Genomic DNA, 115,343 nt, shown 5'->3' on the forward strand with positions numbered 1-115,343 from the left:
GAAGCCCGAAATGATCGTGTCGTCGGTCAGCTTCGAATGTGCTGCGAGCCAATCATGGTAGGCACGAATCTGCCGGCGGCCCTGCGGCGAGGTGATCGTAGCCATGAGGCTGGCCGCTTCCATCCGCGTAGCACGGGGGAAACGATGGTTGCCGGCGTCATACACCACACGTTTGATCTCACGATTAAGCTTCGGCGAGCGATCGGACAAGCGCCTCGCGAGCACAGCGGTTTCTTCGTGCAGATCGGATCTTACCGTGATGCGATTCACCAGGCCGTACCGGTGTGCGGTTTGAGCGTTGAGCGGCTGACCGTCCAGCAGCAACTCCAATGCCCGTGCGCTGCCGACCATTCGGACGAGGCGTTGGGTGCCGCCGGCGGCGGCGAGCATGGCGATTGCCGATTCGGGCAGTCCGATCAGTGTGTCGTCGGCCATGACGCGGATATCGCATGCCAACGCGAACACGCAACCCATGCCCAAGGCAATGCCGTTTATCGCGGTGACGAATACTTTGTCCATCGTGTTCATCCGGCGTAACGCGGCATACGTCCGCGCCATGAATTCGAGGTCCGCCACCGGCGTCCTACGTAGCAGGCGCGCAGCTGCAGCGCTGTGGCCGGATATGTTCGCAAGTGGAATGACCGACCGCGCACAGGAGTACGGCACTTCGAACGGCAGCGCCTGAGACGCGCTCAACAACAAGCGCATGTCGAGATGGGTGATGTAAGTGTGCTCCGTACCGGTGAACACCACCGCGCCGATAGTCTTGTCGCGCCGCAGTTTACGGGTCAGCACGTCAAGTTCCATCGCCATCCGCCGGTCGAAAAAATGGCGTGGGCGGTGGTTGAACGTGACCGTCAGGACTCGACCGGTTCGCTGGGTGAGCAGCCGAGGTGACTCATCCATCTTCGCGGACTCCGTCCGACCATGCCAGCGCCAGCTTCTCCACCAATGTGACGGCTTGGTGCACAGTGTTCCAGCGAACTTGATCTACGGTGTCGCTTCTCATGTGCAAGTTGCGGATCCAGCCTCCGTCGTAGGAAAGCAGCGAGATGGCATGCATCCCTTGGTACCTGGCCATGCTCGTGTCGCACACGTTGGGAAACGACACCATGCGCAGCTCGATTCCGGCTGCGGCTGCCACATCCGTCGCCAATTTGACATCTGCGGCGGCCAGTCGACCCGTCAGACCTTCGCGGCGGGCGACGACCAGGTGCCCTCCACTGCCGAGCGAGTCAAGGTTGATGACAAGGGTCTTGTCCGGATCGAGGTGACGGCTATGGCCCTGCACCCATGCACGCATGCCGGTGTTGCCGGCTTCCTCGCCGCCGGGAAACACCAGCAGGACATCGGTTTCGGCGAGCCGATGCGTTGCAAGGCGATTGGCGACCTCGAGTACCGATGCCACACCGGTCGCGTTGTCGTTTGCCCCGGGCGTGGTGTAGCTGCGCGCCGACTGAATCATGGCCACGGTGGCTGTCGCGAGAGCGAACTGTGCTGCTCGCCGCACCGGCCACAGCGGTAGCATCTGAGCCGCCATGGCCGCCAACACCGGAGCATGCGTGGGCAGGGTTTCGCCTGTGCGTCTTGACCACATCCGGTTGAGCGCGACGGTGCGTGGATGCCATACCAACCCGTTGTGCGCAGCGTCGTGATGAGCAACTAGGACAACGGTTCTGCGGGCCTTGCTGGCGGCTGGTATCAGTGCGGTCACCGAGACGCCTCGGCTGGCGGGAAGCAGCCGCCTGACCCATTGGTTGCGGCCGCTCACCTCGAGCTCATACGAGGCAGCCAGTCCGGCCGCGAGCAGCCGCCCGGGCATGCCTCCGACGGTGCCGGCGGCAAGTGCGGCAAGCGCATACGCAGCATTTGCGGGTGCCCACGAAGACTGACTGCGGAACTCGACCATCGCGACGTCGGCCGTTCCGATATCTATGAGGCGATTGGCAATCCATTCGGCGGAACGGCGCTCACCGGCCGTCGTCGTTCGGCGATCAAACGATGCCAACTGTTCGACATCGCTGCGCAGACGAGGCGTTGCCTGGTTGCTGGTGGCAGGTGATACGGCGGTCATCGAAACCCTCCCATGGTCTCCAGGACAGTCTGTCGCGAGCTTGCCGGACGCGCTTTCAAAAACGTGCGCTCGATTGGTGCGGTGTTCAGCCGGTAGTCTTTCGGATGTGGGGGCCCCGTTAATGTCGCCGACCTGCGATGCCGCCGCACGGCCCAGACTCTGGCTGGGACGGGGCTATGCCGGGTACCTCGGCCCGGCCCTGAGCATCGATCCGCATTCCACAGCGGTTGCCTGCCTAGCGGTCGGCATCGACGATCGATTTACGTTTCGGGCCGAAGGCGTCGGCGACGTAGCGGCGCGTAGTGCGTATTCGCCCGCCCGCTACAAACATCAGTTGATCCCCGGGCATGGCCGGATGCTGTTCGTGTTCGTGGAGCCGACGGCGCTCGCGACTCCCGACTACGCCGCGCATATGCATCGCGCAATCGGACCGTTCGGCTTCGACCACCACGCCGAGCATCAACTGGTGGTGTTGTGTCAGCAGCCCGACGTGGAGATCGCGAGCATCATGCGGCGTTTGAGGCTGTCGGTGCCGCGCGTCATGGACCCCCGCATCCGGGCGGCGATCGCGACGATTCGCGCTGACCCGGCGGGCGACACCAGTGCCACAAAGATGGCCCTCGAGCTGGGTCTATCCACGTCGTACTTCCTGCGGCTGTTCAGCAACCAGACAGCGACCAGCTATCGGCGTTACAAGCTGTGGGCCCGGATGATTCACGCAGCAGATGGACTTACGGCAGGACATGATCTGACTCGCTGCGCCGTTGACGCCGGATTCGACTCACTGTCGCATTTCAGCCGAACATTTCATTCGATGTTCGGGTTGTCGCCCAGCGCACTTCTCGGCGCCGGGGTGCGCCTTGCCATCGAACCGTCAACCTGACGAGCAGACGCAAAAGCTCCCGAAAACAGCTGAAATAAGGGACTTTTGCGTCTGCTCGCGCTACTTGGCCGGCGCTGCGTAGGCCGGCTTGCCCAGGCCGAGCGTGTATTGGGCAATCATGTTGCGGAAGACCTCCAGCGTTCCGCCATAAATGCCCACCAGTGGCGCGAAGCGATAGACGTATTCGGCGCTGCCGTCGTCGGCGGCCCCGTCGGTTCCGTAAGGAAGAGCCGACGCGGCTCCGAGCAAGTCCATCAGATCAGGCGAAATGTCGCGCATCGTCTGCGCGATTGCCACCCGACCGAAGATGTTCGGCGCCGACAGTGCAGCCTCCATCCGCGCGACGCTGCGGCCCAGCCGATAACCGACCGACTGATCGTCGAGCAGACGACGTCCGCTGGCATCCCGCCGCGTCACCTGCGCAGCAGCCTTGTCCACCGCTGTCGACATGGAACCCGCCTGGTGCATCATTATCGAGTTGTCCTGCAAGCCATCTGCGGACGCGGCGACGGCGCCGTGTTCGGTGTTGAGCGGTTCCCGCAGCACTGTCCAGCCCGCGTTCACGTCGCCCAGGCGGTACTTGTCGTCGACCCGGACGTCGCTGTAGTAGACGATGTTGGTGCGGTCGCCGTCCACCGTGCGGATGCCCTGGATTTCGATGCCCGGCGAGTTCAGCGGAACCAGAAACATGGTCAGGCTCTTGTGTTTTGGCGCGTCGGGTGCGGTGTTGGTGATGAGGAATACGTACTGGCAATTGTGCGCACCGGTGGTGAACATCTTGGAGCCGTTGATAATCCAGCCGGCGCCGTCGCGCACGGCGCGGGTCTTGCAAGTGGCGACGTCGGAGCCGCCTTCGGGTTCGGTGTAGCCCAGGCACAGCCTGACATGGCCGCTGAAGACTCCCGGCATCACCTCCTCCTGCAGTTCGGGCGAGCCGAACTTGGCCACCGACCGTGCCACCATGGCGGTGGTTCCCCAGGTCACCCACGGCACATGCGCTCGCCTTTTCTCGAGCTCCCAGATCCGCCGCTGTACCCGGGTGAAGCCGCCGTCGCCTGCCGACTTCCATTCGCCGGCCAAGTATCCTGCCGCGCCGAACGCCAAGTGCAGACCCTCGTCGAAGTTGTCGCCCGTCTCGCGGTCTCGACGCCTGACCTCGTCGGTCATATGTGTGGCCAAAAAGCTGCGTGCCTCGTCATAGAACGCTTGGTCCTCGACGGACAGCTGGACACGGGAAAAGTCCACTATGTAATTCCTATCGCTAAACTTGCGCCGTCTCGCGGCCGGCAACGATGTCGGCGATCCGCTGAGCGGACGCTGCAGGATCGCCGCCCGCCAAGGGCCAGCCCCTGGCTCGCACCAGATACGCCGTCGCGGCAGCCTCGGCCGAAACACCAAGTCCGCCTTGAATGTGGACGGCCATGGTTGCGGCTTTGGCGGCTTCCTCGGCCATGAAGACAAATGCCGACGATGCCAGCTCGGGCCGTTCATCGGGCTCGTTGTCCAGGAACCAGGCAGCCCGCCGCGCCAGGTTGCGTCCACCCTGGACGGTAATGGCCATGTTCGCCAGCGGATGCGAAATGCCCTGCAGCGTAGAGATAGGCACGCCCAGCGTGTAGCGGGTCTTGGCGAACTCGGCGGCGATGGTCATCGTCTCCTCGACCAGGCCGACCAGCGCCGCGGCGGTCAGCAGCCGCCACTCATCCAGTGCCCGTTGGTAACTCGCCTGCGCTTCGGGTCCCTCGGCGAGGACAGTACGGGTGTCGGCGGCGGCCGGATCGACCCAGGCCATCGGCAGCCGGCCGATGTTGTCGACTTTCGCGGGTCGGGTCCCGAAGGTCAGGCGCACAATCTCGTCGCCCTCCCGGACCAGGATGTGATCGGCAACCGAGCCCGTCGGAATCAACCGGGCCCCCGGCACGGTGTCGATTCGCGCATCGAATGCGGCGAGCTGTTCGCCGTCCGCCACCCCGGCGGTCTCGGCACCCAGCGCCGAAAGGCGTGCCAAAAGCCTTGCGGCGCATACATGGTCGATCCACGGGACCGGCGCCAGCGCCCGCCCGATCTCTTCGGCCACCAGGGTGAGGTCGACCAGCGTCGCACCGTCGCCGCCGCTGGATTCGGGCAGCGCCATCGTCGAGGCGCCCATCGCGCACAACCGCTCCCAGAGATTCTTGTCGAAGCCGGACGGCTCTGCGGCGCGGACGGTTTCGATCGGGCAGTGGGTCTTGAAGAACTGCCGGTAGGCGGTTTGCAGGTCCACGTGGTGTTCGGACAGGCCGTAGTCCTGTCTGCGAAGTTCGAAGCGATCCATCAGTGCTCCTGTCCGAAGAAGAATTCCTGGGCGTTGTTATACAGATAGTTGTCGAGGACCTCGGCCGGCAGATCCAGCGCACGGGCTTCGGGGATCACCCGCCGCATCCGCAACACCGGCCAGTCCGAGGCGAAGATCACCTTGCCCGGCCCGCGCGTTCGCATGTAGTGCAGCAGGCTTTCCGGCAGCCGCTTCGGCGACCACGCCGACGTCATCAAGCGCAGATTGGCGTATTTCAGCAGCAACCGGATAGCGACGTCCCACCACGGATCCGCTCCGTGGATCATGCACAGTCGCAGTTCGGGAAAACGGACACACACCCGGTCGAGATGCATGGGGTGTTGCACCTCACCGGGGATCGGCGGTCCGGGGATACCGGTGTTGACGCAGAGCGGAAGATCCAGTTCGGCGGACTTGGCGTAGAGCGGATAGTAGACGGCATCACTGGGCGGATACTGGCCGTCGCCCCAAAAGCTCGGTCCCACAGCGGCATACGCCACTGGCAGATCACGCACTACGGCGCTCAGCTCTCGCAGCGGCCGCACCGGGCGCAACAGGTTGACCCCGCCCATCGCCAGCGCGAACCGGTCCGGCTTGGCATCGACGAACTTGCGTGCCATGGTGGACGGGTTTGTCAGCGAGTCCATCAGGATCGCCTTCTGCACACCGAGAGCGTCCATTTCTTCGAGCAGTTCGGACAAGTCGACCGGCGCGAACATCGACTCCGGGCCCTTGAAGTAATCGTCGCGGACCTTCAGCATCCAGCCGGGCTGCGCCTCGGCTTCGCCGAAGTGCACGTTGACCAGGCAGTCAATAGCTTTATCGTTCACGACTTCCTTCGGGATCGACGGCCGCTCCTGTGGCCGAAACGGGTTGCGTCACTTGCTCTTTTGCCCACCTGTAGTTCGGTTTGCCATTGCCCAGACGCTGTATCTGCTCGACGAAGATGAATGCCTTGGGCGCCTTGAAATGCGCTAGTTGCGTGGTGCACAAGTTGTGCAACGTCTGCTCGTCTTCGGTGATAGCGGACCCGGGCTGCGGCGCGACGAGCGCCACCACCTCTTGACCCCATCGTTCGCTCGGGCGCCCGATCACCAAGGCGTCGGCAACATCGGGGTGCGCGCGCAGCACCTCCTCGACCTCTTCGACGAACACCTTTTCGCCGCCGGTGTTGACCACCAGCGAGTCACGCCCGAACAGCCGGATGGTGCCGTCATTTTCGATCGATGCGCGGTCGCCGGGTATCACCACCCGCTGGCCGTCGATCTCCGGAAACGTTCGTTGGGTGGCTGGTGCGTCGTTGAAATACCCCAGCGGGATCCTGCCCAACCTGGCGGTCCAGCCGATCTCCCGCTCACCCGGCCGCAGGAACCGGGTGCGGTCGGCCGAGACCACCCGCACCCCGGACCTGGGTTCAAACGTCTCGCTGGCGTTGCCGTTGCGGCTGTGGCCGAATGCCATATTGCCGGTTTCCGAAGAGCCGTAGCCTTCGATGATCGTGATGTGCGGCAGACATTCCATCAGTGCGCGTTTGTATTTCGCGTTTGTGGCGGCTCCGCCGGTTCCGATCGCGTTCAGGGTGGACAAGTCGTACGAATGCGCACGCAGTTCAGCGACCAACGGTCCGGCATACGCGTCGCCGACCATCGTCATCATGCCCACCTTTTCGCGCTCGGCGGTTGCCCACACCGACCGTACGTCGAGCTTGTTGCGGTCGTCGTACAGCACGACCGGCAGGCCCGCGCACAGCGCCGAGAACGCGGTCCACATACCCGCCGCGTGCATCAATGGAGACACCGCGAACCACGCGGGGCCGCCGTTGCGAACCTTGTTGTGTATCTCGGTGACGTTCTGATGATCGGCCCCCACCATCGACGCCACGTACATGTCGCTCTGCCGCCACAGAACTCCCTTGGGACGGCCCGTCGTTCCGCCGGTACACATCATGATCAGGTCGTCGGGTGAGCCGACCGTGTCGCGGTCCGGCGACACCTCCGGCAAGATTTCATCCAGCGAGATCGCCCCGGGCAGTTCTGCAACCGTGCTCCCGTCGTCGATCGACAACAGCAGCTCGGTGCTGTCGGGCGGGAGCACGTCGGCGAACCGGGCGCCGAGGGAACGGTGATAGATGATGCCGCGCGGGCCGACGTAGTCGAGCAGGTCGCGGATCTCACGCGCCGCGTAGTGGTGGTTGATGTTGACCGGGACTGTCCGCGCCTTGAGACACCCAATCACCATGTCCGGGTACAGATCGTTGTACATGATGAGCGCCACCCGGTCCTGGCCGCATTCCCAACGCTGCAGGGACTCACGCGGGCGATGGACGCCAAATCCCTTGCCGTTGAGCAGATTCGCCAATCGGTTGGTGCGCTCTGCCGAGTCCGCGAAGGCGCTCCGCCGGTTTCCGCATACTGTCATCAGCCGGTCGGGAACGACATCGGCAATGGCGTCGAGTACCGCCCCGACCGTCCATTCACTCACGGTTTAGGCCGCCTAGGCTGACACTGTGGCTTTGACACCGAGAAGATCCAAAGCGTTGTCGCGCATAATCTTACGAATATCCGCTTCGGTGAACTCGGTGAGTTCTTCGGTGAACGACACCGGCGACTCGAGCCCTTCTCCGTGCGGCCAGTCCGAACCGAACAAGATCTTGTCGACGCCGATGACATCGGCCAGCGCGCGCAAATCGTCCTCGTAGTAAGGAGCGATCCACACATTGTTACGGAGCTGTTCCACCGGATCCTCGGGGAACAACCGCGGGTGGTTGTTGGCGGCTTTCTTCAGGCGCTTGACCAGACGGTAGACGAAGTACGACCCGTTTTCGATGCTGACTGCCTTGAGCTTCGGATGGCGAGTGAACACACCATGCGCGATCATCGACGCCATCGTGTCGTGAATCGCGCGATCATCGACGAGTATCTGATCCAATGGATCCGATCCGCCGAATGCCTCAAAAGTCGACTTGCCGCCCCACATTCCCGCGACCTGCAGGTAGCCGCTGTCGCTCAGGTGAAATCCGACCGGTACGCCGGCGTCTGCCAACCGGGCCCAGACGGGATCATGGCTGGGGTCGCCGAGCGAGCGCGGCTTGACCACTCCCGGTACCGGCGCCGGGCGCACCAGAACAAGTTTGGCGCCGTGGCTCAACACGTACTCGAGCTCGTCGACGGCCTTGGCCGGGTCGGCCAGCGAGATGATCGGCGCGGCGACGATTCGGTGGTCCGGACGGTCGAATCCCCAGTCCTCGTCCAGCCATAAATTAAACGCGTGCACCGAGGCCATCGTCGCGTCGACATCGTGCTTGAGCGCTTCCTCGACACCGCAGCCGAATGTCGGCAACATGAACACGGTCTCGATGCCCTGCGTGTCCATCACCCGAACGCGGGCGTCCCGGTTCTGATACTCCGGGTGCTCCCCCAGACGCTCGACCTTCATCAGGGACGCCGGATCGACGCCCTCGGGAATCTCGCCGCGGAACAGCAAGTCCAGGCAACCCGGGACGATGATCGGGTCAAAGGTCGGGTTGGGAATGAACCGGTTGACCCGGTCACCGATGATCGCCTGGGTGTGCTTGCCGTCGCTGAACATCTGGACGCCACGCCTGCGGAACTTCTTGTCCAGGTGCCGGGTGAAGGCGTCCAGTGGCTCGTAGTAGTGATTGTCGACGTCGATGGCTTGATAGCCCAAGTTACTCATGATCGTCCTCTCTGATACGCCACTACGCATCCGACGGGGTGAGCGACGGGAACTGCGGCGGTCGCTTCTGCAGGAAGCTCGTGATCCCCTCGATGACATCCGGCCTTGGCATGGCCTCGTGCAGCAACACCTCGGCTCGCGAAGTCGCTTCCCCGACATCGCGATTGGCGTCGCCGTATACCTGCTGTTTGATCACCGCCATCGAAGCCGGCGAGCAGTTGGCGGCGATGTCCTCGGCGTATTCCAGTGCCCGCTTCATCAGGTTCTCGGGTGCGACGACTTCCTTGACCAAGCCGAGCGCGGCCGCCTCCTCAGCGAGGAATGTGCGGCCGCTGAGCAACAGGTCGAGCGCGACGCCCCAGCTGGTCAGGCGCGGAAGGATCCACGAGATGCCGAACTCGGCGATCAGGCCGCGGCGGGCGAACACCGCGGCGAACTTGGCTCCCGCGGCGGCGAACCGGACGTCGCACATCAGCGCCTGGGTGAGACCGATTCCGACACATGCTCCGTTGATGGCGGCGACGACGGGCTTGCGCAGCGTGGTGACGAAGTGGGGCGGACGCTCGCCGACCATGTCGGCCAGGTTGGTCTGCTTTGCGTTTTCCATCTTTTCGCCGACCTCGCCAGCTGAATTGGGCGCGCCCAGATAGGCGCCGGCGCAGAAACCTTTGCCCCGGCCGGTCAGGAGGATTGCGCGGATCGCCGGGTCTTGTTCGGCGCGGTCGATACCGGCGTAAAACGCGGCGGCGATGTCGGGACCCCAGGCGTTGAGACGCTCGGGCCGGTTTAGGGTGATGATTGCCACGCCGGTCGAAGTCGCTTCGTAGAGCACTGCGTCGTCGGAGTTACCTTCCGAGGAGTTGCCCGACATACGCTGTCGTACCTCCTCGCCCGCGATTATCGGATCCGACTGACTTTGTACGCATACTGTATACCTATCGGTACCGCATTCCACAACTGCCGTCGCGCCCCGCGGAGCAGCGCAAACCAACAAATTTCCGGTTGCTCGAAGGTTACCGTTACGCGTCGATCAGCCCGAGGCGACGATAGGCATTCCTGATCTGGACCTTGGCCTCGTCCGGCAGCTCCGCTTGCGGTGGCCGCGAATGCGGATATGCGCCGATCGGCAGGCCCAGCAGCGAGGCGGCGTACTTGAACGCACCGCCCCAGTGCGTGAAGTAGTCCGACCGGCCCGGATAGCAGGTCCACCACGATCCGAGATCGAGATCGAACTGGTCGAGACCCTTGTCGCGCCAGAAGTCCATCGCCTCGAGCAGCTTGTCACTCATGACCAGATCCCAGTACTCCGAAAGCAATGGCAGCTGCGGAGTCTCAACCAGATATCCGGCGGTTCCCAACTGCGCCGGGCAGACGATCCCGGCTCGTACCCATCCGGCGCGTGCCACCGTCTTGTCGCATTCCCAGATCACCAGACCGGGCGCGAGCTCGTGCAACATCCTGCTGTTCTGCGGACGGAAGGCACCTTCCTTGGTGGCACAGACCGCAGGCACCTCGTCGTAGATCCGCGCGCTTTCGGCCGGGGTCAACACGTAACCCGAGGACGGTGAGTTGAACATGCCCAGGGCGATGTCGGTGCGCGACGCGACGTACTTGAAGAATCTCAGCACGCCGTCGCCGCCGTGCACCTCCATCATCGGCGTTTGGATGTAGGCGATATCAGCGCCGGCCTCCTGGGCGTGCAGTGTCAGGTCCACACAGTCCTTGGCCGTCATCGCCGAGGTGCATGCCTGTATGACGACCGTGGGGTTGGCACTGCGCGCCTCGTGGATTGCCGCCTCTAGCAGGCGCTTTCGCTCATCGAGAGTCAGCGACCAGAATTCTCCGACGCCGCTGGTGCACCACAGCATCGGGTGGCCGAGATCGCGGACGCAGTAGCGCACCAACGTCCGGTAGGCATCCCAGTCGATGTCGTCGCCGTCGGCGCCGCAGAACGGTGTGTACAGCGAGTCGCCGATTCCCCGCAGCGCCCCGGGCGCCCAGGTACGCGCTTCACTGGCTACCGCCATGGTCCACTCCTTTTGCCAGCCAGCCGTTTTCGCCTCAGGTGAAGTCCGAACCACCGTCCACGTTGATATTGGCTCCGGTCATGTAGGAGTTGCGGCGCGACGCGAGAAACGCTGCGACGGGACCGATTTCCTCCGGTAGGCCGGCTCGCGGCAGCTGCGCCGGATGACCGAAGTGCTTGTCGATGGCATCCATCAGGGCGTAGGGGTCATTGCCGTCGACGCCTACGGATTTCGCCCAGCCGACCAACGACTCCGATGCGATGCTGCCCGGCGACACGACGTTGACCAGGATCTCGTCCTTGGCCAGCAGCAGCGATAGGTTTTTCGAGACGCTGGTGAGCATGGACTTGGCCGCCGTGTAAGCGGGCAGCATGACGCTTTGCCGCTGCGTCGAGTGCGCGGAGAAGTTGACTATCCGTGCCCAATCCGCCTTGCGCAGCAGGGGAAGTGCCGAGCGAACGCAGCGCACCATGCCCATCACGCCGTCTTCGACAGCCTCCCGCCACTGCTCGTCGGTCAGATCTTCGAAGCTCCCCGGCGCTCCCGGCCCCACCGTGTTGATGAGCACGTTGAGTTCGCCGTCCCACCGCTGACCCAGCTCGGCGAACACTTCGTCGACCTGCCCCGCATCGCGGATGTCGGCAACCAGGCCCAGAGCGTCGGGACTGCCCCGACCCGCCAGATCGCCAACGGCGCTGTCGAGCTTGGCCTTTGACCGACCGACCACCGCCACCCGCGCGCCTTCCTCCGACAGGCAGCGGGCGGTGGCCAAACCCATCCCGCTGCTGCCACCCACCACCACCGCTGCGGCATTAGCCAGCCCTAGATCCATGCTTCACCGTTCGGCGCTGGCCGAGACATGCTTCGCCGGTCCAGCTGTATTTACCAAAAAGCCTACGATAGGTATTACAGTAGCAGACGGACAACCGCTCGAACCGCTGTCGGTGGCGACGCCGCGGACCGCATACGCAGCACAGATCTTGATGGAGGTGCCCGTAGTGGCAAAGCAGGCAACCGCCGACAAGCGGCAGCGACGCGAACGCGGGTCCATCAATCCCGATGACATCATCAGCGGCGCATTCGAACTCGCAGAAGAGGTATCGATCGACAACCTCAGCATGCCGCTGCTTGGCAAACACCTCGGCGTCGGCGTCACCAGCATCTACTGGTACTTCCGCAAGAAGGACGACCTGCTCAACGCGATGACCGACCGCGCCCTGAGCAAGTATGTATTCGCCACCCCGTACGTCGAAGCCAGCGACTGGCGCGAAACATTGCGTAACCATGCCCGGTTGATGCGTAAGACGTTCATGGGCAATCCGATTCTGTGCGATCTGATTTTGATCCGCGCCGCGCTCAGTCCGAAGGCGGCGCGCCTAGGCGCGCAGGAGATGGAGCGTGCGATCGCCAACCTGGTGGAGGCAGGCCTCTCGCCCGAGGACGCCTTCGACACCTATTCGGCGGTTTCGCTGCACGTCCGCGGATCGGTCGTATTGCAGCGACTCCAGGAAAAAACCCAAACACCCGACAGCGGACCGCGCTCGATTGACGACGCGGTGGCCATCGACCCGCAAACCACGCCGCTCATCGCCCGAGTGACCGGGAAGGGACACCGCATCGCGGCGCCCGACGAAACCAATTTCGAGTACGGCCTGGACTGCATACTCGATCACGCCGGACGATTGATCGAGGAGTCGCAGACAGCCTCGAAAACCACTAAGTCTGCGCGGCAACGCAAGACGACTAAATCCGCGTCGGTCCGAACGCGGGCCAAAGCGGGTGGTTAGCCGCTCCGCCGCAGTCCAGACAGTGAAAACCTGCGCGTACTGCAAAAATGTCTGCATACGTGCTTTCGTTGTGAAACTACGGCTTTCAGTGTGAAGCCACGGCTTTAGCAGTGAGCCCAGGGCGCGAATCGGCGCGAATTTCCGCCCAGGTTACACACCCAACGCCAAGGATTCACACCCGAAGCCAAGGCTTCACAGTCAAAGCCATCACCGATCGCGACGGATTTACGACGGCTCGCCCTAATCCGGCTCCGGCACATGAAAGTGCTCGTCGCGCAACCGAAACGCTTCTTTCGTTCCATGCTGCGCACGGGTTTTGACGAAGTTGAACTCGCCGTGGGCGAACTGCAGGTTGGTGCCGAAAGCGTGAAACAGATAGCTGGCGACTTCCTCACCGTTGTATGCCTGGGTCTGTTCGACGAGGCGGAATGCTTCTTTGGCGATGACGACGCCGTCGGCGGGCATCTTCGCGGCCTTCTCGGCCCAATACCTGGCCCGCGCCGCAACCGAAGCTGGATCGCATGTGTCGGTGAAGATTCCAAGGTGCTCGACCTCGCCTGCCTCGATCACGTCACCGGTCAGCAGCAGACGGCGTGCCAGAACCGGCCCCAGCCGGTGGAAGAACATATGCAGGCTGCCGAGTGCGGGACCGAGGAATCGGGTTGCCGGCATACCGATTTTCGTGTCGCGCGCAATGACCGAGATGTCCGTCATCAGCGCCATCTCGAAGCCACCGCCGAGGGCGTACCCGGCGATCTCCCCCACCGTCACCTTGGGGAAGCCCATGAAGTTGTGGTAGAAGCCAAATGACTTGCGGTCCACCGTAAGTCGCCTCCGCTGGCTGGGCCGTCTGCGATCCTTTCGCTCGTCGGCTTCGCCCTCGGCAGGCGACGCGCCGTACCAGCCGTAGGCGTTGTTCATGTCGGCGCCGGTGGAGAAGACGCCATCGGCTCCGCGCAGCAGGACCACGGTGAGGTCGTCGTCTTCGGCGACCCGGTCCAGGCAGCGGGCAACCTCGTCGCGCATCGCCGCGTCGTAGGAGTTGCGTTGCTTGGCGTTGTTGAACGTGATTGTGGCGATGCGCTTGTCGGCATCCACGTCGAACAGCACGCGATCATCGGAAGCACCGGAAGTGGTCATGCGCTGGACTCCTTTCGCCGCCTGGCGAACTTGAATACCGACAACTTTTCCGGCGGCGCAGCCACCGTGCTGACTTCGCCCGTGCAGAGCACCTCGTCCTCGAGCAACAGCCGCCCTGTCGAGGTGATACCGCGGTCGATCTGCGTGCGCGCGATGTCGAAACGCAGCTCGGTCAGCAGGGGCGTCGGGCGGCGGAACGTCACGAGCAGCGCACGGGTTTTGCCGGACAACCCCGTGACGCAGCTGTGATGCTGTATCACGCAGTCGAAGAACACGCCGAGGAAGCCGCCGTGCACCAGCCCGGGCGGGCCTTCGTAGATGAGGGGGAAGACGACTCGGCCTTCGGCTTTCTCGGCATCGAACCGATCGAAGCGGTACTCCGGAAAGCACGGATTATAGGCACCGATGTCGGTGGCGTGGTTGAGGTAGATCCTTCGGGAATCGTCAGGGGTCTCACCGATTCGGGGTGCGCTGTCCCGCGGTGCAACGGCGGCCAGCTCGCTTTCCCACTCGGCGAACTTCGCGATCATCGTTTCCACTGTCGGGTGATCGTGTTCCAGCGAAAGCAGCAGCGACCCGAGCCGGCGCATGGCGGCGGCAGCGGCCACGGTCTGGGCAAGAGGCGCCTCGCCGAATCTGGCGTCACCAGAAGAAGCGTGTCGGGGCTCGGTCATCAGTCCCTCTTTCACCGAGTTCACCCGGGTTCAGCGGGTTTAGCCCGGCTTGTTCCGTCGCCAGCGTATCCTTGCTAACTTATACAGCGTAGCAATCGTATTGCCTACTGTATGGGTAACCGTAACGGCGAGAAAGGCCGGATTCGATCGTGAGTCACGAGGCCGACGCGGCCGACGCCGCCGGGTCGGTGAGCGCATGCCGCGACGGCGCGGTACTGCGTATCACGCTCGATCGGCCGGCCCGCCGTAATTCGTTGACCCGGTTGATGATCGAAGCGCTGGTCGCCACGCTCACGGATGCCGCCGCCGACGACGCACTGCGGGTGATTCATCTTCGAAGTACCGGCGAGGACTTCTGCGCGGGCGCAGACTGGCTGGCCACCAACAGCGGCGGACAGCGTCCCCGCACCGGCGATCTCGTCCGGCGGATACCGCACGCCGCCCACCGGGTGATCGAGCTTTTGCACAGCATCCAGCTGCCGGTGGTCTGCGCCGTGCAGGGTCGGGCCGTGGGCATGGGCTGCAATCTCGCGCTGGCCGCCGACTTCACCGTGGCCGCCGACGACGCCGTATTCTGGGAACCCTTTGTGGAGCGTGGCTTCAGCCCTGATTCGGGCGCTAGCTGGCTGCTGCCCCGGCTGATCGGTGTGGCGCGAGCCAGGCGCATGCTGCTGCTGGGTGAGAAAGTCAACGCCTCGGATGCCGCCGAATGGGGATTGGTTCATCAGACCGTGAGCGCGTCCGAACTCGACAACGCGGTCGAGGAGCTGCTGACACGGCTCGCCTGCGGCCCGACGGTGGCGATCGGACTGGCCAAGCAGGCGGTGCGCTTCAGCCAGCACGCGACCCTGGACCAAGCCATGACACAAGAACTCTACAACTTGGAACTAGCTTGCCGGACAGTCGATTTCAAAGAGGGCCTGGAAGCTTTTCGGCAGCGGCGCGAGCCACGGTTCCAGGGTCGATGACACGAAGGAAACACGGAATGCCTACTGACTCGTTCGACACGATCGGCTACGAAGTCGATGGGCATACCGCCACCATCACGCTGAACCGCCCGGATGCCCTCAACGCGCTCAGCCCGCACATGATCAGCGAACTACGCTCCGCCTACGACGAGGCGGAGAACGACGACAAGGTGTGGCTGCTCATCGTTACCGGCACCGGCCGCGCCTTTTGCACCGGAGCTGACGTCAAAGCCATTCCCGAAGACGGCAAGGTGATCTACGAACGGCCTTACCTGTCCACCTACGAGCAGTGGGAAGCGCCGCAAGAAGGCACCCCGCCGTTCCGGACCATGGCCAAGCCGGTGCTGACCGCCGTCAACGGACTGTGCTGCGGTGCCGGCATGGATTGGGTCACCACGTCAGACATCGTCATCGCATCCGAACAGGCGACGTTCTTCGATCCCCACGTCAGCATCGGCCTGGTGGCCGGACGCGAGCTGGTCCGGGTGTCCCGGGTGTTGCCACGTTCGATCGCCCTGCGCATGGCCTTGATGGGCAAGCACGAGCGGATGAGCGCACAACGCGCCTTCGATCTCGGATTGGTCAGCGAAATCGTCGAGCACGACCGCCTGCTCGATCGGGCCCGCGAGATCGCCGAAATAGTCAACTCCAATGCGCCACTGGCGGTTCGGGGAACGCGGCTGGCCATCCTCAAAGGTCTGGACGTGCCGCTGCACGAAGCCGAGATACTAGCCGAGACATTTCGCGAACGCGTGCTGCGAACGGAAGACGCGCAAGAAGGCCCCAGGGCCTTCGTAGAAAAACGGAAGCCGAATTGGCAATGCAGATGACAGCCGCCGACGGTTTCGAAACCATCCTGCTCGAGGTCGACAGTGCCGACCACGTCGCGACGATCACGCTCAATCGGCCCGAGCAGCTCAATACGTTCAGCCGGACCATGTGCGAGGAGATGGCACGAGCCTGGCGAACGGTCAAGCTCGACGAGTCGGTGCACGCGGTCGTGTTGCGAGCAGCCGGCACCCGAGCGTTCAGCGCCGGGCTGGACATCAAGACGCCGTACGGCCAACCCGAAAATGTCTGGAACCATGAAGATCCCGGAGAGGCGCTCAGCCCGAAGTGGCAGAAGATGTGGAAACCGGTGGTGTGTGCGGTTCAGGGCATCTGCACGGCCGGCGCGTTCTATTTCGTCAACGAATCCGATGTGGTCATCTGCTCAACGGATGCAACGTTTTTCGACTCCCACGTCTCGGCCGGCCTGGTTTGCGCGTTGGAGCCGGTGGGGCTGATGCGCCGCATCGGACTGGGTGAGACATTGCGGATGGCGTTGATGGGCAACGACGAACGCGTCAGCGCCAACACCGCGCTGCGGATTGGGCTGGTCTCCGAGGTGGTGGCGCCGGGCCGGCTCTGGACCCGCGCGCATGAGATCGCAGCGGCGATTGCCGCCAAGCCCCCCTCGGCCACCCAGGGTACGGTGAAGGCGATTTGGGAGTCACTGGACAAGCCCTACCGCGCCGCCATGGAACAGGGACTCATCTACACCCGGCTGGGCAACCCGCTGGGCAAGGGTGAGCTGGCCGCCAGCAAGGACGTAACCGGCGTCAGGAAGGAACCGAAGATCCGGTGACGGCCGACCACCCGCTCAGTCGACGAATCGCCCATGTGCTGGACCTACAGCCGGATGCGCACGCGATCGAGTATGCCGGCCAATGGATCTCGTGGCATCAGGTCAATGATCTGGCACGGCACCTCTCCGCATTGACAGCTCGGCAGGGGGCTCGATCACAGGTCGGGATGCTGCTGCGCAACCGGCCGGGACACGTGGCCGCACTCCTCGGTGTGCTGTTGAGCGGCGGAACGGTTGTCACCATCAACCCATCTCGCGGTGACGAACGAACCAGGGCCGACATCGCGGCGCTGCGACTGCCGCTGGTCGCCGGCGAGCCCGACGACCTGGCCACGTTCGTCACGGCGGCGCACCACACCGAGACAGTCCCGATTCCGGCTCTTCTGGACACGCCCCCCGGTGCGCCAATGCCGAGCCCCAGCAGGACGGGGCCCGTCGCCGAACCGGACGTCGCCGTGCGGATGCTGACCAGCGGCACGACCGGTCCGCCCAAACGCGTCGACCTCAGTTACGACATGCTGGCCCACACGGTCATGGGCGGTGAGCCGGACCGCGCAACGGCGCCCACCGAACTGCGACGGGGCGTCGCGATCGTCAACTCCCCGCTGGTGCATATCGGCGGAGTTTTTCGTGTGCTGCAATGCGTCACCGACGCGAGACCCTTTGTGCTACTTGACCGATTCGAACTCGACACCTGGGCGGCCGCGGTGCGCAAACACCGCCCCCGAACGGTATCGCTGGTGCCGGCCGCCTTGCGCACGGTGTTGCACTCCGGCCTGCCGCGCGCCGACCTGGCCGGCGTCCGCGCCGTGACCTGCGGCACCGCTCCGCTGTCGGCCGACGATGCCGACGCGTTCACCGAGAAGTACGGCATTCCCGTCCTGACGTCCTATGCCGCAACCGAATTCGGCGGCGGCGTGGCCGGTTGGACGCTGGCCGACTACCAGCGGCACTGGCGAGCCAAACGGGGCAGTGTGGGACGGCCGAACCCGGGCTCGGAGCTGCGGGTGGTCGACGAGAGTGGCACACCGCTCGGGCCCGACCAAGTCGGCCTGTTAGAGGTCAAGGCGGCACAAATGGGGGCGTCGGCGCCGTGGATGCGGACCACGGACTTGGCGCGAATCGACGACGACGGCTTTGTCTGGATCGTCGGACGCGCCGATCAAGCCATCGTCCGCGGCGGATTCAAGGTGATGCCCGACGACGTGCGCACCGCATTGGAGAGCCACCCCGCGGTGGCCGGTGCTGCCGTGGTAGCGCGGTCCGACGACCGACTCGGCGAGACCCCTGTCGCCATGGTGGAGTTGCGCGAAGCGGCATCAACCGACGAGCTGATCGAATTCCTCGGGAAGCGGTTGGCGCGCTACGAGATTCCCACGGACCTCGCGATCGTCGATGCCATCCCGAGGACGCCGTCAGGCAAGCCCGACATCGATGCGGTCCGCAGCTTTTTCAGCGATACCGCCGCGCACAGCGACCATGGCCGGTGACTCCCCCACGGTCGCGAAGATCCTGCGACACCAAGCTCGCTGCCGGCCCGAACACCCGATGCTGGTTTGCGACGACGAGCGCATCACCTACGCCCAGGCCGATCACCGGTCCGCGCAACTGGCCCGCGGGTTGATCGCGCTCGGCGCCGGCAAGGGCACCCATGTCGGATTGTTGTACCCGAACGGTGCCGACTTCGTGGTGGGGACGCTGGCGGCGGCACGGATCGGTGCGGTGGTGATCCCGTTCTCCACCTTCGCGACGGCCCGGGAGCTGAAAGAGCAGTTGGTCGACAGCGATGTCGGGATTCTGTTGAGCGCCGCGTTTTTTCGCTCTCACGACTATGCACAGCGGATCAACCAGATGCTGACGGATGCCGTGCTCGAAAACGACGGGCGGCTATTTTGCACCGGCACACCGCAATTGCGCCATGTCGCCATTGGCCACGACATCGGGCGGATCTACCGGCTCGCCGATACCGTCGACATGACCCTCTTGCAGACGATGGAAGAGGATGTCGAAAGTTCAGATGTGCTGACCATCATTTACACCTCGGGCTCCGCCAGTGCCCCCAAGGGCGTAGTGCACACGCACGGTGCCCTGCTGGATCACCAGAAGAACCTCAACGAGATTCGGAGCCTGACGGCAGCGGACAAGTTGTTCTGCAATTCGCCGTTCTTCTGGATCGGTGGATTCGCGTTCGGCCTGCTCGCCACATTGCTAGCCGGGTCGACGCTGCTGTGCTCCAACGCCGTCGACCCCGCTGCAACGCTCGACTTGATCGAGTACGAAAAGCCCACCATGACAAATGGATTTGCTGCTGCCGTAGCGCACCTGGCCGCCCATCCCAGCTTCCCCGCGCGAGACCTTTCGTCCGTGCGACGAGGCAACCTCTACCCGATCATGGCCCCCCACACCCGGCCGGCCGATCCCGAGCTGCGGCACAACATGCTGGGGATGACCGAAGCCGGCAGCGTCGTACTGCTCAGCGGCGACGAATCCGACCAACCCGAAGAGCGGCGAGGATCCTTCGGCAAGCCCGCGCCGGGCTTCGAAACCATGATCGTCGATCCGGACAGCGGGCGGGTCTGCGGTGCCGGCGAGGTCGGCGAACTGCGCATCCGCGGACCCTACGTGATGCAAGGCTATTACAAACGCAGTCGCGAAGAATGCTTCGACGCCGACGGCTGGTTCCACACCGGCGATTTGGTGCGCGCCGACGCCGACGGGTTCCTGTATTTTGTCGGCCGGCTCAGCGCATTGATCAAGACGGCCGGCGCGAACGTTTCTGCGGCCGAGGTCGAGCAGGCGATCGCCAAATTCGGGTTGGTGGCGCATGTCGTGGGAATTCCCGACTCACAACGAGGAGAGGTCGTGGCGGCGGTCGTCGTGTTGCCCGATGCAGCTGACACGTTCGACGAAGCGGCGTTGCATGCGCAGCTGAAGACGGAGCTGTCAGCTTACAAGATTCCGCGACGCTACCTCGGCCTGCCGCGCACGCAGTTGCCACTGTTGTCCAGTGGCAAAGTGGATACTCGGCAATTGAAGAAGCTGTTCGATGCTTGAAACCATCGACCGATTGGTGCGACGGCAGGCCTCCCGCCACGGCTCCAAGCCGATGGTGATCGATCCGACGGGTCGCGTCAGCTACGCCGAACTGGATTCAACCACAGCCGATCTGGCGGCAGGATTCATCCAGGCCGGCGTGAGCAAGGGCACCCGGGTCGGGCTGATCATGCCCAACAACGCTCGCTGGGTCCAGATCGCGATCGCGCTGACGCGTATCGGCGCCGTGCTGGTTCCGTTGAGCACCCTGCTGCGAGCCGGTGAACTGGTCGCACAGCTACGCACCGCTGCCTTGCAGTTCCTGGTGAGCGTCGAGGAATTCCGCGGGCACCACTACCTGGACGACCTGGCGCGGATCGGGAAGACCGAATTGCCTGCCTTACGCCGAGTTTGGTCGCTCGGCCAGGTCGCACGCCTTAGCGCCGGCGAGCGCGCATGCGGGATCGTCGACGCCATGACCCGGACGGTTTCTCCCGCCGACCCGCTGGTCATCATGTTCACCTCCGGCAGTAGCGGGGCACCCAAAGGTGTGTTGCACTCGCACGGGAACGCCTTGGGCGCAGTGCAATCGGGCCTTGCGGCCCGCCGCATCACGGCGGATACCCGCCTCTACCTGCCGATGCCGTTCTTCTGGGTCGGGGGCTTCGGCAGCGGAATACTGTCGACGCTGCTGGCCGGAGCCACCTTGGTGACAGAAGAGATGCCGCGACCCGAAACCACCCTGCGGCTACTGGAAACCGAACGGGTCACGCTCTTTCGCGGCTGGCCGGACCAGGCCGAAACCCTTGCGCGGTATGCGGATGGCGCTGATCTCTCGTCGCTGCGGCCGGGCAGCCTGGAAGCCCTGCTGCCGCCCGAGCTCCGGTCGCAACCCGGCGCCCGAGCCAAACTGTTCGGTATGACCGAGGCGTTCGGGCCGTACTGCGGCTACGCGGCCGACACGGACATGCCGCTCCCGGCGTGGGGCAGCTGCGGCAAGCCGTTTCCAGGCATGGAAGTTCGCATCGCCCACGCCGGCAATGAACCCCTGGCGGCGGGATGCGTTGGCATGATACAGATTCGGGGGCCCCACACGTTGCGCGGCATGTGCCGCCGCAGCCGAGAGGACATCTTCACCGCCGACGGCTTCTACCCCACCGGCGACCTCGGCCATCTCGACGAATATGGATTCCTTTTCTATCACGGCAGATCCGACGACATGTTCAAAGTCAGCGGTGCCACCGTCTACCCCGCAGAGGTTGAACGGGCATTACGTGCCATCGACGGCGTCGACAATGCCTTCGTCACCAACGTGCCTGGCATCAAGGGCGACCGAGTGGGCGCGGCCGTGGTGTGCGGCGGTGAGCTCACCGCCGACCAGCTGCGCACGGCTGCCCGTAAGCTGCTGAGCGCCTTCAAAGTTCCGACGGTCTGGTTGTTCCTGGATTCCGACGACGATGTTCCGCGTGGCGCCACCGGTAAGGTCGACGTCCATCGCCTGCGCGGGATGCTGGAAGACACCGACGAGACCGACGCGCCCGGCGTCTGAGGCAGTTGAATTGCTTTTGGCCGATTGCAGCGCATCGCGTATATACTGTGATCGCCATTCATATATAGGACAGGATCGGCATGACCAAGCGCCTTATCGACATCGACGACGAACTCCTTACGGCCGCCCAACGCGAACTCAACACGACAGGGGTCTCGGACACCGTTCGAGCCGCCCTGCAGCAAGCAGCGGCCATGGCCGCGCGGGCACGCGAGATCGACTGGCTGCGGTCCGGCGGGTTGGCAGAATTGGCTGACCCCGAACAACGCAAGCGTGTATGGCGCTAATTGCCAGATACATCGTTGATACCAGCGCCGCCGCGAGGATGCAGCATCCAGGAGTCTCTCAACGAATTGTCCCGCTCATCGCTGCCGGGCTCGTCGCCACCACTGCAGCGCTCGATGCCGAGGCGCTCTACAGTGCTCGCACGTCGGTCGAATACGAACAACGCTGGGCTGTCCGTCGCGACGCCTACGAATACCTCCCTACTGGCGACGAGCATTGGCACATTGCGCTTGGCGCTCAGCGTGACCTCGCCAGGGTCGGAATGCATCGGTCGGTTGGCATGACGGACCTGCTCACGGCGGCCCTTGCCGCAGCGCACAACCTCACCGTCATTCACTACGATGCTAACTTCGACATCGCGACAACGGTATTGGCTTTCCAGCACCAATGGGTGATACCGCGAGGCGCCCTCTAAGCGCACCAAAAATCCGCGACGACCGAACCACTTCTGTGGCTATGACCAACAGTAAATAGCCACGTTAACGGTGACCGATCACGGACGCCCGATCGCTCGCATCGTGCCGGTTCAACGACCTACGAAGCTGGAGCAGCTACGTGAGGAAGGCCGTATCCGGCGCGCACGAACACGCAAACCGCCCGCACGCCGCACGCTGGCTGCCGGCGGCACGGTCAGCGACCAGCGTCGGTGATCGGCTATCTGGACCCATACCGCGGTCCGGCTGACGACACCGCCGACCTCACCAGGGCACCAAGGATTCATTGAGAATCTTTCAAGGGAGCGCCACAAGTCTTTCTCATCTATCCCGGTCGATACCGGACCGTGAGGAGGAAGACTCATGTGGACCCGCTTTGTCCTGCAGCCCTGGTGGGGGCGCGCTTTAGTAGGGGCATGCGGGTACGGGGTCTTCGACGCCTTCAACTGGGGCGCCAACGGACTCGAGGCCGACCCCCACGAGCCGTGGTTGCTCACGCTGGCGTGGCACGTCGCGGGCATCGGCGTTTTCGGCCTGCTGGTGGCGTTATTCACTGACAGCACACATATCTCATGTAACAACGCACTCGCGGGACTCAACTCGCAGCAGCGGTCGGCGGCCATCGATGCGACCTTCCGCGGCCCAGCGCCCGCCGACCCGGCCGTCCGGGAAGCGGCAATCCGGTTGGCCGCACGCAAGGTCTACTCGGCACGGTTCTGGACGTCGAACTGCCGCGTACTGCTGGTCTTGATAGTTCTCTTCGCCGTCCTGGGTCTGGCGGTGGGCACCTGGCCATCTGGCTGGCACAGTGACGACTGGATCTCGTGCGCCGCCCTTCTCAGCGTCATGCTGGTGGGCTGGCACAGTTCGGCAGCCACCAAGCATCGTCTCCAGATGCTCGATGCGTCAACCGGTTTCAACACGGCTGACGCTCACCGCGATGGCGGCCTGTTTGTTTCCGCAACAACGCCGCGCGCAGTGAGGTGATCGATCAGCGGAACCGCGCCGGCGGCAAGATGTTCTGACATCGCTTCTCGGGCCAGCTTCTCGTCGTGTTTCTCCAGCGCGGACAGCACCCGCCGGTGGTCCTTTACCGACTGGCCAGGCCAGCCCTCGATCGCGGGGAACACCGATTCCGGTGCGTAACGGGTGATTTGGGACATCAGCTGCGCGAGCTTGGGTGAATCCGCGGCGACGTTGATGGCTCGGTGAAACTCGTGGTTGAGCCGGACTGTGCGTTCGTCGTCGCCACCGGCATAGGCCTCTTCCAGTTGAGCCTGAATCTGGTTGAGTTCGAGCAGCTGTTCGTCGGTTATGTTGACGGCGGCCCGCGCGGCGAGCTCACCGCCGACATGAGCCTGTACGTTGGCGACGTCGGCGAGATCTTGCTCGGTGACCGGCAACACCACGAAGCCCCGGTGCGGCTGCTGGGCGATCAAACCCTCGGCACGCAGCGCGAACAACGCTTCACGTACCGGGGTGACGCTGATGCCCAGCTCCGCAGCCAGCTGGTCCAACCGGATGTACTGTCCCGCGGCGTAGGTGCCGTCGAAGACCCTGTTGCGGACAAAGCGCGCCACGTCCTCGGAAAGTTGGGGCCGGGCAGCGAAATCGGGAGCAGTCATCGCGTCACACCCGGTACTCGGCGAGCAGTCGCTTGCTGATGATGGATTTCTGAATCTCGCTGGTTCCCTCGCCGATGAGCAGGAAGGGCGCGTCACGCATCAGCCGCTCGATCTCGTATTCCTTGGAATAGCCATAGCCTCCGTGAATCCGGAAGCTCTGTTGGGTGACCTCCGAACAGTATTCACTGGCAAGGTATTTGGCCATGCCGGCGGCAAGATCGTTGCGTTGCCCGGAATCCTTCAAACGTGCCGCGTTCACCATCATCAGGTGTGCCGCTTCGACTTTGGTGGCCATTTCGGCCAGTTGGAATGCGATGGCCTGGTGCTCGGCGATCGGCTTGCCGAAGGTGTGTCGCTGCTGGGCATAGCGCACCGCGAGCTCGAAAGCGCGGATGCCGATACCACAAGCTCTGGCCGACACGTTGACCCGCCCGACCTCAATGCCGTCCATCATCTGGAAAAAGCCCTGCCCCGGAACACCACCCAGGATGTCCTCAGCGCTGGCCTGGTAGCCGTCGAAGATGAGTTCGGTCGTGTCGATACCCTTGTAGCCCAGCTTGTCGATCTTGCCGGGGATCAGCAGTCCCGGCGCCACTTCTCCGAACCCCGTCGGCTTCTCGACGAGGAATGTGGTGAGGTTGCGGTGCGGTTTGTCTGCACCTTCGTCGGTGCGCACCAGCACGGCCACCAACGTCGAGCTGCCGCCGTTCGTCAGCCACATCTTCTGGCCGTTGATGGTGTACGTGCCGTCGGCGTTCCGCTGCGCCCGGGTCCGGATCGCGGCGACGTCGGAACCCAGCTCCGGCTCCGACATCGAAAACGCACCGCGGCATTCGCCGGTCGCCATCCGCGGCAGTAAGCGCTGCTTCTGCTCGTCGGTGCCGTGCTGGCGCAGCATGTACGCCACGATGAAATGGGTGTTGATCACCCCGGAGATGCTCATCCAGCCGCGGGCCAACTCTTCGACGCACAGCGCGTAGGTCAGCAGCGACTCCCCCAGCCCCCCGTACTCCTGCGGGATCATCAGCCCGAACAAGCCCATTTCCCGCATCTGGTCCACGATGTCCTGCGGGTAGGTGTCGTGGCGCTCGAGTTCCGGCGCGCTGGGGATGATCTCCTTGTCGACGAATTGCCTTACGGTCGTGACAATCTCGGTCTGAAACTCGGTCAGGCCGAGGGTTTGGGCAAGTCTGGTCATGTCCTGTCCTCTTCCGGCTCAACAGGCGATCGTTTTCGCGCTCGTCAATCGCGCGATGTCGGCGTCCGTCAATCCCAGGCGCTCGGTGAGCACGTCGGCGGTGTCTTGGCCCAGGGTCGGTGCGGGGGAGCCCGCGGGGTGAACACCGTCGAACGCGGTCGGCATACCAGGCGCGAGATACTCGCCGATGCCCGGTTGGTCCAGCCGGGAGAAAAGTGGATTCTCGGTCACCCGCGGATCTTCCACGACCTGAGCGAAAGTGCGATACCGCTCGAAAAGCACGGTGGTCTTCGACAGTGTCGCGCTGATCTCCTGCGCCGTGTGCTCGGCGAACCAGGTCGCGAACAGCGCGGAGAGCACGTCGCGGTAGCGGTAGCGGTCGCCTTCGGAGCCGAAGTCTACGCCCAGCGCCTGCGCCAGCGCGGCTACCGCCTCCTCGGTCCCGGTCGTGTCGACCAGGTCTCGAAAGTGCCTGCGGGTCAACGTGACAACCATGAATGCGACCCCGTCGCGACTGGTGAAGTCCTGGCCATACTGGCCATAGATCGAATTGCCCAGCCGCTCGCGTTGCGTCCCGTTCACTTGAGGTTCGGTCAACAGGCCCAGGTTTCCGGCGGTGGCCAGCGCCACGTCCTCCAGGGCAAGGCTGACGCGCGCACCCGCTCCCGTCTGGTCGCGGCGATGGACAGCGGCGACGACGGCCAGCGCCGCGTACAGCCCGCAGCACACGTCCCAAGCCGGTAGGACGTGGTTGATCGGACCGGCATGCGTCGCCGGACCGGTGACCAACGGGTACCCGATGCCCGCGTTGACGGTGTAATCGACACCCGTAGAACCATCGCCGCGGCCCAGCAGCTGGACGTGGATGACGTCGGAGCGCTTGGCGGCCAACGACTCATGGCTCAGCCACGACAGTCCGGCGGTGTTGGTCACGACGATTCCGTCGCCCTCGAGGATCAGCCGTTGCACCAGCTCCTGCCCTTCAGGCGAGCGCAAATTGATGGTGGCCGAACGCTTTCCCTTGTTCAGTCCGGTCCAGTAGATCGATGTGCCGGTTGCCGACAGGGGCCATCGCTGTACATCGGAGGCGCCACCGATCGGGTCGATGCGAACCACCTGCGCGCCGAGTTGGCTGAGCGTCATTCCGCACAGCGGTGCGGCGACGAAACTGGACACCTCGACGACGGTGATACCGGCCAGCGGGTTCATTGCTATGCAACCCGCTCGAAGACCGCGGCGAGACCTTGTCCGCCGCCGATGCACATGGTTTCCAACCCATACCGCGCCTGGCGGCGATCGAGTTCGCGGGCCAACGTCGCCAGCATTCTGCCGCCGGTCGCGCCCACCGGGTGACCCAGCGATATTCCCGAGCCGTGGACGTTGGTCCGGTCGTGGTCGGCAGCGCCGAAATTCCATTCCCGCATCACCGCAAGCGCCTGAGCGGCAAACGCTTCGTTGAGTTCGATGAGGTCGATGTCGCTCAGCTGCAGTCCCGCCTTTGCTAATGCAACCTCGGTGGCGGGCACCGGGCCGATGCCCATGATGTGGGGCGCCACACCCGCAGATCCCCAGGACACCAGCCGGACCAGCGGCCTCAGCCCGTGTTCGTCGGCCTTGTCCGAAGTGGTCACCACGCACATCGACGCCGCGTCGTTCTGTCCGCTGGCGTTCCCGGCAGTGACCGTTGCCTCCGGATCCTGTTGCAGCAGCACGGGTTTCAGCTTGCTCAGCGACTCCACCGACGTGTCGGCGCGTGGATGTTCGTCGGTGTCGACGAGCTCCTCGCCGTGCTTGGTACGCAACGTGACCGGAATGATCTCCTGGCCGAAGATGCCGTCCTTTTGCGCGGCCACCGCACGCTGATGCGAGCGGACTGCGAGCTCGTCTTGTTCCTGCCGTGAAATGCCGTACTGCCGCCGCAGGTTCTCGGCCGTCTCCAGCATGCCGCCCGGCACCGGATAGTTACGACCGCCGGCCGTGGTCCGTCCTCGCGCCAGCCCGTCGTGTATGCGGACGCCGGAACGAGCACCGCCCCAACGCATATCGGTGGAGTAGAACGCGACGTTGCTCATGCTTTCGCAGCCACCGGCGATAACCAGGTCGTTGTCGCCATTGCTCACCTGCAGACACGCTTGGATCACAGCTTGCAGACCCGACCCGCAGCGGCGGTCGACCTGCATACCCGGAACCGTCACCGGCAGACCGGAATCCAGCGCGACCACGCGTCCGATCGCCGGTGCCTCACTGCTCGGATAGCAGTGCCCGAGGATCACGTCCTGCACCGCATCCGGCGCCAGGCCGGTCCGTTCCAACAGTCCACGCAAAGCCGCGACACCCAGGTCGACGGCGCTCTGCGACTTGAACATTCCGCCGTAGCGTCCGACCGGTGTGCGCACGGGTTCGCAGATCACAGCTTCACGCATTGAGGCTCCTGTTTTGATGCCGAGCAGACGCAAAGACCCCTAAATTTGGCACTAATTGGGCGATTTTGCGTTCCCCCGCAAGCGGGAGGTGCCCCCAGCTCGCGCTATCTCTCATATGTGCCGGCCGCCAGTCACGTCCATGACGGTGCCGGTCATGTACGACGACAGGTCCGAAGCCAGAAACAAGGCGACGCTTGCGACCTCGCTGGGCTCACCGGCTCGGCCCATAGGCACCTCGGCCACCTTGGAATCCCAAATGCGTTGCGGCATGGCTTCTGTCATGGCCGAGCGAATCAGGCCGGGTGCGATCGCATTCACCCGCACACCCAGGTAGGCAAGCTCCTTGGCGGCCGCCTTGGTCATCCCCACGATGCCAGCCTTAGCCGCGGAGTAATTGGTCTGGCCGACCATGCCGACCTTGCCCGACACCGAAGACATGTTCACGATTGCCCCGCGCTTCTGTTCCCGCATGATCGCGGCGGCCAGTCGGGTGCCGTTCCACGTCCCTTTCAGGTGCACGTCGATGACCTGGTCAAACTGCTCTTCGGTCATCTTTCGCATCGTCGCGTCGCGGGTGATGCCGGCGTTGTTGACCATGATGTCCAAGCCGCCGAACCGCTCGATCGCGGTCTTGATCAGGGCGTCGACCTCGTCGGCTTTGGTGACATTGCAACGTACAGCCACGGCCACCTGGTCACCGCCGAGTTGCTTGGCCGCGATCTGGGTCGCCTCGAGATTCACGTCTCCGAGCACCACTCGCGCGCCTTCGGCGATGAACCGTTCCGCGATGGCATAGCCCAGACCTTGCGCGCCACCGGTGACCACCGCGGTCTGACCGCTCAATAACGACATCTGGATACATACCTTTCCTCGCGACAGCACCGTCGAAACGAAAATCATATTTCATATAGGATCCTGTGCGGCAACCGCCTGCCGAAGAGGAAGCGTCCGCGAATGACCACAGCCGAAATAGGCTCCGAAGAACCCGAAGTCTCCGACGATGACTTCCAGCAGATCCTCGCCCAAACCCGTCACTTCGTCCGAGACGTGGTCGTCCCGCGCGAGCAGGAAATCCTGGCCGACGACCGGGTGCCCGACGACCTGCGCGACCACGCCAAGCAGATGGGCTTGTTCGGCTACGCAATTCCACAGCAGTGGGGCGGCCTCGGCCTCAACCTCATGCAGGACGTCGAGCTCGCGATGGAGCTGGGCTACACCTCTCTGGCGCTGCGCTCGATGTTCGGTACCAACAACGGCATCGCCGGTCAGGTTCTCGTCGGATTCGGCACCGACGAGCAGAAGGGCCGCTGGCTGGAACGCATCGCCTCCGGCGACGTCGTCGCCTCCTTCGCGCTGACCGAGCCCGGCGCCGGTTCGAACCCAGCCGGCTTGCGCACCAAAGCCGTTCGCGACAACCATGATTGGGTTATCTCCGGGCAGAAGCGCTTCATCACGAATGCGCCCGTAGCCGGCTTGTTCGTGGTCTTTGCCCGCACCCGGCCCGCCGACGACAAAGGTCCCGGGATCGCGGTCTTCCTGGTTCCCGCCGACGCCGCGGGCGTCGCGGTGGCCGCCAAGGACGCCAAGATGGGCCAGGAGGGGGCCTGGACCGCCGACGTCAGCTTCGACGACGTCCGGGTGGGCGACGACGCGCTCGTCGGCGGCAGCGAAGACATCGGTTACCGAGCGGCGATGACGGCGTTGGCGCGCGGCCGGATCCACATCGCGGCGATCGCGGTGGGTGCGGCCCAACGCGCGCTCGACGAATCGGTGACCTGGGCCGCCACCGCGACGCAGGGTGGTTCGCCGATCGGAAGCTTTCAGTTGGTGCAGGCCATGCTGGCTGATCAGCAAAGCGGCGTGCTGGCCGGGCGCGCGCTGGTCCGCGACGTGGCGCGGAAGTGGGTCACCGGCGAGGATCGCAGGATCGCGCCGTCGGCGGCCAAGCTCTTCTGCACCGAGATGGCCGGCAAGGTGGCAGACCTCGCCGTGCAGATCCACGGCGGAAGCGGATACATGCGCGGGGTTCCTGTGGAGCGTATTTACCGCGACGTTCGCCTGTTGCGGCTGTACGAGGGCACTAGTGAGATACAGCGTCTGATCATCGGCTCGAACCTGATCAAAGCGGCGCAGGGCTGAGATATACGCGCAAGCGCTGATGTTTTGCGGCGTGTGAGCGTCGCATGCTGGCTAACATGAGCGAAATCGACCGACGGGCCTTGGACTGGAGCGACGCGGCGATGAACGAGCCCCTGCCAACCGGCACCGTGACGTTGCTGTTGGCCGACGTTCAAGGTTCGACGCAGTTGTGGAACTCGCAGCCCGAGGAGATGACCGCGGCGATCGCGACCCTGGATCGGGCGCTGGCGGAGTTGGTCAATGCCCACCACGGGGTCCGGCCGGTCGAGCAGGGTGAAGGCGACAGCTTCGTCGTCGCGTTCAGCCGGGCCTCCGACGCGGTGGCATGCGCGCTCGCGTTGCAGCGAGCGCCGTTGGCGCCGTTGCGCTTACGAATTGGCCTGCACACCGGCGAAGTCCAGTTGCGCGACGAGAACAACTACATCGGACCGGCGATCAACCGGACCGCACGCCTCCGCGAACTCGCCCATGGCGGCCAGACCGTACTCTCCGGTACCACAAGTGATTTGGTTGCCGATACGTTGCCCGACGATGCCTGGCTCACCGAGCTTGGCACCCATCAGCTGCGGGATCTGCCTCGCCCAGAACGCGTTGTGCAGCTGTGCCATTCCGACCTGTGCAACGATTTCCCTCCTCTAAGGCTGCACGAAAGCCCGGAAGCCTCAGTGGCACAACATCTTCCCGCCCAGCTCACCAGCTTCGTAGGACGCGACGCGGAAATGGCCGAAGTACGCGCCCTGCTTGCCGATCACCGGCTGGTTACGCTGACTGGAGCCGGCGGTGTCGGCAAGACCCGCCTGGCGGTGCAGGTCGCGGCAGCCGTCGCCGAAAAGTACGCGGACGGAGCGTGGTACGTCGATTTGGCGCCGATCACCGACCCCGACCTGGTGCCGGTCACTGTGTCGCGGTCACTCGGTCTACCGGATCAGCCGGGGCGTTCTCCGGAGAAAGCCCTGCTTCAGTTCATCGGAGCGCGCCAAATGCTGGTGGTGCTGGATAATTGTGAGCATCTGCTGGATGCCAGCGCCGAGGTGACTGCGGCGCTGTTGGGCGGATGTCCGCGGCTGACGCTGCTGACGACCAGTCGCGAGCCCATCGGTGTGGCCGGGGAGGTGACGTGGCGGGTGCCGTCGCTGTCGCTCGCCGGCGACGCCATGCGTCTTTTCGGGGACCGAGCCGGCCACGCCCGGCCGGGCTTCACTATTGATGACGACAACGTCGCCGCGGTGAACGAGATCTGCCGGCGGCTCGACGGGATGCCGCTGGCAATCGAGTTGGCGGCGGCACGGGTGCGGGCGTTGTCACCGCAGGAGATTCTCGCGGGCTTGCAGGACCGGTTCCGATTGTTGACCGGCGGATCGCGGACCGCGGTGCGCCGTCAGCAGACACTGCAAGCTTCGGTCGATTGGTCGCATGCGTTGCTGACGGAACCCGAGCGCGTGCTATTCCGCCGACTGGCGGTGTTCGCCGGCGGCTTCGATCTGGAAGCCTGTCAAACGGTTGTCTGCGACCACGACTTAGCGCGCCATCAGGTGCTGGACTTGCTAGCTCTTCTCGTCGATAAGTCGTTGGTGGTCGCCGAAACCGCTAGTGGGATAACGCGATACCAGCTACTGGAGACGATACGGCAATACGCGCAAGAGAGGCTCGGTGAATCCGCTGAGGCGGTGGCTGTCCGGGACCGGCATTGTGATTACTACACCGCGATGGCAGCAGCACTGGACGCCCCGGCAAGCCGCGACATGGAGCGGCTGCTCGACCGAGTGGAGACGGAAATCGACAATCTGCGTGCCGCATTCGCGTGGAGCCGGGAAAACCACCACACCGACAACGCATTGCGACTCGCCGCTTCATTGCGTCTATGGCTTACCCGCGGTCTCCTCAAGGAAGGATCGGACTGGCTCGACCTCGCTCTGGCCGACGCCGAAAGCGGAGGCGCGTATGTGACGCCGGCAGCGCTGGCGCAGGCATTGGCCGACAAGGCATTCGTGGACAATATGCGCTCACCGGAAAGCTTGCCGCGAGCGCAACGTTCGTTGGCCATTGCCCGCGAACTGCACGATCCCGCACTGCTGGCGCGGACTCTCACTGCCTGCGGCCGGGCCGCCGCCTGGAACGCCGAACTGGCCCGACCCTACCTATCGGAAGCAGCCGACTTGGCCCGGGTGTCAGGCGACCGGTGGCGGCTGAGCCAGGTTCTCTACTGCCAGGCATACTCAGCCACGGTCGCCGGCGGCGACTTCGACACCGCAGTGGCGGCTGGAACGCAAGGCCGCGACCTCGCCGAGCAGATCGGTGACCGGTTGTTCGAGTGGGGATGTCGGTGGTGTCTGAATCTAGTGCAGTGGGTAATCGGGGACCTCGCCAGAGCCGAGACCCTGCATCGTGAATTGATGACTGAAGTGGACGCCGCTCATTCTCTGATCTGGCACGTGAGCACACGAAACACCCTGTGCCTGGTGCTGGCCCACAGCGGGCAGGCAGACGCGGGACGCATGCTTGCCCTCGAGGCACTCGATGGCGCCGCTGAGATCGGCCGATACATGGAAGGCACGGTGTGCGCGGCGCTGGCCTTCGCGGAGCTGGCGGCTGGCGATGTCGACGCCGCCTTCAAAGCCAGCGAAACGGCGCGCGAACGGTTGACCGACTTAGGGCGCATGCTCGCTACCACCAAGACCAAGCCCGCAGCCCAAGTCGCCCTGGCCCGTGGCGATCTGACGTCAGCACGTCGCCTGGCGGATGAGGATGTGGCCGTCGCGACAGGCTGGTTCACGGTTCAAGCGCAGCTGACCCGGTCACGAGTGGCTCTGGCGCAGAACGAGATCGGGCAAGCAGAACGCGACGCGCATGAAGCGCTGACACGCGCTGCCGAGATCGGGGCACGCCTCTTTGTCCCAGACCTACTGGAGATTCTCGGCGGTCTGGCCGGTGACGCAGGCAACCACTTGGAAGCGGCACGGCTGTTCGGAGCCGCGCAGTCACTTCGCGAGCGCACCGGCATAGTCCGATTCAAGGTCTACGACGCCGGCTATGAGGATTCAGTTGCCAGTGTTCGTAACGCATTGGGAGAACTTGAGTTTGAGACTGCGTGGAACTCGGGCGTGGCCCTGCCCACCGAGGAGGCAATCGCCTACGCACAACGCGGGCGCGGTGCACGCAAACGGCCGCCCACCGGCTGGGACTCGTTGACGCCCACCGAACTCGACGTCGTCCGCCTCGTCAGCGAGGGTCTCGGCAACAAAGACATTGGCGGTCGGCTGTTCATCTCCCCGCGCACCGTGCAGACCCATCTCACACACGTTTACGCGAAACTTGGTCTCACCTCACGCATGCAGTTGGTCCAGGAAGCAACCCGCCACAACTGACTCAGCCGATGAGTTCCAGCGTCCCCAGATCGCGGATCGCCTGGCAACCCCGGCTCAGCATGGTCACCACCATGTCGTCGCCGCGTTCGGTGGCCGTGGCGAAGGCGAAACCCAGCGCCGAGATCAGGACGGTCTGCGGCATCCCGAGCCGGTAATCGCGCCAACACGTTTCACGGTCGTAGTCGGTAACGCCGTAGCCGATCAGCGCTTGATGATAGGCATCGACGAGGTCTTCTTCGATCGTCAGGCGCAGTTTCGAGTTCAGGCTGGTCGCGGTGAAGTAGGCCAGGTCCCGCGCAGGCAGGCCGGTACCAAGCGTCTGCCAGTCCACCACGGCGACGCGGGTGCGTTCCGGGTCGAACAGCAGGTTGTCCAGACGATAGTCACCATGCAGCAACGCGAACCGGTCCGGCGCGGCAAGCAGCCATGGCGTCACCAAACCCATTGCTGTAGCGAAGGTTTCGCGATCTTGAGCGCTCATCCGGTCACCGAGCTTGTCCAGCGTGATGTCGGCGCTCATCTTCGCCACCTCCCCGAGACCGCCCGCCGCAGCCTCGTCCGGTCGGGGAAACGCGACACCGGGCAGGTCCAGCCAGAAGGGGTCGCACCAGCTGGGACCATGCAGTCCAGCCAGTGCCGTGGCGGCCAGCCGCGCCTCCTGCTCGCCGCAGCCCGCGATCTGATCGCCCTGCACGGCGGGCGCCTGGTCGGCCAGCAGCAGGGCGAATTCGGATGCGTCCTCGCTGATTTGGCAGTAATAGCACCGCGGCGTCGGCACCTGGACGCGATCCGCCGCCGTGCTGTAAAACGCACATTCGCTGCGATAGCCGATGACGACGCGGTCGCGCACCGTGTCGTCCTGTGCCGGCAGCTTGATCACGAAGGTTTGCGGCAGTTCACCCGGATCTCCGGCATATCTGGCTGATACGCGGTACGTCGCCCCGGTCTGACCGGTACCGATGGCCACCACGTCGACCTCCGACACGTCGACGTCGAGAGCGGCCGACAGCCAGCCGGACGTGACATCGGCGGGGTATCGGGGAATCGCCATCGTCGTGGACAACGTAGCCTCCCAGCCTTAGAAGAACGGACGACCAGGTCCGACTGACTGGTCAACTGTAAGGCATACGGCAACGGCTCAGTGCTTGACGTCGCAGTTGAATCCCGCAGGGAAGTCACTGCACAGGGGCCGATTGACGTCGACCCAGCCCTGGTTCGTGCAAATCGTGTATGTCCCGTCGTCATGAGGGCCGATGGTGGCCAGGCGGGCGCATTCCCCGTGCGGCTTCAGTGGCTCGTTGACGTGAACCCATCCGGCCCCCGTGCACAATGAATAGCCGGCGCCGTCCGGGATAACGGTGCCCACCGAGCTTTTCTCGCAGGGTCCCGACGGCGTCGCACCAGCGAGTGGTGGGGCGGCGAAGGCCGCCGCGATGAACAGCGGCGCGAGCGCGACGGCTCTTAGCGCGATGCTCGGCATGCTTCTCCCCTGTTCTGCAGCTAACAGTCATTTGCTGTTGAAAGTACTTCGTCAGCCGGGGCCGGGTTATTACATCGGTGCAGTTGGGCGGCCTCACGGGCGCATTCTGCGCCGGCGCCCTCAGAGATTTTGAATTGTCGCTCAGTCGTTACCCAGATGTTGCTGCGGCGACCGTGTGGGTACCGGTTACGTCCGTTTGCAACTGTCATCATTTCACCCATGCTGTTTGAGCTCGCGAGATTTTTTGTGGTTATGCGGAATCGAGCACGCGGAATTCGTCGGCGCCCGTAAGCATTCGAACGCGCTGTCCTCCGACCGATTACGCGTCCTTCGACACAGGTGGGCCCTCACGCTACGGCGCGCGTGGGGGGAGTCGAACCTCCTCAGCCCAACGTTTTGGATTGCGCCGATGGCTTCTGCCACTTCACATATAAAGTTCGGTTTCCGTGGGCGAAATATCGCCATAGCGGAAGAGGCGTCAGCGGAATTTGCCCATCCACCAAACCGCATAGCCGATACCCCTCGGCGCGTCGTGCCGTGCGCAAGTTTCCCGCCTGATACGGTGCTGTGCGGTGCGCTACTGTGCGGGCAATTTCAGCACCCGGTTGAAGTAATTTCCCGCCGTACTGTTTTTTGGGAGTGACGCCATGGATACGGCAGCCCTGTTTCTCGTCGTTGTATTTGTCGTTTCGATTCTCATTCTCGCGGGGATCGTGTTCGCGGTGAAGGCGGCCGAGTCGAGGGCCGCCGCGAAGGCCCGAGCTGCATCGGCCGAAAAGCGGCCTAAACAGTTCCTGTACACCAAGCAGCAGGCAGCAACAGCGCTGGGCATGTCGACGGGGCACCTCCAAGAGTTAACGCGCCGCGGGAAGATCACCGCCGTTAAAGACGGGCGGAAGCTGAGATTTACGTCCGCGGATCTGGAAGCGTATGCGGCTGCCCTGCCCTCGTGGGGGGCTCCCCCGGCGCCGGCTGCGCCCCGCGCGCGGCGAGCTCAGGCTGCCTGACGAGCCACCCGGACGAACTTGTCCAGCGTCGCGGCTTGCGCAGTGTCGGAAGCCAAACCGGGAGATACCATTTAGCCGCCAAATGTCGTCAGAGCATCGGTGCGGGCGGAGGGACTCGAACCCTCACGCTCTTTCGAGCAATGGCACCTAAAGCCATCGCGTATGCCGGTTTCGCCACGCCCGCGCAACTCAGCGATCTTAGCGCTTCTGCCAATGAACGAGAGTGTCGGTGGCGCGGACTACGTTGAGGCTCAACGGCGAGCGGAAGGATGCTGGTGCGGTCTTACGAGGACTTCGAGACTGTCAAGGATCTCATCGCGACTGGCCTCAATGACTGCGCCATCGCTCGGCAGACCGGAATTCCGCGACCCACAGTTCGCGATTGGCGGTGCCGACCACAAGTTCGACGCCAGACGGTGAGTACATCGCCCTGCGGCATCGATCATGACTTCCTCCGCATCCCAGCAAAGGCGTACAGCTATCTGCTCGGCCTTTACTTGGGCGACGGCTGCATCTCACGATGCCGCCTGGTGTGGCACTTGAGAATCTCTCTCGACAAAAAGTATCCAGATATCGTCGACCGCTGTCGTGTCGCCATCGACATGGTGATGCCGAGGCAGCAAGCGTCGATTAGCCCACAACCAAAAGGCTGCGTCGTCGTGTCGCACTATTCGAAGCACTGGCCGTGCCTCTTTCCACAACATGGCCCAGGGCGCAAGCACACCAGACCGATTCGTTTGGAACCGTGGCAGGACATGCTTGTCAAACACGGCACGGAGGCCTTTATTCGCGGCCTTATTGACAGCGACGGCTGTCGCGTGCTCGCCAACGATCGCGGAGTGTTGAGCGTGCGCTATCACTTCTCGAACCGTTCGGATGACATCCGTAACCTTTTCTGCGCAGCGCTCGATGAGCTCGACATTCCGTGGACCCGTCCGAGCAGCTACCAGATCGCCGTTTACCGCAAGGCGGCCGTCGCACGTCTCGACGAATTCGTCGGGCCGAAGTCTTGAAGTTCGCGTAGCGGTACCGTCGTGGGGTGTCCACCGAGGCTCACCCGAGACGCCGTCGCCGACCCGCGCTGATCATTTTGGTGATCGTCGCGGCCTGCGGCTGCCTGGCCCTGGGCTGGTGGCAGTGGACCCGGTTTCAATCGGCCGGGGGCACCTTCCAGAACCTCGGCTACGCGCTGCAATGGCCGTTGTTCGCATGGTTCTGCGTCTATGCCTACCGCAAATTCGTGCGCTACGAAGAGGTGGCTCCGGAGCCGCGCAAGCATGATGCGACAACCGAGATACCCGCGGGGCTGCTCCCCGAACGTCCCAAGCCGACACAGCAACCAATCGACGATCCCGCACTCCTGGAGTACAACGCCTACCTGGCCGAACTCGCCAAACACGACGCCGAAAAGCAGAACAGGACCACCGCATGACCACGCCGGAAACTCCCGACACCCAGGCTCCCGCCTTCCCCGCCGAGAAGATCCGCACCGCGCTGCTCGGCTACCGGATCATGGCGTGGACGACGGGTATCTGGCTGATCGCGCTGTGCTACGAGATCGTCTCGCACCTGGTTTTCCATCACGAGATCCGGTGGATCGAAATCGTCCATGGGTGGGTGTACTTCGCCTACGTGCTGGCTGCCTTCAACCTCGCCATCAAGGTCAGATGGCCAATCGGCAAAACCATCGGTGTGCTGCTCGCCGGCACCATCCCGCTACTGGGCATCATCGTCGAGCACTTCCAAACCAGAAACGTCAAGGCGCGTTTCGGGCTTTAGCCCTCGAGGCACCTAGCCACGGCCGTCTCTGCAGCCGCAATGCCGGCTTCAACCTGAAGAACCCGTGTCGTCGGCTGTTGCAAATCTGCGCTTTAGTGTGAGCCCACGGCTTTCGGCGTGAATCCAGGGCGCTCAAAATTCAAAAATCCCGCCCTCACTACACACCGAAAACCGTAGGTTCCCAATGAAAACCGTAGGTTCACACTCAACGCAAACCTGTACGGGCGCTGACGCATCAGCCCTGCAACGCCCAGCTGGGGCATGAGTCGGGCAAACCGACAGCCGCCGCTGGCTTCACGCCTCGGAAGAGCCGGCCAACGCCCGCAACGCCGGCACTAACTGCGCCAGTGCACGGCCTCGATGCGACACCGCATCCTTCTCCGAGGGAGTCAGCTGCGCGGCCGTGCAGTCGTATCCGTCCGGGATGAACACCGGGTCATAGCCGAACCCGCCGTCGCCGCGAGGCTCCCGCGCAATCGTGCCCGGCCACTCCCCGCGCACCACCACTTCGCCGGACGCCCACACCAGCGCGCAGGCCGACACGAATGCCGCGCCGCGCCGCGAGTCGGGCACATCGCTCAACTGCGCCAGCAGCAGAGAAGTGTTGCCAGAGTCGTCACCGTGACGACCTGACCAACGCGCCGACAGCACGCCCGGCATGCCGTTCAAAGCGGCCACCGCCAAGCCAGAGTCGTCGGCTACTGTCGCCAAACCCGTCGCGGCAAACCCGTCGCGCGCCTTGGCCAGCGCGTTGTCCTCGAACGTCGCGCCCGTTTCCGGCGCTTCGTCGAACGGCGGTACATCGCGCAGCGATACCAGCGTCAACCCCGTCAGCCCCGCGCCGTCGAGTACCCGCCGCAACTCGGCCAGCTTCTTGGCGTTGCGACTGGCGACCAGCAGCCGGGTCAGGCGCCGAACGCCTTCGGCGGCGGCGGTCCCTCCGGCAGCACACCCGGGTAGGGCTGCTCCAGGGCCTCAAGCTGTGCGGCGAACAATTTGTCGCAGGCGCCCAGCGCCATGTCGAGCATCTTGTCCAGAGTCGACCGCGGAAACGTCGCGCCCTCCCCGGTTCCCTGGACCTCCACCAGAGTCCCGGTGTCGGTCGCGACGACGTTCATGTCGACCTCGGCGCGCGCATCCTCTTCGTAGGGCAGGTCGACGCGAATCCGGCCGTCGACCACGCCGACACTCACCGCCGCGATGGCACACGACAGCGGCCTGGGATCCGACAGCTTGCCGGCCGCCGAAAGGTACGTGACCGCGTCGGCCAATGCCACGTAGGCGCCGGTGATCGCCGCGGTGCGGGTACCGCCGTCGGCCTGCAGCACGTCGCAGTCGACGGCGATGGTGTTCTCTCCCAGCGCCCTTAGGTCGATGCACGCCCGCAACGACCGCCCGACCAGGCGGCTGATCTCCTGGGTGCGCCCGCTGACCCGACCTTTCACCGATTCGCGATCAGAGCGGGTGTGGGTAGCCGACGGCAACATTGCATACTCCGCGGTGAGCCACCCCAGCCCCGATCCCTTGCGCCAGCGCGGCACCCCCTCGGTGACGCTGGCGGTACACATGACCTTGGTGTGGCCAAATTCGATCAATACTGAACCCGCCGGATGGTCGGTGAAACCACGGGTGATGACCACCGGACGAAGTTCGTCGTCAAGCCGCCCGTCTTCTCGTTTGGACACGACGCCAACCCTAGCTGTCGAAGGGACCCGTTCTTAAGGGCGCGAACCCGCGAGGATTTCACCCACGAGGGATATCAAAAGTCTCGCCGCACACCACCGCATGCACCGGACCGTCGAACTCGGCCTTGGCCTCGCTGATCACGTCCTCGCGCGAAGTCCAGGGCGGGATGTGCGTCAACAGCAGCTCGCCGACACCTGCCTCCGCGGCGGCCCGGCCCGCCTCGGTGCCCGACAGATGCAGCGCGGGCGGGCGCTCGCTCGGTGCATGCGTCCAGGAGGCTTCACAAAGGAAAACGTCTGCGCCGCGCGCTAATTCGACGATCTGCTGGCAGGCGCCGGTGTCGCCGCTGTAGACGAGCGAGGCGCCGCTGGGGTCGGTGATCCGCAAGCCGTACGACTCGGTGGGGTGAGCCACCACCCGCGGCATGACGGTCAGCGCGCCCAGGGTCACCGCTTCGCCGTCCACCCAGTGGTGAATCTCGAAGATGTCCGAGCAATCGTCGATCTCCCCGCCGTAGGGTGACGACGCCGCCCCCAACCGCGACCATGTGTCGCTCGGCCCGTACAAGAGCGCCTTGCCGGCCGGCTTGGACGGATGGTAGCGACGCCACACGAACAGCCCCGGCATGTCCAGGCAGTGGTCGGCGTGCAGGTGTGACAACAGCACGTGCACCGAACCGGGGTCTGTATACCGTTGCAGCGCGCCGAGCACACCCCCGCCGAAGTCGAGGACAAAGGGCGGGGTGTCCGGTGCCCTAACCAGATATCCCGACGCAGGCGAATCCGGACCGACAACGCTACCCGAGCAGCCGAGCACGGTTATTCGCACGGACACTACTGTGCCATGCCTGATACTCGGATGGAGAAAAGCTTGCCCATTCGGTGGTCAGAATCTCTTCGCTGGGGCTCAGCTGATGCGCGAGCGATGGACAGGTTGCACCCCCGTCACAGCGGGGCCCAAGAATCGCGCCGCCAGCTTGGTAAACGCCTCGGGGTCGCCGGTGGCTTCGAACACCCGGGTGGCGGCCGGCGCGTCATGCGGACGCAGCAGTTCTTGCTCGCTGAGCACGCGGAGGACTTCCTTGGCGGTCTCCTCGGCGCTGGAGACGAGGGTCACGTTCTCACCCATGGCGAGTTGAATCAGCCCGGACAGCAGCGGGTAGTGCGTGCAACCCAGCACCAGAGTGTCCACTTCGGCACGTTGCAGCGGCTCCAGATACCCCTCGGCCAGACCGAGCACCTGCCGGCCGCTGGTCACGCCGCGCTCGACGAAGTCGACGAACCGCGGGCACGCCACCGCGGTGATCTCGGTGTCGCGGGCCGCGGCGAACGCGTCCTGGTATGCGTGCGAGGTGATGGTCGCCCGGGTGCCGATCACGCCGATGCGCCCGTTGCGGGTGGCGGCGACGGCGCGGCGCACGGCGGGCAGGATCACTTCGACGACGGGCACGTCGTAGCGTTCACGAGCATCGCGCAGGCAGGCCGCCGACGCCGAGTTGCACGCGATGACCAGCACCTTGACCCCGCGGCTGACCAGATCGTCGCCGATGGCCAGCGCGTGCGCGCGGATCTCGGGTATGGACAGCGGGCCGTACGGACCGTTGCCGGTGTCGCCGACGTAGACAATGTCCTCGTCGGGCAGTTGATCGATGATCGCGCGGGCGACCGTCAGTCCCCCGACGCCGGAGTCGAAGATCCCGACGGGTGCCAATGCTGAGTTCATGTCCTGGAGCGACCGGCCTTCTTGAGTTCGCGAGCCTTGCGCTCCGGAGCCGACAACAAATACGCCGCCACGACGCCGGCGATCGCTCCACACAGGTGGCCCTGCCAGGAAACACCGCCGCACTGTCCGAGCACCGGCATCGCGCCGAGCAGAACCCCGCCGTAGGCAACGAGCACTACCAGGCCGATGACGATGTGTGACAGCTTGCGCACGAACAGCCCGAAGACCAGCAGGAAAGCCAGCCAACCGAAGATCAGGCCGGACGCGCCGATGTGATCGGTGGGGCCGCAGCTGCTACCCACGTTGCCGATGAGCCAGGTACCGAAACCGCCGAGGATCCACACGATCGCGGTGGCCCAGACGAACCGGGACAATCCCGCCAGGGTCATCAGGAAACCGAGGACCAGCATGGGAACCGTGTTTGCCATCAGATGCGCCCAGTTGGCGTGCAGCAGGGGCGCGAAGATGATGCCCCACAGGCCATCCGTTGTTCCGGGCCTGATCCCGTTGACGTCCAGCGAGTGATGCATCAGATTGTCGATCAACTCGACGAGATACAGCAGCGCCACGAAAGTGACGACGGTAGCTCCACCGACCACCCATTGCGGACGCTTCCGCTGCTGTGTTGCGGGCAGACGGTCCCGGCGGGTTATGCCCATAGCTGCCCTTTCAGAGCGTTCTCGGCGTCATCCAGGCTACCGGTGTACGCGACGCCCGGCGGAGGTCCCAAATGCCCCGGGTAGCACACCGCGGTAGGTCGGTATCCCGGCCACCGACTCCGCTGCCAGCACGCCGGCCAGCACCGCGCGGGCCAGGCAGTCGGCCGCGGCGGCGCCTACCGCGGTAACCAGCCCGGTCTCCGGAGACAGCGCGGCCGGAGTATCGGCAGCCGGTGGCACCTCCACCGCGCCGGTCGCCAGCGCGAACACGGCGTCGCCGTCCAGCGGGGTATGCGCCGGTCGGATGGTCCGGGCCAGGCCGTCATGGGCGGCGATCGCGACGCGCCGGCATGCCGCCGGACTCAGGGCGGCGTCCGTGGCAACCACCGCGATCGTGGTGTTGAGGCTGCTCAACGGCGACGGGAACTCGGCGAACGCAGCGATCTGCTCGGCCGGCGGCGCCGTCAGCCCGAACTCGTCGACCAGATCCGCCATCCAGGGCAGGCCGGTGGCCCGGTCGGCGACATCACCCGCGGCGTTCGCGACCACAATTGCGCCGACGGTCACCCCCGAGCCCAGCATCATCGACGCCGTCCCCACACCGCCCTTGAGCACACCGGCCCGCGCGCCCACCCCGGCGCCGACGGTCCCAACGGCAAAGGTCTCACCGGCTGCCTGCGCGGCGGCGTAACCGAACTCGGCCGTCGGACGACAGTCCCACCCGCCGACCGGCAGGTCGAAGATCACCGCACCCGGCACGATGGGCACCACACCCCCACCCATCGCCACGCCACGCTGGTGCTCCTCGAGCCAGCGCATGACGCCGTCGGCTGCCGCCAGACCGTAGGCACTGCCGCCGGCAAGCAGCACCGCGTCGACGAAACGCACCGTGTTGGCCGGGTCCAGCAGATCCGTTTCGCGGGTCCCCGGCGCCCCGCCCCGGCAATCGACCGCGCCGACCGTACCCGGCGGTGTCAGCACGACGGTCGTGCCACAGGCCCAACCCGCACCCAGCGATGCATCTGGGTCCAGCCGCTGGTAGTGACCGACCCGGATACCTCCGACGTCGGTGATGGAGTTCATCGGGGCCCCATCAGCGCCAGCACCAGGTATTCCTGCAAGACGGTCAGCCACTGGTAGACGTCGAGGTGTGCGGCCAGCGGGTGGTCGGCCGGCAGACGCTCGGGCCCTTCCGGTCCGATGTCGAGCAGGACGCCCAGCGTCAGCCGCACGTCGTTTACCGCCGCAATCCACGCGTTCGCGTCTGCCTCGGTCAGCTCCAACCGGCCGCCATCTTCTGGAATTGTGTTCAGCAACTGTTGTGCCGCAACGCGTTTGGCGTCGATGATCTCCGGCTCGTGCAAACTGCGCAGCGCGGCGTTGAGGCTTTCGGAGCTATCGGGCTCCGGCGCGTCCACACCCTCTGGTTTGTGGAAATCCGGCAGCAGCCGGCGCAGCATCGGGTCGGGCGGCGGCTCCGCATTCCCGGTCTTGATACCGGTGATCTCCTGCAGTTCGTCTGACGGCGAAGACGATTCACGCTGCTCGAGCAACTCGATCATCGCGGTCACGAGATTCTTGAGTAACGCCGCCTCGTGTGTGGCCAGGGCAGACCGAAAACGGGGACCGTCGGCGGTCTCGACGCGCTTCCATTTGCGCACAAGGAATCCCGGATGCCCTCGAATCTCACCGGTCCTGCTGCATCGTCGCCCACAAACCCGCGGCATGCAGCTTGGACACGTCGACCTCCATGGACTCCCGGCTGCCCGCAGACACCACAGCCTTGCCTTCGTTGTGCACCTGCAGCATCAACTTGGTGGCATGCGGCTCGCTGTAGCCGAACAACTTCTGGAACACATACGTCACGTAGGTCATCAGGTTGACCGGGTCGTCCCACACGATGGTGACCCAAGGACTGTCCGTGACATCTACCGGTGCCGACTCGCGTTGCCCAGTAGTGCCCGGTTTGGTGGGCGCTGACATAGCAACCATGGCGCCCAGGATACCGAGGCGCCGCCTGCCACGGAGCCAGCCGATACGGTTGCGATGTGAACGAGCCGACCCTGGCTGGGCTGCTGACCGACAAGTACGAGCTGACGATGCTGGCCGCTGCGCTGCGCGACGGCACCGCCCATCGCCGGACCACATTCGAGGTATTCGCCCGTCGCCTGCCCGCCGGCCGCCGGTACGGGGTAGTCGCCGGGACCGGCCGCTTGCTGGAACTCTTGCCGCAGTTCACGTTCGACGACGCGGCGTGTGAGCTGCTGGCGCAGTTCCTCGACCCGGACACCGTGGGCTACCTGCGCGACTTCCGGTTCGGCGGCGATATCGACGGCTACGCCGAGGGCGAGCTGTACTTCCCCGGTTCGCCCGTCCTGTCGGTGCGCGGCAGTTTCGCCGAATGCGTGCTGCTCGAAACGCTCGTGCTATCGATCTTCAACCACGACGCGGCGATCGCATCCGCGGCGGCACGCATGGTCAGCGCCGCGGGGCAACGCCCGCTGATCGAGATGGGATCACGGCGAACCCACGAACGCGCCGCGGTCGCGGCGGCCCGGGCGGCCTACATCGCCGGCTTCACCGCGTCGTCCAACCTGGAGGCCCAGCGGCGCTACGGAATACCCGCCGAGGGCACCGCCGCCCATGCGTTCACCATGCTGCACACCACTGATGACGGCCCGGACGAGCTCGCCGCGTTTCGCGCCCAGGTCGAAGCGCTGGGCAACGGCACCACATTGCTGGTGGACACCTACGACGTCACAACCGGCGTCGCCAATGCAGTGGCGGCAGCCGGTCCCACACTCGGCGCGGTCCGCATCGATTCCGGCGAGCCGGGCGTGCTCTCCCGGCAGGTGCGCGAACAACTCGACGGGCTGGGCGCCAGTGGCACTCGCATCATGGTGTCCGGCGACCTTGACGAGTACTCCATCGCAGCACTGCAAGCCGCGCCGGTGGACAGCTACGGTGTGGGCACGTCGGTGGTCACCGGCTCCGGCGCCCCGGCGGCGAGCATGGTCTACAAGCTGGTCGAGGTCGACGGCATTCCGGTGCAGAAGCGCAGCAGCCAGAAGGAATCCCGCGGCGGCGCCAAGGAAGCGTTGCGGTTGTCGCGTCCGACCGGGACCATCACCGAGGAGATCGTGCATCCGGCGGGGCGTCCGCCCAGCACCGAGGAGCCTTATCGGGTATTGACGACACCGCTGGTGCGCGACGGGCGAGTGGTGGCCGACGCAGACCTGACTGCGGCACGGAAGCTGGCGGCCTCGGGACTGCACAGCCTGCCGTGGGAGGGGCTGAAATTGGGGCCCGGCGAGCCCGCTGTTCCGACGACGACGATCACGGCCTGACTGGACTACGGTCGACGACGTGCGCAAGTCCGCGTCGGTGTCCGAGCTGCTGGCCACTGCGGTGGCCTCGCTCGGTGGCAGCGAGCGGAGCGGTCAACAGCAGATGGCCGCCGCCGTCGCCCAGGCCTTCGATACCGGCGAGCATCTGGTCGTGCAGGCCGGCACCGGCACCGGCAAGTCGCTGGCGTATCTGGTTCCGGCGATCGTGCGCGCCGTCGACGACGGCACGCCGGTGGTGGTGTCGACGGCGACCATCGCGCTGCAGCGCCAATTGGTGGATCGCGATCTGCCCCGGCTGGCCGATTCGCTGGCCGGCGCGCTGCCGCGCCGCCCACAGTTCGCGTTGCTCAAAGGGCGGCGAAACTACCTGTGCCTGAACAAAATTCACGGTGGCGCGGCGGACACCGAAGACGGTCCGCAAGAGGAACTCTTCGACCCGGTGGCGATCTCCGCGTTGGGGCGCGATGTGCAGCGGCTCACCACCTGGGCGTCGACCACCGAGTCCGGCGACCGCGACGACCTCAAACCCGGTGTGAGCGACCGGCCTTGGTCTCAGGTCAGCGTTTCCGCGCGCGAATGCATCGGTGTGGCCCGATGCCCGTTCGGGTCCGAGTGCTTTTCCGAACGGGCGCGTCAGCGCGCCGGCCGGGTCGACGTCGTCGTCACCAACCACGCGCTGCTGGCCATCGATGCCGTTTCGGATTCGGCGGTGCTGCCTGAACACTCGCTGCTTGTGGTCGACGAAGCGCACGAACTGGTAGACCGGGTGACGTCGGTGGCCACCGCGGAGCTGACGTCCGCGACCCTGGGTGCCGCATCGCGGCGGATCACCCGTTTGGTCGGACCCGAACTGATGCAGCGACTGGAGGCGGCGTCGGCCAATTTCGCCGCTGCGATCCACGAGGCGACCCCGGGGCGCATCGACTACCTCGACGAAGAGCTGGCTACATATCTGACCGCGCTGCGTGATGCGGCCAGTGCGGCGAGGTCGGCCATCGATAACACCGGTGACGCGAAGGCAGCGTCGGCGCGCGCGGAAGCCGTTGCGGCACTGAGCGATATCTCGGAGACCGCGTCGCGCATCCTTACGTCGTTCGCCCCCGCAATCCCCGATCGCACCGACGTGGTGTGGCTGGACCAGGAGGACAACCGGGGTGCGCCGCGAGCGGTGTTGCGGGTGGCGCCGCTGGCCGTCGCCGACCTGCTGCGCAATCAGGTATTCGCCCGTTCGACGACCGTGTTGACGTCGGCGACGCTGACGGTCGGCGGTTCCTTCGACGCGATGGCGACCACGTGGGGCCTGACGGACGACCAGCTACCGTGGCGTGGCCTGGACGTCGGCTCGCCTTTCCACCACGCCAAGGCGGGAATCCTCTACATCGCCGCCCATCTCCAGCCGCCGGGCCGCGACGGCACCGGGTCTGCCGAGCAATTGACCGAAATCGCCGAACTCATCTCCGCGGCCGGCGGGCGCACGCTGGGATTGTTCTCGTCGATGCGAGCCGCGCGGGCCGCCGCCGAGGCCATGCGCGAACGACTGTCGACACCGGTGCTGTGTCAGGGCGACGACGGCACCTCGGCGCTGGTCGAGCAATTTACCGCCGACGCGGCGACGTCATTGTTTGGCACACTGTCGCTGTGGCAGGGCGTCGACGTGCCGGGGCCGTCGCTGTCGCTGGTGCTGATCGATCGCATCCCTTTCCCGCGCCCGGACGATCCACTGTTGAGCGCGCGGCAGCGAGCAGTGGCGGCTCGTGGCGGAAATGGTTTCATGGCCGTCGCCGCCAGCCACGCCGCGCTGCTGTTGGCGCAGGGATCCGGCCGGCTCCTGCGCCGCGTCGACGACCGCGGTGTAGTGGCTGTACTCGACTCGCGGATGGTCACCGCACGGTACGGCGATTACTTGCGAGCGTCGCTGCCGCCGTTCTGGCAAACGACGGATGCGACCAAGGTCCGCGCGGCGCTGGAGCGGCTCTGCGGTGCACCCGACAGCCTCTCGGCCTGACGATCTAGATCGGCCTGCGACCCACGACAAAGCGCCAATTTCGCAACAACCCGGTTACTCGCGGCAATCAGGCCAGCGTGACCAGGCCGAGCTCGTTGCTGTCGGAAAGCATCGGATGACACGGCAGCACCCGCACGGTGTAACCGAGGGCCCCGGCCATCGGTAACGGTGTGGTTGTCGAGAAGACCTGGCTGCCTCCCTCAGCCGTTCCGGCGTAAGACATTTCGACGGTGATCGGATCCACCAGCACGTCGCTGGCATCGACCCTGCCCAACACCGCCTGCACGGTGACCTCGTCGGGCGACAGACCGGCCAGCTGCACGGTCGCGGTCAGCGTCAGCTTGGACCCGAGCAGCGGAGTGGTGGGCAGGCCAGTGCTGTCGACGTCGGTGATGTCGATCTTCGGCCATGCGTCCTCCACCCGCCGGCGGTAGGCGGCGAGCTCTCGGGCCGCGGCGAACTCCTCCCCTTTTTCGGCGCCGTCAGCGGCCGCGATCGTGCGGCGCACAGACTGAGCCGCCGGCAGGTAATAGTTCTCGACGTAGTCGCGAACCATGCGGGACGCCAGCACTTTTGGGCCGAGCGTCTGTAGAGTGTGCCGCACCATCTCGATCCACCGGGGCGGCACCCCCTGGTCGTCGCGTTCGTAGAACTTCGGCACCACCGCGTGTTCGAGTAGGTCGTAGAGCGCGCTCGATTCCAGGTCATCACGACGGCTCTCGTCGGCCACCCCATCGGCGGACGGTATCTCCCAACCGTTTTCGCCGTCGTACCATTCGTCCCACCAGCCGTCGCGGATGGACAGGTTCAGCCCGCCGTTGAGCGCGCTTTTCATACCCGAGGTGCCGCAGGCTTCCAACGGCCGCAGCGGATTGTTCAGCCACACGTCGCAACCCCAATACAGCAGCCGGGCCATCGACATGGCGTAGTTGGGCAGGAACGCGATGCGGTGACGCACCTGAGGCCGGTCGGCAAAGCGCACTATCTGCTGGATCAATGCCTTGCCCCCGTCGTCGGCGGGGTGCGACTTCCCGGCCACGATCAGCTGGATCGGCCTTTCGTCGTTGAGCAGCAACCGTTCCAGTCGATCTGGGTCACGCAGCATCAGTGTCAGCCGTTTGTACGTCGGCACCCGCCGGGCGAACCCGACGGTGAGCACACCCGGGTCGAAAGCTGTTGCGATCCAGCCTAATTCGGCCTCCGACGCCCCACGTTCCAGCCAGGACTGGCGCAGCCGTACCCGGACGTCGTCAACGAGTAGTGCGCGCAGCTGCGAGCGGATCCACCACAGGTGAGCGGGGTCGACCTGTTGCAGCCGCAGCCAGACGCCGGGGTCGGAGAACGAGTCCGACCCCGCCAGTTCGCGCCCCAGCTGCAACCACTGCGGGGCCGCCCAGGTCCGGGCATGGACGCCGTTGGTGATCGATCCGATCGGTACCTCGCCGGGATCGAATCCCGCCCACAGCTCACTGAACATGACCCGGCTGACGCGCCCGTGCAGCAGCGACACCCCGTTGGCCCGCTGCGCCAGTCGCAGACCCATGTGGGCCATGTTGAATTTGGTCGGATCGTCTTCGGACCCGAGCGCGATGATCCGGTCCACCGGCACGCCCGGCATTAGCGTGGCCGCCACCCCGTCACGGTCGTCGTCGAAATAGCGCTGCACCAGCTCGAGCGGGAACCGGTCGATGCCGGCGGGAACCGGGGTGTGGGTGGTGAACACGGTGCTGGACCGCACGACCGTCAGCGCAGTGTCGAAGTCCAGTCCCGCACCGGTCATCAGCTCGCGGATGCGCTCCGCGCCGAGGAATCCGGCATGACCCTCGTTCATGTGGAATACCTCGGGCGCCGGCAGCCCTTCCAGCGCGGTGAACGCCCGGATCGCGCGCACCCCACCGACACCGGCCAGGATCTCTTGCAGGATGCGATGTTCCTGATCGCCGCCATACAGTCGATCGGTGACGCTACGCAGGTCATGCTCATTTTCCGGCACGTCCGAATCGAGCAGCAGCAGCGGCACCCGGCCCACCTGCGCGACCCAGATCCGCGCCCGCAGCTGCGCGTCGTCAGGCAACGCCAGCTCGACCAGCACCGGATTACCGCCGGCGTCGGTGAGCAGCCGCAGCGGGAGCCCCTGCGGGTCCAGCGCCGGATAGGTCTCCTGTTGCCACCCGTCCGCGGTCAGCGACTGCCGGAAATATCCGGAGCGGTAGTAGAGACCGACCGCGATCAGCGGCACCCCGAGATCGGACGCGGACTTCAGATGGTCGCCGGCCAGAATGCCAAGTCCGCCAGAGTAATTGGGCAAGACCTCGGCCACGCCGAACTCCATCGAGAAGTATGCGATACCCGTGGGCAATGCCGTGTCTGCCTGTTGCTGGTACCACAACGGCCGGGTCAGGTAGTCGTTCAAGTCCGCGGCCAGCGCGTCGAGCCGTTCGAGGAAGCCCTCGTCGATCGCCAATTCGTCGAGTCGCGCCGGTTTGACCGCGCCCAGCAGCGCCACCGGGTCGTTGCCGCACTGCGTCCACAACTTCGAGTCGATCGTCGCGAACAGGTCCTGCGTCGGCTTGTCCCACGACCAGCGCAGGTTGGTGGACAACTGTTCGAGGGCAGCGAGCCGCTCGGGTAGGTGAGCACGGACCGTAAACCGGCGGAGGGCTTTCACCGTCAACAGCTTACTGAGAATTGACGTGCGCGCAGGACTACTAATCCACCGTTTACCTCGCCGTGTGTGACCTGACACTAGGGTGGGTATCGGGTAGGTATTGGGGCGCAACGAAGCTTCCCGGTGAGTGCAGAGCCCCGACGAGGGGAAATTCCCAGTGACGCCCAACGACAGGCGAACGGAGTGATGGGTGCCCGGTCGTGTCGAGATCGATAACGTCCAGCCCGTCGTCTCGTGTGGCGCATACCCCGCCAAGGCGGTGGTCGGCGAAGTGGTGCCGGTCAGCGCCGCCGTATGGCGGGAAGGTCATGAGGCGGTAGCGGCGACTCTGGTCGTGCGCTACCACGGGCCACGCTATCCACAGGGGGCTGAAGTGCGCCGGATCAAGGCGGTGCAGGCCCCCACGGCAAGCCTCGAGACCACCGCCACCGAGACGCCACGGGTCAAGCCGCTGCTGATTCCCATGGCGATGGGTCAGGAGCCCTACGTGTTTCACGGTCAGTTCACTCCCGACAGGGTCGGGTTATGGACTTTCCGGGTCGACGGGTGGGGTGATCCGATCCACACCTGGCGCCATGGGTTGGTGGCCAAGTTGGAGGCCGGGCAGGGCGAGAAGGAACTGTCCAACGACCTGCTGGTCGGCGCCGCACTATTCGAGCGCGCCGCGACGGGCGTGCCGCGCGCACAGCGCTGGCCGTTGATGGAAGCCGCCACGGCGCTGCGCAAGCCCGGGGACCCGTTGACCCGTTCCGCACTGGCACTCGCCTCCGATGTCGAGGAGATTCTCACCGACTATCCACTGCGTGACCTGGTCACCCGGGGCGAGCAGTTCGGGGTTTGGGTGGACCGTCCGATGGCCCGGTTCGGCTCGTGGTACGAGATGTTCCCCCGTTCGACCGGGGGGCGGGACGCCGACGGCAAGCCGGTGCACGGCACCTTCGCAACCGCCGCCGCGGCGCTGCCGCGCATCGCTGAGATGGGCTTCGACGTGGTGTATCTGCCGCCGATCCACCCCATCGGCAAGGTGCACCGCAAGGGCCGCAACAACAACCCCACCGCCGAGCCCGGCGACGTGGGGTCGCCGTGGGCGATCGGTAGCGATGAGGGCGGCCACGACGCCGTTCACCCGGACCTGGGGACCATCGACGACTTCGACGACTTCGTCGCTGCCGCGCGCGACCTCGGCATGGAGGTGGCCCTGGACCTGGCGCTGCAATGCGCACCCGACCACCCATGGGCCCGCGAACACCGGCAGTGGTTCACCGAGTTGCCGGACGGCACCATTGCTTACGCGGAGAACCCGCCGAAGAAGTACCAGGACATCTATCCGCTCAATTTCGACAACGATCCCGCGGGTCTCTACGACGAAGTCCTGCGCGTGGTCCGGCACTGGGTTGACCACGGCGTCAAGTTCTTTCGCGTCGACAATCCGCACACCAAGCCGCCCGACTTCTGGGCCTGGCTGATCGGTCAGGTGAAATCGGTCGATCCCGATGTGCTCTTCTTGTCTGAAGCCTTCACACCGCCGGCGCGCCAGTACGGGTTGGCCAAGCTTGGATTCACGCAGTCCTACAGCTACTTCACCTGGCGGACGGCCAAATGGGAGCTCACCGAATTCGGCAACGACATCGCCGCACTGGCCGATTACCGGCGGCCGAACCTGTTCGTCAACACCCCCGACATCCTGCACGCCGTGCTACAGCACGACGGCCCGGGCATGTTCGCCATCCGCGCGGTGCTGGCGGCGACCATGAGCCCGGCGTGGGGGATGTACTCCGGGTACGAGCTCTTCGAGCATCGCGCGGTCCGTGAAGGCAGCGAGGAATACCTGGACTCGGAGAAATACGAGCTGCGTCCCCGCGATTTCGCCGGCGCGCTGGCCGAAGGCAGGTCGCTGGAACCTTTCATCAGCAGGCTCAACGCAATTCGACGGCTGCATCCCGCACTGCAGCAAATGCGCACCATCCACTTCCACGGCGTGGACAACGACGCGCTGATGGCTTACAGCAAGTTCGACCCGGCCACCGGCGACTGCGTGCTGGTGGTGGTGACGCTCAACGCGTTCGGGCCCGAAGAAGCAACGCTGTGGTTAGACATGGCGGCGTTGGGTATGGAGCCCTACGACCGGTTCTGGGTGCGCGACGAGATCACCGGCGAGGAATACCAATGGGGACAGGCAAATTACGTTCGCATCGACCCGGGGCGAGCAGTCGCCCACATCATCAACATGCCACTGATACCAGACGAATCCCGAATCACGCTGCTGCGCAGGAGGTGAGGGAACCATGAGCAAAACCCGCCAACTCCCCGGAACGCATCTGGCACCGGACCCCGCCGACCTCGCGCGTCTGGTGACAGGCGCGCACCACAACCCGCATGGCATCCTGGGCGCTCACGAGTACGGCGACCACACCGTCATCCGGGCTTACCGGCCGCACGCGACCGACGTGGTCGCTGTCGTCGGCAACGATCGATTCCCGTTGCAGCACATCGAATCCGGCTTGTTCGCCGTGGCGCTGCCGTTCGTCGATCTGATCGATTACCGACTCGAAGTGCGTTATGGCGACTCCGACGTCTACACGATCGCCGACGCCTACCGCTTCCTGCCCACCCTGGGGGAAATGGACCTGCACCTGTTCGCCGAGGGTCGCCATGAGCGCCTGTGGGAAGTGCTTGGCGCCCACCCACGCTCGTTCAAGACGGCCGACGGTGTGGTCGACGGCGTCTCGTTCGCGGTGTGGGCGCCCAACGCCAAGGGCGTCAGCCTGATCGGCGACTTCAATGGGTGGACCGGCAGCGACGCACCCATGCGGGTGCTGGGCTCGTCCGGGGTTTGGGAACTGTTCTGGCCCGGCTTCCCGGTCGGTGGCCTCTACAAGTTTCGGGTCCACGGCGCCGACGGCGTCGTCACCGACCGGGCCGACCCGTTCGCGTTCGGCACCGAGGTTCCGCCGCAGACCGCGTCGCGGGTGACGTCGAGTGACTACACCTGGGCCGACGACGACTGGATGACACAGCGCGCGCAACGCAATCCGGTGTTCGAGCCGATGAGCACCTATGAGGTCCATCTCGGCTCGTGGCGCCCGGGCCTGAGCTACCGGCAGCTTGCCCGCGAGCTGACGGATTATGTTGTGGAACACCGGTTTACTCATGTGGAGCTGTTGCCGGTCGCCGAGCACCCGTTCGCCGGGTCGTGGGGATACCAGGTGACCTCGTACTATGCGCCGACCTCGCGGTTCGGCACACCGGACGACTTCCGGGCGCTTGTCGACGCGCTGCACCAGGCCGGCATCGGCGTCATCGTGGACTGGGTGCCGGCGCACTTCCCGAAGGACGCCTGGGCGCTGGGCCGCTTCGACGGCACCCCGCTCTACGAGCACTCCGATCCCAAGCGCGGCGAGCAATTGGACTGGGGCACTTACGTTTTCGACTTCGGACGCCCCGAGGTGCGCAACTTCCTGGTGGCCAACGCGTTGTACTGGCTGGAAGAGTTCCACGTCGACGGCCTGCGGGTGGACGCAGTGGCCTCGATGCTCTACCTGGACTACTCGCGTCCTGAGGGCGGCTGGACCCCCAACATCTACGGTGGCCGGGAAAACCTGGAAGCGGTGCAATTCCTGCAGGAGATGAACGCCACCGCCCACAAGGCGGCGCCGGGCATCGTCACCATTGCCGAGGAGTCGACGTCTTGGCCGGGCGTGACACGACCGACCAGCCTTGGTGGCCTTGGCTTTTCGATGAAGTGGAACATGGGCTGGATGCACGACACGCTCAACTACATCGGTCACGATCCGGTGTACCGCAGCTACCATCATCACGAAATGACGTTCTCGATGCTCTACGCATTCAGCGAGAACTATGTGCTGCCGCTCAGTCACGACGAGGTGGTGCACGGCAAGGGCACGCTGTGGGGCCGGATGCCGGGCAACAACCACGCCAAGGCCGCCGGGTTGCGCAGCCTGCTGGCCTACCAGTGGGCGCATCCCGGCAAGCAACTGCTCTTCATGGGACAGGAGTTCGGCCAGCGCGCCGAATGGTCCGAGCAGGGTGGTCTGGACTGGTGGCAGCTCGATGAGCAGGGATTCTCCAACGGCGTTCTACGCCTGGTCCGCGACATCAACGACACCTACCGCCACCACCCCGCATTGTGGAGTCAAGACACCAAGCCTGAAGGCTATTCCTGGATCGATGCCAACGATTCCGCCAACAACGTCCTGAGCTTCCTCCGATATGGCAGTGACGGCTCGGTAATGGCCTGCGTGTTCAATTTCGCGGGTTCTGAGCACAGCGGTTACCGGCTCGGCCTGCCGATTGCCGGCCGCTGGCGTGAAGTGCTCAACACCGACGCGACGCAGTACAACGGTTCTGGGATCGGCAATCTCGGTGGCGTCGACGCCACCGAAGACCCGTGGCACGGCCGGCCGGCGTCGGCGGTGCTGGTGCTACCGCCCACTTCGGCACTGTGGCTGGAGCCAAGTTAGCCCGCGCGAGGGAACGCAAAATCACCTCAAATCAACAGTTTTGAGGTGATTTTGCGTCTGCTCGGCGCACTTTCGCGAGACCATCGATGATCAACTCGAGGCCGAGTGCGAATTCCTCCTCCAGCGGTACGGGCAGATAGTCGGCCACGGCGTGGGTGGCCGGGAAGGTCTGCGGGTCCAGCCCGTGGAAGAGGTGGGAGAGTTCCGCATCGTCGGATTCGTGATCGCCGAGCTGGATTGCAAAGCCCAGCACATAGCGTGCCACGGTCGCATACGCACGCGCGGCGTGCTGCGGGCTAAATCCGTTGTCGAGCATAATCGCTAACAAGCGTTCGCGGTGCGCCATCGCGTTGGCGCCGACCGGCACCTGCTCGATGAGCAGGGGTGCCACGTTGCGGTGGCGCTGTAGTACTTCAAACATTGCGTGAGCGAACGACTCACACGCCTGCTGCCACCTGGTGGCTGCAAACTCTTCGGCGCTGAACTCCACCTCACTGAAAACGCGGTCCACCACATGGGCAATGACCTCGCTCCGGTTGGCGAAGTGGCGATATAGCGTGGCGGTTCCCGACTTCAGCCGCTGCGCAAGCGTCCTCATCGACAACGCGTCCGCGCCTTTCTCATCCACGATCTGTAGCGCCGCGTCAATGATCCGATCCACTGGGATCGGCGGGCGTCCGCGAGAGCGGCGAGCGAGGGCCTCTTCAGCGGTTACCGGTGCTGTGGTCACGCGCCCAGTATGGCGAGTCTTGACAGGCGGCGCAATAACGGTAACGATGTATCCACAATTATTGGGCGCGGGCGCCGACTACCTCCGCTCGGCCACAAATCAGACAGAAGGACGGTTGTTCATGCTCTTACCGCTTGCTACAGAGCCACTTACGGTTCCCACCGACCGCGACATGCTCCCTTCGGAGCGCCGCGAATTCGTGCGGACTCATCGCACGTGTGTCTTCGGCTACCGCCGGAGAAACGACGGGCCGGGCATGTCGGTCGTCTACTACATCCCCACCGCTGACGACGAGCTGCTGGTGTCGACGATGGCCGGACGCGGCAAGGCTCGGGTCATCGCTCGGGACGGCAAGGTCAGCCTGTGCGTCCTCGACGAGCGCTGGCCGTTCGCCTACTTGCAGGTCTATGCCGACGCGGTGATCGAAGAGGACCCCGAACTGGTGGTCGACGTCATGATGGCAGTCGCCGGACGGATGTCGGGCCAGTCGCTTCCCGACGAAGCCCGTCCCTATATCGAGGCCATGCGCGTCCAAGAGAATCGTGTTGTGGTTCGCTGCCGCCCCTACGCGACATTCGGCCAACCACCGCGGCATCTGCACCGTAATGATCAAGAAGAGCGGGTTACCCATTGGCTTTCGAGCACGGTGCCGTGGGACGCCCCGGACCCGGACTGACGTGGCTTACGTATGAGCCGCACACTGCTGCGTGGCGCGCAGGTGGTCACCATGTCATCGCAGCGGCCTGACGCAGAACGCATCGACATCCTGATCGACGGCCATCGCATTGCTGAAATGAGCGAGCGCATTGACCGGCCCGACACCGAAGTTGTCGATTTGGCCGGGCGCATCGTCATCCCGGGTTTGGTCAATGCGCACCTGCACACTTGGCAGAGCGGGCTGCGTTTTGCCGGCGCCGACTGGACGTTGCCCGAATATCTGCACCGCCTGCATGGCTGCCTCGCAAGGCATTACACACCAGGCGATATCTACATCGGCAATCTGGCCGGTGCCCTTAATCAAATCAACTGTGGCACAACGACGTTGGGAGACTGGTGTCATAACAATCCCACGCCCGAGCACACCGATGCCGCCGTCGAAGGGCTGCAGAAGTCCGGCATTCGTGCCGTCTTTCTGCACGGCACCCCGAACAGAGCACCCGATGTCGCCCATCCGCTTGCCGAGGTGGACCGACTGATTGACGGGACGGCCAGAGCGCACGACTTGCTAACCGTCGGCATGGCGATCAGCGGGCCGCAGCACTCGACACCTGAGGTGGCCGTGGCCGATTTTAGGGCTGCCGCCACGCGCGACCTGGTGGTGTCGATGCATCAAAGCGGCGGTCAACCGGCGACCGCGTGGGAAGCCGTACGCACAGCAGGGTTATTCGGGCCCCGCACCAACATCGTGCATGGTGCTGGTCTGACTGAGCAGTGGGTCGACACCCTGGTCGACGCCGGCGTCAGCTTTACCGCCACAACGGAAAACGAACTCAGCCAGGGCCACGGCGTCCCCATAACCGGACAACTGCTGCAACGTGGAGCGGCTCCGTCGTTGGGCACCGACACGGAAACCGTGGTGTCCGGCGAAATCCTCACCGCCGCAAGGATTGCGCTGGCACATCAGCGGGCGCTCGACCACGAGGACCACCGGAAAGCGACCGGCATGATGTGCACAACGCGGTCGGTCACCAGCAAGCAGGCGCTGTCATGGGTGACCGTCGAGGGAGCACGCGCCCTCGGGCTGGCCGGAGTGGTGGGCCGGATAGAGCCGGGCATGCAGGCCGACCTGGTCGTCATCGATACGCGAGCGCTGAACCTCTGGCCGGCGCACGACCCAATCGCCACCGCACTTAATGCCAGTCTCGCGAACATCGAAGCAGTGATGATCGGTGGCCGTTGGCGCAAACGAAACTACTGCCTGATGAACGCAGATCTCGACGAGGTAAGAAGCCGGCAGGCCGAATCGGGCGAACGGCTTATCCGCCAGTTGGACACCGACGTCTGTAGCTAGCGCGAGCAGACGCAAAATGCCATGAAAACGAACGGTTTCGGAGCATTTTGCGTCTGCTTGGCCTAGTAAAGCGCGTTCGCGAGATTACGCCGCCCGACGATGACCTCGGGATCGGCAGGGTCGAACAGCTCGAACAGCTCGATCAGCCGAGTCCTAACCCGAGTGCGCTCATCTCCGGAAGTGCTGCGCACCAACGCAATCAAACGCTCGAATGCCGCCGCCACATCTTGATTGAGGATCTGCACGTCGGCCGCCGCAAACGCGGCTTCGATGTCGTCCGGCGCGGCGTCGGCGACTGCGACCGCGTCCGGTCGTTGTGCGGTTGCGCGGGTTAGGAATTCGATCTGCCGGATGGCAGCCTTCGCTTCGACGCTGCCCGGATTGGCGTCCAGGACCGCCTGATACGACAGTCGCGCCGCTTCGAAATCGCCGGCCTCGAGTTGCTGGCGGGCCTGCGCAACCTCCGGGTCGACTTCTGCAGCCTCCCCGGAACCGCTTGGCCCCCTGAGCTTTCCGGCCGTTGCCGAAAGCAGGGAATCCAGCCAGCGCCGTAACTGATCGGCCGGTTGCACGCCCTGGAAACTTGAGACAGGCTGCCCCGCCGCCAAAGCCACCACGGTGGGTACCGCATCAATACCGAAAATCCGCGCCACCCTGGGGGCCACGTCCACATTGACCGTCGCCAGGGACCACGTGCCATTGTCGTCAGCGGCTAGCGCGGACAGCGCATCCACCAGCTCTATACACGCGTCGCTGCGCGGTGACCACAAAACCACCACCACCGGTACTTCGTCCGACCGGACCAGCACTTGTTCTTCGAAATTGGCTTCGGTGACCTCGGTGGTCTGCGGGCCGCCCGGCGCCGCCGTTGCCTGACCCGGTTGAGCGGGTGCTGAAGCATTCTGCTGGGCGCGCTGTTTGAGACCGGACAGATCGACCGCACCAGCCATGGCAGGCCCGATAGGAGGTCGCGGACGAGTCACGTCATCAAGTTTGTCACGCCGCTTCGGGCTCTGATCCACCCGGTGGTTCCGCGGATCCGGCGAGGTCAAGCCCGGCGCCAGAGCGCTGCACAAACGGGTCGTGATCTGCAGCTATGACACAAATCACACAAACTTCCCCATACCCCGTCGTGCAGCAAAGTTACTGGTCAGTTCGGGATTGTTCATCCGGCGCGCAGGATCAGCGCGTCGCCCTGGCCCCCGGCACCGCACAGGGCGGCAACGCCGTAGCCCGATCCGCGCCGCGCCAGCTCGAGTGCCACGTGCAGCGTGATTCTGGCGCCCGACATGCCGATTGGATGACCGACGGCGATTGCGCCGCCATTGACGTTGACCAGCTCAGGATCCACGCCGAGTTCGCGCGTGGAGGCCAGTGCGACGGCCGCGAACGCCTCGTTGATTTCCACGACGTCGAGCTGGTCAACCGAGATACCCTCACGGTCCAGCGCCTTCTTGATGGCGCTGGCCGGTTGAGACTGAAGCGTGGAATCCGGCCCGGCGACAACGCCGTGTGCACCGATCTCGCACAGCCACGTCAGACCCATTTCCTGGGCCTTCTGCTTGTTCATCACCACAACCGCGGCCGCACCGTCGGAGATCTGGGAGGCCGAGCCGGCAGTGATGGTGCCGTCCTTGCGGAACGCTGGCTTGAGTCCGGCCAGCGAGTCGGCGGTGGTGTTGGCGCGGATTCCCTCGTCCTCGGTGAACTGCAGCGGATCGCCCTTGCGCTGCGGGATGTTGACCGGCACCACCTCGTCGTTGAAAATGCCGTCCTTCCACGCCGCGGCCGCCTTCTGGTGTGACCGGGCGGCGTATTCGTCCTGCTCCTGGCGGGTGAACTTGTCGACGTCGTTGCGCTGCTCGGTCAGCGCGCCCATCGGCTGATCCGTGAACACGTCGTGCAGCCCGTCGTAGGCCATGTGATCCAGCACCGTGACGTCGCCGTACTTGTAGCCCGAACGGCTGTCCATCAGCAGGTGCGGGGCCTTGGTCATGGATTCCTGACCGCCTGCGACCACGACATCGAATTCTCCGGCGCGGATGAGCTGGTCAGCCAGCGCGATCGCGTCAATACCGGACAGGCACATCTTGTTGATGGTCAGGGATGGCACATCCCAGCCGATGCCGGCCGCAACCGCCGCTTGCCGGGCGGGCATCTGGCCGGCCCCGGCGGTCAACACCTGGCCCATGATCACGTACTCGACCAGTGAGGCCGGCACGTGAGCCCTTTCCAGCGCCCCGGCGATCGCGATGGCACCCAGATCGCTAGCCGAGAAATCCTTGAGCGAACCCATCAATTTTCCTATCGGGGTGCGGGCTCCAGCAACGATCACCGACGTCGTCATGAGTACCTCCTGGCCGGGCTGTGGACGGTCTCGGAAGGCCGATTCGACCTACCGGAGAAGCGCAATCTCAATCGCCAGGTTACCGTTGTGTGATGACGACCGACCAAGTTGACGCCCGTCACGTACTTGCTGCCTCGTTGGTGACAGGACTCGATCACGTCGGCATTGCGGTCGCCGACCTGGACGCTTCCATCGAGTGGTACCACGATCACCTCGGAATGATCCTGGTCCACGAGGAAGTCAACGACGACCAGGGCATCCGCGAGGCAATGCTTTCGGTGCCGGGGACCACGGCGCAAATCCAGTTGATGGCCCCACTCGACGAGTCGTCGGTGATAGCAAAGTTCTTGGAGAAGCGCGGCCCTGGCATCCAGCAGCTGGCGTGCCGGGTCAGCGATCTGGACGCCCTGTGCGCGCGTCTGCGCTCCCAGGGTGTGCGCCTGGTCTATGAGACCGCCAGGCGCGGTACAGCGAACTCGCGGATCAACTTCATCCACCCCAAAGACGCCGGCGGCGTTCTCATCGAGTTGGTCGAGCCGGCGAGCTAAGACCACTTCCTGGTCGGACCGCGATTCCCGCGGTTCTTCCAGCACGGCGTGTGCCAGTGCCGCCGATCCTCGGCCCCGGCCACGACTGAATCAGTGGGCCATACCACCACATGCGCAGTGCCGGAACGGATCTCATGATCACATCCCGGACAACGGTAGGTCTTGACGGCACGAGCCGCGGCGATGGCTCGCACCTCGTACTCGTAGCCGTCGGCACCGGTTTCCAATCGGCGCAACCCCGCCGACGGTGGTTGCCGCCCGCGTGGCGGTTTGGGTCGCCGGGCCATTCGGCCAGTTTAACGGCGCAAACTCAAAACAGCCGGTACTCGTCGCTGTCCATGCCGCGCATCTGATCGTAATCCAATGTGATGCAACGGATTCCGCGGTCGACGGCCAGAATGCGAGCCTGCGGCTTGATTTGCTGGGCGGCAAACACTCCCTGCACCGGCGCGAGGACCGTGTCGCGATTGAGCAGTTCTAGATAACGAGTGAGCTGCTCGACACCGTCGATCTCGCCACGCCGCTTGACCTCCACGGCGACACAGCCTCCGCGTTCATCGCGGCACAACAGATCGACCGGTCCGATCGGGGTCATGTATTCGCGGCGAACCAGCGTGTATCCCTCGCCCAGCAGGTGCACGTGCTCGGCCAGCAGCGCCTGCAGGTGGGCCTCCACGCCGTCTTTGACCAGTCCGGGGTCCACGCCCAGCTCGTGGCTGGAATCGTGTTCGATCTGCTCGACGGTGATGCGCAGCTGCTCGCCGGCCTTGTTCTGCACCACCCACACCGGCGCCGGTGCGCCGGGCTCCTCGCTCAGCCAGCAAGGCGGGCTCATCCAGTTCAACGGCTTGTAAGCCCGGTCATCGGCGTGCACGCTGACTGAACCGTCGGCCTTGAACAGCAGCAACCTGCGCGCCGATGGCAGGTGAGCGGTAAGCCGGCCGACGTAGTCCACGGTGCACTGGGCGATCACTAGGCGCACCCGACTCACCTTAGAGCGTGGCCGACGAACTAGGCTGGCGCCACCATGGCCGGCAAAAAAACGGTGGCGCAACGCTTGGGCCGAGTGCTCGAGCGGGTGACCCGTCAAAGCGGCCGGCCCGATACCCCCGCGTTCGGCTCTTGGCTGCTGGGGCGGGTATCGGAAAGTCAGCGACGTCGCCGGGTCCGCATCCAGGTCATCATGACCGTCCTCATCGTCGCGGCCAATCTCATTGGGATCGCTGTGAACGTGCTGTTGGTGACGGTCGCAATACCCCAACCCAGCGTGTTCCACGACGCACCGAAGTGGCTGACGTTCGGCGTCGTGCCCGGCTACATCGCGCTAGCCCTGGCGTTGGGCGCGTATTGGATCACCAGGCGAACCGTGCTCGCACTGCGCTGGGCCATCGAGGAGCGCCCGCCAACACGCGACGACGAGCGCAACACGTTCCTGGCCCCCTGGCGCGTGGCCCTGGGCGACCTCATTCTGTGGGGCATCGGGACGGTCCTGCTGACCACCCTCTACGGAATGGTCAACCACCAGTTCATCCCGCGGTTCCTGATCACGGTCGCGTTCGCCGGTCTTCTGGTCTCCACCGGCAGCTATCTGCTCACCGAGTTCGCGCTGCGCCCGGTGGCCGCCCAGGCACTCGAGGCGGGGCCACCGCCCCGGCGGATGGCACCGGGCATCATGGGCCGACTGCTGATGGTGTGGCTGATGGGTTCCGGCGTGCCCGTCGTCGGCATCGCGCTCATGGCCGTCTTCCAGATCGCGATGCGGAATCTGACCGAGACCGAGTTCGCGGTCGGAATGCTGATCGTCTCGGCGGCGACACTGATCTTCGGGTTCAGCCTGATGTGGATCATGGCCTGGCTCACCGCGACACCGGTGCGGGTGGTACGCGCGGCGCTCCAGCGCGTCGAGCGGGGCGACCTGCGCGGTGACCTGGTGGTATTCGACGGGACCGAGCTCGGCGAGCTGCAACGTGGTTTCAACGCCATGGTCGACGGCCTGCGGGAGCGCGAACGGGTGCGCGATCTGTTCGGCCGGCATGTCGGGCGCGAAGTCGCCGCCGCCGCCGAACGGGAGCGACCGAAACTGGGCGGCGAAGAACGCCATGTCGCTGTCGTGTTCATCGACATCATCGGCTCCACGAAGTTGGTCACCAGCCAACCGCCGGCCGACATCGTCAAACTGCTGAATCGGTTCTTCACGGTGATCGTCGAAGAGGTGGACCGCCACTGCGGCTTCGTCAACAAATTCGAGGGCGACGCTTCGCTGGCCATTTTCGGTGCGCCGAACACTTTGGAAAACCCCGAAGACCAAGCCCTGGCGGCCGCGCGGGTCATTGCTAAACGATTGTGCGACGAGATGCCGGAGTGCCAGGCCGGCATCGGTGTGGCCGCGGGCCAGGTCGTCGCCGGTAATGTGGGAGCCCGAGAACGGTTCGAATACACCGTGATCGGTGAGCCGGTCAACGAAGCGGCACGGTTGTGCGAACTGGCCAAATCACGCCCCGGCAAGTTGCTGGCATCGGCGCAGACGCTGGAGGGCGCGAGCGAAAGTGAACGCGAGCATTGGTCTTTGGGACGCCACGTGAAATTGCGTGGCCACGACCAACGGACCCAGCTGGCGTCGCCGGTCGAGCCGGCCAAAGCGCGAAAGTAAGGCCGCTGCGGCGGATCGAGGCCGAACCGCACCTACGGTCGGGTGAGCGCGAGTAATATTTCGCCGTGACGCAACAGCGGTATCACGTCGAGGATCCGCGATGTTGTTGAGCCGTCGCCAATTGGGTGCAGTCTCCGGCGTGGTGTTGCTGGCGGCGTGCACGTCGCGTCCGGAACATCCCGCGCCGCGGCCCGTCGGCGATCACCCCCGTCTATTGGTGCGCAGATCGGATCTGGATCGCTTACGCCAGTGGGCATCTGACGACAATCCGGTCTACCGCGATGGGCTTTCGGTGCTTGCCGGAAAGGCGAAGAAGAGCATGGACGACGGCCATGTCCCTGCCGAGGACGCCGGGTCCGACGCCTATGAAACCTATCCGACAGAGTGGTATGCGGAGCTGTTCGCGTTCATGTCCCTGATCGAGCGTGATCAACCGACGCGCGACGAATACGGGCGCCGCGCCCGAAACCTGTTGATGCACATCATCGATAAGGCTTCGGCCGGCGCCGGCTCCGACGGCGAACCCTTCCGCGGACCGCGGTTCGCGACGTTCGACCGGTCGCGCTGGAACGGCGAGGCGTTCGGCTTGACCGTCGACTGGGCCTATGCGTACTTCTCCACCGACGACAAGCGCCGCATCCGCGATGTGTTCCTGCGTTGGTCTGCCGAGCAGTTCGCTGCCTACCCGTCGGAGCAAGGTGGCGGTGGCGCAGCCGATTTCCGCCCCGACGGCCCGTTCAACGATCCCGCCATGCTCGCCGATCAAACCCGTGTGCGCTGGGCAATGAACAACTACTACAACGCCCACATGCGCAACATGGGTCTGATGGCGGCGGCCCTGGACTCCGGCGACGACCCCGACGGCCGGTTGCGCAATTACCTGCGCAACGTCACCGGCCAGTGGCTGTACATGACTGACCATGCCATGCGGACGGTATCGTCAGGCGGGCTGTCGCCCGAGGGCACCGAATACTCGCTGACCGCATTGGCATTCCATGTGCAATTGCTCGTCGCGATGCACACCGCCGGCCTCGACGACGCCGCCAAATGGGGACCGCAGGTGGTCATGGCCGACAATCCGTTCTGGGCGGACTCGATGACCGCGAACTTTCACACCTTGCCGCCCAAATCAAGTCCGGCCCCGCCCGACGCGAACGAACCCGGGGACATCTATCAAGTGGCGGCCTACGGGGATCTTCAGGTCTATGCGGCTCCTGACCTGACGAACACCCTTGCGCCAATGGCGATTTACGCGCGCTCACGTGGTGACCAGGCGACCGTCGACGCGTGCCGCTGGCACATGATCAATGTGCCTGCGGGCGGCGCCGGTTCGCTTCTGGACCGCGTCGGCTCCACCGACCAGTTCAACACCGCGATCCTGTATTTCCTGACCCTGGATCCGCACGCACCACAGCCGAAGGACCCCAGGCCGGGCTTGCCGCTGCAGCACCAGGCAAGCGGACTCAACAGGTTCCTCTCACGCACATCCTGGTCCGACGACGCGCGCATCTTCACCTACTCGCTGACCTGGAAGTCCATTGACCACCAAGGCAGTGACGGCAACGAGTTCGAGCTCTACCGCAAAGGTGAATGGCTGACGAAGCAGCGCACCGGTTACGACACCACGTGGTACTCCGACTACCACAACACGCTCACGATCGAGAACGCACCGCTACCACCCGATAGTGAAGAGCGCTATCTCGATCTTGCGCGGCGCGGCGCCCAGGTTCCCCTTGTTGCCAAGAACGATCCGACGCTGATCGCCCAAAGCAGCAGCGACGCATACTTTTACGCTTGCGGCGACGCCACCAATCTGTACAACGAGCCGGAGCGCGACCGCACCGAGGTCGCCCACGCCAGCCGGTCGCTGGTGTGGCTCAAACCCGACCACGTCGTCGTCTACGACCGGGCCGAAACCCATACCGACGGACGGTTCAAACGCTTCTGGCTGCAGGCAGCCGCCCCGTTCGAGGTGACCGGAACCCAGGCCGTCGTGAAAACTCCTGGAGGACAACGGCTTTTCAGCACCACGCTGCTGCCCGAGGGCGCAATGATCCGGGCCGGCGACGACGAACCCGACGTCGGCCGCCCGTCGGCGGGCGAGCCGATGCGGCACCGGCTGATGGTAGGGGCCGCAGGCAACCCGCGCAGCGTGCGCTTCCTGCACGTGGTACAGGGCGCCGACGGTTCTTCCGCTCCCGACGTGGTGACGCTCATCCGCAGCAGCAGCGGAACTGCATACGAAGGCGCGGTTGTAGGCGCAACTGCCGTCTTATTTCCCGTCACTCTCGGCCGGACCGACTCGCCCGTGACGCTTTCCCTTCCCGGCGGCGTTTCGCGGCTGGTCGTCACCGGCCTCGATAAGAACACCGGCTACCGTGTCGAGCGGCGTGGCGGAGCCGTCACCGTGGCCCTTGGCGGCAACAGGACGACCGACGGCGGCGGAGTGCTGGCCGTCGCTATCTGAAGCGGGCAGCCGGTCGGACATTGCCGACAAGGTCGTGATCAACCAGCTGCGGCGGGCGCGTTCCTCGTCCTGCTCGCCAATCCGCGACGCGGATCTTGGACCGCCACACACCCAAGGACACCTTGAACCGCCCGTATTTGGTGCACACCCGGTTGCCAGGACATTGATGTCGTTTTTCCGCCAGTCTTGTCGGTGGGTAGGTGTAACTGTGGAACCGTGCATGAAGATTTCGAACGCTGCTACCGGGCCGTCCAGTCCAAGGACGCCCGGTTCGACGGCTGGTTCGTCATCGCGGTGCTGACGACCCGGATCTACTGCCGTCCCAGTTGCCCGGTACGGCCTCCGTTCGCCCGTAACGTCCGCTTCCTACCCACCGCGGCCGCCGCTCAACGGGAGGGTTTCCGGGCCTGCAAGAGGTGCCGTCCTGACGCTTCGCCGGGGTCGCCCGAATGGAACGTGCGCCGCGACGTCGTCGCACGGGCGATGCGGCTGATCGCCGACGGCACCGTGGACCGCGAGGGCGTCGGCGGCCTGGCAGCCCACGTCGGCTATACGACGCGTCAGCTGGAACGACTGTTGCAGGCCGAGGTCGGTGCCGGCCCGCTCGCGCTGGCCCGCGCACAACGGACGCAGACCGCCCGGGTCCTCATCGAGACGACCGACCTGCCATTCGGCGACGTAGCCTTCGCCGCGGGGTTCTCCAGCATCCGTCAGTTCAACGACACCGTGCGGCTGGTGTTCGAAACCACGCCGACTGCGTTACGCGAGCGCGCGGCAATTCATTTCGGCTCTGGGACGACGTCGCGGGGAGCTGTGTCGCTTCGGTTGCCGGTGCGCACGCCCTTCGCCTTTGATGGCGTGTTCGGCCATCTGGCCGCCGGAGCCGTGCCCGGTTGCGAGGAGGTGCGTGACGGCGCGTACCGACGCAGCTTGCGGCTGCCCTGCGGCAGCGCCGTCGTCACCCTCACTCCGGCCGTCGATCATGTCGGCTGCCAACTGGTCTTGGACGATTTCCGCGACCTCACCACCGCGATCGCGCGCTGCCGACGCCTGCTGGACCTCGATGCCGACCCCGAAGCCGTCGTCGAAGCGCTGTCCGCGGATGCGGACCTGGCGCCGGTGGTGGCCAAAGCGCCCGGACAACGCATCCCCCGCACGGTCGACGAGGCAGAACTTGCCGTGCGCGCAGTACTGGGACAGCAGGTGTCGACCAAGGCCGCGCGAACCCACACGCGCAGGCTCGTCGCCGCCTACGGCCAGCCCATCCACGATCCGGCCGGTGCGCTGACCCACACCTTCCCGTCGGTCGAACATCTGGCTGACATCGATCCGGTCCACCTGGCTGTCCCCAAAAGCCGGCAACGAACAATCAACGCCCTTGTCGCCGGCCTGGCCGACGGCAGCATCGCTCTAGACGCCGGGTGCGACTGGGAACGCGCTCGCAGGCAATTGTTGGATCTGCCGGGGGTGGGCCCGTGGACGGCAGAGGTGATCGCGATGCGAGGCCTGGGCGACCCAGACGCTTTCCCGGCCAGCGATCTCGGCCTTAAGCTGGCCGCCAAGCATCTGGGTCTGCCCACACAGCAACGAACCCTCATCGAACACAGCGCCCGCTGGCGGCCGTGGCGCTCGTACGCCGTCCAGCACCTATGGGCCACCCTCGAGCATCCGATAAACCAATGGCCACCACCACAGGAGGTTGCATGATCCACTACCGCACCATCGAGAGCCCGATCGGACCTTTGACCCTGGCCGGGCGTGGGTCAGTGCTGACCAACCTGAGGATGGTCGACCAGACCTACGAGCCGAACCGGGCCGGCTGGACCGAGGACCATACGGCGTTCACCGACACCGTCGAACAACTCGAAGCCTATTTCGCCGGCGAGCTCACCGATTTCGATGTCGAATTGGACATGCACGGCACCGGATTTCAACGGCGGGTTTGGCAGGCGCTGCTGACAATCCCATACGGGCAAACCCGCTCCTACGGAGAGATCGCCGCACAAGTCGGCGCACCTGGTGCGGCACGGGCGGTGGGGTTGGCCAACGGCCACAATCCGATCGCCATCATTGTTCCGTGCCATCGCGTCATCGGCGCCAGCGGAAGTCTTACCGGCTACGGTGGCGGACTCGACCGCAAGAAGACATTACTCGACCTGGAGAAAAGCCGGACGCCCGCAGAATTGACGCTGTTCGACTGAGAGCCGAATGCAAAAACACCCCCGGAAAACCGGGGGTGTTTTTGCATATGTTCGGCGGTGTCCTACTTTTCCACCCGAAGTGGGCAGTATCATCGGCGCTGACAGGCTTAGCTTCCGGGTTCGGGATGGGACCGGGCGTTTCCCTATCGCTGTGGCCGCCGTAACTCTATTACTCTACCGCTATTTTGTTTGGTTGTACTGGTGGGGGGTGTGGTGCTCCACGACAATTGTCGTGAGTACCGAATAGTGGTTGCGATTTGTGTTGGTAAGTTTTCGGCCGGTTAGTGCCAGTTCCCTTCACTCATTGCTGAGCTTCCAGGTCTGGCCTATCGATCCCGTGTTCTGCGGGGGGCCTTATCCCACCAAGTGGGTGAGAAGCCTGATCTTGGAGAAGGTTTCCCGCTTAGATGCTTTCAGCGGTTATCCTGTCCGAACGTAGCTATCCAGCAGTGCCCCTGGTGGGACAACTGGTGCACTAGAGGTTCGTCCGTCCCGGTCCTCTCGTACTAGGGACAGGTTTCCTCAAGCTTCTGACGCGCGCGGCGGATAGAGACCGAACTGTCTCACGACGTTCTAAACCCAGCTCGCGTGCCGCTTTAATGGGCGAACAGCCCAACCCTTGGGACCTGCTCCAGCCCCAGGATGCGACGAGCCGACATCGAGGTGCCAAACCATCCCGTCGATATGGACTCTTGGGGAAGATCAGCCTGTTATCCCCGGGGTACCTTTTATCCGTTGAGCGACACCCCTTCCACTCGGGGGTGCCGGATCACTAATCCCGACTTTCGTCCCTGCTTGACGTGTAGGTCTCGCAGTCAAGCTCCCTTGTGCATTTACACTCGCCACCTGATTGCCGTCCAGGTTGAGGGAACCTTTGGGCGCCTCCGTTACATTTTAGGAGGCAACCGCCCCAGTTAAACTACCCGCCAGGCACTGTCCGTGAACCGGATATACGGTTCGACGTTAGGTATCCAATACGATCAGAGTGGTATTTCAACAACGACTCCACCTCGACTGGCGTCGAGGCTTCACAGTCTCCCACCTATCCTACACAAACCGTACCGAACACCAATACCAAGTTGTAGTGAAGGTCCCGGGGTCTTTTCGTCCTGCCGCGCGTAACGAGCATCTTTACTCGTAGTGCAATTTCGCCGAGTCTATGGTTGAGACAGTTGAGAAGTCGTTACGCCATTCGTGCAGGTCGGAACTTACCCGACAAGGAATTTCGCTACCTTAGGATGGTTATAGTTACCACCGCCGTTTACTGGGGCTTAAATTCTCCGCTTCACCCTTACGAGTTAACGGGTCCTCTTAACCTTCCAGCACCGGGCAGGCGTCAGTCCGTATACATCGTCTTGCGACTTCGCACGGACCTGTGTTTTTAGTAAACAGTCGCTTCTCACTGGTTTCTGCGACCGAATCCCGCTCCCACCGCAAGGGTGTTCACGGTATTCCGGTCCCCCTTCTCCCGAAGTTACGGGGGCATTTTGCCGAGTTCCTTAACCATAGTTATCTCGTACGCCTTGGTATGCTCTACCTGACCACCTGTGTCGGTTTGGGGTACGGGCCGTGTGTGTGCTCGCTAGAGGCTTTTCTTGGCAGCAGAGGATCACCGAATTCGCCTCAACCGGCTATGCATCACCTCTCAGGATTAATGAGCGACGGATTTGCCTATCGCTCTCCCTACAGGCTTACCCCAGTATTACCACTAACTGGTACGGCTACCTTCCTGCGTCACCCCATCGCTTGACTACTACCAGCGAAGTTCCCACGCAGCCCCGAACCTCCACGCCCCCGAAGGGGAATGATCGATTCGGTTTTGGGTGGTTAGTACCGCTGATTCATCACGGGCGCTCACACACGGGTACGGGAATATCAACCCGTTGTCCATCGACTACGCCTGTCGGCCTCGCCTTAGGTCCCGACTCACCCTGGGCGGACTGGCCTGGCCCAGGAACCCTTGGTCTTACGGCGGGCAAGGTTCTCACTTGCCTTATCGCTACTCATGCCTGCATTCTCACTCCCTCACCCTCCACCACCGGTCACCCGGCGGCTTCCCTGAATGAGGGACGCTCCCCTACCCACATTCACAAATGTGAATGTGCCGCGGCTTCGGCGGTGTGCTTGAGCCCCGCTACATTATCGGCGCACAATCACTTGACCAGTGAGCTATTACGCACTCTTTCAAGGGTGGCTGCTTCTAAGCCAACCTCCTGGTTGTCTTTGCGACTGCACATCCTTTTCCACTTAGCACACGCTTAGGGGCCTTAGCCGGCGATCTGGGCTGTTTCCCTTTCGACGTACGGAGCTTATCCCCCGCCGTCTCACTGCCACGCTGTACACCACGGCATTCGGAGTTTGGCTGACGTCAGTAACCTAGTAGGGCCCATCGGCCATCCAGTAGCTCTACCTCCGTGGTGAATCACGCAACGCTGCACCTAAATGCATTTCGGGGAGAACCAGCTATCACGGAGTTTGATTGGCCTTTCACCCCTACCCACAACTCATCCCCTCAGTCTTCAACCTAAGTGGGTTCGGGCCTCCACGCGGTCTTACCCGCGCTTCACCCTGGCCATGGGTAGATCACTCCGCTTCGGGTCCAGAACACGCCACTACACCCCAAAAGGGGATACGCCCTATTCAGACTCGCTTTCGCTGCGGCTACCCCACACGGGTTAACCTCGCGACATGTCCCTGACTCGCAGGCTCATTCTTCAAAAGGCACGCCATCACCCCACGAAGAGGCTCTGACGGATTGTAGGCACACGGTTTCAGGTACTCTTTCACTCCCCTCCCGGGGTACTTTTCACCATTCCCTCACGGTACTAATCCGCTATCGGTCATCGAGTAGTATTTAGGCTTACCGGGTGGTCCCGGCAGATTCACAGCAGATTCCACGGGCCCGCTGCTACTCGGGAGTTGATACAAGGCAGGTGCCGGGTTTTCGCGTACCGGGCTCTCACCGTCTACGGCAGACCATCCCAGGCCACTTCCGCTAACCACGACACTTTCTGACTACCCCTCAGCCAGGTAGAGCTGAGACATATCAATCCCACAACCCCGCACACACAACCCCTACCCGGTTACCCATGCGTGCGGTTTAGCCATGTTCCGCGTTCGCTCGCCACTACTAGCGGAATCACAATTGTTTTCTTCTCCTACGGGTACTGAGATGTTTCACTTCCCCGCGTTCCCTCTCGCACCCTATATATTCAGATGCGAGTAACACGACATAACTCGTGCTGGGTTTCCCCATTCGGAAATCCTCGGATCAAAGCTCGGTTGACAGCTCCCCGAGGCATATCGCAGCCTCCCACGTCCTTCGTCGGCTCTCGATGCCAAGGCATCCACCATGCGCCCTTAGTCACTTACAAACACAAAAACCAAAGAAGAAATTACATTCATGAACACGCCACCACTAGGGACAGCGCGTTCATTAGATGCTCGCAACCACTATCCAGTTCTCAAACACCACACCCCACCACCAAGATGGCGGGACAACAACCCTTAACAGCCTGGGGTGTTGCCTCAGGACCCAATAGTGTGTCTGGCTTGCTTGTTGTTGCGCACCCGGCCCTCGTCCACTACAGACGAGAACCCCTCACGGCTCACACTCCACCAATTGGAGTGCTTTTCGTGGTGCTCCTTAGAAAGGAGGTGATCCAGCCGCACCTTCCGGTACGGCTACCTTGTTACGACTTCGTCCCAATCGCCGATCCCACCTTCGACAGCTCCCTCCCGAGGGTTAGGCCACTGGCTTCGGGTGTTACCGACTTTCATGACGTGACGGGCGGTGTGTACAAGGCCCGGGAACGTATTCACCGCAGCGTTGCTGATCTGCGATTACTAGCGACTCCGACTTCACGGGGTCGAGTTGCAGACCCCGATCCGAACTGAGACCGGCTTTAAAAGGATTCGCTTAACCTTGCGGTATCGCAGCCCTTTGTACCGGCCATTGTAGCATGTGTGAAGCCCTGGACATAAGGGGCATGATGACTTGACGTCATCCCCACCTTCCTCCGAGTTGACCCCGGCAGTCTCTCACGAGTCCCCGGCATTACCCGCTGGCAACATGAGACAAGGGTTGCGCTCGTTGCGGGACTTAACCCAACATCTCACGACACGAGCTGACGACAGCCATGCACCACCTGCACACAGGCCACAAGGGAACGCCTATCTCTAGACGCGTCCTGTGCATGTCAAACCCAGGTAAGGTTCTTCGCGTTGCATCGAATTAATCCACATGCTCCGCCGCTTGTGCGGGCCCCCGTCAATTCCTTTGAGTTTTAGCCTTGCGGCCGTACTCCCCAGGCGGGGTACTTAATGCGTTAGCTACGGCACGGATCCCAAGGAAGGAAACCCACACCTAGTACCCACCGTTTACGGCGTGGACTACCAGGGTATCTAATCCTGTTCGCTCCCCACGCTTTCGCTCCTCAGCGTCAGTTACTGCCCAGAGACCCGCCTTCGCCACCGGTGTTCCTCCTGATATCTGCGCATTCCACCGCTACACCAGGAATTCCAGTCTCCCCTGCAGTACTCCAGTCTGCCCGTATCGCCCGCACGCTCACAGTTAAGCCGTGAGATTTCACGAACAACGCGACAAACCACCTACGAGCTCTTTACGCCCAGTAATTCCGGACAACGCTCGCACCCTACGTATTACCGCGGCTGCTGGCACGTAGTTGGCCGGTGCTTCTTCTGCAGGTACCGTCACTTGCGCTTCGTCCCTGCTGAAAGAGGTTTACAACCCGAAGGCCGTCATCCCCCACGCGGCGTCGCTGCATCAGGCTTGCGCCCATTGTGCAATATTCCCCACTGCTGCCTCCCGTAGGAGTCTGGGCCGTATCTCAGTCCCAGTGTGGCCGGACACCCTCTCAGGCCGGCTACCCGTCGTCGCCTTGGTAGGCCATCACCCCACCAACAAGCTGATAGGCCGCGGGCCCATCCCACACCGCAAAAGCTTTCCACCACAGGACATGCGTCCCGAGGTCATATCCGGTATTAGACCCAGTTTCCCAGGCTTATCCCGATGTGCAGGGCAGATTACCCACGTGTTACTCACCCGTTCGCCACTCGAGTGTCTCCGAAGAGACCTTTCCGTTCGACTTGCATGTGTTAGGCACGCCGCCAGCGTTCGTCCTGAGCCAGGATCAAACTCTCCAAACAAAAACCCCTCGACAAGCGAGGTGAATTTACAATCAGAGAAAATCTGACCTAACAAAAAGACACCAAATCAACTGGCATCAAAAAACGACCATACCCTCACACGGGGGGTGCAAGATATGGTCAAAAAACAACAACAAACAAAAACACCAAACACACTATTGAGTTCTCAAACAACACGCTCATGCTTGTTTTCGCCCGCTTCGGGGCAACCCTGCCAGCTTAATACAGGTCCGGCAGAGTGGTCAACCCTCAGTTTCAGTCACCTTCTGCTGGTGACCGCGCTGTCGGGCACTAACCTGCCCGCTACTCTACCCTCTCGATCTCCGCACCCAAACTCGCCAGGTTCTCCACGAACAACGGGTAGCCGCGATCGATGTGGAAAACGTCGTGGACCTCGGTGTCTCCGTCGGCGACCAGGCCCGCCAACACCAATCCGGCGCCGGCCCGGATGTCCGAGCACCAGACGGGCGCGCTCGAGAGTTGCGGAAGACCCCGGACGACGGCGTGATGGCCGTCGGTGCGGGCATCGGCGCCGAGTCGAATCATCTCTTCGACGAACCGGAACCGTGCCTCGAACACGTTCTCCGTGATCATCGACGTGCCGTCGGCTATCGAGGCCAGCGCGATCGCCATCGGCTGCAGGTCGGTGGGAAAGCCAGGGAACGGCAATGTCGCGACGTTGACCGCCTTGGGGCGTTCGTACTGGGCCACCCGGAAACTGTCGTCGGTCTGCGTGACGGTCGCCCCCGCGTCGTGCAGCTTGTGCAACACCACCTGCAGGTGGGCCGGATCGACGCCGCTCACGGTGATGTCACCGCGGGTCATGGCAGCCGCGATGCCCCAGGTGGCGGCCACGATTCGGTCACCGATCACGCGGTGCTCGGTCGGATACAGCCGCGGGACGCCGGTGATGGTCATGGTCGGCGACCCCGCGCCGTCCACCTGTGCGCCCATCTGATTGAGCATCGTGCACAGATCGACCACGTCGGGCTCTCGCGCAGCGTTGTGGATTGTGGTGACACCCTCGGCCAGGACGGCGGCCATCAGGATGTTCTCGGTAGCTCCCACCGACGGGAACTCCAGCTGAATCTCCGCGCCGCGCAACGTTTCTGCTTGGGCAACCACGCAGCCGTGCTCGATGTTGCAGCGCGCGCCCAGCTGCCGCAGGCCAGCCTGGTGCATATCCAGCGGACGCGATCCGATCGCGTCGCCACCCGGGAGCGCAACCCTGGCCCGCTTGCACCGGCCGACCAGCGGCCCGAGTACGCAGACCGACGCGCGGAACTGCCGGACCGCAGCGAAGTCGGCGTCGTACTTGGGTTCGTCGGGCGAGGTGATTCGCGCAACGTCGCCGTCGAGTTCGACGGTGGCGCCCAGGCCCCGCAGCACCTCCGCCATCAGCGGCACGTCGAGGATGTCGGGACAGTTGGTGATGGTGCTGGTGCCCTCGGCCAGCAACGTCGCGGCCATGAGCTTGAGCACGCTGTTCTTGGCGCCCCCGACGGTGACTCGGCCGGACAACCGGTTGCCCCCGGTCACCACGAAACGCTCAGCCACCCGGGTCAGTGTAGTAAAGCGGTATCGGGTTGTCAGTCAGCTAAGACGGTCAGCCCGGTACCGTTTTGCTCATGGCAGTACATCTGACCCGCATCTATACGCGCACGGGCGACGACGGAACGACGGGGCTGAGTGATTTCTCGCGAGTCTCGAAGAATGATGCACGTTTGGTGGCGTATGCGGATTGCGACGAGGCCAATTCCGCGATCGGCACCGCAATCGCGGTGGGAAAGCCCGAGCCGGAAATCGCGGACATGCTGCGTCAGATTCAAAACGACTTGTTCGATGCGGGAGCGGACCTGTCGACTCCTGTGGTGGATAACCCGGAGCATCCGCCGCTGCGCGTCAGCCAACCGTATATCGACCGGCTCGAGGGTTGGTGCGACCGCTACAACGAAGCTCTTCCCACGTTGAATTCCTTTGTGCTGCCCGGTGGTTCACCGTTGTCTGCGCTACTGCACGTGGCGCGCACGGTGGTTCGTCGAGCCGAGCGGTCGGCGTGGGCCGCCGTCGACGCGCACGCGGACGGTGTCAGCACGCTGCCGGCGAAATACCTGAACCGACTGTCGGATCTGCTCTTCATCCTGTCGCGGGTAGCCAACGCGGGGGACGACGTGTTGTGGCGACCGGGCGGCGGCGCCGCAAGCTAGCGTGAACGACGCAAAATCGCCCAAATCTGCCCCGCGCCAGGGAATTTGCGTCTGCTCGCCGAGGCTGTGTCACACGCTGCGGCGCCGGGCGCGCGGTGACGGGCGAGACTCCAGCCAGGACAGGAACGCCGTCAGCGCACCTTGATCCAGCGCCAGCTCGTAGCCCGAACGGCGATCCTGTGTGGTGTCACGCAATTCAAGCACGACAATCTCGTCGGTCATGATGTCGTACTCGTCGCCGCGCGGCCCGCGCCGGGCCACGATCTCCACACCCCGCCGGCTGAGCCGGCGATCCGGCCACAGTCGCAGACTGGACAACCGATAGAACGCGGCTTCGCCACCGCGATAACGGATTACACCGTGCCGCCAGCCGTGACCCCCGACAGCGGGGATATCCCGCATGATTCCCGCTGTTCCGCCCTGACGCAGCTTCCACAGCCGGTAACTCAGCGCCAGGACAGCAACTCCCAACACCACGACGAGCACGGCCATGGCCCACATGGGCGCGCTCATCGGCGGCTAGTCGATCGCGCCGAGGGCGCGCAATCTGGCACGACCTCGGGCCGCGACCTTGGGGTCGTCAGACTCGGAATCCTGCTTGGCGGCGCTTTCGTCGATTTCCGACTCGAACTCGGCGGCTTCGGCGAGAATGGTGACTCCCTCTTCGGTCACCGACATAAAGCCGCCATCCACCGCGACCCGCAGATCGTCGTCGCCCTCTCGCTCGACCCGCACCATGGCGTCGTCGACCAGTTGCGCTACCAACGGAATGTGGCGGGGCAGGATACCGATCTCGCCGACAGTGGTGCGGGTGAAAACGAACGTTGCCTCGCCCGACCATATCTCTCGGTCGACGGCGACGATCTGAACGTTCATTTCGGCCATGCCACAATACCTTTCAAGCCTCTTGACTCAGGATTCGAGCTTGGCGCCGTAGCCTTCGGCTTTCTTGGCCAGGTCGTCGAGGCCGCCGATCAAGAAGAACGCCTGCTCCGGTATGTGGTCAAAGTCGCCCTTCGTGAGCTTGTCGAACGCCTCGATGGTCTCTTTCAACGGCACCGTCGAACCCGGTTGGCCGGTGAATTGTTCGGCCGCCATCATGTTCTGCGACAGGAACCGCTCGATGCGTCGGGCGCGCTGCACCTGCTGCTTGTCCTCTTCCGATAGCTCGTCAATACCGAGGATCGCGATGATGTCCTGAAGGTCCTTGTAGCGCTGCAGGATTCGAATGGTCTCCTGCGCCACACGGTAGTGCTCGTCACCCACAATGCCTGGGTCGAGGATGGTCGAGCTCGACGCCAGCGGGTCGACGGCCGGGAAGATGCCCTTGGAGAACACGGAACGCGACAACTCGGTGGTGGCGTCCAGGTGCGCGAACGTGGTCGCGGGCGCCGGGTCCGTGTAGTCGTCGGCAGGCACATATACGGCCTGCATGGACGTAATCGACTTGCCTCGCGTCGAGGTAATGCGCTCCTGTAGCTCGCCCATCTCGTCGGCCAGCGTGGGCTGGTAGCCCACCGCTGACGGCATACGACCGAGCAGTGTCGACACCTCCGAACCGGCCTGGGTGAACCGGAAGATGTTGTCGATGAACAACAGCACGTCCTGGCCCGCCTCGTCACGGAACCACTCCGCCATCGTCAACGCCGACAGCGCCACCCGCATACGCGTGCCGGGCGGCTCATCCATCTGACCGAATACTAGCGCGGTGTCCTTGAGCACGTCGGCTTCCTTGAGCTCGACCCACAGGTCGTTACCCTCGCGCGTGCGCTCCCCCACGCCGGCGAAAACCGAAGTGCCACCGAAGTTTCGGGCGATGCGGTTGATCATCTCCTGGATGAGCACCGTCTTGCCAACCCCGGCACCGCCGAACAAGGCGATCTTGCCGCCACGCACATATGGCGTCAGCAGGTCGACGACCTTGAGGCCCGTCTCGAGCATCTCGGTCCGGGGCTCCAGATCCTCGAAGGCCGGCGGCTTGCGGTGAATCGACCAGTGGTCGAAGTCTTCTCCGTACCCCTCCTCGTCCAGGCAGTCGCCCAGGGCGTTGAAGACGTGGCCCTTGACGCCTTCGCCGACCGGCACCGAAATCGAGTCACCGGAGTCGGTGACCTCGACGCCGCGCACCAGGCCGTCGGTGGGCTGCAACGAGATCGTGCGCACAAGGTTGTCACCCAGGTGTTGTGCCACCTCCAAGGTGAGTTTCTTCTTGAGTGACTCGAACGTGATGTCGGCGTTCAGCGCGTTGAAGAGCTCCGGAACCGAACCGCGCGGAAACTCGACGTCGACGACCGGCCCGGCCACCCGAACCACCCGGCCGCTGGTGTCGGAGTTTGACGACTTCTTGTCGGTCTTTTCGTCTGTAGCAGTCATATCTCTTCGTTTCCTCGTGGCTAGTTAGCGGCCTCGGCGAGCGCGTTTGCGCCGCCGACGATTTCACTGATTTCCTGGGTGATCTCGGCCTGCCGCTGGCGGTTCGCCTCCAGGGTGAGATCCTTGATGAGGTCGTCGGCGTTGTCGGTAGCCGACTTCATCGCGCGCTGGCGCGAGGCCAGCTCCGATGCTGCCGATTCCAGCAGTGCCGCGTAGACGCGGGTGGTCAGATAGCGCGGCAGCAGCGCGTCGAACAGCGTCGTCGCGTCGGGCTCGAACGAGTACAGGGTGCGGAGGTCCTTCTCTTCTTTTTCGACATACTCCACCACCAGGGGAGCCATCCGGTGGGCCGCCGGGGATTGCGACATCATCGACTTGAACTCGGAGTACACGATGTGCAGTTCGTCGACGCCGGCGTCATCGTCGGACTGCTGATTGTCGTCGCCGGTGCCCTTCATGAACGCATCAACCAAAGTCTCACTGATTTCGGTGGCATTTTCGACCTTGGGTTGCTCGGAGAAGCCCGCCCACGACTCGACGATGTCCCAGTTCCGGAATGTGTAGTAGTTCTGGGCTTTACGGCCCACCGTGTACAGAATCGGCTGCTTTCCTTCTTCCCGCAGCAGGGAGAACAGCTCTTCCGAGCGACGGAAGATGGTGGAGTTGTGCGCACCGCACAAGCCACGGTCGGACGACAGCACCAGGACGCCGGCCCGCTTCGGTTCCGATCGCTCGACGAGCAACGGATGGTCCAGGGCGGCTTCGGATGACAAAGTCGTAAGCATCGTCGTGATGTGGAATGCATAGGGCCGTGCGGATTCCAGCCGAGCTTGTGCCCTGCCGATACGCGATGTCGCGATCAGCTCCTGGGCCTTGGTGATCTTCTTGATCGACCCCGCCGAGCGGATCCGACCGCGCAGTTCACGGAGTGTGGCAGCCATCGTTAACTACTTCTTGTCCTTCTTTTCCACTGATTCCGTCTTGGTGTCCTTGGACTTCTTCTTGTCCTTGGGCTTCTCTTTCTTGACTTGCACCGACTCCTTGCCGAGCTCTTCTTCATCCATGGCCCCGACATGTTCGTCGGGCACCACGGAACTGCCATCGCTGGCCGCGAAGCCGTCCTTGAAGTGCTTGATGATGTCAGTCAGCTTTTCTTCGTTTTCTTCGCTGAGCTTCCCGCTCGACCGGATCTCTTCGAGCAGTGTTTCCTCGGATGCCCGCATGTGGTCCAAGATCTCGGATTCGAACCGCTTGATATCGTCCACGGGCACCGAATCCAGATGCCCACCGGTGCCCAGGAAGATCGAGACGACCTGCTCCTCTACCGGCATGGGCTGCTGTTGAGGTTGCTTGAGCAGCTCGACCAGGCGCTCACCGCGCTCCAGCTGCTTCTTCGAGGTGTCATCGAGATCCGAAGCGAAGGCCGCGAACGATTCCAATTCGCGGTACTGCGACAGATCCAGACGCAACGAACCGGCCACTTCCTTCATTGCCTTGATCTGAGCAGCACCACCCACGCGGGACACCGAGACACCGACATTGATGGCCGGCCGGACACCCTGGTTGAACAAATCGGACTCTAGGAAGCACTGCCCGTCGGTGATCGAGATGACGTTGGTCGGGATGTAGGCCGAAATGTCGTTGGCCTTGGTCTCGATGATCGGCAGACCGGTCAGCGAGCCGCCACCGAGCTCATCGGAAAGCTTGGCGCAGCGCTCTAACAGCCGCGAATGCAGATAGAACACGTCGCCGGGGTAGGCCTCGCGACCGGGCGGGCGGCGCAGCAGCAGCGAGATCGCGCGGTACGCCTCGGCCTGCTTGCTCAAGTCGTCAAAGACGATCAGCACGTGCTTGCCGTCGTACATCCAGTGTTGTGCAATCGCTGAACCGGTATATGGTGCAAGCCATTTGAAGCCAGCGGATTCCGATGCCGGCGCGGCGACGATAGTGGTGTAATCCATCGCCCCGCCGTCCTCCAGCGCCTGGCGGACAGCGGCAATCGTGGTTCCCTTCTGACCGATGGCCACGTACACGCAGCGCACCTGCTTCTGCTCATCGCCACTCTCCCAGTTCTGCCGCTGGTTGAGGATGGTGTCCACGCAGACAGCTGTTTTGCCGGTCTTGCGGTCGCCGATGATCAGCTGGCGCTGGCCGCGACCGATCGGGGTCATTGCGTCGATGGCCTTGATCCCGGTCTGCAGCGGCTCCTTCACCCCCTGCCGGTTCACCACCGAGGGTGCCTGCAGTTCGAGCGCACGCCGGGTCTCGGATTCGATGTCCCCGCCTCCGTCGATCGGCTGGCCCAGCGGATTGATCACACGACCCAAGAACCCGTCGCCAACGGGAACCGACAGGACGTCGCCGGTGCGCTTGACCTGTTGGCCTTCTTCGAGCTTGTCGAAGTCACCGAGGATTACCGCGCCGATGCTGTGCTCGTCGAGGTTGAGCGCGACGCCCTGCACTCCACCCTCGAACTCGAGTAGCTCCTGGGTCATCACGGACGGCAAGCCCTCGACGTGCGCGATACCGTCGCCGGCGTCGGTGACCGTGCCGACCTCTTCGCGGGCGGTATCGGAGGTGAAGGAGCTTACGTATTCTTCGATCGCGCTCTGGATGTCATCAGCGGAGATAGTCAAGTCGGCCATGGCTTTTCGTCTTCCTACTTCGAATTGGTGCTGGCTAGTTCATGTTTCAGTCGGGTTTAATCCGGCAACTGCGTCTCGGCCGCGGTCAGACGAGACTTGAGGGTTCCGTCGATCACCTCGTCACCTACAGAGACTAAGAGGCCACCGAGCAGTTCGGCGTCGATTTGCAGCTGCACGGCTACCGGATGGCCGTAAATGCGGCTCAGCACCTCGGTGACGCGCGTGCGCTGTGCGTCACTGAGTTCGGCCGCAGCGCTCACTTGCGCGACGACTTCGCCGCGCCGCGCCACCGCTGCCTCGGCCAAGAGCTGCACGGCCTCATCGGCCGTCTGGTGACCTCTGAGCAACTCAACCGTCTGGGACAGCAGGGCATTCGTAATTCTGTTGCTTCTGCCGCTCGCGCTCTTGAGCACGTTGCGCAGCAAGCCAACCCGACCGTCGGCCGGACTCGTGTGATCGCCCAACAGGATGGCAAGCCGTGGCTGCGCGTCAAGAATCCGGGAAAATCGGAACAACTGGTCTTCGACCTCGTCGATCCGCCCCTCGTTTTCCGCGACTTTCAGCAGGGCTTGCCGCGATACGTGCTCTATCGCGTCTACTAGGTCGCCGTTGGCCGACCAACGCTCCGACACGGCTGCACGCAGCACGTCGAGCGTGGGATCGGCGACCTTGCCGTCTAGGATGCGCTCGATCAATCTGACCCTGGGAGCTGAATCTTCGGCGGGCACAGTGAGATACCGGGTGACAACGATTTCGCGGTTCAGCATCCCGGCTACTGACACCAGCTCATCGGCAAGCTTTTCCAGGCCTGGATTGTCAAGGTTATCGGCAATTGTGTCGAACCGATCCAGCACGTTGCCCAGCGCCCGACGACTCGACGATCGCATCTTTGCCAACACCGGTGACGCGACGTTGGCCGCCTCCGGCGCCATCTCATCGAGCTCGTCGAGAAAGCGATCGACTGTAGCCGACTGCTGGTCGGGGTCTGCGACGTAGTTGCGCACCAATTCCCTTGCCTGGCGGACCGATTCGTGCCCAAGCTCTAAGCGAAGTTGACGGATCAGCTGTGCCCGTAGCAGCTCGACCTGACGGGTGCCTTGCGCCTTGACGCGTTCCGCATCGGCTTCGGCCTGGGCGCGCAGCTGCTCGGCAATGCGTTCGGAGTCTGACTTGGCCTCTTCGACGACCCGCTTACCTTCTTCTTCGGCGGCTTGGACAGCCTTGCTGTGCGCCGTCGTCGACTCGGTTAGCCGCTGGGCCGCCGCGGCCGAATCTTTCAACTGCTGGCGCACGGTTTCCTGTCGAGCAGTCATCAAACGGCGGACAGGCGGCACGACATAACGCACCACCAGGAGCACGATGAGCGCGAATCCAACCAGCTGCCCGATAAAAACGTCCATCGCTGGCTACCCCGTCGCAGCCGAGGAGGTCACGTCTACGCCGAGGATTCGGCTGGCAAGTGTGGACGACATGGTCGCGACATTGGCGCGTAAATCCAGTTCCACGGCGTCCCTCTCCCGCTTTAACTGTTCGTTGGCCATCGCCAAACTCGTTGCCACCTGCTGTTCGGCGTCCGCGCGTGCGTCTTCGATGACCTTACGTCCCTCTGCCCGGGCATTGTCGCGCAACGACGACGCCTCGACTCGGGCTTCCTTCATCGCTTCTTCGTAATCGGCCTGGGCCGCGGCGAACTGCTCGGCCGACTTCTTGGTGTCGGCGGCCGTCTTGTCGACCATGGCCTCGCGTTCATGCAACACCTTCATGATCGGTGGCACCACGAAGATGCCGATGACGGCCAGCACGATGAGAAAGATGGCCAGCACGAAGAAAAACGTGCCGTTAGGCGCGAGGAAGTTGTTGTTCTCGCCTTCCTCGGCTGCCTGGCTCGCGGCCAGAACGATGACGGTCGCGTCCCCCATCACAGCGGATTACTTGACGGGAGTTGCGAAGACGAACAACGCCATGAACGCGAGGTTGATGAAGTAGGCCGCCTCGACCAGACCGACGGTGATGAAGAACGGCGTGAACAAGCGGCCCTGCGCCTCGGGTTGGCGGGCGATACCCGAAACCAGCGCGTTACCGGCAATACCGTCACCAATACCGGCACCGATCGCGCCGCCGGCCATGATCAAGCCGCCGCCGATGAGTGCACCCTGGGCGATCTGGGGGTCCATTGGCATTCTTTTTCCTCCTTTATCTGGTGGCTATCTGGTAGCGGTCTACCAGGCTTCTGTAACAGTGTGTGGGGCGCCGATTCATGGCGGTTTCAGTCATGGTGATCCTCGATCTCCATCGCCTGGCTGAAGTACAAGACCGTCAGGATAGAAAAGATGAAGGCCTGAATGGCGCCGACGAACAAGTCGAACGACTTCCAGATCGCGTTCGGCGCCCACATGACGACCGACGGGATGAGGGCCGCAATCAGTGTCACCAAGATGCCGCCGGCGAAGATATTGCCGAAGAGTCGGAGGGACAACGAGATTGGCTTGGCGAGTTCTTCGACGATGTTGATCGGCGCCAGGAATGCGACGTGGCCCTTGACGAGCTTGAGCGGATGACCGAGTATCCCACGGCGCCAGATCCCGGCCGCGTGGTAGCAGAAGAACACGAACAGTGCGAGCGCCAGCACGTAGTTGATGTCTCCCGCCGCCGGTGTCAGCAACTCCTCGGCCTTCCCGGTTTTTGGGTCTTTGTATTGCAGGGGCAGCACTGACAGCCAGTTGGAGATCAGGATGAACACGAAGATCGTGACGGCCAGAGGCAGCACGAACGGGGCGATCCGCATCCCGATCGCGCTTTCGATCTGATCGCGCATCTGGATGGTGATGGCCTCCCAGAACAGCTGGACCCCACCGGGTACGTCCTTCGAGGTGACCTTCCTACGCAGGTAGAAAGCCAGCGCGAGGACAATCAGCGCCGCGAGGGCGGTCGAGATCACCGTATCGACGTTGACCACCAACCCCAGCCAGTGTTCTTTGTGGTGATGGCCGACCTCGATTTGGCCGGCGGCCAGGACGATCTCAGTCGTCACTGGTGCTCCCCCCTTCCGTCCCTTGCGACGCAGTGGCCGGATACTGCCCTTCGCGCAGCTTCTTCCAAATCGGCATCGCGGTCGAAAACACCAGTAGTACCTGGAACAGCGCCAGCCCAAACACCACGCCCAATCCGTTAGGACGAAAGACGTAGGCAATGACCAGTCCGACAATGGTGATGACCGTCAGCCTTGACACCGAATTGAAGGCCATCGACCTTTTCAGCGGGTGTTCCTGGGCCGTGATAGCCCCGACCGAACGCCGCACCAGAAGCGCGTTGAGCAAACCCAGGAGCAATCCGATACCGAAGAACACACCCAGCATCAGGCGATCGAGATAAGCGGCCCCGAGTGTCGTGGCGGCGGTGAGCACAGCGCAGATGACGAACAGCCGAACGGGGCGGAAGGCAACAGCGGGAAACACCAACGGCGCGTCTTGCGCTGGTGTCGTCACCGCAGCACCTCAATCCCAGGTTGATGGAGCCGATGCCACCCAACCGACCGATCGGTGGCCCGCAGAGCGTATCGCAGTCGTCACGTCGGAATCACCCAAGGGGTAGCTCCTTTGTCGGTCGTGCGTCGGCACGGTCGTTTCAGCGTCCGATCTGCCGGGTGGCCGGCGACCAGCGAGGTTGATTTTCGGGGTTCTAGCTGCACCGTACCATATGGTAGAGCCCACTACTACTTCGTGTCGTAGTCCTCGCGGTGGTCGTCCTCGAAGTCGTCGTCGTAGGCATCACCGCGACGCAGCAACGGGATCACCGTAGCGATCCCGGCAACCACAATCGCGCCCAGCATCACCGCCGCGGTGTGCCGGGGGTTGAAGAAGATCGTGCTCGCGGCGCCGAATGCGACGATGCCGACCCAGAGGTAGATCAACAGCACCACCCGGCGGTGCGAATGGCCGATCTGCAGCAGCCGGTGGTGCAGGTGCATTTTGTCGGGGCTGAACGCGCTGCGGCCGGCCCGGGTGCGGCGGACGATCGCCAGGAGAAGGTCAAGCATCGGCACGAACATCACCGCGACCACCAGCAGGAACGGTGACAGCAGAGCAAACACGTCGCGCGCGCCGTAAGCGTTCTGCGAGATGGGTCCGGCGGCGGTCGTGGAGGCCGCGGCCAGCATCAGGCCGATCAGCATCGAACCCGAGTCGCCCATGAAAATCCTGGCGCGGTGAAAGTTGTGCGGTAAAAAGCCCAGACAGGCGCCCGCCAGCACCACCGAGATCACGGCGGGCGGATAGAACAGCACGTCACCGCCGTGATCGCGAAGCAAACCGACCGAGAAGATGCAGATCGCCAACGCCGTGATCAGTCCCAACCCGGCCGCCAGTCCGTCGAGCCCGTCGACGAAGTTCATCGCGTTGACGATCGAGACGGTCAGCGCCAGGGTGAGCAGGATCGAAGACGCCTGGTCCAAGACGATGGTGCCGACGCCGCCGATCGGGATATACAGCACGCTCCACGCGACCCCCATGGTCACCAGCACGCTTGCCGCGGTGATCTGACCGGCGAACTTCGTCAGCGCGTCGAGGCCCCAGCGGTCGTCGATCAGCCCGATCCCCATGATCACCGCACCTGCCACCAGCACCGCGGGCATGCCGGTGGAGTAGACGAAGCCGCGGGTCAGCGCCGGAAGCTGGGACGCCAGGAAGACTGCGGCCAGCACGCCGAGGAACATCGCCAGCCCGCCCATCCGCGGGGTTGGCGTGACGTGCACGTCGCGTTCCCGTGGGTAGGCGACGGCTCCCAATCGAGTGGCCAGCACCCGGACCGGCCCGGTCGCGAAGTAGGTGATGATCGCGGCGGTCAACCCGACCAGCGCAAGCTCACGCAAGGGGACACCGGCACCGCGATCAGACAGCGCGAGCAAACCACCGGCAAGGCTGGTTACATCGCTGGACACGTCGAGACCGTACTGCACCAACCTGAGTGGCGGACAACCGCTCACCGAAGGGCCCGGGCGTGCTATTCGACCAGACTGGCCGGGTCGACACCGAGGACTTCGGCGATCCGCTCGGTGCTGACCGGTCCCGCCCGGAGCACGCGGGGCGCATCGCCGGTCAAGTCGACGATCGTGGAGGCGGCCTGCTGCGCGGACGCACCCGCATCCAGGTAGACATCGACGAGATCGCCGAGCTGATTGCGCGCCTCATCGGCGTCGACGGCGGGGGGGCGGCCAGAGACGTTGGCGCTCGACACCGCCATCGGCCCAACCTCGCGTAGTAGCTCGATGGCGACCGGGTGCAACGGCATGCGCAGCATCACGGTGCCGCGGGCGTCGCCCAGGTCCCATTGCAACGACGGAGCTTGCCGCACCACCAGGCTCAGCGCGCCGGGCCAGAATGCGCGAATGAGTTCGCGAGCGCCGTCCGGCACGGTGTAGACCAGGCCTTCGATGGTGTGCCACGAACCGACCAGCACACCCACCGGCATATCGCGTCCGCGCCCCTTTGCGGACAACAGCGCGGCCACCGCCGCACTGACGAAGGCGTCGGCGGCGATGCCGTAGACGGTGTCGGTCGGCATGACGACAAGCCGGCCGGCCTTGAGCGCTTCTACCGCCGCAGCGATTCCGCGCGCACGCTGGTCAGGATCTGCGCAGTGGTAGACATCAGTCAATGGCGCCGCTCTCCCCCGCAAGCGGGAGGTGCCCCCACCTCATCGCTCTGCGCTCTGCATCGTCGCGACGCGAACTCAACGGCGCCGCTCCTCGCTGCCGTTACGAACCTGGGCCGGCCGGCCAGATCGCGCCGAGCGACGACATCGTCGAAAAGGCCCGTGCTCGATACCAATTCGACGGCCGACAAAGACGTGGTGTCGTCGTGCTCGACGGCAAGCAGACCGCCGAGACGCAGCCAGCGGCCGGCGAGGTCGACGACGGCGGCGATCACCGCCATCCCGTTCGGGCCGCCGAACACCGCATGCGGCGGATCGTGTCGGGCTACTTCGGGTTCCAGCGTGACGTCGGCCGGCACGTAGGGCGGGTTGGCCACCAGCAGGTCGACCCGTGCGTCGAGTCCGGGAAGTAAGCCCGGCTTGGTTATGTCGGCGCACACGAGTTCAACCGCGGTGCCCTCGACGTTGCGCCGCGCGTACTCGAGAGCTGCCCCGGAGTCGTCGATGCCGACCACTCGCGCGGCGGGCCAATGGTGGGCCAGTGCGACCGCCAGCGCGCCGGATCCCGTACACAGGTCGACGATCATCGGCTGCGTCCCAAGCCGCTGCACGGTGGCCCACTCCAAGATGGACTCGGTCTCTGGGCGCGGTATGAACACACCCGGACCGACATGCAGTTCAACTGGGCCGAAAGCCACGGTCCCGATGATGTGCTGCAAGGGAATTCGACGCGAACGTGCGGCGACGACGTCGCGGTAGCGCCCGAAGAATTCTTCGTCCGGCGCTTCGAGCAACGCGAGCCGGCCGCGGTCGGTCCCGGCCAGGTGCGCGGCCAGCAGCTCGGCGTCGTAACGGGCGGAGTCGATTCCCGCGTCGGCCAGCAGTGCCGCAGCGGAGTCGATCGCGCGGAGCAGTTGGGTCATGTCGTCTGTTGCAGCCGGGACTGCTTGTCGGCGGCACCAAGGGCGTCGAACAGCGCATCCAGGTCCCCGTCGAGCACCTGGTCGAGATTGTGTGACTTGTAGCCGATTCGGTGATCGGTGATCCGGTTCTCCGGGAAGTTGTAGGTGCGGATACGTTCGCTGCGGTCGACCGTGCGAATCTGGCTGGCGCGGTCCGCCGAGGCGTCGGCCAGTGCCTGCTCCTCGGCCATCGCCTGTAGCCGCGCGGCGAGCACCTGCAACGCCCGCGTCTTGTTCTGCAGCTGCGAGCGTTCGTTTTGGCAAGTGACCACGATCCCGGTGGGCAGATGGGTGATGCGCACCGCGGAGTCGGTGGTGTTGACGCCCTGGCCGCCCTTGCCGGACGAGCGGTAGACGTCGATACGCAGGTCCGACTCGTCGATCTGGACCTCGCCCACTTCTTCGGGCTCCGGATACACCAGCACCCCGGCGGCCGAAGTATGCACTCGCCCTTGAGATTCCGTCACGGGAACCCGTTGGACACGATGCACCCCGCCCTCGAACTTCATGCGCGACCACACCCCGTCGGCGCTGTCGCCCTTACTCGCGATGGCTAAGGTGGCGTCCTTGTAACCGCCCAAATCCGAAGTGGTTTCGTCCAGCACCGTCACGTTCCAGCCATGCCGCTCGGCGTAACGGATGTACATCCGGGCCAAGTCGGCGGCGAACAACGCGGATTCCTCGCCTCCCTCACCTGATTTGACTTCGAGGAGGATGTCGTCGGCGTCATGCGGGTCGCGCGGGGCCAGCATGTCGGTGAGTTGAGTGTCCAGTTCGGCCACCCGCGATTCCAATTCGGTGACCTCTTCGGCAAACGACTCGTCGTCAGCGACCAGCTCGCGCGCGGTCTCCAGGTCGTCGCGCGCAGACACGAGTTTGCGGTAGGTCGCGACGATCGGCGCCAGCCGCGCGAACCTGCGTCCGGCCTTGCGCGCCTCGTCGGGCTTGCTGTGCAGTTCGGGGTCGGCCAGCGCACGCTCGAGGTCCGCGTGTTCGGCGAGCAGCACATCAATGGTCTGTACCGGCTGCGTCATGTGTCACCTCCTTGCACCCTCGTCGCACCGTCCCCGCAAACGCGAACCGACGCCCGGCCTGTGCATTTTTCAGCACAGTTCGGGCGTCGGTGAGCCAGCTATTTGTCGGTTGAACCCGCGTCGGCCTTGGAGCGCTTGCCATAGCGCTTCTCGAAGCGGGCCACCCGGCCGCCGCTGTCCAGGATCTTCTGCTTTCCGGTGTAGAACGGGTGGCACTGCGCACACACTTCGACCACGATGCGGCCGCCCGGCTTGGTGCTGCGTGTCTCGAAGGTGTTGCCACATCCGCAGACGACCGTGGTCGCCTCGTAGGCCGGATGAATGTCTGATTTCATACTGTCCTCTTCGATCGTTGGCCGCCCGCCACCGCCGTGAGCGATCGGGCGGTCGGGCTCGAACTCCTCCGGACCTGGACTGGTCCTGGGGTGGTCGACCGTCGATTATGCCAGGTCAACCAACATCAGCCCAAACACACAGATGCACCCGCGCATTCCCGGCGACCTAGACGCGGCTATAAGTGCTGCTTTTTCCGTTGCGCGTCCACAACACGCCACCGTCCGGGGTCGCGCCGCGAGCGGAGAGCTCGCGCTTGAGGATCTTGTTGGTCGCCGTGGCGGGCAGGCGATCGGTGAGCCACACCCGTCGGGGCCAGGCCTTCGGTGACAAATCGGGCTGGCCGGCCAGGAATTCGCCGAACTCCTCGGGCGTCAGGTCCGCATTGTCGGCCAGCACGATCGCCGCCATCACCTGGTCGCCCACGTGTTCGTCGGGTACCGCATACACCGCAACCTGGCTCACGGGCGGCAGCCGCTGCAAGATCCGTTCGATCGGCGCCGTGGTCATGTTCTCTCCGTCGACGCGCAGCCAGTCACCGCTGCGTCCGGCGAAGTAGATCCAGCCGTCATCGTCCCGGTAGGCGAGGTCTCCCGACCAGTACATGCCGTCGCGGAGTCGCTCGCTGGTGGCATCCGGATCGTTGTAGTACCCGGAGAACAGACCGGCGCCCGTGGTGTTGACCAATTCGCCGATCGCCTCGTCGGCGTTGGTCAGGGCCCCGTCTTCACCGAAGGTGGCCGGTGGGCATTCGGCCAGCGTCTCGGGGTTGTAGATGGCGACACCTGGGAAACCCCGGCCGAGCGCCCCCGGCGGGCAGCCGTCTTCCCGGGTGATGATGATGGCGCCTTCAGTGGCGCCGAACCCGTCCCACACCGTGCAGTCGAACCGGCGACTGAATTCGGCGATATCCCGCTCGCTTGCTTCGTTTCCGAATGCGACCCGCAGCGGGTTGTCGTGGTCGTCCGGTTGTTCGGGGGTGGCCAGCACGTAGGCGAGCGGCTTACCGACGTAGTTCATGTAGGTGATGCCGTACCGCCGCAGGTCGGGCAGCAGGCCGGAGGCCGAGAACGCCGTCGGCACCATGGCCGCGCCGGCACCGACCGCCACGCTCCAGCCGGCCAGCAACGCGTTGGAGTGAAACAGCGGCATCGATAGGTAACAGACGTCGCTGCCGGTGATCTCGAAGCGCCCGATCAGGTTCGTTCCGGCGAACAACACCGTCAGGTGGGCGATTTGCACCGCTTTCGGTTCTCCGCTGGTCCCCGAGGTAAAGATCATCATGAACGTATCGGTCGGGTTGACCTCGCGATATGGGGTCAGCGGTCCTGCCTCGGCCAACCGGGCGGACCAGGAGTCCCCGGTCACGTCGAATACCTGCACGCCGGGCAGGTCGAGACCATCCAGCAACTCGCGGTGCGCGGCATTGACGAGCAGGATCTGGCAGTCAGCTCGCGCGATGTCCCGGACCAACGCAGCACCGCGGCGCGTGTCGTTGATTCCACACAGCACATATCCGCCGAGGGCGGCCGACGCCATGGCGGTGAGCATCTCGGGGGTGTTGCCGAGCAGGGCGCCGACATGCAGCGGCGGGCCCGGATCGGCGGCGCGGATCAGGGCCGCGGCGGTGGCACTGGCGTCGGCGAGATGTTCGCGCCAAGTCCACACTCGCTCGCCGTATTTGAGCGCGGGAGTGTCCTGCTGCAAACGCTCACGAAGCAGTTGCTGAAGCGTCTCGGCCATGCGTCGATGGTGGCAGGCCGGAATCGGCGCACTCCCGACCGGGTGGGACCTGCGGCTGTGCGACGCCTGGCGACCCGCTTCGCCCGGCTGCGCCGCGCTCGCTATCGCCAGTTAGTCGCTGTCCATGGACCCGGGCGTCGTCTTGGACACCTGAACCAGGAACTCGTAGTTGGTCTTCGTCTTACGCAGCTGCGACATCAGCAAGTCGATGGCCTGGTGAGAGTCCAGGCCCGACAACACGCGGCGCAGCTTGTGCACGATGCCGAACTCGTCGGGCGACAGCAACAGCTCGTCCTTGCGGGTGCCCGACGGGTTCACGTCGACGGCCGGGAAAACCCGGCGCTCGGAGATCTTGCGGTCGAGCTTGAGCTCGGCGTTACCGGTGCCCTTGAACTCTTCGAAGATCACCGTGTCGCCGGTGGATCCGGTCTCTACCATGGCGGTCGCGATGATGGTCAGCGATCCGCCCTCTTCGATGTTGCGGGCGGCGCCCAAGAACCGCTTGGGCGGGTAGAGCGCGGTCGAGTCGACACCACCGGACAGGATGCGGCCCGATGCCGGCGACGCGTTGTTGTACGCGCGGCCCAGCCGGGTGATCGAGTCGAGCAGCACAACCACGTCCTTGCCCTGCTCGACGAGGCGCTTGGCGCGCTCGATCGCCAGCTCGGCAACCGACGTGTGGTCTGACGGCGGGCGGTCGAACGTCGAGGCGATGACCTCGCCCTTGACCGAACGCTGCATGTCGGTGACCTCCTCGGGCCGCTCGTCGACGAGCACGACCATGAGGTGGCATTCCGGGTTGTTCTTGGTGATCGCGTTGGCGATGTCCTGCAGGATCGTCGTCTTACCCGCCTTGGGTGGCGACACGATCAATGCACGCTGGCCCTTGCCGATCGGCATGATCAGGTCGATGACCCGGGTGGTCAGCCGATCCGGGGTGGTTTCCAGACGCAGCCGCTGGTTGGGATACAGCGGCGTCAGTTTGGAGAAATCGGGCCGCTTCTTGGCGTCCTCGACCGATCCACCGTTGATGCTGTCCAGGCGGACCAGCGGATTGAACTTCTGCCGCTGGTTGGGCTGCTCGCCTTCCTTGGGCACCCGAACAGCGCCGGTCACCGCGTCACCGCGGCGCAGGCCGTTCTTGCGCACCATGTTCATCGACACGTAGACGTCGTGCGGACCGGCGAGGTAACCGGACGTGCGGACGAATGCGTAGTTGTCGAGAACATCGAGGATGCCTGCCACCGGCTGGACGACGTCGTCCTCGCGCAGTTCGGTGTCCGCGCCTTCGCCAGTGCGCTCGCCGCGGCGCCTGCGGTCCCGGAACCGGCGTCCCCGCCGGCCCTGCCGTCCCTCGCCGTCGTCTTCCTGCTGATTCGAGCCGCCGCGAGGCTGCTGGCCGCCTGAGCTTTGTTGGTCGCCGCTGGAGTCGCTGCCGGCGTCTGGCCCGCGATCGTCGGGCTTGGCGTTCTGTCGGCCGTCCTGACGCTTGTCATCCTCGTCGGGGGTCGCAGTCTCGCGATCCGGTTGGGTGGCCGTGCGGGAGCCTGAATCGGCGTCCTGGGAGGCCTCCCTGGAGGCATTGCGCCGGTCGCGGCGCGGCGCCTCGGCCGATGAATCCTTCTGCTGCTCTTGGGCTGCCGGGCTTTCGGTACTGCTCGACGGCGGCGTGGCCGAAGTCTCGGATGGGGCAGCGCCGGCGGATGCGCCGTTGGCCTGTCCCCTGATTTCCTTGATTGCGGCTATCAGTTCGTTCTTACGCATTCCCGACGTCCCCTTGACACCGGCTTGATTAGCCAGCGCGCGCAGTTCGGGTAGCACCATGGTGGCCAGGGAGCCGCCCGACGCAGCGGTCTTGACGTCCGAAATGTCTGAGGTCACGGCATTCGAGGACGCATCGCCCTCGGTGCTTTCGCCAGCCGTGATGAGGTCCGTATCAGTCACGGATTTCCTTTCTTCCCTCGCTGATCAGGTCATACGAGGGTTTCTGAACCATCGGAGCATTCAGCTAGATTGCCGAGTGCGCCTCATCGACTCTGCAACGGTGATCGCCAGGATTGGCGGTATAAAGCGGCGAACCTCGTCCACGAGAAGAATTGGTAGTTGTCCTAGCGGGTAGGCAGTATGGATGCAGATGCAGATGCTGCGATTGCTGGACGGCTCCGAGGATAGCCCGCTTCCCTGCGCGAAGCAAGCAAACCCACCGGCAAGGGCGTGTTTCAACTGGCGACCGTGACCCCCGGGCTCCAGCGAACTCCGTCGCCGGCGGTCATCTTGGTGACGTGAAACCCATTTGCGGAACCGAACTGCAACGCTTCGGTGGGCAGCTCCGCCTCTGTACTTAGTGCGATCACCGCAGGTCCCGCGCCTGAAAGCGTTGCTGACACGTTATGACGCCGAAGGAGCCGCAGATATTCCGCGGAAGCCGGCATCGCCGGAGCGCGTTGCGGCTGATGCAACACGTCTTCTGTGGCCGCCATCAGCAGGTCCGGCCGCTCGGTTAATGCCAGCACCAGCAATCCAGCACGGCTGACGTTGAACCTGGCGTCTTCGTGGCTGACCTGGGCCGGAAGCAGTACGCGTGTCTCTATGGTCGACGAACGCTCCTGCGGAATCGCCAGGAAGAGCTGGATTTCGGGGTGCAGTCGCAGCGGCGCCGCCGAGTAGACCGCCGCACCACCGCTGCGGTCGATCCACGACACCACCGCGCCGCCGAGTACGGCAGCCCCCGCGTTGTCGGGATGACCCTCGAACTCTGAGGCCAGTTGGATCAGCTGCTTTTCGCTCAGTGGTTTTGAATCTACTTGCGTGGCAAGACCATTCACCGCAGCCAGACCGCCCACGACCGCAGCCGCCGAGGAGCCCAGACCGCGCGAATGCGGAATGGCGTTGCGGCAACGCACCGCCAGGCCGGGAGCGCTGAGTCCCATCGCTTGCAACCCGCAAGTGACGGCTCGCACCACCAGGTGATCGGGGCCGAACGGGACCTGGTCGGCGCCCTCGCCCTCGACGTGCACAACCAAGTCGGAATCTGTTGTCTCGACCACGATCTCGTCGCTGAGATGCAACGCTAGGCCGATGCTGTCGAAGCCCGGACCGAGGTTGGCGCTCGACGCCGACACCACGGCGCTTCCCACCAGCCCGGCAGGCAGCATTACGTCAGTCCCAACTGCTTGACGACAGCCACGGGATCCACCGGCAGCGGCGACACCCTCGGCATGTCCCTCAGCGCCGTATCGGGATCCTTCAGACCATTGCCGGTCACGGTGCACACCACAGTCGACCCGCGGGCCACCCAGCCGTCGTCGATGGCCTTGAGCAGGCCCGCGATGCTGGCCGCGGACGCGGGTTCGACGAAGACGCCTTCGGTGCCGGCGACGAGGTGGTATGCGGCCAAGATCTCCTCGTCGGTAGCGGCCAGGAAGCGTCCGTTGGACTCCTGTTGGGCCGCTACGGCCGAAGTCCAGGACGCCGGTGCGCCGATCCGGATCGCGGTAGCGATGGTCTCTGGGTGGCTCACGGGTTCGCCGTGCACCAGGGGAGCCGCGCCCGCAGCCTGAGTGCCCAGCATGCGGGGCAGCTTGTCGATGACACCGTCGCGGTGGTACTCGGTGTAGCCCTTCCAGTAGGCGGTGATGTTGCCCGCGTTACCGACCGGAAGGGCATGCACGTCTGGTGCACCGCCCAGCACATCGACGATCTCGAAAGCCGCGGTCTTCTGACCCTCGATTCGCACCGGGTTGACCGAGTTGACCAAGGAGATCGACGGGAAGTCGGACGTCATCTTGCGGGCCAGTTCCAGGCAGTCGTCGAAGTTGCCGTCGATCTGGATGATCTTGGCGCCGTGCATAACCGCCTGCGCTAGCTTGCCCATCGCGATCTTGCCCTGCGGTATCAACACCGCGCAGGTGATGCCGGCGCGGGCGGCGTTCGCGGCGGCCGACGCCGAGGTGTTTCCGGTGGATGCGCACAGCACCGCCTGCTGCCCACGGGCAACCGCATCGGTGACCGCCATCGTCATGCCCCGGTCTTTGAAGGAACCGGTTGGGTTGAGGCCCTCGACCTTGAGATGGATGGTGCAGCCGGTCTTTTCGGAGAGCCGGGTTGCGGCGATCAGCGGGGTGCCGCCCTCTTGCAGGGTCACCGGGGTCCAGCCGTCGCCGACCGGTAGCCGGTCGCGGTATGCCGCGATCACGCCTGGCCAGGGCTGGTGGATGGCCGTCCTGGGGGCACTCATCGGCCGGTTCCTTCCAGCCGCAGCACGCTTGCGACATTTTGCACGACGTCCAAATCGGCCAGCGCCTCGACGGTTTCGGACAGCGCCGCCTCGGTGGCGTGGTGGGTGACCACCACGATGCGGGCCCCCACCCGGCGTCCGCCCTCGTCCGACACACCTTCCTGGCGGACCTCGGCGATGCTCACCTCGCGCTTGGCGAATTCGGCTGCCACCGAAGATAGGACACCGGTCTTGTCGGCGACGTTCATGCTGACGTAATAGCGAGTAGAGATAAAACCCATTGGCGCGACGGGAAGTTGGGCGTACTTGGACTCGCGTGGTGCACGGCTGCCCAGCACCCGGTTGCGGGCCGCCATCACCAGGTCGCCCGTCACCGCCGAGGCGGTTGGCGCGCCACCGGCACCCTGGCCGTAGAACATCAGACGACCCGCGGCCTCGGCCTCCACCACCACCGCGTTGAACGCACCGTTGACTGCGGCGAGCGGATGCGACAACGGCACCAAGGCTGGGTAGACCCGGGCCGAAAGCCGTTGCTGTTCTTCGTCGGTGGTGATGCGCTCGCAGATCGACAGGAGCTTGATGGTGCAACCGAGCGCCCGCGCGGACACGAAGTCGGCCGGGGTGATCTTGGTGATGCCCTCACGGTAGACGTCGTCGGCGGTCACCCGGGTGTGGAACGCGATGGAGGCCAGGATCGCGGCCTTGGCCGCCGCGTCGTAACCTTCGACGTCGGCAGTGGGATCGGCCTCGGCGTAGCCCAGTGCGCTGGCGTCGGCCAGGGCGCTGTCGTAATCGGCGCCCGTGGTGTCCATGGCCGAGAGGATGTAGTTGGTGGTGCCGTTGACGATGCCAGCCACCCGCAGGACTGTGTCTCCGGCCAACGATTGAGTCAGCGGACGGATGACGGGGATGGCGCCTGCGACCGCCGCCTCGAAATACAGGTCAACATGCGCGTTTTCAGCGGCCTGGGCCAATTCGCCGGTGGATATCGACAGCAACGCCTTGTTCGCCGTGACGACGGACTTGCCGTGCTTCATCGCACCGAGGATGGCCCTGCGAGCCGGCTCCAAGGGGCCCATCAGTTCCACGACGATGTCGACGTCGTCGCGTGACACGAGTTCGTCGATGTCGTCTGTGAGCAGATCGATCGGCACACCACGGTCGTCGGCTACCCGGCGGACACCGATACCGCGCAACACCAAGGGCGCGCCGACCCGGGCCGCGAGATCCTGCGCGCTGTCCTCGATGATGCGGACCACTTCGCTGCCGACGTTGCCGAACCCGAGCACTGCTACGCCGATTGCCTTTTCGTCACCCGGCACGGGTCACCTCACTTCCAGACTCAGCAGATCGTCGACCGTCTCGCGGCGCAGTATCAGACGTGACTGCCCGGAGCGCACCGCGACCACCGCGGGACGACAGATCATGTTGTAACGGCTCGACAATGAATAGCAGTATGCGCCGGTAGCGGCGACGCCGAGCAGGTCGCCGGGTTGCAGGTCATCCGGCACCCATGTGTCGCGCACAATGATATCGCCGCTTTCGCAGTGCTTTCCGACGATGCGCGCCAGCACCGCCGGTGCTTCGCTCAGTCGTGACACCAACCGGGCGTCGTACTGCGCGTCGTACAGTGCGGTGCGGATGTTGTCGCTGATGCCGCCGTCGACGCTGACGTAGCGGCGGTTCGCGCTGGCACTCACGTCGACGTCCTTGACGGTGCCGACTTCATACAGCGTGATGGTGCCCGGACCGGCGATCGCGCGTCCAGGCTCGACAACCAGTTTCGGTGCAGGCAAGCCGACGGCCGCTGATTCCTTGCTCACGATGGCACTGAGTTTGGCGGCCAGCTCGGCGATCGGCGGCGGATCGTCGGGCGGCAGGTACGAGATCCCGAGCCCGCCACCGAGATCGACGGTGGACAGCTGCGCGGTCTTCTCGGGACCGAATTCACCGACCACCTCGCGCAGTAGGCCGATGACTCGGTGTGCGGCGACTTCGAAGCCGGCGACGTCGAAAATCTGCGAACCGATGTGGCTGTGCAGTCCGACCAATCGCAGGTGATCGGCGGCGAATACCTGTCGGATCGCTGCCATCGCCGCACCGCTGGCCACCGACAGTCCGAACTTCTGGTCCTCGTGGGCGGTGGAGATGAACTCGTGGGTGTGCGCTTCGACGCCTACGGTGAGACGCACCAAAACGTCTTGGACGATGCCCGCCTCGCCGGCGATCGCGTCGAGGCGCTCGATCTCGATCATCGAGTCCAAGACGACGTGACCGACACCGGCCTTGACAGCCGCTGCCAGCTCCGCGATCGACTTGTTGTTGCCGTGCAGGGTAATTCGCTCCGGCGGGAAGCCGGCGTGCAGCGCGACGGCGAGCTCGCCGCCGGTGCACACGTCCAGCGACAGCCCTTCTTCGTCGATCCAGCGCGCAATTTCGCTGCACAGGAAGGCTTTTGCGGCGTAATGCACATGGGCTCCGCCGCCGAACGCTGCCACGGTCTCTTGACAGCGAGAGCGGAAGTCGTCCTCGTCGACGACAAACAGCGGAGTGCCGTATTCTCCGGCGAGGTCGGTCAGCTTGACTCCCGCGATGTGGGTCACGCCATCTTGGTCACGAATGGTGTTGCGCGGCCACACATTCGGGGCCAGCCGTAGCAGTTCGTCGGCCGACTGAGGCCGCGGCAGACCACTGGCGGGGCGGATCTCTTCAGCGTGCCGGGGACCGGCGGGATGGACGTTCACATGCGCTCCGGGGCGGTGACTCCCAGTATTGCCAACCCGTTGGCAATAACCTGACGAGCGGCCTGGCACAGCGCCAGGCGTGCCGTGTGCAGGTCGGTAGGCTGCTCGTCGCCCTGGGGCAGCACGCGGCATGAGTCATAGAACCGGTGGTAGTCGCCGGCGAGGTCTTCCAGGTAGCGGCATATCCGGTGCGGTTCCCGCAGGGAGGCAGCGGTTTCGAGCACCCGGGGGAATTCGCCGATGGTGCGTAGCAGCGTTCCCTCTTTGTCGTGGTTGAGCAGCTCGAGGTGGTTCGTGTCGGCAACCAGGCCCAGTTCGGCCGCGTTGCGTGCCAGCGCCGAAAGCCGGGCGTGCGCGTATTGCACGTAGTAGACCGGGTTTTCATTGGACGCCGAGGACCACAGTGCCAGGTCGATGTCGATCGGTGTGTCCACCGACGAGCGGATCAGGCTGTAGCGGGCGGCGTCTACGCCGATCGCCTCGACCAGGTCGTCGAGCGTTATGACGGTGCCGGCCCGCTTGCTCATCCGCACCGGCTGACCGTCGCGGACCAGGTTGACCATCTGGCCGATGAGCACTTCCACGGTGGCGGGATCGTCGCCGAACGCGGCAGCGGCGGCCTTGAGCCTCGCGATATAGCCGTGATGGTCGGCGCCGAACATGTAGATGCACAAATCGAAGCCGCGCTGCCGCTTGTCCAAGTAGTAGGCGAGATCGCCGGCGACATAGGCCGGCTTGCCGTCGCTCTTGATCACGACGCGGTCCTTGTCGTCACCGAAAGCGCTGCTGCGCAACCAGGTTGCGCCGTCCTTCTCGTAGATGTTGCCGGTCTCACGGAGCCGGGCGATGGCCTCCTCGACGCGGCCGCTGGCGTGCATCGAGTCTTCGTGGGTGTAAACGTCGAAGTCGGTTCCGAATTCGTGCAGCGACTCTTTGATGTGGGCGAACATCAGATCGACGCCGATTTCGCGGAACGTTTCGCGCATCGAGGTCTCAGGCAGCGTGAGCGCGTCCGGCGCCTTTTCCAACACCTGTGCGGCGATGTCGTTGATGTAGCTGCCGGCGTAGCCATCTGTAGGCGTGGGTTCGCCTTTTGCGGCCGCGACTAGTGAGCTGGCGAATCGGTCGATCTGGGCGCCGTGGTCGTTGAAGTAATACTCGCGCACTACTTCGGCGCCCTGCGTGGACAGCAGCCGGCCCAGCGCGTCACCGACCGCCGCCCAGCGGGTACCGCCGATGTGGATCGGCCCGGTCGGGTTGGCCGAGACGAATTCCAGGTTGATCTTGTGACCGGCCAGTTCGGCGGAGTGGCCGTACTTCGCGCCGGCGTCGATGACGTCGTTGACGATCTTGGCTTGCGCCGACGTCTCGAGGCGCATGTTGATGAAGCCCGGTCCGGCTACTTCGGCAGAGGCGATGCCGTCGACCTGGGTCAGCGCCTCGGCAAGCCAGCCGGCCAAGTCACGCGGTTTTGCCCCGACCTTTTTGGCGAGCTGAAGTGCCAGGTTGCTGGCGTAATCGCCGTGCTCGGGGTTGCGTGGACGTTCCACGGTGACCGTCTGCGGCAACACCGACACGTCGAGGTCATGCTCGGCCAGCACCGCTGCGGCGGTGATTTTGAGCAGCTCAGCCAGGTCGGCGGGGGTCACGAGCGTCCATCCTATTGGCTAGTGTGCTCGCGCCCCGAATCCATTGCGGTGCTCAGACGGTCATGTCGATGAGTTAGTCTGTTCGGGCCCATTGGCGCAGCATGGTTTTGGGTGCGCCCCCGTAGCTCAGGGGATAGAGCGTCTGCCTCCGGAGCAGAAGGCCGCAGGTTCGAATCCTGCCGGGGGCACTGTCTGACCAGCGGAAACGCCGAAATCCGGCTTTCGCGTGCATTCTCCGTCCTATGTTGCCGTCGCTGGCGGGGCCGACGACCATTCTCGTGGGCATGCCTCCCACCCCGGGTGCCACCCCCAATGCCTGGTAGCGGCCCTGTCGGATGCCCATCCCGCCGGTTGGCCGACGCGCCAGATGACGAGTGGGCTGGACGGCGAGCAACTTGGGTGGATGAAGACTCATGCTTAACAGCACATGGGCTGGGTAAACCGCTGCGATGGGACGCCAACATCGTTCCGGGAGGTTGTGAAATGCCGGATTCAGCGCGCGATCGCGCGGCCGCGGATGACCTTGCGGCGCAACGGAATGAGCAGGTGGCTGAAGGTCACGAGTGGGCTGCTCATGGAAAACCCAACAGTAGCGGCGAACTGCATAGCGACGCTGCAATTCAGCGGCGGCGGACCGCTGGAAAAGATCGCTCTAAAGCCGAAGCCGCCAGAGATGAAACGGACGAAGGAACAGACCAGGAAAAGTAGCCGCACGACCGGCCTGAATGCTGACCGTTGTTTACCCGTTACGCGCTAGAAAATTCAAAAATTCTTGGGTATGTGGCGCGAGGTATGCCAGGGAATGTCGCGCAATATATTGCGTGCCGCCAGCATGCCGTTTCGCTAGCCGACACGCTGTCCGCCGACTACACTGCTCGCGTCGCTTACGGAACCGCGGAGGGACGCATGTTCTATCAAATTGTCGTCTCCATTATTGCGGTGCTTGCTCTGGTGACCGCTGTGTTCCTGCCGATCCAGGCCCGAAGAATCCGCGACGGATGGAAACCTATAAGGTTCGAGGGAACCCACGCAGAGTTCGTTGCGAAATATCGCGGTCAGGCCAGGCTCTACTGGATAAATTTGGTGCTCGGCGTCCTCCTGACCGCGGGTGGGCTATTTTCCGTGTTCGCCAATGAGCCGGGCCGGTGGTGGCGGTTTCTCGGCGGCGTGGCTTTCGTGATCATCGGAGCCGTCGGATTGTGGTGCCGCCACATATTGAGTTCGTCGCCAAAGAAGCCCATGGATACGTCCGAGGGAGAAGTGGCTTAGCACCAAAGATTTCGCCGGGACAGTGCGATTGCGTTCGCCCTACGGGCGCAGAATAAATCGGGGATCCCCCGCGGGTGCCAGCCGAGTTTTAAAACACTGTTTCGTTGCTACAGCGGCAACGGCGCCGCTGATGTTGGTGTAACACTCGGCCGGGACGGCTTTTCCATACGAGGCTGGTCTATCAAGACCATGGCCACCGCGATCAGGGCCATAAGCACTATGCCTGCCGCGATGATGGTCATGGTCGTGGTCACGACCGCTATCAGAACATCGCGACGGTTGCCCATCACTTCACGTCCGGTCGGGTGGGCAGTGCGGCAAGTTGCAGGATAAGTGCAGTGGGCATGCAGCAATCTCCTCCGCCATTAGGCTTGCCAAGCGGCGCACTTCTGCGCGTTTAGCCAGAAGTCCCTGACGGCGGATCTAGTAGGTGCGCCCTCGGTAGCCGCTTCCTGACTACCGAGGACTAAGCAGCGCGAGTAGTGCCGGCTCCCCCCACGCGCCTGATACACGGCCTACCCGTCACGGCTCCAGCGAAACTGAGATCAGCATTTGTTCACCGAAACGGGTCGTTTAGTCGCCGTCAGCCAATAAGGGGTGGCCCTTCTCCGTCGGTGGCTGCAGCGACGCGAGGTGCCCTCCAGGAACGGGGGCCAGAGTCTTGGGTGCGGGCGGACGGCTGAGAGCTGCCCGACAGCCAGCTACCTGCCATCGAGTTCAAAGTCCTTGCGTATCAATGGGATTGCGGTGCCATTAGCCACACCATTCGCGCACATCCTTCGGATACCCGTCGAGCGGTCCGAGGTCCTGACAGCGCTGCCCCGGCGGGTAGTTGACGCGGGCGTTGAGCAGATCGCAGGGAATGTAGACCTGCTTGCCCTTAGGAGTGTTGGTCAAACATTGCGTCGGCGGCTGGGCCTGAGCTGGGGCGGGAGCAATAAGTGCCAGCAATAAGCCGGTGAGCACGACCACCACACGGCGATAGGTCATAGCGACTCCTTGAGTGCGGTACCTATCTGCAATTGGTAGTAGTCGTAGTTGGAAAGCGCAATCAGCGTCTGAGCCGGTACCTCAGCTCACCGCTCTCGGAGTCGACGACTCGCCCGTCGTCGCGAATGCGGAACAACAGCTGAGTCCTGTCGGCATCAAGAATCCGGCTGTCGTCGGGAAGGCGAAACACCAATCGGCGCGACTTGACATCGATGATCCGCGGACCACGTACTCGAAAAACGGTCTTTTCAGAGCTCGCATCAATCATGCGGTGCCCGTCATAGCGCCCCTCGTACACGTCTCCGAGCTTAAGTCGCGGCTTATAGGCGAGGGCTTTCGTGGTCGCTCGCGGAGTCACTTTCCGCCATTTGTCGCAGTCGGTCAGCCATACGGCGGTCTTCTTCCGCGTACCGGCGATGACAGGCAGCGTGCTGGAGGTAGTCATCCCGTTCACTGACGCTGTGACTAGCTGCTTCCTCTAAGGTCCGCGCGGTTCTGTCCTGACTTTCAGCGGATCTCTTCAAGCTGTCGGCCGCGGCTCGCTGGGCTCTCCTCGCTTGTCGACGTGCTTCCTCGGCTCGTTCTTCGGCGTCGATCGCCTCTGCGGCAACCTGCAGGTCTGCTCCGGCATCGAAGCCTTCTGTGTCGGCCATCTGCGGTGTCCTTCGTCTTTTCCAGACTTGACCATGCTGGCCCTGCCGAAACACGCTCAACCGCCAGCGCGTTTCGATCTCATCAAGAATTTATTGAGAATCCGTATAGGCATCGTGCAGAGGCTTTGGCCAGCGCCATCCACCGTTGATCGCAACACATCAGCAGACGGAGTTCCCGATGTCTTCTCACCGTTTCACCGCCGCATTCGCCGGCATCATTCTGGCCGGCGCCACCCTTGGCCTGACCAACCTCGGCTTTGCCAGCACCGCCAGGGCGAGCTCGGTCGACGACGCATTCCTCGCCCAGATCCAGGCTGACGGGATCACGCCGCCGAGCGCCGAGCGGGCTATCAGCGAGGCGCACAAAGTGTGTGACTCCCTCAACCAGGGACACTCCGGTCAGGAGGTTTACCGCGAAGTGGCCGAGGCGACGGGCCTGAGCGCCAAAGGTGCCAAGGTATTCGCCGTCGACGCTGCAACCGCCTACTGCCCGAAGTACGTCAGCCGCAGCGCCTAACGATTGCCATGCGGGGACGGCCCCGCATTCCTCACCTTGAGCAGCCTCGCCCGAAGGCGCGGCAACATCACGGCTTTGCCAGAAAAAGCGAATCTCGGTACGTACCCGCCGCGTAAGATTCGCCACGATATCCGCAGACTGAGCTCGCTGAACGACGCCGAGGTCGCGTCACCGAGCCCGACGACGAGGGGGCTTAACCATGGGCATGCGCGACATGATCCGCGGCGAGTTCGTCGACATCATCGAATGGCTCGACGACACGAACACGACATTGGCATGGCGGTTCCCGCGGTATCAAAACGAGATCAAGAACGGTGCTCAGCTGGTTGTTCGCGAGGGCCAGCGCGCCATGTTCGTCTATCGCGGGCAGCTGGCCGATCAGTTCAATCCCGGTCACTACACCCTGACCAGTGAGAACATGCCCATCTTGGGCACACTGCAGGGTTGGAAGTACGGATTCAACAGCCCTTTCCGCTCCGAGGTTTACTACGTCAACACCCGCCCGTACCCCGACTTACGTTGGGGCACACCGCAGCCGGTAACCGTTCGCGACCCGGACTTCAAGATGGTGCAGGTGCGAGCCAACGGCACCACGGTTGTCCGGGTGACTGACCCGACCGCTTTCCTGCGTCAGGTGCTCGGCACCCAGAGCGTGGTCGACATGGACCAGATCACCGAGATGATCCGCCGCAATATCGCGCTTGCGTTCAACGACATGGTCATGGGCAGCGGCCTCGGCGCGATCGACCTACAGGGTCGCCAGGTGGAATTGTCGGACAAGCTGCGCGAGTTCGTCGCTCAGCGAGTGCAGGCGTTCGGCCTCGGCATCGACGCCGTCACCATGACTATCTCGCTGCCGGAGGAGATTCAGCAGGCCATGACCCGCGGTGTCGCGCGTGGTCTCGAGGAGAGCGGCTTCCTGAACAACGTCGGCGATCTCGACCGCTTTGCCAAAGCCCGCCAAGCCGACGCGATGTTGGCGGCGGCGCAAAACGAGGGCGGCGGCGCAGCCGGCTCGGCCATCCAGGCGGGCCTCGGCGTCGCACTGGGTAGCCAGATGGCCAATGCAGCGCAGGGCGGTTACGCCCAGCCACAACAACCGCAACACTTTGCACCACAAGGGGCGCCGCCGCCGTTGCCGCCGCAGCAGCAATTCCATTTCGAGCGCGAGGGCCAACCCGCCGGTCCGTACCCCGTCGAGGGGCTGCGGCAGTTCGTCGCCAGCGGTCAACTGACCCGGGACACAGTGGTTTGGACCGAAGGAATGCCCAACTGGGCTCCCGCGTCGACGGTGCCGTCGCTGCAGTCGTTGTTCAGCACGCCGCCGCCGCTACCCGGCACCCCTCCGCCGCTTCCGCAGCAATGAGTTTCGAACCCATGGACCCTGCGCGCAATCAGCCGCGCGCGCAGCCTCCGCCGCTGCCACGCCCCCCGAGCGGCCCGCCACCTCTACCAGGCCGGCCACCGGCAGGCCCGCCGCCGCTACAGCATCCGCAAGCTGGCCCGCCGCCGCTACAGCGCCCGCCAGCACCTCCCCCGCCGTTGCCTCGCCCGCAAGCATCCCCGCCGACCATTCAGCCATTCGCCGGACAACCGGCCGGGCCCGCGATGTTCCACCACACAGAGCGCACCCGAACCTATCCGTGCGCGTCGTGCGGTGGTCAGCTCAACTTCGACATCGCCAGCCAGAAACTGCGCTGCCCCAACTGCGGCAACTACTACGACATCACCGCACCCAACACCCCGGTCACATCCCGCGAACTGACCGGCGCGATGCGGGAACTACGGGCGTTGCAACAACGCCAGGACGGGCCGAACGTTACCGGCATGCGGGAAGTAGCTTGCCAGAACTGCGGTGGCACAACCGAATTCGCAGGCAGCCTGACAGCCACCAAGTGTCCTTACTGCGCGACACCCATCCAGCGCGACGACGTGCACAACGCTCCCGCACGACTCCCGGTCGACGGCCTGGTGCCCTTCCGCGTCGATGAGAAACAGGCCCGCGAGCTCATCGAAAAGTGGGTGACCAAGCGCTGGTTCGCGCCAACCGATTTCAAGAGGTACCGCGAGCTTGGCGCCTTCTCCAGCCTGTACACCGCGTATTTCACCTATGACGCCGACACCGACACGCAATACGACGGCGAACGCGGCGAGGATTACGAAGTTCGGGTCGGCACTGACAGCGACGGCGACCCGATTTACGAAACGCGAACCAGGTGGTACCGCGTCGCCGGTCAGGTGAGCAACAACTTCGCCGACCTGCCGGTGCTGGCCAACGACGGCGAAAGCCTCAACCGCAAAAGAATTAAGGCGCTCGAGCCGTGGCCGATCGAACAAGCGCGGTCATACTCTCCGGAATTCGTCGCCGGCCACCTGTGTCGCACCTACGACAAAGACGCCGAGCAGGCACTGCCGGAAGCCAAACAGGAGATGGAGAAAGCCGTCGAACAGACGGTGCGCTCCAACATCGGCGGAGACCGTCAGCGCATCCACCAACTCCGCACCACCTGGAACTACCTCGGGTTCAAACACCTGTTGCTGCCGATATGGCTGCTGACCGTCATGTACAGCAACCGCCCGTTCCAGGTATGCATCAACGGGCTCACTGGCGAAGTGGCCGGCGACCGCCCCTGGAGCAAGGTCAAGTTGGCGATCGCCATTGCGATTGCTGTGGTGGTCGTGATCTTGGTTATCTCGATCTTCGTCTACCTCCGCTCCCACGGGCATCACTCGACCCGCGTGCCCACCCACCACATCCACAAGAGGTAGCCATGGAAATCGTCGTGGCGGTGATCCTCACGCTTGCCGTCATCGCGGGTCTGGCGGTCGCCGTGGTAGCGGTCGTCAATGCCAACCAGCAGCGGGCCATCGCGCGCGCCAATCAGCTGATCCCGGGCCGCCCGACGCACGCCCCTCGGACATGGGCCGTATCGCACGACCCGGAAGCCCGGCTGCACCGCAGGCTGCGCGATGCGATGTCGGCGTTGCATGCCGTCAACGCACTTGATACCGGTTCAACCCTTGTGCTGCGCGCCGATCTGGAACAGACCGCGCTCAGCCTCGACGATCACCTCGTGGCCGTCGCGCACCTTGCGCCGGACCACAAAGACGAGTTACTTCAATCGATTACGACAACAGTCGAATCCATCGAAGCCGCAGTCGCGCGTTACGCGGCCGCCGCGACGTCGCCCGACACGACCGCTCTCGAAGCCGACCTCGCCATGGTGCAGCGCCAGCTCGACACCGTGAGCGAGCTGCAGAGGGGGCTTCCTCCGTCATGACCGTCGGGGTAGCAATACGGGGGTGACCAACTCACCGGTGCTCAGGTAGCTGTCCAGATTGCGGATTGCGAGCAGCGCCATCGCCCGACGGGTCCGGGTGGTGGCACTGCCGATGTGCGGGAACAACACCACGTTGTCGAGGGCCGACAACTCGGCGGGCACATTGGGCTCGTCGACGAAGACGTCCAGCCCCGCACCGGCCAGCCCGCCGGCGACCAGCAACTCCACCAGCGCGTCCTGGTCCACGACGCTGCCGCGCGCAATGTTGATGAGGTAGCCCTCGGGACCCAATGCCTCGAGGACGGCGCGGTCGACCAGATTGCGAGTTCCCCGATCGCCCGTCGTCGCGACGACCAGAACATCGACCATTTCGGCCAACTCCACGGGCGTCTGCGCGTAGCGGTACGGCGACCCCTCGATTCGCCGGCGGTTGTGATACGCGATGGCACAGTCGAACCCGAGCAGGCGAGTCGCGATGGCCGAGCCGATACGTCCCAGGCCCAGGATGCCGATCTGCAGGCCGGTGACGTCCCTCCCGTACGGGAACGGACCGTCCTGCGCCCATCGACCGGCCCGCACGTAGCGGTCGGCGGCGCCGAACCGGCGCACGGCCATTAGGATCAGCCCGACTGCCGTGTCGGCGACGGTGTCGGACAACACATCCGGCGTGTTGCTGACCCCGATGCCGCGGCGCTTGGCTGCGGCCAGATCGATTGCATCCACGCCGGCACCGTTGTTGACGATCGCTTCCAAGTTGGGCAGCGCCGCGATGGTGTCGGCGTCGACACCCGGGCGGCCCCACGTCACCACCGCGCGAATGTCGGCCGCGTGCTCCGCCAGAAACTCGGCCCCTCGCGGTCCGTCGGGCAGCCGCGGGATTTGGTAGCGCGCCGCCAGCTCGGCATCAAATATCGGCTCGAACTCACCGATGCGCAGCACGTCGTTGGTCTTCTTCGCCGTCACGTAGCCATCTTCCAGGACCAGGGGCGAGCAGACGTGAAAGCCCGCGACACGCCGAGGATCCGGGTGCTTTTGCGTCTGCTCGCCGGTAGAAGCAGCTGCCGATGAGTTTTCCGGACCACACCGGTCTGCCTTGAGGTACCCGATCGCTCTCGTACGGAGGCACGTTGAGCAGAACCAATCTTTCGATGTCGATCTCTGCCGACGGCTATGTGGCCGGGCCCGACCAGAGCGAAGAGCATCCGCTCGGCGTCGGAGGCCGGACGCTGCATGAGTGGCATCTCGGCCCCGCGAAAGACCATCCGGTCAACCGACAAGTGATGTCAGACATGCTGGATGGCATGGGCGCAACGATTATGGGGCGCAACATGTTCGGTCCCGTTCGCGGCGACTGGGGGGATTCGGTCTGGAAGGGGTGGTGGGGCGACGACCCGCCATATCACTGCCCGGTCTTTGTCCTGACCCACTATCCGCACGACCCGATCGAAATGACAGGCGGAACCACCTTCCACTTCGTCACCGACGGGATCGAATCTGCGTACGCCCAAGCCGAGGCGGCTGCCGGTGGCCGAGCCATCTCGATCGCCGGAGGTGCATCATGCGCACGGCAAGCCATCCAAGCCGGGCTGGTCGACGAAATCGACCTCCAAGTCAACCCGGTGATCCTCGGGCAGGGTGAACGGCTGTTCGACGGCTTCGAGGCCGGCAGGCCCAGTCTGGAGCTCGTCCGCGTACTCGAGGCTCCGGGGGTGGCCCATCTGCGCTACCGCGTGATCCGGTAACCCGTGTGCGCCGACCATTGGCGAGCAGACGCAAATTCCCCCGACACGCCTAGGATTCTGGTGATTTTGCGTCTGCTCGCTGATAGAAGTCTCGCGCGCTCCAAGAATCCTTCAAGAATTCGTCAAGGATCCGAAAAGGCGGCTGCGCAATGGTGATGCAGTCATGCAACCCACACGGATTCGGACACGCGAATGACCGCTCTACGGGCCGACGCCCGCGCCGTCGACGTGACGGCCCACTTCGGACACGAGAACCTCGTTGCACACCTGCGGACGCAATTCGAGATCTACGGCGACACCCGCAGCTTCACCTACCTCCGCGAATTCGGTCGCGGGCTCGCCGAAGAGGTGACGTCATTCCGTGAGCTGGATCGCGGTGCGCGCGAGGTCGCCGCCTGGCTGGCCGACATGCCACAAACCAACAGACCGGTCGTGCTGTTGTTCGAGCCAGGGGCGGAATTCTGGCGAGCCTTCCTCGGCTGCCTCTATGCGGGGGTCATCGCTGTGCCCGCGCCGCTTCCCCACGATCACCGCAGCTTGAGGCGCGTCGCCGGAATTCTGCGCGACGCCGACAGCCGCCTGCTGCTGACCAGCGCCAATCTGTTCGACCTGATCGCCGGTGGCATCGACGGACTCGGGCTCGAGCACCACGTCGAATGCCTGGCCGTCAACGAGGCACCGCATGCCGACCCGGCCTCGTGGACGATGCCGCACCTCACCGCCAATACGGTGGCCTTCCTGCAGTACACCTCTGGATCGACCGGCGACCCCAAGGGCGTCGCGGTGACCCACGGCAACATCCTGCACAACGAATACGCGATCACTGAGTTTCTCGAGTTCGACGACACCGAGAAGCTGTGCGGCTGGATTCCGCACTTTCACGACATGGGATTGATCTGCCAGATCATGGGCTTCTACGCCGGCATGGACATCGTGCTCATGTCGCCGCTCGCCTTTCTGAAGCAGCCGATCCGCCTGCTTCAAGCCATCAGCAAGTACCGCGCGACGGCAACCGCGGCACCCAACTTCGCCTACGACCTGATCGTTCGTCGCGTATCGCCGGAGCAGCTGAACGGGCTCGACCTGTCCACATTGCGGGTCGCCTTCAACGGCGCGGAGCCGATCCGCCGCCGCACCATCGAGGCAGTCAATGAGCTCCTTGGACCGGCCGGATGGCGTCCCTCGGCGATGCGACCGGGCTACGGGATGGCCGAGGTTACGCTTCTCGCGACGGCTACCCCGGAAATCGAGTCCTTCGTGTGTCTCGAGGCCGACCCCGCCGCACTCGAGCGCAACGAATTCGCGCCGCCGGTGGACCGGGCGGTCAGCCTGGTCAGCTCCGGCCTTCCGGGTCCCGGCATCGACGTCCGCATCGTCGACCCCGAGACGCGCCAGCCGTTGGTCGACGGCAAGGTCGGCGAGATCTGGCTGCGCAGCGCCAGTGTGGCCAGCGGTTACTACAACCGTGCGCCCGAGAGCGAGGACCGCTTCGGCGGCCAGACTGCCGACGGTGACGGCCCATATCTGCGCACCGGCGACCTGGGGCTGATCAAAGATCGGCACTTATTTGTGACAGGGCGTCGCAAAGACCTCCTCATCGTCAACGGCCGCAACCTCTACCCGCAGGACATCGAGGAGTTGGTGCAGGACGTGCATCCAGCCACCTTCGCGGCACGCGGTGTCGCGGTCGCTGTCGACGGACTCGAAACCGAACATCTGGTCGTCATCCAGACCGTCAGAACCGACCGGCTCGACGGAATGTCGCCGGCGCAACTCGCCAGCGCGATCAAGGTGGCGGTAGCGCGCGCCTTCGAGATCCCCGCACCGAGCGTTGTTTTGGTGAGCCGCAACGGAATTCATCTCACCACCAGCGGAAAGGTGCAGCGCGCGTCCATGCGGGCGGCCTTCCTGCACCGCGAACTCAGCGACGTCCTTCACGAAAGCATCGACCCCGCAGTCGCCACCGCGCGGATCGGCCAACTCGCACTCTTCGAAATCGCGTAATCAAAAGCAAGCAAGGAGCTGTTAATGCACACCTCGCCGACGACTCGTAATGTGCTCGCCTGGCTCACCTCTCGGCTCGCACGCCACCTCGACGTTCCGTCGCACACCATCGACCCGACCCTTCCGCTCGCCGAGATGGGCGTCGATTCGGTCCGTGCGCTCGGCCTCGTCGGCGACGTCGAGTCGCACTGGGACATCGACGTCGACCCGACGTTGGTCTTCGACTACCCGACGCTGGCGCATATCGCGGACTTCATCCGCGACGCCGTCGGCCCCCGGGAACTGGTAGCGCAATGAGTTCGAGCGACATCGCAATCGTCGGGATCGACTGTCGCTTCCCCAAGGCACCCGACAGTGTGGCCCTGTGGGACCTGCTGATGAGCGGCGACGAGGGTATAGCCGAGGTGCCCGAGCACCGTTGGGACGCCGAGCAGTTCTACGACAAAACGGGCAAACCTGGGGCGGTCAATCACCGCACCGGCGGATTCATCAGCGACGCAGACGCTTTCGACCACGAGTTCTTCGGCATCACCCCGCGTGAAGCCCAGAGCATGGACCCGCAGCAACGCCTGCTCCTGCAGGCGGCCTGGCGCGCACTCGAGGACGCCACGCTGGACCCCAGATCGCAGGCCGGCTCCAACACCGGTGTTTTCGTCGGCGTGATGGCCAATGAATGGGCCCATCAGCATATGCGCGACTTCTCGCAGATCACGGCCCAAGCCGGCTCGGGCAACGGCTATTTCATGACGGCCAACAGGCTGTCCTACCAGCTCGACCTCAAGGGGCCCAGCCTCGCCGTCGACACCGCATGCTCGTCGTCGCTGGTTGCCGTGCACGTCGCCGCGGCATCGCTGCGTGCCGGCGAATGCGACCAGGCATTGGCCGCGGGCGTGAACATCATCATCACCCCCGCGCTCAACGTGTTCTACACCCAAGCCGGGCTGTCCGCGCCCGACGGCCGGTGCAAGCCGTTCAGCGGCTCGGCTGACGGCATCGGCCGCGGCGAAGGCGTCGCCGTGGTCGTACTGCGGCGGCTGGACGACGCTCTGGCCGACGGGCTGCCCGTGTACGCGGTCATCAAAGGCAGCGCCGTCAACAACGATGGGCGCAGCAACGGCATCACCGCACCGAACCGCTGGGCTCAGGAAAAGGTTGTGGAAACCGCCAACCGGGCGGCCGGCGTCGCACCGGAGCAGATCAACTTCCTCGAAGCACATGGCACCGGAACGCTGCTCGGCGACATGATCGAGGTGAAGGCGCTCGCCGCTGCGCACCGCCGCCGGCAGGCCGAGCCCTGCGCGATCGGGTCGATCAAGGGCAACCTCGGCCACACCGAAGGCGCCGCAGGAGTCGCGGGTCTGATCAAGGCAGTGCTGAGCCTGCACCACCGCGTCGTCCCACCATCGCGTTTCGCAGATCAGGAGAATCCGCAATTACGGCTCGCCGCAAGCGGTTTGCGCTTGGTAACCGAACCGATGCCCCTGCCCGCGGCAACCGCACACGCGGGGGTGTCCAGCTTCGGGATCGGCGGCACCAACTGCCACGTCGTACTGGCGAGCGCTCCGGCACGGGACGATGCGCACGTGGTATCGGGCGGCGGCGTGCTGACGCTGTCGTCGAACAGCCGTGAAGGCCTGTACCTCAACGTTTCTCGCCTAGCGGATGACATCGCTTGCAGTTCAGCGCCTCTCGCCCAGTTGTGCTGGTCGAGCAACCGCATCAAGTCCTCCGGCAAGGCGCGGCTGGCGATCTCCGTCGACGACCGCGACGATGCGGTGAAGCGGCTGCGCATGCTCGCCCACCCCGCGGGCAAACTCGAGGCCGTGTCCGGTACCGCGCAGAGCATCGCGGCGGGGTGGCTGTTCAGCGGGCAGGGCACGCAGTACCCGGGGATGTCGCGTCGACTGCATGACAGCAGTGACGCCTACCGCTCCGCGCTTGCCGCCGCCGAGGCCGCCGCGTTGCCATACCTCGGCCAGCCCATTCGCGACGTGCTGTTCGGCACGGACGATCGGATCAACCGCACCGAATTCGCGCAGCCGGCAATCTTTTCCGTGCAATACGCACTCGCCCGCGCGCTGATCGAGCTGGGCGCTGAGCCAGCCTGGGTGCTCGGGCACAGCATCGGCGAATTCGCCGCCGCCGTGATCGCCGGCGTACTCAGCCTCGACGATGCGTGCCGGCTGGTCGTCGCGCGCGGCCGGCTGATGCAGCGACTGCCATGCGCCGGCAAGATGCTCGCCGTTCGTGCCGGCGTCGACGACGTCGCGCACTTGGTCGAGGCGAACCCCATGCTTGCCGTCGCCGCCGTGAACGGACCCAGCGAACTGGTTCTATCCGGTGCCGCCGACTCGATCGATCGGGCGGCCGCCATCCTGCGCGAAAACGGCTTGTCCGTCCACGAACTCACCGTCTCGCACGCGTTCCACTCGCCGCTCATGGAGCCGATGCTCGAAGAATTCCGGGCCGTGGCGAACACGTGCGCGTTCGCCCCGCGGAGCATCCCGGTGTTCTCCACCCTGCGTGGCCGATTGCTCGGAAACGACGAGGCGATGGACGCTGACTACTGGGTTTCTCACGCCGCTGAGACGGTGCGGTTTGCGGACGCGACATCGGCGGCGCTGCAGGCCGAACCGACTCACCTCATCGAACTCGGGCCGAAGCGGACCCTGCTTCCGATGCTTACCCGTTCACACCCGGCGATGGGCTTGAAAACGCTGGCTCCGCTTTCCGGCCCCGACGCCACCGGCTCGGAGCTCACCGAGACCATCGCGGCACTTTATCGAGATGGACTGAACCCGAAGTGGGACAAGCTCTACCCGCCGCACGCGCAGGTCCCGCAACGGCTCAGCGGTTACCGGTTCACAACGACGAACCGCTCGTGGATCACGCCTGTCCAGCCGGTCACCATCGACTTGCCGCTCCCGGAGATCGCCGAGCTTCCGCTCAAGGAAGAGACGACGATGGACAACGTCGTCGCGTTGTTCAGGGAGCAGGCTGCCGTCCTTGCTTCGCTGGCTCAGGCCGGCGCGGAGGTCGCGCAGCGGGCCCGTTCGTCCGTCGACGACCTCGGCTCGCTGGTCCGCGCCGAGGTGGCCCGGGTCAGCGGCTTCCCCGACCGTTCGTTGCGCGCGACCCAAACCATCGTGGGAGACCTCGGTTTCGACTCGATCATGGTCGCCGACCTGTTCAGTGGCCTGGCCCGAAAGCTTCCCGGCGTCGGGATCGATCCCGGCTGGTTTGAGACCACGACGACGATCGGCGACCTCATCGCTCATGTGGGTGGCGCGCCGGCGGACGAGGATCGCGTCGACGTGCCCGTGCCGGCGGTTGCACCGGAGCACCGGATCGCGCAGTTCCCCGAGGTCATCGCTTTCGCCGAGCGGCGGCAGCTTCTGACGGAACTGGGCGTCGAGAATCCGTACTTCGTGGTGAACGACGGGGTCACGCGCGACACCTCGATCGTGAACGGCGAAGCGGTGCTCAACTTCTCGAGCTACAACTACCTCGGCATGTCCGGCCACCCGGGCGTGGCCACCGCGGTCCTGAATGCCGTTGTCCAGCAAGGCAGCTCCTGCTCGGCCTCACGACTGCTCTCGGGCGAGAAGCCGGTACACCTCGAGCTCGAGCGTGAGCTCGCCGACCTGATCGGCACCGAGGATGCGATGGTCCTCAACAGCGGTCACGCGACGAACGTCACGGTGATCGGTCACCTGCTCGGCGAAGGTGACCTTGTCATTCATGACAGCCTCGCACACGACAGCATTGTCCAGGGCTGCAAGCTTTCCGGCGCAACGCGCCGGTCGTTCCCCCACAACAACCACGCCGCGCTGGACGACATACTGGCCAACATCCGCCATCAGTACCGCCGGGTGCTCGTCGTCATCGAGGGCGTCTACAGCCAGGACGGCGACATTCCCGACCTGCCCGCCTTCATCGCCGTCAAGCAGAAGCACCAGGCACTGCTGATGATCGACGAAGCCCACAGTATCGGCGTTCTCGGCCGCAGCGGCGGAGGCATCGGAGAGCACTTCGGTGTGAACCGCCAGGACGTGGAGCTGTGGGCGGGCACCGTGTCCAAGGCGCTCGCCGGCTGCGGCGGCTATGTCGCCGGAACCCATGAGGTAATCCAGTATCTGAAATACACGACGCCGGGGTTCATCTTCAGCGTCGGGGTGCCACCGCCAGTGGCGGCGGCGTCGGTGGCCGCGATCCGGTTGATGCGGTCGCAGCCCGAACACCTGCGCCGGCTGCGTGAAAACGCCGAGCTGTTCTTGAACCTGGCGCGCGAAGCCGGCATCGACACCGGCGACAGCGCGGGCACCCCGGTGATCCCCTGCATCGTCGGCAGCTCGGCCAATGCGCTGCGACTGTCGGACGCCCTGATGCGACGCGGCATCAATGCCAACCCGATCCTGTATCCGGCTGTGCCAGAAGACAAAGCCCGACTGAGGTTCTTTCTCACCAGCTGCCACTCAGAGGAACAAATCCGGTTCGCCGTCAAGGTCGTGGCCGAAGAGCTCTCCCTGCTGAGCTGATTGCTACCGACGCAAGAATCTTTTGAGAATCCGCCAAGGATCCGTCAAGCAGCTCGCGCGATGGTGATTACCAGCCACTGATAGGAAGGGCGACGACACCATGCGGCTGTTCTGCTTCCACCATGCCGGGGGCGGCGGGTTGGCATTCAAATCCTGGAACAAGGCGCTGCAGCCGGCCTTTGAGGTGATTCCGGTCGAAATTGCCGACCGCGAGCGGTTCAGCACGCTGCGGCGCCTCGTCGACGAGGTGAACAATCAGTTGCAGTCCCGCCTCGATGCCCCACATATGTTCTTCGGTCACAGTTTCGGCGCCCTGCTGGCATACCGGTTGGCGTGTACGCGTGCGGCGCAGGGTTCTCCGCTGCCGCGGGCGATGTTCCTGTCGGCGTATGCCCCACCGCATCTTCCGCCGCCACTGCATGCTGTGGACATGCTCGACGACCAGCAACTCGCCACCTTCCTCTCACATCTCGGCGGGCTGCCTTCGGAGCTGATGCGCTGGCCCACTCTGCATGAGCGCGCCTTGACGATCGCCCGGCACGACTTGCGGCTCTGCATGACGGACGAGGAAGCCGATAGCGCGGAACTGCCCTGCCCCATACATGTTTTCGGCGGCAGTGAGGACCCGATCGTGAGTGAGTCCGATTTGCATGAATGGCGCTCGCGGACAACGTCGGACTTCTCGGTGCAGATCCTTCGCGGTGGGCACTTCTATCTTCGCGACCGACAGCCGCTGTTTGAAACGCTGCGACCGCTGATGTCGACGATCGCTGCGGCGTAGGGGGTCTGGCCGGTCGGCGTCATCGAGAGCCAGAAGGAAACGCCGCCACCGGCATTTCGACGGTTCCACGGCAGGGGCCGCTGCTGATGTCGGTGTGCCAGGTACCACGCAAGGTGCCGTTCGGCGCGGGCGAGTAGTAGGCCCACGAAGTCGCAGGTGCCCATACCCTCGGAATGCCCTCTCCCATATAGCAATCCCACTGAAAGTCGAAGCGCTCGACCCATTTGGCTCCGTCCCACGTGTAGTGGGACGGCTGGGGCAGCGTGGGATTCTTCGGAGTGGGACCGTCAGTGGCGGTGGCCACGCAGTTGCTTGCCGAACATGCGGTCACGAAGACGTAGTCAGCGCTGAAGGTGGGCTCGGCCTGGCGAGCGGCCATGCTGGTGCCGGACTTGTCGACGGCGTACCTCACGAGTGAGTACTTTCCATTCCACGCAGGCGTCGCGGCGTGCGCCGGAACCGTCGACGCACCGAGCAACGCCGCCGCAACGAGCACTGTGAAACTCGCACGCACCGTGACAATGCTGTCGGATCGATGACGCGGCAATGTATCGCCGCGGACACAATCCCGCGATTAGTCCAGATCGAAACGCGTGGCGCCGAACGGTTCCGACGTGCCGAGCGCGAATACCGTGGACGGCTGCATCCGGTAGCAATACCAGGGCGGAGGACCGGCCGACGGGGCACTGTACTCTGCCGTGAACGCCTCAGCTTCAACCCTGGCAGGCCACCCGTCAGCCACGAAAGCCGCTGCCACCGCACGCAATTCGTCCGCTTCGGTAACCCTGGCAGCGACGCCTTCGACCACAAGGTCAAAGGGCTCGGTGGCGACGCTGATCACGCATCTGGGATCGCGCGCCAGGTTACGCGACTTGCGGGTGGCCGGACCGGAGGTGAAATACCAATTGCCGCTGCACCGAATCACCCCTACCGCCATCACATGCGGGCTGCCATCGGGATTGATCGTCGTGAGCCAGGTCGTGTGACGCTGCGGGCCGCCGGTGCCCGGTGCCTGCGACAACTGGCTATCCAGCACGGCATAGACGCGGGACCACTCGATTGGCGGTGTTCCATATCCGTCGAGGTTGCGCTGCGTGATCGTCATATCGGTATTGACCGCGGCCGGCCGCGGAACTCATCGCGTCCGCAACAGGAACAGACCGTAGGCGGCGATCGACTGAGCATCGACGATGACTCCACCGCGAATCATCTGCTCGACGTCCGCACGCGTAAACCAGGCGCTGTGCATGTCCTGCTCCTCATGCTCGCGGTCGACCTGACCTTCCGATATTCCGGTAGCCAGGAACACCCATCCGCGCTGACTGCTCATCCCCGGAACCGCGTCGAGCCGGCCCAGGACTTCGAACGACGTCGCGCGCAGCCCCGTCTCCTCGCGCAGCTCGCGCGCGGCGAGGGCAGACGGTTCGAGGTCAGCGAGGCCGGGAGCGGTGCCCTGCGGAAACTCCCAACGTCGCGCACCGACCGGATAACGGTGTTGCTCCACCAACCGGAAACGGTCTCCGTCCCAGGGGACGACCAGCGCATACGCCGGCTTGTCGACCACCGCGTAAATGCCCGCACTGCCGTCGGGCCGGCGGATCTCGTCCTCGCGGAGGACCATCCAGGGATTCCGATAGATCTCCCGGGACGCGACGGGTTCTATGAAAGGCACGCTGTCAGTATCGACTCATCGCGCTGAGGGCGAAAAGGAGTGACGATGTTGACGTTGGACGAGATATGTATCGACGCAGCCGATCCGACCGTGCTGGGCCAGTGGTGGGCACAGGTGCTGGG

The 115,343-nt window shown here is 64.3% G+C and carries 102 protein-coding genes, 2 tRNA genes, 3 rRNA genes and 2 pseudogenes (2 of these 109 running past the window's edge); 42 read left to right on the forward strand and 67 right to left on the reverse strand.

Features of this window, described 5'->3' with window-relative positions; translation table 11 throughout:
* Both A9W99_RS22235 and A9W99_RS22240 read right to left on the reverse strand, forming a co-directional pair.
* Nucleotides 1–807, reverse strand: the 5' portion of a protein-coding gene (locus A9W99_RS22235; protein ID WP_172828928.1) for an enoyl-CoA hydratase/isomerase family protein. 48 nt of this gene lie to the left of the window's left edge; only the first 807 of its 855 coding nucleotides appear in the window; the start codon lies at nucleotides 805–807; its stop codon lies beyond the left edge, outside the window.
* Nucleotides 808–898: 91 nt separating this feature from the next.
* Nucleotides 899–2,074: a M28 family metallopeptidase gene (locus A9W99_RS22240; RefSeq protein ID WP_067383322.1), complete on the reverse strand. Its 1,176-nt coding sequence runs from the start codon at nucleotides 2,072–2,074 to the stop codon at nucleotides 899–901.
* Between the two features lie 106 nt (nucleotides 2,075–2,180).
* Between A9W99_RS22240 and A9W99_RS22245 the strand changes: the two genes are divergently transcribed.
* Nucleotides 2,181–2,957: an AraC family transcriptional regulator gene (locus A9W99_RS22245; protein WP_172828929.1), complete on the forward strand. Its 777-nt coding sequence runs from the start codon at nucleotides 2,181–2,183 to the stop codon at nucleotides 2,955–2,957.
* A gap of 60 nt (nucleotides 2,958–3,017) precedes the next feature.
* On the opposite strand, the gene A9W99_RS22250 is transcribed toward A9W99_RS22245, so the two are convergent.
* The 8 genes from A9W99_RS22250 to A9W99_RS22285 form a co-directional block, all read right to left on the reverse strand.
* On the reverse strand, nucleotides 3,018–4,202 hold the full coding sequence (locus A9W99_RS22250; RefSeq protein WP_067383329.1) for an acyl-CoA dehydrogenase family protein: 1,185 nt from the start codon (nucleotides 4,200–4,202) through the stop codon (nucleotides 3,018–3,020).
* A gap of 16 nt (nucleotides 4,203–4,218) precedes the next feature.
* The gene (locus A9W99_RS22255) at nucleotides 4,219–5,271 is read right to left on the reverse strand and encodes an acyl-CoA dehydrogenase family protein (RefSeq protein ID WP_067383332.1); all 1,053 of its coding nucleotides are present in this window, start codon (nucleotides 5,269–5,271) and stop codon (nucleotides 4,219–4,221) included.
* Nucleotides 5,271–6,101 (reverse strand): amidohydrolase family protein, encoded by an 831-nt coding sequence (locus A9W99_RS22260; RefSeq protein WP_067383334.1) that lies wholly within the window; start codon nucleotides 6,099–6,101, stop codon nucleotides 5,271–5,273. The genes A9W99_RS22255 and A9W99_RS22260 overlap by 1 nt, the downstream gene beginning before the upstream one ends.
* Complete coding sequence (locus A9W99_RS22265) at nucleotides 6,091–7,752, reverse strand: acyl-CoA synthetase (RefSeq protein WP_067383337.1); 1,662 nt, start codon at nucleotides 7,750–7,752, stop codon at nucleotides 6,091–6,093. The genes A9W99_RS22260 and A9W99_RS22265 overlap by 11 nt, the downstream gene beginning before the upstream one ends.
* Before the next feature lie 12 nt (nucleotides 7,753–7,764).
* Entirely contained in the window at nucleotides 7,765–8,967 is a 1,203-nt protein-coding gene (locus A9W99_RS22270) for an amidohydrolase family protein (protein ID WP_067383340.1), read from the reverse strand.
* A gap of 22 nt (nucleotides 8,968–8,989) precedes the next feature.
* Nucleotides 8,990–9,838 carry an enoyl-CoA hydratase gene (locus A9W99_RS22275; protein ID WP_067383342.1) on the reverse strand — a complete coding sequence of 283 codons (849 nt, stop codon included), beginning with the start codon at nucleotides 9,836–9,838 and terminating at the stop codon, nucleotides 8,990–8,992.
* Between the two features lie 148 nt (nucleotides 9,839–9,986).
* Nucleotides 9,987–10,994 (reverse strand): dihydrodipicolinate synthase family protein, encoded by a 1,008-nt coding sequence (locus A9W99_RS22280; protein WP_067383345.1) that lies wholly within the window; start codon nucleotides 10,992–10,994, stop codon nucleotides 9,987–9,989.
* Nucleotides 10,995–11,028: 34 nt separating this feature from the next.
* A complete protein-coding gene (locus tag A9W99_RS22285) occupies nucleotides 11,029–11,826 on the reverse strand; it encodes an SDR family NAD(P)-dependent oxidoreductase (RefSeq protein WP_067383346.1) in 798 nt (265 codons plus the stop codon).
* Between the two features lie 151 nt (nucleotides 11,827–11,977).
* Between A9W99_RS22285 and A9W99_RS22290 the strand changes: the two genes are divergently transcribed.
* Complete coding sequence (locus tag A9W99_RS22290) at nucleotides 11,978–12,781, forward strand: TetR/AcrR family transcriptional regulator (RefSeq protein ID WP_067383753.1); 804 nt, start codon at nucleotides 11,978–11,980, stop codon at nucleotides 12,779–12,781.
* Between the two features lie 240 nt (nucleotides 12,782–13,021).
* Here A9W99_RS22290 and A9W99_RS22295 read toward each other — a convergent pair whose 3' ends face one another.
* Both A9W99_RS22295 and A9W99_RS22300 read right to left on the reverse strand, forming a co-directional pair.
* Nucleotides 13,022–13,921, reverse strand: a complete 900-nt coding sequence (locus tag A9W99_RS22295) for an enoyl-CoA hydratase/isomerase family protein (protein WP_067383349.1) — start codon at nucleotides 13,919–13,921, stop codon at nucleotides 13,022–13,024.
* Complete coding sequence (locus A9W99_RS22300) at nucleotides 13,918–14,595, reverse strand: hypothetical protein (RefSeq protein ID WP_067383757.1); 678 nt, start codon at nucleotides 14,593–14,595, stop codon at nucleotides 13,918–13,920. Before A9W99_RS22300 ends, A9W99_RS22295 begins: the two co-directional genes overlap by 4 nt.
* 149 nt (nucleotides 14,596–14,744) lie before the next feature.
* Between A9W99_RS22300 and A9W99_RS22305 the strand changes: the two genes are divergently transcribed.
* From A9W99_RS22305 to A9W99_RS22345, 9 genes are all read left to right on the forward strand, one after another.
* Nucleotides 14,745–15,563 carry an enoyl-CoA hydratase/isomerase family protein gene (locus tag A9W99_RS22305; RefSeq protein WP_067383352.1) on the forward strand — a complete coding sequence of 273 codons (819 nt, stop codon included), beginning with the start codon at nucleotides 14,745–14,747 and terminating at the stop codon, nucleotides 15,561–15,563.
* A gap of 17 nt (nucleotides 15,564–15,580) precedes the next feature.
* A complete protein-coding gene (locus A9W99_RS22310; RefSeq protein ID WP_067383355.1) occupies nucleotides 15,581–16,393 on the forward strand; it encodes an enoyl-CoA hydratase/isomerase family protein in 813 nt (270 codons plus the stop codon).
* Nucleotides 16,390–17,190 (forward strand): enoyl-CoA hydratase/isomerase family protein, encoded by an 801-nt coding sequence (locus tag A9W99_RS22315; protein WP_371514978.1) that lies wholly within the window; start codon nucleotides 16,390–16,392, stop codon nucleotides 17,188–17,190. Before A9W99_RS22310 ends, A9W99_RS22315 begins: the two co-directional genes overlap by 4 nt.
* A complete protein-coding gene (locus A9W99_RS22320) occupies nucleotides 17,187–18,680 on the forward strand; it encodes a class I adenylate-forming enzyme family protein (RefSeq protein WP_067383361.1) in 1,494 nt (497 codons plus the stop codon). The genes A9W99_RS22315 and A9W99_RS22320 overlap by 4 nt, the downstream gene beginning before the upstream one ends.
* Complete coding sequence (locus A9W99_RS22325) at nucleotides 18,670–20,244, forward strand: class I adenylate-forming enzyme family protein (RefSeq protein WP_067383364.1); 1,575 nt, start codon at nucleotides 18,670–18,672, stop codon at nucleotides 20,242–20,244. The genes A9W99_RS22320 and A9W99_RS22325 overlap by 11 nt, the downstream gene beginning before the upstream one ends.
* Entirely contained in the window at nucleotides 20,237–21,772 is a 1,536-nt protein-coding gene (locus tag A9W99_RS22330; protein ID WP_067383367.1) for a class I adenylate-forming enzyme family protein, read from the forward strand. Before A9W99_RS22325 ends, A9W99_RS22330 begins: the two co-directional genes overlap by 8 nt.
* A gap of 80 nt (nucleotides 21,773–21,852) precedes the next feature.
* A complete protein-coding gene (locus A9W99_RS22335; protein ID WP_067383370.1) occupies nucleotides 21,853–22,059 on the forward strand; it encodes a hypothetical protein in 207 nt (68 codons plus the stop codon).
* Nucleotides 22,050–22,472, forward strand: coding sequence for a PIN domain-containing protein (locus A9W99_RS22340; RefSeq protein WP_067383373.1), 423 nt, complete (start codon nucleotides 22,050–22,052; stop codon nucleotides 22,470–22,472). Before A9W99_RS22335 ends, A9W99_RS22340 begins: the two co-directional genes overlap by 10 nt.
* Nucleotides 22,473–22,854: 382 nt before the next feature.
* Nucleotides 22,855–23,478: a hypothetical protein gene (locus tag A9W99_RS22345; protein WP_067383376.1), complete on the forward strand. Its 624-nt coding sequence runs from the start codon at nucleotides 22,855–22,857 to the stop codon at nucleotides 23,476–23,478.
* On the opposite strand, the gene A9W99_RS22350 is transcribed toward A9W99_RS22345, so the two are convergent.
* From A9W99_RS22350 to fabG, 5 genes are all read right to left on the reverse strand, one after another.
* The gene (locus A9W99_RS22350) at nucleotides 23,424–24,116 is read right to left on the reverse strand and encodes a GntR family transcriptional regulator (protein ID WP_067383378.1); all 693 of its coding nucleotides are present in this window, start codon (nucleotides 24,114–24,116) and stop codon (nucleotides 23,424–23,426) included. The genes A9W99_RS22345 and A9W99_RS22350 overlap by 55 nt on opposite strands.
* Before the next feature lie 4 nt (nucleotides 24,117–24,120).
* Nucleotides 24,121–25,314 (reverse strand): acyl-CoA dehydrogenase family protein, encoded by a 1,194-nt coding sequence (locus A9W99_RS22355; protein ID WP_067383381.1) that lies wholly within the window; start codon nucleotides 25,312–25,314, stop codon nucleotides 24,121–24,123.
* Between the two features lie 18 nt (nucleotides 25,315–25,332).
* On the reverse strand, nucleotides 25,333–26,523 hold the full coding sequence (locus tag A9W99_RS22360; RefSeq protein WP_067383384.1) for a CoA transferase: 1,191 nt from the start codon (nucleotides 26,521–26,523) through the stop codon (nucleotides 25,333–25,335).
* A gap of 2 nt (nucleotides 26,524–26,525) precedes the next feature.
* Nucleotides 26,526–27,737, reverse strand: coding sequence for an acetyl-CoA C-acetyltransferase (locus tag A9W99_RS22365; protein ID WP_067383386.1), 1,212 nt, complete (start codon nucleotides 27,735–27,737; stop codon nucleotides 26,526–26,528).
* A 111-nt stretch (nucleotides 27,738–27,848) separates the two neighbouring features.
* Entirely contained in the window at nucleotides 27,849–28,589 is a 741-nt protein-coding gene (fabG, locus tag A9W99_RS22370) for a 3-oxoacyl-ACP reductase FabG (RefSeq protein WP_067383760.1), read from the reverse strand.
* A gap of 102 nt (nucleotides 28,590–28,691) precedes the next feature.
* Here fabG and A9W99_RS22375 point away from each other — a divergent pair, with 102 nt between their 5' ends.
* Nucleotides 28,692–29,876: an acyl-CoA dehydrogenase family protein gene (locus tag A9W99_RS22375; RefSeq protein WP_067383389.1), complete on the forward strand. Its 1,185-nt coding sequence runs from the start codon at nucleotides 28,692–28,694 to the stop codon at nucleotides 29,874–29,876.
* 44 nt (nucleotides 29,877–29,920) lie between these two features.
* Nucleotides 29,921–33,241: a LuxR C-terminal-related transcriptional regulator gene (locus A9W99_RS22380; protein WP_216639748.1), complete on the forward strand. Its 3,321-nt coding sequence runs from the start codon at nucleotides 29,921–29,923 to the stop codon at nucleotides 33,239–33,241.
* A gap of 1 nt (nucleotide 33,242) precedes the next feature.
* On the opposite strand, the gene A9W99_RS22385 is transcribed toward A9W99_RS22380, so the two are convergent.
* Together A9W99_RS22385 and A9W99_RS22390 are read right to left on the reverse strand one after the other, a co-directional pair.
* Complete coding sequence (locus A9W99_RS22385; RefSeq protein WP_067383392.1) at nucleotides 33,243–34,292, reverse strand: phosphotransferase family protein; 1,050 nt, start codon at nucleotides 34,290–34,292, stop codon at nucleotides 33,243–33,245.
* 87 nt (nucleotides 34,293–34,379) lie between these two features.
* Nucleotides 34,380–34,721 (reverse strand): hypothetical protein, encoded by a 342-nt coding sequence (locus A9W99_RS22390; protein ID WP_067383394.1) that lies wholly within the window; start codon nucleotides 34,719–34,721, stop codon nucleotides 34,380–34,382.
* 647 nt (nucleotides 34,722–35,368) lie between these two features.
* Between A9W99_RS22390 and A9W99_RS22395 the strand changes: the two genes are divergently transcribed.
* Complete coding sequence (locus A9W99_RS22395; protein ID WP_067383397.1) at nucleotides 35,369–35,728, forward strand: helix-turn-helix domain-containing protein; 360 nt, start codon at nucleotides 35,369–35,371, stop codon at nucleotides 35,726–35,728.
* A 100-nt stretch (nucleotides 35,729–35,828) separates the two neighbouring features.
* On the opposite strand, the gene A9W99_RS22400 is transcribed toward A9W99_RS22395, so the two are convergent.
* Nucleotides 35,829–35,912, reverse strand: a tRNA-Leu gene (locus tag A9W99_RS22400).
* An 85-nt stretch (nucleotides 35,913–35,997) separates the two neighbouring features.
* Between A9W99_RS22400 and A9W99_RS22405 the strand changes: the two genes are divergently transcribed.
* Genes A9W99_RS22405 through A9W99_RS22415 form a run of 3 tightly spaced genes read left to right on the forward strand, consistent with a single transcriptional unit; the run spans nucleotide 35,998 to nucleotide 37,507 of the window.
* The gene (locus A9W99_RS22405) at nucleotides 35,998–36,741 is read left to right on the forward strand and encodes an LAGLIDADG family homing endonuclease (protein WP_156623234.1); all 744 of its coding nucleotides are present in this window, start codon (nucleotides 35,998–36,000) and stop codon (nucleotides 36,739–36,741) included.
* Between the two features lie 26 nt (nucleotides 36,742–36,767).
* Nucleotides 36,768–37,160: a hypothetical protein gene (locus tag A9W99_RS22410; protein ID WP_067383400.1), complete on the forward strand. Its 393-nt coding sequence runs from the start codon at nucleotides 36,768–36,770 to the stop codon at nucleotides 37,158–37,160.
* Complete coding sequence (locus A9W99_RS22415; RefSeq protein WP_067383403.1) at nucleotides 37,157–37,507, forward strand: DUF3817 domain-containing protein; 351 nt, start codon at nucleotides 37,157–37,159, stop codon at nucleotides 37,505–37,507. The genes A9W99_RS22410 and A9W99_RS22415 overlap by 4 nt, the downstream gene beginning before the upstream one ends.
* Before the next feature lie 294 nt (nucleotides 37,508–37,801).
* Here A9W99_RS22415 and rdgB read toward each other — a convergent pair whose 3' ends face one another.
* The 8 genes from rdgB to clpS all read right to left on the reverse strand — a co-directional run bounded on the left by rdgB (nucleotide 37,802) and on the right by clpS (nucleotide 43,566).
* Entirely contained in the window at nucleotides 37,802–38,416 is a 615-nt protein-coding gene (rdgB, locus tag A9W99_RS22420) for an RdgB/HAM1 family non-canonical purine NTP pyrophosphatase (RefSeq protein WP_067383404.1), read from the reverse strand.
* Nucleotides 38,413–39,192, reverse strand: coding sequence for a ribonuclease PH (gene rph / locus A9W99_RS22425; protein WP_067383408.1), 780 nt, complete (start codon nucleotides 39,190–39,192; stop codon nucleotides 38,413–38,415). The genes rdgB and rph overlap by 4 nt, the downstream gene beginning before the upstream one ends.
* Nucleotides 39,193–39,250: 58 nt before the next feature.
* Nucleotides 39,251–40,027 carry a cyclic nucleotide-degrading phosphodiesterase gene (locus tag A9W99_RS22430; RefSeq protein WP_067383411.1) on the reverse strand — a complete coding sequence of 259 codons (777 nt, stop codon included), beginning with the start codon at nucleotides 40,025–40,027 and terminating at the stop codon, nucleotides 39,251–39,253.
* Between the two features lie 72 nt (nucleotides 40,028–40,099).
* A complete protein-coding gene (gene murI / locus A9W99_RS22435; RefSeq protein WP_067383414.1) occupies nucleotides 40,100–40,915 on the reverse strand; it encodes a glutamate racemase in 816 nt (271 codons plus the stop codon).
* Nucleotides 40,912–41,574: a rhomboid family intramembrane serine protease gene (locus A9W99_RS22440; protein ID WP_067383415.1), complete on the reverse strand. Its 663-nt coding sequence runs from the start codon at nucleotides 41,572–41,574 to the stop codon at nucleotides 40,912–40,914. The genes murI and A9W99_RS22440 overlap by 4 nt, the downstream gene beginning before the upstream one ends.
* Nucleotides 41,575–41,610: 36 nt before the next feature.
* Complete coding sequence (locus A9W99_RS22445) at nucleotides 41,611–42,657, reverse strand: P1 family peptidase (RefSeq protein WP_067383418.1); 1,047 nt, start codon at nucleotides 42,655–42,657, stop codon at nucleotides 41,611–41,613.
* Nucleotides 42,654–43,235: a DUF2017 domain-containing protein gene (locus tag A9W99_RS22450; RefSeq protein ID WP_067383421.1), complete on the reverse strand. Its 582-nt coding sequence runs from the start codon at nucleotides 43,233–43,235 to the stop codon at nucleotides 42,654–42,656. The genes A9W99_RS22445 and A9W99_RS22450 overlap by 4 nt, the downstream gene beginning before the upstream one ends.
* Before the next feature lie 25 nt (nucleotides 43,236–43,260).
* On the reverse strand, nucleotides 43,261–43,566 hold the full coding sequence (clpS, locus tag A9W99_RS22455) for an ATP-dependent Clp protease adapter ClpS (RefSeq protein WP_067383424.1): 306 nt from the start codon (nucleotides 43,564–43,566) through the stop codon (nucleotides 43,261–43,263).
* Between the two features lie 56 nt (nucleotides 43,567–43,622).
* Between clpS and A9W99_RS22460 the strand changes: the two genes are divergently transcribed.
* Together A9W99_RS22460 and A9W99_RS22465 are read left to right on the forward strand one after the other, a co-directional pair.
* A complete protein-coding gene (locus tag A9W99_RS22460; RefSeq protein WP_067383428.1) occupies nucleotides 43,623–44,921 on the forward strand; it encodes a nicotinate phosphoribosyltransferase in 1,299 nt (432 codons plus the stop codon).
* A 19-nt stretch (nucleotides 44,922–44,940) separates the two neighbouring features.
* Nucleotides 44,941–46,926: an ATP-dependent DNA helicase gene (locus A9W99_RS22465; RefSeq protein WP_067383431.1), complete on the forward strand. Its 1,986-nt coding sequence runs from the start codon at nucleotides 44,941–44,943 to the stop codon at nucleotides 46,924–46,926.
* Nucleotides 46,927–46,993: 67 nt separating this feature from the next.
* Here the strand turns inward: A9W99_RS22465 and A9W99_RS22470 are convergent, their stop codons facing one another.
* Entirely contained in the window at nucleotides 46,994–49,594 is a 2,601-nt protein-coding gene (locus tag A9W99_RS22470; RefSeq protein WP_067383434.1) for a glycosyltransferase family 1 protein, read from the reverse strand.
* Between the two features lie 190 nt (nucleotides 49,595–49,784).
* Here A9W99_RS22470 and A9W99_RS22475 point away from each other — a divergent pair, with 190 nt between their 5' ends.
* Together A9W99_RS22475 and glgB are read left to right on the forward strand one after the other, a co-directional pair.
* Nucleotides 49,785–51,872: an alpha-1,4-glucan--maltose-1-phosphate maltosyltransferase gene (locus A9W99_RS22475; protein WP_067383437.1), complete on the forward strand. Its 2,088-nt coding sequence runs from the start codon at nucleotides 49,785–49,787 to the stop codon at nucleotides 51,870–51,872.
* A 7-nt stretch (nucleotides 51,873–51,879) separates the two neighbouring features.
* On the forward strand, nucleotides 51,880–54,075 hold the full coding sequence (gene glgB, locus A9W99_RS22480) for a 1,4-alpha-glucan branching protein GlgB (protein ID WP_067383440.1): 2,196 nt from the start codon (nucleotides 51,880–51,882) through the stop codon (nucleotides 54,073–54,075).
* 31 nt (nucleotides 54,076–54,106) lie between these two features.
* Here the strand turns inward: glgB and A9W99_RS22485 are convergent, their stop codons facing one another.
* Nucleotides 54,107–54,736: a TetR/AcrR family transcriptional regulator gene (locus A9W99_RS22485; RefSeq protein WP_082930150.1), complete on the reverse strand. Its 630-nt coding sequence runs from the start codon at nucleotides 54,734–54,736 to the stop codon at nucleotides 54,107–54,109.
* 190 nt (nucleotides 54,737–54,926) lie between these two features.
* Between A9W99_RS22485 and A9W99_RS22490 the strand changes: the two genes are divergently transcribed.
* Both A9W99_RS22490 and A9W99_RS22495 read left to right on the forward strand, forming a co-directional pair.
* Entirely contained in the window at nucleotides 54,927–55,481 is a 555-nt protein-coding gene (locus A9W99_RS22490; protein WP_067383767.1) for a pyridoxamine 5'-phosphate oxidase family protein, read from the forward strand.
* A gap of 12 nt (nucleotides 55,482–55,493) precedes the next feature.
* Nucleotides 55,494–56,816 (forward strand): amidohydrolase family protein, encoded by a 1,323-nt coding sequence (locus tag A9W99_RS22495; protein ID WP_067383446.1) that lies wholly within the window; start codon nucleotides 55,494–55,496, stop codon nucleotides 56,814–56,816.
* Between the two features lie 62 nt (nucleotides 56,817–56,878).
* Here the strand turns inward: A9W99_RS22495 and A9W99_RS22500 are convergent, their stop codons facing one another.
* Both A9W99_RS22500 and A9W99_RS22505 read right to left on the reverse strand, forming a co-directional pair.
* The gene (locus A9W99_RS22500; protein ID WP_067383770.1) at nucleotides 56,879–57,799 is read right to left on the reverse strand and encodes a tetratricopeptide repeat protein; all 921 of its coding nucleotides are present in this window, start codon (nucleotides 57,797–57,799) and stop codon (nucleotides 56,879–56,881) included.
* A gap of 182 nt (nucleotides 57,800–57,981) precedes the next feature.
* Nucleotides 57,982–59,163 carry an acetyl-CoA C-acetyltransferase gene (locus A9W99_RS22505; RefSeq protein WP_067383449.1) on the reverse strand — a complete coding sequence of 394 codons (1,182 nt, stop codon included), beginning with the start codon at nucleotides 59,161–59,163 and terminating at the stop codon, nucleotides 57,982–57,984.
* Between the two features lie 89 nt (nucleotides 59,164–59,252).
* Between A9W99_RS22505 and mce the strand changes: the two genes are divergently transcribed.
* Nucleotides 59,253–59,711: a methylmalonyl-CoA epimerase gene (gene mce, locus A9W99_RS22510; protein WP_067383452.1), complete on the forward strand. Its 459-nt coding sequence runs from the start codon at nucleotides 59,253–59,255 to the stop codon at nucleotides 59,709–59,711.
* Here mce and A9W99_RS22515 read toward each other — a convergent pair.
* Both A9W99_RS22515 and nucS read right to left on the reverse strand, forming a co-directional pair.
* Nucleotides 59,708–59,998 (reverse strand): hypothetical protein, encoded by a 291-nt coding sequence (locus tag A9W99_RS22515; RefSeq protein ID WP_067383455.1) that lies wholly within the window; start codon nucleotides 59,996–59,998, stop codon nucleotides 59,708–59,710. The two genes, mce and A9W99_RS22515, sit on opposite strands and share 4 nt — an antisense overlap.
* A gap of 23 nt (nucleotides 59,999–60,021) precedes the next feature.
* Nucleotides 60,022–60,693, reverse strand: a complete 672-nt coding sequence (nucS, locus tag A9W99_RS22520) for an endonuclease NucS (protein WP_067383458.1) — start codon at nucleotides 60,691–60,693, stop codon at nucleotides 60,022–60,024.
* A gap of 45 nt (nucleotides 60,694–60,738) precedes the next feature.
* Here nucS and A9W99_RS22525 point away from each other — a divergent pair, with 45 nt between their 5' ends.
* The 4 genes from A9W99_RS22525 to A9W99_RS22540 all read left to right on the forward strand — a co-directional run bounded on the left by A9W99_RS22525 (nucleotide 60,739) and on the right by A9W99_RS22540 (nucleotide 67,029).
* Entirely contained in the window at nucleotides 60,739–62,361 is a 1,623-nt protein-coding gene (locus A9W99_RS22525; RefSeq protein WP_067383460.1) for an adenylate/guanylate cyclase domain-containing protein, read from the forward strand.
* Nucleotides 62,362–62,461: 100 nt separating this feature from the next.
* Complete coding sequence (locus tag A9W99_RS22530; RefSeq protein WP_067383463.1) at nucleotides 62,462–64,828, forward strand: hypothetical protein; 2,367 nt, start codon at nucleotides 62,462–62,464, stop codon at nucleotides 64,826–64,828.
* Between the two features lie 216 nt (nucleotides 64,829–65,044).
* Nucleotides 65,045–66,535, forward strand: coding sequence for a DNA-3-methyladenine glycosylase 2 family protein (locus tag A9W99_RS22535; RefSeq protein ID WP_067383466.1), 1,491 nt, complete (start codon nucleotides 65,045–65,047; stop codon nucleotides 66,533–66,535).
* Nucleotides 66,532–67,029 (forward strand): methylated-DNA--[protein]-cysteine S-methyltransferase, encoded by a 498-nt coding sequence (locus A9W99_RS22540; RefSeq protein WP_067383469.1) that lies wholly within the window; start codon nucleotides 66,532–66,534, stop codon nucleotides 67,027–67,029. Before A9W99_RS22535 ends, A9W99_RS22540 begins: the two co-directional genes overlap by 4 nt.
* Before the next feature lie 49 nt (nucleotides 67,030–67,078).
* Here A9W99_RS22540 and rrf read toward each other — a convergent pair.
* From rrf to murA, 4 genes are all read right to left on the reverse strand, one after another.
* Nucleotides 67,079–67,192 (reverse strand): 5S ribosomal RNA (gene rrf, locus A9W99_RS22545).
* Nucleotides 67,193–67,290: 98 nt separating this feature from the next.
* Nucleotides 67,291–70,403: ribosomal RNA gene (locus A9W99_RS22550) — 23S ribosomal RNA — on the reverse strand.
* A gap of 276 nt (nucleotides 70,404–70,679) precedes the next feature.
* Nucleotides 70,680–72,198: ribosomal RNA gene (locus tag A9W99_RS22555) — 16S ribosomal RNA — on the reverse strand.
* Together the 16S, 23S and 5S rRNA genes form the textbook arrangement of a ribosomal RNA operon.
* A gap of 303 nt (nucleotides 72,199–72,501) precedes the next feature.
* Complete coding sequence (gene murA / locus A9W99_RS22560; RefSeq protein ID WP_067383472.1) at nucleotides 72,502–73,755, reverse strand: UDP-N-acetylglucosamine 1-carboxyvinyltransferase; 1,254 nt, start codon at nucleotides 73,753–73,755, stop codon at nucleotides 72,502–72,504.
* Nucleotides 73,756–73,826: 71 nt separating this feature from the next.
* Here murA and A9W99_RS22565 point away from each other — a divergent pair, with 71 nt between their 5' ends.
* On the forward strand, nucleotides 73,827–74,405 hold the full coding sequence (locus tag A9W99_RS22565; protein ID WP_067383475.1) for a cob(I)yrinic acid a,c-diamide adenosyltransferase: 579 nt from the start codon (nucleotides 73,827–73,829) through the stop codon (nucleotides 74,403–74,405).
* 69 nt (nucleotides 74,406–74,474) lie between these two features.
* Here the strand turns inward: A9W99_RS22565 and A9W99_RS22570 are convergent, their stop codons facing one another.
* The 23 genes and pseudogenes from A9W99_RS22570 to argS form a co-directional block, all read right to left on the reverse strand.
* Complete coding sequence (locus A9W99_RS22570; RefSeq protein ID WP_067383478.1) at nucleotides 74,475–74,918, reverse strand: DUF2550 domain-containing protein; 444 nt, start codon at nucleotides 74,916–74,918, stop codon at nucleotides 74,475–74,477.
* Nucleotides 74,919–74,924: 6 nt separating this feature from the next.
* Nucleotides 74,925–75,290 (reverse strand): F0F1 ATP synthase subunit epsilon, encoded by a 366-nt coding sequence (locus A9W99_RS22575; protein ID WP_067383481.1) that lies wholly within the window; start codon nucleotides 75,288–75,290, stop codon nucleotides 74,925–74,927.
* Between the two features lie 27 nt (nucleotides 75,291–75,317).
* Nucleotides 75,318–76,778, reverse strand: coding sequence for a F0F1 ATP synthase subunit beta (gene atpD, locus A9W99_RS22580; protein WP_067383484.1), 1,461 nt, complete (start codon nucleotides 76,776–76,778; stop codon nucleotides 75,318–75,320).
* 20 nt (nucleotides 76,779–76,798) lie between these two features.
* Nucleotides 76,799–77,719, reverse strand: a complete 921-nt coding sequence (locus A9W99_RS22585) for a F0F1 ATP synthase subunit gamma (RefSeq protein ID WP_067383487.1) — start codon at nucleotides 77,717–77,719, stop codon at nucleotides 76,799–76,801.
* Between the two features lie 6 nt (nucleotides 77,720–77,725).
* A complete protein-coding gene (atpA, locus tag A9W99_RS22590; protein ID WP_067383489.1) occupies nucleotides 77,726–79,423 on the reverse strand; it encodes a F0F1 ATP synthase subunit alpha in 1,698 nt (565 codons plus the stop codon).
* Between the two features lie 56 nt (nucleotides 79,424–79,479).
* On the reverse strand, nucleotides 79,480–80,823 hold the full coding sequence (locus A9W99_RS22595) for a F0F1 ATP synthase subunit B/delta (protein WP_067383492.1): 1,344 nt from the start codon (nucleotides 80,821–80,823) through the stop codon (nucleotides 79,480–79,482).
* Between the two features lie 6 nt (nucleotides 80,824–80,829).
* On the reverse strand, nucleotides 80,830–81,342 hold the full coding sequence (locus tag A9W99_RS22600) for a F0F1 ATP synthase subunit B (protein WP_067383495.1): 513 nt from the start codon (nucleotides 81,340–81,342) through the stop codon (nucleotides 80,830–80,832).
* A gap of 9 nt (nucleotides 81,343–81,351) precedes the next feature.
* On the reverse strand, nucleotides 81,352–81,597 hold the full coding sequence (locus A9W99_RS22605) for a F0F1 ATP synthase subunit C (RefSeq protein ID WP_067383773.1): 246 nt from the start codon (nucleotides 81,595–81,597) through the stop codon (nucleotides 81,352–81,354).
* A 92-nt stretch (nucleotides 81,598–81,689) separates the two neighbouring features.
* Nucleotides 81,690–82,454: a F0F1 ATP synthase subunit A gene (gene atpB, locus A9W99_RS22610; RefSeq protein ID WP_067383498.1), complete on the reverse strand. Its 765-nt coding sequence runs from the start codon at nucleotides 82,452–82,454 to the stop codon at nucleotides 81,690–81,692.
* A complete protein-coding gene (locus A9W99_RS22615) occupies nucleotides 82,444–82,908 on the reverse strand; it encodes an ATP synthase subunit I (protein WP_067383501.1) in 465 nt (154 codons plus the stop codon). Before A9W99_RS22615 ends, atpB begins: the two co-directional genes overlap by 11 nt.
* Before the next feature lie 227 nt (nucleotides 82,909–83,135).
* On the reverse strand, nucleotides 83,136–84,377 hold the full coding sequence (gene rfe / locus A9W99_RS22620; protein WP_156623237.1) for a UDP-N-acetylglucosamine--decaprenyl-phosphate N-acetylglucosaminephosphotransferase: 1,242 nt from the start codon (nucleotides 84,375–84,377) through the stop codon (nucleotides 83,136–83,138).
* Nucleotides 84,378–84,421: 44 nt separating this feature from the next.
* Nucleotides 84,422–85,075, reverse strand: a complete 654-nt coding sequence (locus A9W99_RS22625) for an L-threonylcarbamoyladenylate synthase (protein WP_067383504.1) — start codon at nucleotides 85,073–85,075, stop codon at nucleotides 84,422–84,424.
* Nucleotides 85,074–85,167, reverse strand: a pseudogene (locus tag A9W99_RS27860) (sirohydrochlorin chelatase); the annotation flags it as partial. The gene A9W99_RS22625 and the pseudogene A9W99_RS27860, both read right to left, overlap by 2 nt.
* Nucleotides 85,165–85,995 (reverse strand): annotated as a pseudogene (gene prmC / locus A9W99_RS22630) (peptide chain release factor N(5)-glutamine methyltransferase); the annotation flags it as partial. The pseudogenes prmC and A9W99_RS27860, both read right to left, overlap by 3 nt.
* The gene (gene prfA / locus A9W99_RS22635) at nucleotides 85,992–87,068 is read right to left on the reverse strand and encodes a peptide chain release factor 1 (protein ID WP_067234604.1); all 1,077 of its coding nucleotides are present in this window, start codon (nucleotides 87,066–87,068) and stop codon (nucleotides 85,992–85,994) included. The pseudogene prmC and the gene prfA, both read right to left, overlap by 4 nt.
* Nucleotides 87,069–87,166: 98 nt before the next feature.
* Nucleotides 87,167–87,403: a 50S ribosomal protein L31 gene (gene rpmE, locus A9W99_RS22640; protein ID WP_067383510.1), complete on the reverse strand. Its 237-nt coding sequence runs from the start codon at nucleotides 87,401–87,403 to the stop codon at nucleotides 87,167–87,169.
* A gap of 166 nt (nucleotides 87,404–87,569) precedes the next feature.
* Nucleotides 87,570–89,144, reverse strand: coding sequence for a fatty-acid--CoA ligase FadD1 (gene fadD1, locus A9W99_RS22645; RefSeq protein WP_067383513.1), 1,575 nt, complete (start codon nucleotides 89,142–89,144; stop codon nucleotides 87,570–87,572).
* 111 nt (nucleotides 89,145–89,255) lie between these two features.
* Nucleotides 89,256–91,088 carry a transcription termination factor Rho gene (rho, locus tag A9W99_RS22650; protein WP_067383516.1) on the reverse strand — a complete coding sequence of 611 codons (1,833 nt, stop codon included), beginning with the start codon at nucleotides 91,086–91,088 and terminating at the stop codon, nucleotides 89,256–89,258.
* Between the two features lie 275 nt (nucleotides 91,089–91,363).
* On the reverse strand, nucleotides 91,364–92,299 hold the full coding sequence (gene thrB / locus A9W99_RS22655) for a homoserine kinase (protein ID WP_067383519.1): 936 nt from the start codon (nucleotides 92,297–92,299) through the stop codon (nucleotides 91,364–91,366).
* Complete coding sequence (gene thrC / locus A9W99_RS22660; protein ID WP_067383523.1) at nucleotides 92,299–93,381, reverse strand: threonine synthase; 1,083 nt, start codon at nucleotides 93,379–93,381, stop codon at nucleotides 92,299–92,301. Before thrC ends, thrB begins: the two co-directional genes overlap by 1 nt.
* Nucleotides 93,378–94,703, reverse strand: coding sequence for a homoserine dehydrogenase (locus tag A9W99_RS22665; protein ID WP_067383526.1), 1,326 nt, complete (start codon nucleotides 94,701–94,703; stop codon nucleotides 93,378–93,380). Before A9W99_RS22665 ends, thrC begins: the two co-directional genes overlap by 4 nt.
* Before the next feature lie 3 nt (nucleotides 94,704–94,706).
* A complete protein-coding gene (gene lysA / locus A9W99_RS22670) occupies nucleotides 94,707–96,125 on the reverse strand; it encodes a diaminopimelate decarboxylase (RefSeq protein WP_067383530.1) in 1,419 nt (472 codons plus the stop codon).
* Complete coding sequence (argS, locus tag A9W99_RS22675; RefSeq protein WP_067383532.1) at nucleotides 96,122–97,774, reverse strand: arginine--tRNA ligase; 1,653 nt, start codon at nucleotides 97,772–97,774, stop codon at nucleotides 96,122–96,124. The genes lysA and argS overlap by 4 nt, the downstream gene beginning before the upstream one ends.
* A gap of 115 nt (nucleotides 97,775–97,889) precedes the next feature.
* Between argS and A9W99_RS22680 the strand changes: the two genes are divergently transcribed.
* From A9W99_RS22680 to A9W99_RS22685, 3 genes are all read left to right on the forward strand, one after another.
* Nucleotides 97,890–97,962 (forward strand) — tRNA-Arg (locus A9W99_RS22680).
* 211 nt (nucleotides 97,963–98,173) lie between these two features.
* Entirely contained in the window at nucleotides 98,174–98,482 is a 309-nt protein-coding gene (locus A9W99_RS26710; protein ID WP_156623238.1) for a hypothetical protein, read from the forward strand.
* A gap of 27 nt (nucleotides 98,483–98,509) precedes the next feature.
* Nucleotides 98,510–99,043 (forward strand): hypothetical protein, encoded by a 534-nt coding sequence (locus A9W99_RS22685; RefSeq protein WP_156623239.1) that lies wholly within the window; start codon nucleotides 98,510–98,512, stop codon nucleotides 99,041–99,043.
* Between the two features lie 753 nt (nucleotides 99,044–99,796).
* Here the strand turns inward: A9W99_RS22685 and A9W99_RS22695 are convergent.
* Together A9W99_RS22695 and A9W99_RS22700 are read right to left on the reverse strand one after the other, a co-directional pair.
* Nucleotides 99,797–100,033, reverse strand: coding sequence for a hypothetical protein (locus tag A9W99_RS22695; RefSeq protein ID WP_067383543.1), 237 nt, complete (start codon nucleotides 100,031–100,033; stop codon nucleotides 99,797–99,799).
* Between the two features lie 61 nt (nucleotides 100,034–100,094).
* Nucleotides 100,095–100,478, reverse strand: a complete 384-nt coding sequence (locus A9W99_RS22700; RefSeq protein WP_067383546.1) for a hypothetical protein — start codon at nucleotides 100,476–100,478, stop codon at nucleotides 100,095–100,097.
* Between the two features lie 386 nt (nucleotides 100,479–100,864).
* Between A9W99_RS22700 and A9W99_RS22705 the strand changes: the two genes are divergently transcribed.
* From A9W99_RS22705 to A9W99_RS22720, 4 genes are all read left to right on the forward strand, one after another.
* Entirely contained in the window at nucleotides 100,865–101,203 is a 339-nt protein-coding gene (locus A9W99_RS22705) for a DUF732 domain-containing protein (RefSeq protein ID WP_067383549.1), read from the forward strand.
* A 199-nt stretch (nucleotides 101,204–101,402) separates the two neighbouring features.
* Nucleotides 101,403–102,569 carry an SPFH domain-containing protein gene (locus A9W99_RS22710; protein WP_067383552.1) on the forward strand — a complete coding sequence of 389 codons (1,167 nt, stop codon included), beginning with the start codon at nucleotides 101,403–101,405 and terminating at the stop codon, nucleotides 102,567–102,569.
* A gap of 242 nt (nucleotides 102,570–102,811) precedes the next feature.
* Nucleotides 102,812–103,972 carry a hypothetical protein gene (locus A9W99_RS22715; protein ID WP_216639749.1) on the forward strand — a complete coding sequence of 387 codons (1,161 nt, stop codon included), beginning with the start codon at nucleotides 102,812–102,814 and terminating at the stop codon, nucleotides 103,970–103,972.
* 2 nt (nucleotides 103,973–103,974) lie between these two features.
* The gene (locus A9W99_RS22720; protein WP_067383555.1) at nucleotides 103,975–104,484 is read left to right on the forward strand and encodes a hypothetical protein; all 510 of its coding nucleotides are present in this window, start codon (nucleotides 103,975–103,977) and stop codon (nucleotides 104,482–104,484) included.
* On the opposite strand, the gene A9W99_RS22725 is transcribed toward A9W99_RS22720, so the two are convergent.
* Complete coding sequence (locus A9W99_RS22725) at nucleotides 104,479–105,447, reverse strand: 2-hydroxyacid dehydrogenase (protein WP_067383558.1); 969 nt, start codon at nucleotides 105,445–105,447, stop codon at nucleotides 104,479–104,481. The two genes, A9W99_RS22720 and A9W99_RS22725, sit on opposite strands and share 6 nt — an antisense overlap.
* Nucleotides 105,448–105,611: 164 nt before the next feature.
* Between A9W99_RS22725 and A9W99_RS22730 the strand changes: the two genes are divergently transcribed.
* The 5 genes from A9W99_RS22730 to A9W99_RS22750 all read left to right on the forward strand — a co-directional run bounded on the left by A9W99_RS22730 (nucleotide 105,612) and on the right by A9W99_RS22750 (nucleotide 113,549).
* The gene (locus A9W99_RS22730) at nucleotides 105,612–106,226 is read left to right on the forward strand and encodes a dihydrofolate reductase family protein (RefSeq protein ID WP_067383561.1); all 615 of its coding nucleotides are present in this window, start codon (nucleotides 105,612–105,614) and stop codon (nucleotides 106,224–106,226) included.
* A gap of 192 nt (nucleotides 106,227–106,418) precedes the next feature.
* Entirely contained in the window at nucleotides 106,419–108,230 is a 1,812-nt protein-coding gene (locus A9W99_RS22735) for a fatty acyl-AMP ligase (RefSeq protein ID WP_067383566.1), read from the forward strand.
* Between the two features lie 24 nt (nucleotides 108,231–108,254).
* Nucleotides 108,255–108,527: an acyl carrier protein gene (locus A9W99_RS22740; RefSeq protein ID WP_067383569.1), complete on the forward strand. Its 273-nt coding sequence runs from the start codon at nucleotides 108,255–108,257 to the stop codon at nucleotides 108,525–108,527.
* Nucleotides 108,524–112,768: a type I polyketide synthase gene (locus A9W99_RS22745; protein ID WP_067383572.1), complete on the forward strand. Its 4,245-nt coding sequence runs from the start codon at nucleotides 108,524–108,526 to the stop codon at nucleotides 112,766–112,768. The genes A9W99_RS22740 and A9W99_RS22745 overlap by 4 nt, the downstream gene beginning before the upstream one ends.
* A 100-nt stretch (nucleotides 112,769–112,868) precedes the next feature.
* On the forward strand, nucleotides 112,869–113,549 hold the full coding sequence (locus A9W99_RS22750; RefSeq protein ID WP_067383574.1) for a thioesterase II family protein: 681 nt from the start codon (nucleotides 112,869–112,871) through the stop codon (nucleotides 113,547–113,549).
* Between the two features lie 19 nt (nucleotides 113,550–113,568).
* On the opposite strand, the gene A9W99_RS22755 is transcribed toward A9W99_RS22750, so the two are convergent.
* Genes A9W99_RS22755 through A9W99_RS22765 form a run of 3 tightly spaced genes read right to left on the reverse strand, consistent with a single transcriptional unit; the run spans nucleotide 113,569 to nucleotide 115,170 of the window.
* A complete protein-coding gene (locus A9W99_RS22755; RefSeq protein ID WP_371514979.1) occupies nucleotides 113,569–114,063 on the reverse strand; it encodes a hypothetical protein in 495 nt (164 codons plus the stop codon).
* A gap of 60 nt (nucleotides 114,064–114,123) precedes the next feature.
* A complete protein-coding gene (locus A9W99_RS22760; protein WP_067383580.1) occupies nucleotides 114,124–114,654 on the reverse strand; it encodes a pyridoxamine 5'-phosphate oxidase family protein in 531 nt (176 codons plus the stop codon).
* Nucleotides 114,655–114,684: 30 nt separating this feature from the next.
* The gene (locus A9W99_RS22765) at nucleotides 114,685–115,170 is read right to left on the reverse strand and encodes an NUDIX hydrolase (protein WP_172828932.1); all 486 of its coding nucleotides are present in this window, start codon (nucleotides 115,168–115,170) and stop codon (nucleotides 114,685–114,687) included.
* A gap of 96 nt (nucleotides 115,171–115,266) precedes the next feature.
* On the opposite strand from A9W99_RS22765, the gene A9W99_RS22770 reads away from it, so the two are divergent.
* Nucleotides 115,267–115,343, forward strand: the 5' end (the start) of a protein-coding gene (locus tag A9W99_RS22770) for a VOC family protein (RefSeq protein WP_067383780.1). Its footprint extends 271 nt past the window's final position; the window shows 77 of its 348 coding nt (coding positions 1–77); it begins with the start codon at nucleotides 115,267–115,269; its stop codon lies off the right edge, out of view.

This window comes from Mycobacterium sp. 1164966.3 (assembly GCF_001665395.1).
In the GTDB taxonomy this organism is placed as follows: Bacteria; Actinomycetota; Actinomycetes; order Mycobacteriales; family Mycobacteriaceae; genus Mycobacterium.

Bases quoted from the DNA above. Each gene is read 5' to 3' on its own strand.
- A9W99_RS22375 (WP_067383389.1), top strand. From the start codon at position 28,692: ATGACCACAGCCGAAATAGGCTCCGAAGAACCCGAAGTCTCCGACGAT.
- A9W99_RS22700 (WP_067383546.1), bottom strand. From the start codon at position 100,478: ATGACTACCTCCAGCACGCTGCCTGTCATCGCCGGTACGCGGAAGAAG.
- A9W99_RS22495 (WP_067383446.1), top strand. From the start codon at position 55,494: ATGAGCCGCACACTGCTGCGTGGCGCGCAGGTGGTCACCATGTCATCG.
- A9W99_RS22365 (WP_067383386.1), bottom strand. From the start codon at position 27,737: ATGCGTGAAGCTGTGATCTGCGAACCCGTGCGCACACCGGTCGGACGC.
- A9W99_RS22385 (WP_067383392.1), bottom strand. From the start codon at position 34,292: ATGGCGATTCCCCGATACCCCGCCGATGTCACGTCCGGCTGGCTGTCG.
- A9W99_RS22540 (WP_067383469.1), top strand. From the start codon at position 66,532: ATGATCCACTACCGCACCATCGAGAGCCCGATCGGACCTTTGACCCTG.
- A9W99_RS22255 (WP_067383332.1), bottom strand. From the start codon at position 5,271: ATGGATCGCTTCGAACTTCGCAGACAGGACTACGGCCTGTCCGAACAC.
- A9W99_RS22270 (WP_067383340.1), bottom strand. From the start codon at position 8,967: ATGAGTAACTTGGGCTATCAAGCCATCGACGTCGACAATCACTACTAC.
- A9W99_RS22575 (WP_067383481.1), bottom strand. From the start codon at position 75,290: ATGGCCGAAATGAACGTTCAGATCGTCGCCGTCGACCGAGAGATATGG.
- A9W99_RS22695 (WP_067383543.1), bottom strand. From the start codon at position 100,033: ATGACCTATCGCCGTGTGGTGGTCGTGCTCACCGGCTTATTGCTGGCA.
- A9W99_RS22720 (WP_067383555.1), top strand. From the start codon at position 103,975: ATGGAAATCGTCGTGGCGGTGATCCTCACGCTTGCCGTCATCGCGGGT.
- A9W99_RS22760 (WP_067383580.1), bottom strand. From the start codon at position 114,654: ATGACGATCACGCAGCGCAACCTCGACGGATATGGAACACCGCCAATC.
- A9W99_RS22380 (WP_216639748.1), top strand. From the start codon at position 29,921: ATGCTGGCTAACATGAGCGAAATCGACCGACGGGCCTTGGACTGGAGC.
- A9W99_RS22395 (WP_067383397.1), top strand. From the start codon at position 35,369: ATGGATACGGCAGCCCTGTTTCTCGTCGTTGTATTTGTCGTTTCGATT.
- murI (WP_067383414.1), bottom strand. From the start codon at position 40,915: ATGAACTCAGCATTGGCACCCGTCGGGATCTTCGACTCCGGCGTCGGG.
- A9W99_RS22715 (WP_216639749.1), top strand. From the start codon at position 102,812: ATGTTCCACCACACAGAGCGCACCCGAACCTATCCGTGCGCGTCGTGC.
- A9W99_RS22750 (WP_067383574.1), top strand. From the start codon at position 112,869: ATGCGGCTGTTCTGCTTCCACCATGCCGGGGGCGGCGGGTTGGCATTC.
- A9W99_RS22565 (WP_067383475.1), top strand. From the start codon at position 73,827: ATGGCAGTACATCTGACCCGCATCTATACGCGCACGGGCGACGACGGA.
- A9W99_RS22710 (WP_067383552.1), top strand. From the start codon at position 101,403: ATGGGCATGCGCGACATGATCCGCGGCGAGTTCGTCGACATCATCGAA.
- A9W99_RS22445 (WP_067383418.1), bottom strand. From the start codon at position 42,657: ATGAACTCCATCACCGACGTCGGAGGTATCCGGGTCGGTCACTACCAG.
- A9W99_RS22440 (WP_067383415.1), bottom strand. From the start codon at position 41,574: ATGGGCATAACCCGCCGGGACCGTCTGCCCGCAACACAGCAGCGGAAG.
- A9W99_RS22605 (WP_067383773.1), bottom strand. From the start codon at position 81,597: ATGGACCCCCAGATCGCCCAGGGTGCACTCATCGGCGGCGGCTTGATC.
- A9W99_RS22600 (WP_067383495.1), bottom strand. From the start codon at position 81,342: ATGGGGGACGCGACCGTCATCGTTCTGGCCGCGAGCCAGGCAGCCGAG.
- atpD (WP_067383484.1), bottom strand. From the start codon at position 76,778: ATGACTGCTACAGACGAAAAGACCGACAAGAAGTCGTCAAACTCCGAC.
- A9W99_RS22275 (WP_067383342.1), bottom strand. From the start codon at position 9,838: ATGTCGGGCAACTCCTCGGAAGGTAACTCCGACGACGCAGTGCTCTAC.
- A9W99_RS22290 (WP_067383753.1), top strand. From the start codon at position 11,978: ATGGAGGTGCCCGTAGTGGCAAAGCAGGCAACCGCCGACAAGCGGCAG.
- A9W99_RS22525 (WP_067383460.1), top strand. From the start codon at position 60,739: ATGGCCGGCAAAAAAACGGTGGCGCAACGCTTGGGCCGAGTGCTCGAG.
- A9W99_RS22325 (WP_067383364.1), top strand. From the start codon at position 18,670: ATGGCCGGTGACTCCCCCACGGTCGCGAAGATCCTGCGACACCAAGCT.
- prfA (WP_067234604.1), bottom strand. From the start codon at position 87,068: ATGACGCAGCCGGTACAGACCATTGATGTGCTGCTCGCCGAACACGCG.
- A9W99_RS22490 (WP_067383767.1), top strand. From the start codon at position 54,927: ATGCTCTTACCGCTTGCTACAGAGCCACTTACGGTTCCCACCGACCGC.
- A9W99_RS22530 (WP_067383463.1), top strand. From the start codon at position 62,462: ATGTTGTTGAGCCGTCGCCAATTGGGTGCAGTCTCCGGCGTGGTGTTG.
- A9W99_RS22765 (WP_172828932.1), bottom strand. From the start codon at position 115,170: ATGGTCCTCCGCGAGGACGAGATCCGCCGGCCCGACGGCAGTGCGGGC.
- A9W99_RS22310 (WP_067383355.1), top strand. From the start codon at position 15,581: ATGCCTACTGACTCGTTCGACACGATCGGCTACGAAGTCGATGGGCAT.
- thrB (WP_067383519.1), bottom strand. From the start codon at position 92,299: ATGCTGCCTGCCGGGCTGGTGGGAAGCGCCGTGGTGTCGGCGTCGAGC.
- glgB (WP_067383440.1), top strand. From the start codon at position 51,880: ATGAGCAAAACCCGCCAACTCCCCGGAACGCATCTGGCACCGGACCCC.
- A9W99_RS22595 (WP_067383492.1), bottom strand. From the start codon at position 80,823: ATGGACGTTTTTATCGGGCAGCTGGTTGGATTCGCGCTCATCGTGCTC.
- A9W99_RS22280 (WP_067383345.1), bottom strand. From the start codon at position 10,994: ATGGCGGTAGCCAGTGAAGCGCGTACCTGGGCGCCCGGGGCGCTGCGG.
- thrC (WP_067383523.1), bottom strand. From the start codon at position 93,381: ATGAGTGCCCCCAGGACGGCCATCCACCAGCCCTGGCCAGGCGTGATC.
- A9W99_RS22345 (WP_067383376.1), top strand. From the start codon at position 22,855: ATGTGGACCCGCTTTGTCCTGCAGCCCTGGTGGGGGCGCGCTTTAGTA.
- A9W99_RS22240 (WP_067383322.1), bottom strand. From the start codon at position 2,074: ATGACCGCCGTATCACCTGCCACCAGCAACCAGGCAACGCCTCGTCTG.
- A9W99_RS22405 (WP_156623234.1), top strand. From the start codon at position 35,998: ATGCTGGTGCGGTCTTACGAGGACTTCGAGACTGTCAAGGATCTCATC.
- A9W99_RS22415 (WP_067383403.1), top strand. From the start codon at position 37,157: ATGACCACGCCGGAAACTCCCGACACCCAGGCTCCCGCCTTCCCCGCC.
- A9W99_RS22390 (WP_067383394.1), bottom strand. From the start codon at position 34,721: ATGCCGAGCATCGCGCTAAGAGCCGTCGCGCTCGCGCCGCTGTTCATC.
- rpmE (WP_067383510.1), bottom strand. From the start codon at position 87,403: ATGAAATCAGACATTCATCCGGCCTACGAGGCGACCACGGTCGTCTGC.
- A9W99_RS22295 (WP_067383349.1), bottom strand. From the start codon at position 13,921: ATGACCACTTCCGGTGCTTCCGATGATCGCGTGCTGTTCGACGTGGAT.
- A9W99_RS22315 (WP_371514978.1), top strand. From the start codon at position 16,390: ATGACAGCCGCCGACGGTTTCGAAACCATCCTGCTCGAGGTCGACAGT.
- A9W99_RS22285 (WP_067383346.1), bottom strand. From the start codon at position 11,826: ATGGATCTAGGGCTGGCTAATGCCGCAGCGGTGGTGGTGGGTGGCAGC.
- A9W99_RS22745 (WP_067383572.1), top strand. From the start codon at position 108,524: ATGAGTTCGAGCGACATCGCAATCGTCGGGATCGACTGTCGCTTCCCC.
- fabG (WP_067383760.1), bottom strand. From the start codon at position 28,589: ATGTCGTTATTGAGCGGTCAGACCGCGGTGGTCACCGGTGGCGCGCAA.
- A9W99_RS22355 (WP_067383381.1), bottom strand. From the start codon at position 25,314: ATGACCAGACTTGCCCAAACCCTCGGCCTGACCGAGTTTCAGACCGAG.
- A9W99_RS22515 (WP_067383455.1), bottom strand. From the start codon at position 59,998: ATGGCCCGGCGACCCAAACCGCCACGCGGGCGGCAACCACCGTCGGCG.
- A9W99_RS22300 (WP_067383757.1), bottom strand. From the start codon at position 14,595: ATGACCGAGCCCCGACACGCTTCTTCTGGTGACGCCAGATTCGGCGAG.
- fadD1 (WP_067383513.1), bottom strand. From the start codon at position 89,144: ATGGCCGAGACGCTTCAGCAACTGCTTCGTGAGCGTTTGCAGCAGGAC.
- A9W99_RS22570 (WP_067383478.1), bottom strand. From the start codon at position 74,918: ATGAGCGCGCCCATGTGGGCCATGGCCGTGCTCGTCGTGGTGTTGGGA.
- atpA (WP_067383489.1), bottom strand. From the start codon at position 79,423: ATGGCCGACTTGACTATCTCCGCTGATGACATCCAGAGCGCGATCGAA.
- A9W99_RS22360 (WP_067383384.1), bottom strand. From the start codon at position 26,523: ATGAACCCGCTGGCCGGTATCACCGTCGTCGAGGTGTCCAGTTTCGTC.
- A9W99_RS22505 (WP_067383449.1), bottom strand. From the start codon at position 59,163: ATGACGACGTCGGTGATCGTTGCTGGAGCCCGCACCCCGATAGGAAAA.
- A9W99_RS22350 (WP_067383378.1), bottom strand. From the start codon at position 24,116: ATGACTGCTCCCGATTTCGCTGCCCGGCCCCAACTTTCCGAGGACGTG.
- A9W99_RS22330 (WP_067383367.1), top strand. From the start codon at position 20,237: ATGCTTGAAACCATCGACCGATTGGTGCGACGGCAGGCCTCCCGCCAC.
- A9W99_RS22705 (WP_067383549.1), top strand. From the start codon at position 100,865: ATGTCTTCTCACCGTTTCACCGCCGCATTCGCCGGCATCATTCTGGCC.
- clpS (WP_067383424.1), bottom strand. From the start codon at position 43,566: ATGGTTGCTATGTCAGCGCCCACCAAACCGGGCACTACTGGGCAACGC.
- A9W99_RS22335 (WP_067383370.1), top strand. From the start codon at position 21,853: ATGACCAAGCGCCTTATCGACATCGACGACGAACTCCTTACGGCCGCC.
- A9W99_RS22585 (WP_067383487.1), bottom strand. From the start codon at position 77,719: ATGGCTGCCACACTCCGTGAACTGCGCGGTCGGATCCGCTCGGCGGGG.
- A9W99_RS22740 (WP_067383569.1), top strand. From the start codon at position 108,255: ATGCACACCTCGCCGACGACTCGTAATGTGCTCGCCTGGCTCACCTCT.
- A9W99_RS22735 (WP_067383566.1), top strand. From the start codon at position 106,419: ATGACCGCTCTACGGGCCGACGCCCGCGCCGTCGACGTGACGGCCCAC.
- A9W99_RS22340 (WP_067383373.1), top strand. From the start codon at position 22,050: ATGGCGCTAATTGCCAGATACATCGTTGATACCAGCGCCGCCGCGAGG.